At 71.3% G+C, this 113,556-nt stretch carries 102 protein-coding genes and 1 pseudogene (1 of these 103 only partly in view); 51 read left to right on the plus strand and 52 right to left on the minus strand.

Going from position 1 to position 113,556, the window contains the following annotated elements; translation table 11 throughout:
• A pseudogene (locus IF55_RS40770) lies at window positions 1-695 on the minus strand (hypothetical protein); the annotation flags it as partial.
• Window positions 696-754: 59 nt separating this feature from the next.
• Here IF55_RS40770 and IF55_RS25560 point away from each other — a divergent pair.
• Entirely contained in the window at window positions 755-1,933 is a 1,179-nt protein-coding gene (locus IF55_RS25560) for an MFS transporter (protein ID WP_030885144.1), read from the plus strand.
• Between the two features lie 458 nt (window positions 1,934-2,391).
• Window positions 2,392-2,796, plus strand: coding sequence for a hypothetical protein (locus IF55_RS25565; protein WP_030885146.1), 405 nt, complete (start codon window positions 2,392-2,394; stop codon window positions 2,794-2,796).
• Window positions 2,797-5,558: 2,762 nt separating this feature from the next.
• Here IF55_RS25565 and IF55_RS25570 read toward each other — a convergent pair.
• The 3 genes from IF55_RS25570 to IF55_RS25580 all read right to left on the minus strand — a co-directional run bounded on the left by IF55_RS25570 (window position 5,559) and on the right by IF55_RS25580 (window position 7,622).
• A complete protein-coding gene (locus IF55_RS25570) occupies window positions 5,559-6,701 on the minus strand; it encodes a hypothetical protein (protein ID WP_030885149.1) in 1,143 nt (380 codons plus the stop codon).
• Between the two features lie 262 nt (window positions 6,702-6,963).
• Window positions 6,964-7,170: a hypothetical protein gene (locus tag IF55_RS25575; RefSeq protein ID WP_030885153.1), complete on the minus strand. Its 207-nt coding sequence runs from the start codon at window positions 7,168-7,170 to the stop codon at window positions 6,964-6,966.
• Window positions 7,167-7,622, minus strand: coding sequence for a DUF6228 family protein (locus IF55_RS25580; RefSeq protein ID WP_030885156.1), 456 nt, complete (start codon window positions 7,620-7,622; stop codon window positions 7,167-7,169). The genes IF55_RS25575 and IF55_RS25580 overlap by 4 nt, the downstream gene beginning before the upstream one ends.
• A 401-nt stretch (window positions 7,623-8,023) precedes the next feature.
• Here IF55_RS25580 and IF55_RS25585 point away from each other — a divergent pair, with 401 nt between their 5' ends.
• The gene (locus IF55_RS25585) at window positions 8,024-8,362 is read left to right on the plus strand and encodes a hypothetical protein (protein WP_030885157.1); all 339 of its coding nucleotides are present in this window, start codon (window positions 8,024-8,026) and stop codon (window positions 8,360-8,362) included.
• A 624-nt stretch (window positions 8,363-8,986) separates the two neighbouring features.
• Here IF55_RS25585 and IF55_RS25590 read toward each other — a convergent pair.
• Window positions 8,987-9,205, minus strand: a complete 219-nt coding sequence (locus IF55_RS25590; protein ID WP_030885161.1) for an ADP-ribosylglycohydrolase family protein — start codon at window positions 9,203-9,205, stop codon at window positions 8,987-8,989.
• Window positions 9,206-9,473: 268 nt separating this feature from the next.
• Window positions 9,474-10,085 carry a TetR/AcrR family transcriptional regulator gene (locus IF55_RS25595; protein WP_030885164.1) on the minus strand — a complete coding sequence of 204 codons (612 nt, stop codon included), beginning with the start codon at window positions 10,083-10,085 and terminating at the stop codon, window positions 9,474-9,476.
• A 270-nt stretch (window positions 10,086-10,355) separates the two neighbouring features.
• Between IF55_RS25595 and IF55_RS25600 the strand changes: the two genes are divergently transcribed.
• Window positions 10,356-11,552: a glycoside hydrolase family 113 protein gene (locus IF55_RS25600; protein ID WP_048832432.1), complete on the plus strand. Its 1,197-nt coding sequence runs from the start codon at window positions 10,356-10,358 to the stop codon at window positions 11,550-11,552.
• Window positions 11,553-11,657: 105 nt separating this feature from the next.
• Here the strand turns inward: IF55_RS25600 and IF55_RS25605 are convergent, their stop codons facing one another.
• Complete coding sequence (locus tag IF55_RS25605) at window positions 11,658-12,512, minus strand: DUF3592 domain-containing protein (protein ID WP_157854412.1); 855 nt, start codon at window positions 12,510-12,512, stop codon at window positions 11,658-11,660.
• Window positions 12,513-12,629: 117 nt separating this feature from the next.
• Between IF55_RS25605 and IF55_RS25610 the strand changes: the two genes are divergently transcribed.
• On the plus strand, window positions 12,630-13,502 hold the full coding sequence (locus IF55_RS25610) for a DUF3592 domain-containing protein (RefSeq protein ID WP_157854414.1): 873 nt from the start codon (window positions 12,630-12,632) through the stop codon (window positions 13,500-13,502).
• 122 nt (window positions 13,503-13,624) lie between these two features.
• Entirely contained in the window at window positions 13,625-14,140 is a 516-nt protein-coding gene (locus tag IF55_RS25615) for a hypothetical protein (RefSeq protein WP_157854416.1), read from the plus strand.
• Window positions 14,141-14,514: 374 nt separating this feature from the next.
• Here the strand turns inward: IF55_RS25615 and IF55_RS25620 are convergent, their stop codons facing one another.
• The gene (locus IF55_RS25620) at window positions 14,515-14,730 is read right to left on the minus strand and encodes a hypothetical protein (protein WP_030885179.1); all 216 of its coding nucleotides are present in this window, start codon (window positions 14,728-14,730) and stop codon (window positions 14,515-14,517) included.
• Window positions 14,731-15,355: 625 nt separating this feature from the next.
• Between IF55_RS25620 and IF55_RS39835 the strand changes: the two genes are divergently transcribed.
• A complete protein-coding gene (locus tag IF55_RS39835; protein WP_157854418.1) occupies window positions 15,356-15,592 on the plus strand; it encodes a hypothetical protein in 237 nt (78 codons plus the stop codon).
• 392 nt (window positions 15,593-15,984) lie between these two features.
• On the opposite strand, the gene IF55_RS25630 is transcribed toward IF55_RS39835, so the two are convergent.
• Window positions 15,985-16,764 (minus strand): helix-turn-helix domain-containing protein, encoded by a 780-nt coding sequence (locus tag IF55_RS25630; protein ID WP_030885183.1) that lies wholly within the window; start codon window positions 16,762-16,764, stop codon window positions 15,985-15,987.
• A gap of 123 nt (window positions 16,765-16,887) precedes the next feature.
• On the opposite strand from IF55_RS25630, the gene IF55_RS25635 reads away from it, so the two are divergent.
• Window positions 16,888-17,262, plus strand: a complete 375-nt coding sequence (locus IF55_RS25635; protein WP_030885185.1) for a nuclear transport factor 2 family protein — start codon at window positions 16,888-16,890, stop codon at window positions 17,260-17,262.
• 232 nt (window positions 17,263-17,494) lie between these two features.
• Here IF55_RS25635 and IF55_RS25640 read toward each other — a convergent pair whose 3' ends face one another.
• Window positions 17,495-18,352, minus strand: a complete 858-nt coding sequence (locus tag IF55_RS25640; RefSeq protein ID WP_030885188.1) for a phosphotransferase family protein — start codon at window positions 18,350-18,352, stop codon at window positions 17,495-17,497.
• A 303-nt stretch (window positions 18,353-18,655) separates the two neighbouring features.
• On the opposite strand from IF55_RS25640, the gene IF55_RS25645 reads away from it, so the two are divergent.
• The gene (locus tag IF55_RS25645) at window positions 18,656-20,071 is read left to right on the plus strand and encodes a hypothetical protein (protein WP_048832434.1); all 1,416 of its coding nucleotides are present in this window, start codon (window positions 18,656-18,658) and stop codon (window positions 20,069-20,071) included.
• A gap of 107 nt (window positions 20,072-20,178) precedes the next feature.
• Here the strand turns inward: IF55_RS25645 and IF55_RS25650 are convergent, their stop codons facing one another.
• On the minus strand, window positions 20,179-21,090 hold the full coding sequence (locus tag IF55_RS25650) for a phosphotransferase family protein (RefSeq protein WP_245661414.1): 912 nt from the start codon (window positions 21,088-21,090) through the stop codon (window positions 20,179-20,181).
• Window positions 21,091-21,626: 536 nt separating this feature from the next.
• Here IF55_RS25650 and IF55_RS25655 point away from each other — a divergent pair.
• The 4 genes from IF55_RS25655 (at window position 21,627) to IF55_RS25670 (ending at window position 27,997) form a co-directional block, all read left to right on the plus strand.
• Window positions 21,627-22,355: an SDR family NAD(P)-dependent oxidoreductase gene (locus tag IF55_RS25655; RefSeq protein ID WP_030885199.1), complete on the plus strand. Its 729-nt coding sequence runs from the start codon at window positions 21,627-21,629 to the stop codon at window positions 22,353-22,355.
• 985 nt (window positions 22,356-23,340) lie between these two features.
• A complete protein-coding gene (locus IF55_RS25660) occupies window positions 23,341-24,534 on the plus strand; it encodes an MFS transporter (protein ID WP_030885203.1) in 1,194 nt (397 codons plus the stop codon).
• 324 nt (window positions 24,535-24,858) lie between these two features.
• Window positions 24,859-26,628, plus strand: a complete 1,770-nt coding sequence (locus tag IF55_RS25665) for an alpha/beta hydrolase (RefSeq protein WP_078645194.1) — start codon at window positions 24,859-24,861, stop codon at window positions 26,626-26,628.
• A 217-nt stretch (window positions 26,629-26,845) separates the two neighbouring features.
• The gene (locus tag IF55_RS25670) at window positions 26,846-27,997 is read left to right on the plus strand and encodes a DUF5954 family protein (RefSeq protein ID WP_030885210.1); all 1,152 of its coding nucleotides are present in this window, start codon (window positions 26,846-26,848) and stop codon (window positions 27,995-27,997) included.
• 184 nt (window positions 27,998-28,181) lie between these two features.
• On the opposite strand, the gene IF55_RS25675 is transcribed toward IF55_RS25670, so the two are convergent.
• On the minus strand, window positions 28,182-29,486 hold the full coding sequence (locus IF55_RS25675; RefSeq protein WP_037965740.1) for an amidohydrolase family protein: 1,305 nt from the start codon (window positions 29,484-29,486) through the stop codon (window positions 28,182-28,184).
• 306 nt (window positions 29,487-29,792) lie between these two features.
• On the opposite strand from IF55_RS25675, the gene IF55_RS25680 reads away from it, so the two are divergent.
• The gene (locus IF55_RS25680; RefSeq protein ID WP_342668337.1) at window positions 29,793-30,614 is read left to right on the plus strand and encodes an AsnC family transcriptional regulator; all 822 of its coding nucleotides are present in this window, start codon (window positions 29,793-29,795) and stop codon (window positions 30,612-30,614) included.
• Window positions 30,553-30,759 carry a hypothetical protein gene (locus IF55_RS41355; RefSeq protein ID WP_342668338.1) on the plus strand — a complete coding sequence of 69 codons (207 nt, stop codon included), beginning with the start codon at window positions 30,553-30,555 and terminating at the stop codon, window positions 30,757-30,759. The genes IF55_RS25680 and IF55_RS41355 overlap by 62 nt, the downstream gene beginning before the upstream one ends.
• A gap of 64 nt (window positions 30,760-30,823) precedes the next feature.
• Here the strand turns inward: IF55_RS41355 and IF55_RS25685 are convergent, their stop codons facing one another.
• Window positions 30,824-31,390: a TetR/AcrR family transcriptional regulator gene (locus tag IF55_RS25685; RefSeq protein WP_030885214.1), complete on the minus strand. Its 567-nt coding sequence runs from the start codon at window positions 31,388-31,390 to the stop codon at window positions 30,824-30,826.
• Window positions 31,391-31,534: 144 nt separating this feature from the next.
• Between IF55_RS25685 and IF55_RS25690 the strand changes: the two genes are divergently transcribed.
• Together IF55_RS25690 and IF55_RS25695 are read left to right on the plus strand one after the other, a co-directional pair.
• A complete protein-coding gene (locus IF55_RS25690; protein WP_030885217.1) occupies window positions 31,535-32,482 on the plus strand; it encodes a TIGR03564 family F420-dependent LLM class oxidoreductase in 948 nt (315 codons plus the stop codon).
• A gap of 786 nt (window positions 32,483-33,268) precedes the next feature.
• Window positions 33,269-33,781 carry a helix-turn-helix domain-containing protein gene (locus IF55_RS25695; RefSeq protein WP_245661403.1) on the plus strand — a complete coding sequence of 171 codons (513 nt, stop codon included), beginning with the start codon at window positions 33,269-33,271 and terminating at the stop codon, window positions 33,779-33,781.
• 47 nt (window positions 33,782-33,828) lie between these two features.
• Here the strand turns inward: IF55_RS25695 and sbnB are convergent, their stop codons facing one another.
• The 12 genes from sbnB to IF55_RS25755 all read right to left on the minus strand — a co-directional run bounded on the left by sbnB (window position 33,829) and on the right by IF55_RS25755 (window position 45,608).
• Window positions 33,829-34,977 carry a 2,3-diaminopropionate biosynthesis protein SbnB gene (sbnB, locus tag IF55_RS25700; RefSeq protein WP_078645195.1) on the minus strand — a complete coding sequence of 383 codons (1,149 nt, stop codon included), beginning with the start codon at window positions 34,975-34,977 and terminating at the stop codon, window positions 33,829-33,831.
• Between the two features lie 18 nt (window positions 34,978-34,995).
• Window positions 34,996-36,540, minus strand: a complete 1,545-nt coding sequence (locus tag IF55_RS25705) for a ricin-type beta-trefoil lectin domain protein (protein ID WP_030885225.1) — start codon at window positions 36,538-36,540, stop codon at window positions 34,996-34,998.
• Window positions 36,541-36,616: 76 nt separating this feature from the next.
• Window positions 36,617-37,444 (minus strand): ABC transporter permease, encoded by an 828-nt coding sequence (locus IF55_RS25710; RefSeq protein ID WP_051776180.1) that lies wholly within the window; start codon window positions 37,442-37,444, stop codon window positions 36,617-36,619.
• Between the two features lie 134 nt (window positions 37,445-37,578).
• Window positions 37,579-38,397 carry an ABC transporter permease gene (locus tag IF55_RS25715; protein WP_157854420.1) on the minus strand — a complete coding sequence of 273 codons (819 nt, stop codon included), beginning with the start codon at window positions 38,395-38,397 and terminating at the stop codon, window positions 37,579-37,581.
• Window positions 38,387-39,328, minus strand: a complete 942-nt coding sequence (locus tag IF55_RS25720) for an ABC transporter ATP-binding protein (RefSeq protein ID WP_030885236.1) — start codon at window positions 39,326-39,328, stop codon at window positions 38,387-38,389. The genes IF55_RS25715 and IF55_RS25720 overlap by 11 nt, the downstream gene beginning before the upstream one ends.
• Before the next feature lie 86 nt (window positions 39,329-39,414).
• On the minus strand, window positions 39,415-40,491 hold the full coding sequence (locus IF55_RS25725; protein ID WP_030885239.1) for a glycosyltransferase family protein: 1,077 nt from the start codon (window positions 40,489-40,491) through the stop codon (window positions 39,415-39,417).
• Window positions 40,488-41,492 (minus strand): pyridoxal-phosphate dependent enzyme, encoded by a 1,005-nt coding sequence (locus IF55_RS25730; protein ID WP_048832437.1) that lies wholly within the window; start codon window positions 41,490-41,492, stop codon window positions 40,488-40,490. Before IF55_RS25730 ends, IF55_RS25725 begins: the two co-directional genes overlap by 4 nt.
• On the minus strand, window positions 41,489-42,187 hold the full coding sequence (gene folE / locus IF55_RS25735) for a GTP cyclohydrolase I (protein ID WP_063764036.1): 699 nt from the start codon (window positions 42,185-42,187) through the stop codon (window positions 41,489-41,491). The genes IF55_RS25730 and folE overlap by 4 nt, the downstream gene beginning before the upstream one ends.
• 21 nt (window positions 42,188-42,208) lie before the next feature.
• Complete coding sequence (gene queD, locus IF55_RS25740) at window positions 42,209-42,568, minus strand: 6-carboxytetrahydropterin synthase QueD (RefSeq protein ID WP_030885248.1); 360 nt, start codon at window positions 42,566-42,568, stop codon at window positions 42,209-42,211.
• A 93-nt stretch (window positions 42,569-42,661) separates the two neighbouring features.
• Window positions 42,662-43,381, minus strand: a complete 720-nt coding sequence (locus IF55_RS25745; protein WP_030885251.1) for a 7-carboxy-7-deazaguanine synthase QueE — start codon at window positions 43,379-43,381, stop codon at window positions 42,662-42,664.
• Window positions 43,378-44,019, minus strand: a complete 642-nt coding sequence (locus IF55_RS25750) for a 7-cyano-7-deazaguanine synthase (protein ID WP_030885254.1) — start codon at window positions 44,017-44,019, stop codon at window positions 43,378-43,380. Before IF55_RS25750 ends, IF55_RS25745 begins: the two co-directional genes overlap by 4 nt.
• Before the next feature lie 92 nt (window positions 44,020-44,111).
• Entirely contained in the window at window positions 44,112-45,608 is a 1,497-nt protein-coding gene (locus IF55_RS25755; RefSeq protein ID WP_078645197.1) for a hypothetical protein, read from the minus strand.
• Window positions 45,609-46,243: 635 nt separating this feature from the next.
• On the opposite strand from IF55_RS25755, the gene IF55_RS25760 reads away from it, so the two are divergent.
• The 5 genes from IF55_RS25760 (at window position 46,244) to IF55_RS25780 (ending at window position 50,911) form a co-directional block, all read left to right on the plus strand.
• Window positions 46,244-46,951, plus strand: a complete 708-nt coding sequence (locus IF55_RS25760) for a methyltransferase domain-containing protein (RefSeq protein ID WP_030885259.1) — start codon at window positions 46,244-46,246, stop codon at window positions 46,949-46,951.
• Window positions 46,952-47,048: 97 nt separating this feature from the next.
• Entirely contained in the window at window positions 47,049-47,795 is a 747-nt protein-coding gene (locus IF55_RS40775; protein WP_037965774.1) for a HEAT repeat domain-containing protein, read from the plus strand.
• 14 nt (window positions 47,796-47,809) lie between these two features.
• On the plus strand, window positions 47,810-49,063 hold the full coding sequence (locus IF55_RS25770) for a HEAT repeat domain-containing protein (RefSeq protein ID WP_078645198.1): 1,254 nt from the start codon (window positions 47,810-47,812) through the stop codon (window positions 49,061-49,063).
• 211 nt (window positions 49,064-49,274) lie between these two features.
• Entirely contained in the window at window positions 49,275-50,141 is an 867-nt protein-coding gene (locus tag IF55_RS25775) for an LLM class flavin-dependent oxidoreductase (protein ID WP_030885268.1), read from the plus strand.
• 116 nt (window positions 50,142-50,257) lie between these two features.
• On the plus strand, window positions 50,258-50,911 hold the full coding sequence (locus IF55_RS25780; RefSeq protein WP_030885272.1) for a class I SAM-dependent methyltransferase: 654 nt from the start codon (window positions 50,258-50,260) through the stop codon (window positions 50,909-50,911).
• A 17-nt stretch (window positions 50,912-50,928) separates the two neighbouring features.
• On the opposite strand, the gene IF55_RS25785 is transcribed toward IF55_RS25780, so the two are convergent.
• Together IF55_RS25785 and IF55_RS25790 are read right to left on the minus strand one after the other, a co-directional pair.
• On the minus strand, window positions 50,929-51,579 hold the full coding sequence (locus IF55_RS25785; protein ID WP_048832439.1) for an ATP-binding protein: 651 nt from the start codon (window positions 51,577-51,579) through the stop codon (window positions 50,929-50,931).
• 83 nt (window positions 51,580-51,662) lie between these two features.
• Entirely contained in the window at window positions 51,663-52,625 is a 963-nt protein-coding gene (locus IF55_RS25790) for a LysR family transcriptional regulator (protein ID WP_048832440.1), read from the minus strand.
• 188 nt (window positions 52,626-52,813) lie between these two features.
• Between IF55_RS25790 and IF55_RS25795 the strand changes: the two genes are divergently transcribed.
• A complete protein-coding gene (locus IF55_RS25795) occupies window positions 52,814-53,575 on the plus strand; it encodes a sulfite exporter TauE/SafE family protein (RefSeq protein WP_030885280.1) in 762 nt (253 codons plus the stop codon).
• A 76-nt stretch (window positions 53,576-53,651) separates the two neighbouring features.
• On the opposite strand, the gene IF55_RS25800 is transcribed toward IF55_RS25795, so the two are convergent.
• Together IF55_RS25800 and IF55_RS25805 are read right to left on the minus strand one after the other, a co-directional pair.
• Window positions 53,652-54,338: a VC0807 family protein gene (locus tag IF55_RS25800; RefSeq protein ID WP_030885282.1), complete on the minus strand. Its 687-nt coding sequence runs from the start codon at window positions 54,336-54,338 to the stop codon at window positions 53,652-53,654.
• A 236-nt stretch (window positions 54,339-54,574) separates the two neighbouring features.
• Complete coding sequence (locus IF55_RS25805; protein WP_037965748.1) at window positions 54,575-55,276, minus strand: TetR/AcrR family transcriptional regulator; 702 nt, start codon at window positions 55,274-55,276, stop codon at window positions 54,575-54,577.
• A 118-nt stretch (window positions 55,277-55,394) separates the two neighbouring features.
• Here IF55_RS25805 and IF55_RS25810 point away from each other — a divergent pair, with 118 nt between their 5' ends.
• Together IF55_RS25810 and IF55_RS25815 are read left to right on the plus strand one after the other, a co-directional pair.
• A complete protein-coding gene (locus tag IF55_RS25810) occupies window positions 55,395-55,835 on the plus strand; it encodes a protein-tyrosine phosphatase family protein (RefSeq protein WP_030885292.1) in 441 nt (146 codons plus the stop codon).
• Window positions 55,836-55,880: 45 nt separating this feature from the next.
• A complete protein-coding gene (locus IF55_RS25815; protein WP_030885295.1) occupies window positions 55,881-56,165 on the plus strand; it encodes a winged helix-turn-helix transcriptional regulator in 285 nt (94 codons plus the stop codon).
• 356 nt (window positions 56,166-56,521) lie between these two features.
• On the opposite strand, the gene IF55_RS25820 is transcribed toward IF55_RS25815, so the two are convergent.
• On the minus strand, window positions 56,522-57,163 hold the full coding sequence (locus IF55_RS25820) for an MBL fold metallo-hydrolase (protein ID WP_030885299.1): 642 nt from the start codon (window positions 57,161-57,163) through the stop codon (window positions 56,522-56,524).
• Between the two features lie 80 nt (window positions 57,164-57,243).
• On the opposite strand from IF55_RS25820, the gene IF55_RS25825 reads away from it, so the two are divergent.
• The 3 genes from IF55_RS25825 (at window position 57,244) to IF55_RS25835 (ending at window position 59,990) form a co-directional block, all read left to right on the plus strand.
• Window positions 57,244-57,669, plus strand: a complete 426-nt coding sequence (locus tag IF55_RS25825) for a MarR family winged helix-turn-helix transcriptional regulator (RefSeq protein WP_030885302.1) — start codon at window positions 57,244-57,246, stop codon at window positions 57,667-57,669.
• A gap of 134 nt (window positions 57,670-57,803) precedes the next feature.
• Complete coding sequence (locus tag IF55_RS40780; RefSeq protein ID WP_030885306.1) at window positions 57,804-58,631, plus strand: phosphotransferase family protein; 828 nt, start codon at window positions 57,804-57,806, stop codon at window positions 58,629-58,631.
• Between the two features lie 270 nt (window positions 58,632-58,901).
• Window positions 58,902-59,990 carry an MBL fold metallo-hydrolase gene (locus IF55_RS25835; protein ID WP_245661408.1) on the plus strand — a complete coding sequence of 363 codons (1,089 nt, stop codon included), beginning with the start codon at window positions 58,902-58,904 and terminating at the stop codon, window positions 59,988-59,990.
• A gap of 79 nt (window positions 59,991-60,069) precedes the next feature.
• On the opposite strand, the gene IF55_RS25840 is transcribed toward IF55_RS25835, so the two are convergent.
• On the minus strand, window positions 60,070-60,639 hold the full coding sequence (locus IF55_RS25840; protein WP_048832441.1) for a CGNR zinc finger domain-containing protein: 570 nt from the start codon (window positions 60,637-60,639) through the stop codon (window positions 60,070-60,072).
• Window positions 60,640-60,665: 26 nt separating this feature from the next.
• Here IF55_RS25840 and IF55_RS25845 point away from each other — a divergent pair, with 26 nt between their 5' ends.
• Window positions 60,666-61,145: a GNAT family N-acetyltransferase gene (locus IF55_RS25845; protein ID WP_030885316.1), complete on the plus strand. Its 480-nt coding sequence runs from the start codon at window positions 60,666-60,668 to the stop codon at window positions 61,143-61,145.
• Between the two features lie 69 nt (window positions 61,146-61,214).
• On the opposite strand, the gene IF55_RS25850 is transcribed toward IF55_RS25845, so the two are convergent.
• Both IF55_RS25850 and IF55_RS25855 read right to left on the minus strand, forming a co-directional pair.
• Entirely contained in the window at window positions 61,215-62,198 is a 984-nt protein-coding gene (locus tag IF55_RS25850) for an inositol monophosphatase family protein (RefSeq protein WP_281181054.1), read from the minus strand.
• Between the two features lie 82 nt (window positions 62,199-62,280).
• Window positions 62,281-63,174, minus strand: a complete 894-nt coding sequence (locus tag IF55_RS25855; RefSeq protein ID WP_030885320.1) for a LysR family transcriptional regulator — start codon at window positions 63,172-63,174, stop codon at window positions 62,281-62,283.
• A 161-nt stretch (window positions 63,175-63,335) separates the two neighbouring features.
• On the opposite strand from IF55_RS25855, the gene IF55_RS25860 reads away from it, so the two are divergent.
• Complete coding sequence (locus tag IF55_RS25860; protein WP_030885323.1) at window positions 63,336-64,418, plus strand: alcohol dehydrogenase catalytic domain-containing protein; 1,083 nt, start codon at window positions 63,336-63,338, stop codon at window positions 64,416-64,418.
• A gap of 130 nt (window positions 64,419-64,548) precedes the next feature.
• On the opposite strand, the gene IF55_RS25865 is transcribed toward IF55_RS25860, so the two are convergent.
• Entirely contained in the window at window positions 64,549-65,292 is a 744-nt protein-coding gene (locus IF55_RS25865; RefSeq protein ID WP_030885326.1) for a dienelactone hydrolase family protein, read from the minus strand.
• 415 nt (window positions 65,293-65,707) lie between these two features.
• Here IF55_RS25865 and IF55_RS25870 point away from each other — a divergent pair, with 415 nt between their 5' ends.
• From IF55_RS25870 to IF55_RS25880, 3 genes are all read left to right on the plus strand, one after another.
• A complete protein-coding gene (locus IF55_RS25870; protein ID WP_030885329.1) occupies window positions 65,708-66,457 on the plus strand; it encodes an SDR family oxidoreductase in 750 nt (249 codons plus the stop codon).
• Window positions 66,458-66,679: 222 nt separating this feature from the next.
• The gene (locus IF55_RS25875; RefSeq protein WP_030885331.1) at window positions 66,680-67,555 is read left to right on the plus strand and encodes a LysR family transcriptional regulator; all 876 of its coding nucleotides are present in this window, start codon (window positions 66,680-66,682) and stop codon (window positions 67,553-67,555) included.
• Between the two features lie 140 nt (window positions 67,556-67,695).
• A complete protein-coding gene (locus IF55_RS25880) occupies window positions 67,696-68,142 on the plus strand; it encodes a GNAT family N-acetyltransferase (RefSeq protein ID WP_030885334.1) in 447 nt (148 codons plus the stop codon).
• Between the two features lie 7 nt (window positions 68,143-68,149).
• Here the strand turns inward: IF55_RS25880 and narI are convergent, their stop codons facing one another.
• From narI to IF55_RS25910, 6 genes are all read right to left on the minus strand, one after another.
• Window positions 68,150-68,974, minus strand: coding sequence for a respiratory nitrate reductase subunit gamma (gene narI, locus IF55_RS25885; RefSeq protein ID WP_078645199.1), 825 nt, complete (start codon window positions 68,972-68,974; stop codon window positions 68,150-68,152).
• Window positions 68,971-69,696 (minus strand): nitrate reductase molybdenum cofactor assembly chaperone, encoded by a 726-nt coding sequence (gene narJ, locus IF55_RS25890; RefSeq protein ID WP_078645200.1) that lies wholly within the window; start codon window positions 69,694-69,696, stop codon window positions 68,971-68,973. The genes narI and narJ overlap by 4 nt, the downstream gene beginning before the upstream one ends.
• Window positions 69,693-71,432, minus strand: a complete 1,740-nt coding sequence (gene narH, locus IF55_RS25895) for a nitrate reductase subunit beta (protein ID WP_030885342.1) — start codon at window positions 71,430-71,432, stop codon at window positions 69,693-69,695. The genes narJ and narH overlap by 4 nt, the downstream gene beginning before the upstream one ends.
• Before the next feature lie 70 nt (window positions 71,433-71,502).
• The gene (locus IF55_RS25900; RefSeq protein WP_245661410.1) at window positions 71,503-75,249 is read right to left on the minus strand and encodes a nitrate reductase subunit alpha; all 3,747 of its coding nucleotides are present in this window, start codon (window positions 75,247-75,249) and stop codon (window positions 71,503-71,505) included.
• A 474-nt stretch (window positions 75,250-75,723) separates the two neighbouring features.
• Window positions 75,724-77,322 (minus strand): VWA domain-containing protein, encoded by a 1,599-nt coding sequence (locus IF55_RS25905; RefSeq protein WP_048832453.1) that lies wholly within the window; start codon window positions 77,320-77,322, stop codon window positions 75,724-75,726.
• A 164-nt stretch (window positions 77,323-77,486) separates the two neighbouring features.
• Entirely contained in the window at window positions 77,487-78,695 is a 1,209-nt protein-coding gene (locus IF55_RS25910; RefSeq protein ID WP_030885349.1) for an AAA family ATPase, read from the minus strand.
• A gap of 496 nt (window positions 78,696-79,191) precedes the next feature.
• Here IF55_RS25910 and IF55_RS25915 point away from each other — a divergent pair, with 496 nt between their 5' ends.
• Both IF55_RS25915 and IF55_RS25920 read left to right on the plus strand, forming a co-directional pair.
• Window positions 79,192-79,620, plus strand: coding sequence for a hypothetical protein (locus IF55_RS25915; protein ID WP_157854422.1), 429 nt, complete (start codon window positions 79,192-79,194; stop codon window positions 79,618-79,620).
• 184 nt (window positions 79,621-79,804) lie between these two features.
• On the plus strand, window positions 79,805-80,629 hold the full coding sequence (locus IF55_RS25920; RefSeq protein WP_030885355.1) for an SAM-dependent methyltransferase: 825 nt from the start codon (window positions 79,805-79,807) through the stop codon (window positions 80,627-80,629).
• Window positions 80,630-80,766: 137 nt separating this feature from the next.
• Here IF55_RS25920 and IF55_RS25925 read toward each other — a convergent pair whose 3' ends face one another.
• The 5 genes from IF55_RS25925 to IF55_RS25945 form a co-directional block, all read right to left on the minus strand.
• Entirely contained in the window at window positions 80,767-81,705 is a 939-nt protein-coding gene (locus tag IF55_RS25925) for a helix-turn-helix domain-containing protein (RefSeq protein WP_030885368.1), read from the minus strand.
• 143 nt (window positions 81,706-81,848) lie between these two features.
• The gene (locus IF55_RS25930; protein ID WP_030885373.1) at window positions 81,849-82,082 is read right to left on the minus strand and encodes a DUF397 domain-containing protein; all 234 of its coding nucleotides are present in this window, start codon (window positions 82,080-82,082) and stop codon (window positions 81,849-81,851) included.
• Window positions 82,083-82,441: 359 nt separating this feature from the next.
• A complete protein-coding gene (locus IF55_RS25935; RefSeq protein ID WP_030885377.1) occupies window positions 82,442-83,260 on the minus strand; it encodes an isocitrate lyase/PEP mutase family protein in 819 nt (272 codons plus the stop codon).
• A gap of 54 nt (window positions 83,261-83,314) precedes the next feature.
• Window positions 83,315-83,800: a GNAT family N-acetyltransferase gene (locus IF55_RS25940; protein WP_030885389.1), complete on the minus strand. Its 486-nt coding sequence runs from the start codon at window positions 83,798-83,800 to the stop codon at window positions 83,315-83,317.
• A 441-nt stretch (window positions 83,801-84,241) separates the two neighbouring features.
• On the minus strand, window positions 84,242-84,760 hold the full coding sequence (locus IF55_RS25945) for a lytic polysaccharide monooxygenase auxiliary activity family 9 protein (RefSeq protein ID WP_030885392.1): 519 nt from the start codon (window positions 84,758-84,760) through the stop codon (window positions 84,242-84,244).
• A gap of 255 nt (window positions 84,761-85,015) precedes the next feature.
• On the opposite strand from IF55_RS25945, the gene IF55_RS25950 reads away from it, so the two are divergent.
• The 3 genes from IF55_RS25950 to IF55_RS40150 all read left to right on the plus strand — a co-directional run bounded on the left by IF55_RS25950 (window position 85,016) and on the right by IF55_RS40150 (window position 89,673).
• The gene (locus IF55_RS25950; RefSeq protein ID WP_030885395.1) at window positions 85,016-86,623 is read left to right on the plus strand and encodes an amidase; all 1,608 of its coding nucleotides are present in this window, start codon (window positions 85,016-85,018) and stop codon (window positions 86,621-86,623) included.
• A 367-nt stretch (window positions 86,624-86,990) separates the two neighbouring features.
• A complete protein-coding gene (locus IF55_RS25955) occupies window positions 86,991-88,136 on the plus strand; it encodes a trypsin-like serine peptidase (RefSeq protein WP_157854424.1) in 1,146 nt (381 codons plus the stop codon).
• A gap of 49 nt (window positions 88,137-88,185) precedes the next feature.
• Entirely contained in the window at window positions 88,186-89,673 is a 1,488-nt protein-coding gene (locus IF55_RS40150; RefSeq protein WP_157854426.1) for an alpha/beta hydrolase, read from the plus strand.
• A 28-nt stretch (window positions 89,674-89,701) separates the two neighbouring features.
• Here IF55_RS40150 and IF55_RS25965 read toward each other — a convergent pair whose 3' ends face one another.
• From IF55_RS25965 to IF55_RS25990, 6 genes are all read right to left on the minus strand, one after another.
• On the minus strand, window positions 89,702-90,466 hold the full coding sequence (locus IF55_RS25965) for a class I SAM-dependent methyltransferase (protein ID WP_030885402.1): 765 nt from the start codon (window positions 90,464-90,466) through the stop codon (window positions 89,702-89,704).
• Between the two features lie 217 nt (window positions 90,467-90,683).
• Window positions 90,684-91,148, minus strand: a complete 465-nt coding sequence (locus IF55_RS25970; protein WP_030885404.1) for a VOC family protein — start codon at window positions 91,146-91,148, stop codon at window positions 90,684-90,686.
• An 86-nt stretch (window positions 91,149-91,234) separates the two neighbouring features.
• The gene (locus IF55_RS25975) at window positions 91,235-92,071 is read right to left on the minus strand and encodes a hypothetical protein (RefSeq protein ID WP_030885407.1); all 837 of its coding nucleotides are present in this window, start codon (window positions 92,069-92,071) and stop codon (window positions 91,235-91,237) included.
• Window positions 92,072-92,344: 273 nt separating this feature from the next.
• On the minus strand, window positions 92,345-92,800 hold the full coding sequence (locus tag IF55_RS25980) for a VOC family protein (protein ID WP_030885410.1): 456 nt from the start codon (window positions 92,798-92,800) through the stop codon (window positions 92,345-92,347).
• 4 nt (window positions 92,801-92,804) lie between these two features.
• Window positions 92,805-93,677, minus strand: a complete 873-nt coding sequence (locus IF55_RS25985) for a helix-turn-helix domain-containing protein (protein ID WP_030885413.1) — start codon at window positions 93,675-93,677, stop codon at window positions 92,805-92,807.
• Window positions 93,678-93,897: 220 nt separating this feature from the next.
• On the minus strand, window positions 93,898-94,647 hold the full coding sequence (locus IF55_RS25990) for an SDR family oxidoreductase (RefSeq protein ID WP_030885417.1): 750 nt from the start codon (window positions 94,645-94,647) through the stop codon (window positions 93,898-93,900).
• Between the two features lie 225 nt (window positions 94,648-94,872).
• Here IF55_RS25990 and IF55_RS25995 point away from each other — a divergent pair, with 225 nt between their 5' ends.
• Entirely contained in the window at window positions 94,873-95,886 is a 1,014-nt protein-coding gene (locus tag IF55_RS25995; protein WP_030885420.1) for a DUF4232 domain-containing protein, read from the plus strand.
• 275 nt (window positions 95,887-96,161) lie between these two features.
• The gene (locus IF55_RS26000) at window positions 96,162-98,147 is read left to right on the plus strand and encodes an SMI1/KNR4 family protein (protein WP_030885423.1); all 1,986 of its coding nucleotides are present in this window, start codon (window positions 96,162-96,164) and stop codon (window positions 98,145-98,147) included.
• 34 nt (window positions 98,148-98,181) lie between these two features.
• Here the strand turns inward: IF55_RS26000 and IF55_RS26005 are convergent, their stop codons facing one another.
• Entirely contained in the window at window positions 98,182-99,615 is a 1,434-nt protein-coding gene (locus tag IF55_RS26005; RefSeq protein ID WP_030885427.1) for an amidase, read from the minus strand.
• Between the two features lie 192 nt (window positions 99,616-99,807).
• Here IF55_RS26005 and IF55_RS26010 point away from each other — a divergent pair, with 192 nt between their 5' ends.
• The 11 genes from IF55_RS26010 to IF55_RS26060 all read left to right on the plus strand — a co-directional run.
• A complete protein-coding gene (locus IF55_RS26010; RefSeq protein WP_030885430.1) occupies window positions 99,808-100,419 on the plus strand; it encodes a TetR/AcrR family transcriptional regulator in 612 nt (203 codons plus the stop codon).
• Between the two features lie 199 nt (window positions 100,420-100,618).
• Window positions 100,619-101,065, plus strand: coding sequence for a hypothetical protein (locus IF55_RS26015; protein ID WP_030885433.1), 447 nt, complete (start codon window positions 100,619-100,621; stop codon window positions 101,063-101,065).
• Between the two features lie 137 nt (window positions 101,066-101,202).
• On the plus strand, window positions 101,203-102,615 hold the full coding sequence (locus IF55_RS26020; protein ID WP_078645205.1) for a histidine kinase: 1,413 nt from the start codon (window positions 101,203-101,205) through the stop codon (window positions 102,613-102,615).
• Entirely contained in the window at window positions 102,612-103,220 is a 609-nt protein-coding gene (locus IF55_RS26025) for a response regulator transcription factor (RefSeq protein WP_030885439.1), read from the plus strand. Before IF55_RS26020 ends, IF55_RS26025 begins: the two co-directional genes overlap by 4 nt.
• 208 nt (window positions 103,221-103,428) lie before the next feature.
• Entirely contained in the window at window positions 103,429-106,314 is a 2,886-nt protein-coding gene (locus IF55_RS40785; RefSeq protein WP_245661412.1) for an aldehyde dehydrogenase family protein, read from the plus strand.
• Between the two features lie 5 nt (window positions 106,315-106,319).
• Window positions 106,320-108,161, plus strand: coding sequence for a thiamine pyrophosphate-binding protein (locus tag IF55_RS40790; protein ID WP_037965752.1), 1,842 nt, complete (start codon window positions 106,320-106,322; stop codon window positions 108,159-108,161).
• Entirely contained in the window at window positions 108,158-109,438 is a 1,281-nt protein-coding gene (gene fabF / locus IF55_RS26040) for a beta-ketoacyl-ACP synthase II (RefSeq protein ID WP_211270037.1), read from the plus strand. Before IF55_RS40790 ends, fabF begins: the two co-directional genes overlap by 4 nt.
• 12 nt (window positions 109,439-109,450) lie before the next feature.
• Window positions 109,451-111,577 carry a condensation domain-containing protein gene (locus IF55_RS26045; protein ID WP_078645207.1) on the plus strand — a complete coding sequence of 709 codons (2,127 nt, stop codon included), beginning with the start codon at window positions 109,451-109,453 and terminating at the stop codon, window positions 111,575-111,577.
• Complete coding sequence (locus IF55_RS26050; RefSeq protein ID WP_030885449.1) at window positions 111,574-112,833, plus strand: aminotransferase class I/II-fold pyridoxal phosphate-dependent enzyme; 1,260 nt, start codon at window positions 111,574-111,576, stop codon at window positions 112,831-112,833. Before IF55_RS26045 ends, IF55_RS26050 begins: the two co-directional genes overlap by 4 nt.
• Window positions 112,834-112,919: 86 nt before the next feature.
• A complete protein-coding gene (locus IF55_RS26055; RefSeq protein WP_030885454.1) occupies window positions 112,920-113,162 on the plus strand; it encodes an acyl carrier protein in 243 nt (80 codons plus the stop codon).
• 55 nt (window positions 113,163-113,217) lie between these two features.
• Window positions 113,218-113,556, plus strand: partial view of an SDR family NAD(P)-dependent oxidoreductase gene (locus IF55_RS26060; protein WP_030885461.1) — the start only. The gene runs 423 nt beyond the window's last position; 339 of the gene's 762 nt are visible here — the first part of the coding sequence; the start codon lies at window positions 113,218-113,220; its stop codon lies beyond the right edge, outside the window.

Here is a 113,556-nt window from a genome sequence, read left to right on the forward strand (position 1 = left end):
ACCCGCAGGGCCAGGGTGCGGTACGTCCATCCGGCGAGGCTGGAATCGACGCCGAGCGCGCGCTGCCCCACCCCCAGCGGGCAGAGCTGCCGCTGCTGGGTACGGGCGACGATGTCGGCCTCCAAGACGCGACGGCGACGCTCCCAGTCCGGAAGCACCGTCCGGGCCCACACCCACTCCAGCAGGGCGGCCGAGCGTTCGGGGATGTCGTCACGGCGCAGCGGGTTAGAGAGGTCGTCACGACGCAGCGGGGCGGGGAAGTCGTGGCGACGCAGCGGGGCGGAGACGTGGTGGCGACGCAGCGGGTCGGAGACGTCGTGGCGACGCAGCACATCCGGGACGGAACCGCCGCCCAATGCGGTCGTCAGGTCGGCGCGAGCGGTCGCGGGAGGGGTGGTCCGGACGCGGTGCAGTTCCTCCTCGATGTGTGGGATGCCCTCACCCACCGGGGCCGGGATGAGGAAGTCGGCGGTCCAACTGTGCCGGAATCCGGCCCGCACCACAGCCGCCACGATCGGGTCCCGGGCCAACCGTTCGCGGTAGGCCGGTAGGTGCGCCGTCAGCCACTTCTGCTGCGCCGGGTGGGAGGCCGCGGCCTCCTCCAGGTCGACCAGGGCGGCGACCGTCTCGGCCAAGGGGGAGATCACGAAACGGCTGCGCGCCAGGGTGTCCGTATCAAGCAGCCACAGCCCCATCGTTTCGCCTCCGTGCGAAACGTTAACGCCGCCGCGGCGGCCCCCGGACACTCCCCGTCATGCGCACCTATCGAGAACTGTTCCGCACCCCGGAGTTCACACCGCTGTTCGCCACCAGCGCGCTGTCGGTGGCCGCTTCCACGGTGAGCGGGCTGGCCCTGGGCACCCTTGTCCACTCCGCCACCGGGTCCCCGCTGCTCTCCGCCCTCGCCATGTTCGGGCCCGCCCTCGTCCAGGTTGTCGGCGCGGTCACGCTGCTGTCGGCCGCCGACCGGCTCCCTCCGCGCGCCGCCATGGCCGGCCTCGCCCTGGCCTTCACGGTGGCCACCGGTGTCCAGGCCGTCCCGGGGCTGCCGATGTGGGCCGTCTTCGTGGTCCTGGCGGCCCAAGGCCTGATCGCCTCCGTGGGCGGCGGGGTCCGCTTCGGCCTGCTCAACGAAATCCTCACCAAGGACGGCTATCTACTCGGCCGCTCAGTCCTCAACATGGCCGTCGGCACCCTGCAGATCTGCGGCTACGCCCTCGGCGGCGTCCTCGTCGTCCTGCTGTCGCCGCGTGGTGCGCTGCTCACCGGCGCGCTGTTGTACGCGGCCGCCGCGACCGTCGCCCGCCTCGGCCTCACCGACCGACCGCCCCGTACCACCGGCCGCCCGTCGGCCGCCGCCACCTGGCGCGTCAACGCCCGCCTGTGGTCGTCCGCGCCCCGCCGCTGCGTCTACCTCGCGCTATGGGTACCGAACGGGCTCGTCGCAGGATGCGAGTCCCTGTACGTCTCCTACGCCCCCGAGCACGCGGGGCTGCTCTTCGCCTGCGCCGCCCTCGGCATGCTCGTCGGCGACACGCTCGCCGGGCGTTTCCTCCCGCTGCGGTGGCGCGAACGCCTCGGCGCCCCGCTGCGGCTGCTACTCGCCGTCCCCTACCTGCCGTTCTTCCTCGAACCGGGGCTCTTCGTCGCGGTGGCCGCCGTCACCCTGGCCTCCGTCGGCTTCGCAGCGAGCCTCCTGCTCCAGGAACGCCTCATGCGCCTGACCCCCGACGAACTGAGCGGCCAGGCCCTCGGCCTGCACTCCTCCGGCACGCTCACCCTCCAGGGCGTCGGCGCCCTCCTCGCAGGCACCATCGCCGAACTCACCACACCCGCGGCGGCGATGACGGTCATGGCAGCCGCCTCCGTCACCGTAACCCTGGCACTCGCTCCAGGCCTGCGGGGGCGTGCGCCGGTCATTGCGACCGCGTGAGCGGCGGAGACGCGTCGGCCGGATCGAGGCGCGTTCAGGAGGGCGGGGCCACTGGATGCCGTATGCCGTCTGTCATCTGCCGCCGCGTCCACGCCTGCGGCCGGCCGGGCTTGATGTCGCGGGCAGCAAGGGCTCAAGCCGGAGCCGGGCCCACTGTCCGTTCGTCAGGTCACTACGGCCCGGCCCACAGGACATGAACCACCGACGAACAAGATCTACATTCGCAGCAGGCCCCAGGTGCGTCAGCCGCTCCGGCCGATCCGGCGGCGCCGCTCACGAGTGCCGAGGGCGAGATCGCAGATCGCAGATCGCCTCGACGTCATGCACGGTCTCGCGTTGGGCCACCGAAGAACTCACCTGGCGTAGGAGAACCAGAAGTGTCGAATTGCCGCGTGGCCGTCCCGATGCCACTCTCGGTCCGGATATCAGAAGACAGAGGCAACAGGAGGTATCAGGACATGCCACCGTCCATACTCATCGTCGGACTTGATCTCACGCTGCTGGACGACGCGCCCTCGTCGCGGGCCGCGTTCCCCGAGATCGACTCCGAAGTGGTCCGGACCGGCGTGACCGCGGAGCGGGCCCGGCTGGAGGAACTCGGCTTCACCATCGATGTCTGCCTGCTCGACTACGGCCGCACGGCCGAGGCGGTCTACCGCACCGCGCTGTCCCAGAAGGACTACGACATCGTGGTGATCGGCGCCGGCATCCGGCTGGACCCGGTACTGACCCCACTCTTCGAGGTCCTGGTCGATGCCACCCGCGAACTGGCACCCGGCGCGAAGCTCTGTTTCAACGTGAGCCCGTCGACAACCGTGGAGGCCGTCCAGCGATGGTGGCCCGAACGCAAGCCACTGGCCTAAAGAGCTCGCAATCCGGCCGGGCTCATCCAGCAGCGCTGATCAACGGCCAGTGCTGATCAACGGCTTGGGCGTGGAGAGTACGGCAGGGGCGGGGCGGCCAGGCCGGAGCGGTCCCTACTGGACGGTCCTTTCTGGACGGCGTTTGCCGGAGGGCCTTTTGCCGGAGGGGCCTTTGTGGGAGGGCTCTACGAACGTGAACGGGTGGCCGTGCTGCTCGTAGGGGCAACGCGACGGACGCCCCTCCCTCAGGGGACGGCGTCCGGCGCCTCCTCCACTGCACCGGGAAAGGTGCGAACGCGAATGTATCTGCTCGCCGTCCTGCCGAGGTCGGCTCGTCTCCGCTGCCGGCGAACCAGCCGCTGGCTCTGACCACCGCGGAAGCCAACATCCCGGTGCCCGCCAGAAAATGAGGCCCACGACGCCCGACGCCTCACCTGACGGACGCGTCCGTGCCCGGCCGGGCCTACGGGACGTGGACCCCGGACGCTGTCGATCAGGCCGAGGAACCGGCGACGACGATGCCTTCACGCCGGGCAGTGGGGGCCTGGCGCAGCCGGCGTAGACGCACCACCACTTCACTGGAACGCCAAAATCTTCTCGCCATCAGCAAGACCGCAGGCCCCGCATCTGAACACCTCCATCGGCCACACAGGATCGGGCCGCTCCCCTACCCAAGCCCGAATCAACAAGCAGAACACCCGCGACTGTCCCCCTTTGAGTGAATACCGGATATCTCAGGCAGTCACCGGGCACATCAGTCCGTACAGACGTGTGGCGCTCCACAGAGCCATCCCGCCGAATGGCCATGTGCCGTTCCCACCTGCGAGAAGGGCTCGGCATATATATATCAATCGCCGCCGCCGAACAGTGCCTGAGGGCGAGTCCGGTGAAGGTAAGACGAAGGGGAGGTCTGCGCATATGGCATGGCGGAAACGAATGAGCATCACGGCAGCCAGCGTGGTCGTGATGGCTTTCGGCGCGTTGGTACTGCCGGCGGGACAAGGTGCCGCCGTACTGGCCGCGGCATCGTCGAAGGCGCCCGGCGGAAGCCTGCTGTTCACCTCGCCCGGGCAATTCACCGTGCCTACGGGCGTGAGACAGGTGGACGTCTTTCTCTGGGGCGCCGGCGCGCCCGGAGGCGACGGCGGAGGTGGGGGCGGCGGCGGGGGCGGCGGCGGTGAGAGCGCCCGCGTCGGGGGGCGCGGGGGCGCCGGAGGCGGTGGCGGAGGCGGCGGGGCCGGTGGCAGTGGGGGCGGGGCCGGAGACTTCGTACGCTGCCGCGTCAACGTCACGCCCGGCGAGAGCTTCGACATCACGCCAGGGGCGAGCACGCCGGGTGGGCGCGGCGGGCGGCCCGGCGCGGGCGGGGTCGCCGGCGCAACCGACGAGGCCGGCCTTCGCGGCGCTGAGGGGGCCTCAGGCACCATCGGCTCCGGCACCGATGGACGGATGGCGTCCTTCTTCACCTCGATGCGGGAAGAGCCGACAGGGAGCAACATCGTTGTTCTGGGCGGCACTTCGGGTGTCGCGGGGGCGGGCGGAAGGGTTGGGGACGGAGGGGTCTCCAGCAGCTTTCCGCGGGACGGCGGAGAGGGCGGAGAGGGCGGCTTCGCGCGGCCCCCGTCGTTCCGCCCAGGGCTGTACGGACCGTGCGGCAAGGACCGGCAAGTGGCGTTCGCCTTCGGCAACCTTGGCCGCCCCGGCGCCTCGGGCGGCGCGGGAGGGAGCGGAGACAGGACTCAGAGCAGCGGCGGGCTCGGGGGCCTGTCCGGCAGCCCAGGTACCGGCGGGACAGGTGGTCACCCGCATATGAGCCAGGGCTGCACGTTCGGTGCCGGCGGCCACGGTGGAGACGGCGGGTGGGGCGGGCACGGCGGCCGCGGCACCGCGAGCGGCGGCGGCACCCGTTTCAACGGCGACTTCGGCGAGCCCCGCCGACCCAGCCCCCTCGGCCGGCAAGGAGCCGTTCTCGTCCGCTGGGGCACCTCACACTCCCCCGCCTGCCCGAACGCTGTCGACCCCACTCCCTGATCACGGGCTCCCGCATCGCCGTATCGCCATGTCCCTCAGTTCGGTCCCACCCTCAGCATTCACCGTGGCCGTGGAGCCAGCCGACGCCCAGGTGCCATCCGCCGCCCGCCCCGCAAGCCACTGTCCCCACATGGTGCACGGCCGGGGCGACACCCCGTCCGCCACTGCCACGGCGCCTCCGCGAACCGCCGTACCCACGGCCTCGGCGCCAACCAGCAGCCCCGGCTTCTGATGCTCTTCTCTCGCAGGGACAGGCCGGTTACGCCCTGTCGGCGTCTGGGTTCGCGGCGAGCCCGACGCCGAAGCCTGGGCCGCCATCAACGGTGTGCGATGGGTAGCCCTCGTCGAGCGCGGCGACCACGCGGGTGCAATGCCCACGAGGAGATCCTGCTATGCGACGCGGCACCCCTGCGGTGACGGACCGCTGCAAGACAACGAGGGGAGCCGTTTACCTACTCAGCCTGGCCTGACGGCAGGGGTTCGGGTTCCTTCGTTCTGCCTTCGGATTTGTTGGGCCCTGTTAGCTCTGGGGCGTGCAGGGCCTTCTTTCTGATCGCGGTGACCCACTTGATTATTTCCTGCCGGACAGAAGGTTTGCCCCCCCCGAATAGCGCAGACCGGGTTCCGAACTCATCAAGCGCGCCCGCCTAATTTCGGCCCCTGCCGGCCTTGGGGTGTACCTGTCCTTGGGGAAAGGGTACTCATCGGCTGCCAATGACCGGGCAGGCTCCTCAATCCGTAGCCATGGGCGCATTTCGCCAGTTGTCCTTCAGCAGCCGCCCGATAGGGCTGAAGATGAGTCCTGCGAGAAGCACCCAGTCGGCAACTTGCCAGAAGGACTGCAGTCCGTTGGGCGGTTGGCCGGTGAGGGCGGGCGTGGAGCCGTAGGCCGCGCCGAGGAAGACGAGGGCGTGGATGGTCTGGGTGAGGGGGGACCAGGCCATTTCGGACAGTACGTCGCCGTCGATGCCGAATGCGAACATGAAGACCCAAGGCAGCATGACCAGCCCAGAGATCCAGGCGGCTGTCACCAATATGTCGTCGCTGACGTCGCTACCTGTCAGATTGATTTCCCACTTGTTCTCCGTTAGTCGTTTCAGCTCGGCTGGGGAGCCGGTGTAACCACCCAGGGCGGGATTGCTCGGGGACCACAGCACCGGAATGTGAGAGCCCACCTTGAAAGGCTTGCCACTGCTGACCGGGCCGACAACGAGCCGTTCAGCCCCTCCGGGCACTGAAACCCGCAGTTTGCTGTAGTAGCTCACAACCACGTCATGGTTGTCTTCGTCGTACTCCTTTCTTACGATCTCCGGCCGTTCGGCAATGGTCGCTGTCGTGACTTCGGCACCTGCGCGCTGTAGCGCGGCGGGCAGGCCGGCCTGGCTCGGCAGGGAGGGCAGCATGGCGGCCGTCAGCGAGGCGGCGAGGAGGGCGACGTTGACGAGCAGCCGCCGCGCCTTGGCCCATCCCTCCGACTCATCGGGCGCCTCGATGAGTTCATTCCAGACAGCCACGCGCTTCTTGCGCGTCTTGTGCGTCTTTCGCAGACTGACGCCGGAACCAGAAGGTCGCGTCCGATGTCTGCCGACGAACCGCCGGATCCACATCAGCAGCGCGCGTACGACAGCGGAGCCGGTCGCGATCCACATCAAGACGAGGACGCCGGTGTGCGGTACCGGCTGGGTGTCGATTCCCAGCGCCCATATGAGAGCCGCGATGCCCGCCGTGTACGTCAGGCCGGCGGTCGCGCGGATGGCCAGTGCCAGGTCAAGCTCTACGCGTAAGGCCCTGGCCAGGTGAGAAGCCTCTTTTCGTACCTTCGCCCTCAGGGCTACGACCATGCGTAGGGCCGGCGTCGGAATGTATTTGTGCATGGGTGCCCCTCAACGTAAAGCACTCGGAAACGGCGCGACGCCGCGTAAGCAGATCATGAAACTACCGGAATTATCGCTTCAGTCGTCGTGCGGGCCGAGTGTTCGCCCGTCCGGTGATCCACGACTTCGATCCGGTCGCCGGCCCTAGCTGGTCGATGCCGAACTGGCGGGCCCAGGTCCTGGATTCCTTGCTGCCGTGACCGCTGCCGTGTCGCAGTCCCGGCTCGCGGATCCCGGTGACCGCGCCATTGCGGTAGCGGATTCACCAGTAGGTGGTCGGCTCGGCCTCGAACTGAGCACGGTTCTCTGTCTCGTCCGCGGCGAGATGGGCCGCCGTGGTCCGGAGTTTCTGGCGCTCACTGGTGATGTAGGACGCGGTGGGCTCGGCCCTCGACTGGTGGCCTTCAAAGGTGCGGTCGGCCCACCCAGATCCCGCGATCGCCGAGGCGAGGGGCATGCGCGATGTCACTGGTGCCCCTCGGCGAGGAAGGCCCGGAGGTCGGCCGTCAAGGAAGTCATCTGCTCGCCGGCCTCCAGCCAGGTGGTCACCGAGGCGCCCCAGCCGCCGGCGGCCTGGGGCCACGGCCGCAAGGCCCAGGTCAGCCCGACGTAACCGCCGGTTCGGAAGACCGCCGACACCGTCAGGTCTCGGTTGCTGGTCTGCCAGCTCCGTTCGCCGGGCCATCCCCGGTAATCGGCGGCCAGGCCCTGCAGGAACACGCTGAGATCGCTGTCCCAGATCCAGGCGACGATCTCGTTGACCCGAGCGGTCAGGCCCGGGGCCCGTAGCTCGACGGCATAGCGCACGGAGACCGCGTCGAAGCTGGACCGGTCGCAGAACGTCACGCCGACGGATCCGTTGTCCTGACAGCGGATGGTCACGCTGGCCTCATCGGCAGTACCGACGTCTGGAGTGGTCACGGGCGGAACGCTAGGCCAGCAGCCCGCTCGGCGTCACTCCGCTCGACCCCTGCCTTGGTTTCGTTGTCGATGGACGGGGATGGACGGGGACCGGCTCGCGCGATCGAACCGACGTCAGACGTCATCTGAGCGACCAACCAGATGCCTGAACATCACCTGGGCGGACGACCGGATAGGACGCTCACCGCTGCACGCTTCACCACTCCCGGGCCCGGGGTGCGGTGGCACATCCCGCACGGGCGTCATCCGCCCTCGCGTCCCCGCAGGTCAGCCTGTGTGTCGTCCCACGAATCACTCAAGTTGACGCATCCCCTGGCACCTGGCGTCGGCCGACCTGCAACCTCGATGTGCAGTCAGGAGGCGGATCGCACCGCTTCCCACCACAACGAAGGGCAACGACCATGCTGACGACGAAACACATGGCCATAACGGGCTCAGCCGCTCTGGTACTCACCGGCGTCCTGGGCGCGACGGCCCCGGCGCACGCCGCTCCGGAACCGTCGACTTCGGCTCACGTGGCCGCCGGCGGCACCGCGCCCGCTTGCATCGACCGCAGCGGGGTCCGCAACAACGCCGGTGGCGGCATTGCGGGGTGGGTGTACAACGGCTGCGGCAAGAAGATGCGCGTGAAGGTCGTCGTCCATAACTGGCGGGACACCTCCTGCCAGACCATCCCTAACAAGCAGAGCAAGTATTTCCACACCAATGGTGGACGGTACGACCGGACCGCGGTCTGCTAACACCCCGCCCGGCAATGCGCGGGCGTCTCGCGGACAAACGCGAGATGCTCGAAGGCGCGACTCAGCCTGCATCAGCGTCTGAAAGCCGCGCGCCGCCTCGCCCACGGAGAACGCGGGCCAAGGGCCGATTCTCCTGCCCCTTCAGGAGGGGCAGGAGAATCGCACGTTTTTGTCCAGAAGCGGGCGCGGAACCCGAGCTATCGCGGAGTCCGAGCTGTTGCAGGGGCAGTGGGCCTTCTCAGCCGCCAGCGTGGGCGGGTGGACCAAGAGCGTGTGTGACTTTCGTGGTCACGGTTCTCTTCTCCACGGGTCGACTTCTGCTCTGCCCGGTTGCTCTCGCCCTCAGGGCCTTGCCCGCATGCTGAAGCTCTCCGCGTACGAGAGGGATAGCTCACCGTCTTGAGTGCTGACGGTTCGTAGGCCCTGGTCGAGAAAAGCGTGATGGCCTACGTCAGAAAGCTGATGCCGTTCGCACAGTTTCTGGAAATGCAGGGACATGGCGAGTCGTACGGGCGCGACGGAGCCGTTCCCTCATCGTCGGGTCGCCCGTACTTGGGCGCGGGTGCCGGCGTCAGTCGACGTGGGCGTAAGAGATGTCGCCGCTCCCCCGGAGCAAGTGCCAGTTCAGGCTGTGAGGAGGTGGGCAAGGTGGAGCAGATCGGCCAGGCGTAGCACCCGTCCGTCGAAGCCGGGGAGGGGAACATGGAGCGGCTCGGTCCAGCGGGTGGGGATCGCGTCCAGCCCGTAGTACGCCCCCGCGAGGCCTCCGGTCACCGCGGCGACGGTGTCCGTGGCACCGCCGAGGTCGAGTGCGCCGGCTGAGAGGTCCTGGGGCTGATGCACCCGGACACGTCACGTGTCGGCGTTCAGGACGGTTCGGTGGGCTGTCTCAGGAAGGTTCTCGGGAAGCGTTCGTGACCGGCCCCGGGCCTGTGAACTGCATTGGGATCAGGGACAGTTATGGAGCCGGTCTCACGTGCTGGGTGAGGACGTTGCCGCCGCAGACACCATGCGGGAAGCCTGTCGGTCCGGTGCGCGCGCTGGCCCCGGCTGCTGCCTGCCGCAGGTGCCCGCTCGTCGGGCTCTCCCACCGGTGGTGTCGGTCCGCCCGTTACGCGGGCGGCTCCGTGCCGCGGGCGCTCCCGGTCAGCCAGGCGAGGATTCGGTGCAGCTCCTGGGCGTGGCAAGCCGGGGCGAAGTCGTCCTCCACGGCCGCCAGGAAGACGGCGTCGATCATCGTCACGATCCACCGGGCCACGCGGGGCGGCCCGAAGGCGAGGGCGGCACCCTCGCGGGCCATCCGCTGCAGCAGCACAGTGAGCGTCGTCAGTGTCCGCTGTTCGTCGGCGGCGAGCAGCGCGGCGAACTTCGCGTCCCGTTGGGCCTGCAGCAATGCCGCCGCCGTCAAGCCGGGAACCAGTGGGTCCGCCAGGTCGCCGACGAGATGATCCACCAACTCGACGAGTCCGTCCTCCGCCCGTTCGGCTGCCAGCGCCGCCTCGCAGGCGGCGGCGTTGCCGGCCAGGTCGTCGGCGAACAGCGCATGGAAGATCGCCCGTTTGGTCGGAAAGTAGTGAAACAAGGTCCCCGACCCGATCCGGGCCTTGCGGCAGATGCTCGCCGTCGAGGTGCCATCAACCCCGTTCACGGCGAACTCCTGTGCCGCCGCTGCCAGGATCTCCGCCCGCTTACGGGCGTGCTGCTCGGGATTAACGGTGCGCATACGTGAACGCTACCTTATTAGCAGAGTGTCTCCTCTAGCAACGACCTATCCGCCCGCAGAAGGTGAAGACGCGGCTCCGCTTTCGGTTCTCGCCGGAGGAGGTGGGGCGGGTTTCCGTAGCGAGCCGTGCATTGGTTGACTCGCCAGCGTCAACTACTCAGTGAGCCGAGGCCCTTCAGTTCCCTTCTATGGGGGTGCATCCAGATAACCAGAGTGCTTACTCTGTTAATGTCGTAGGGCAGCGATACACCGGATCGCACGGGAGGCGCGATGCATGGCAGCCGGACCCCCGACGCGGGGATCAGCCGCAAGCAGTTCCTGGCCGCAGCGGCGGCTCTTGGGGTCGCGGAGGCGACCATGAGAGCCAACCCAGCCGCAGCGGCTGAGCCCGCATCCGTCGCAGCGGCGGGAGCTGACGGTCACTCCTTGTGCTACCGGGGCGTGTGCTACACGGTCGGTGCCGGGGAGACCCCGGCGACCGCGTACAACGCCGATCGCATGCGCGAGGACGTCCGTGCGATCAAAGAGCGGCTGCACGCCAACTCGATCAAGGTCACCGGTGACGGCGTCGACCGGCTGACCACCACGGCCGAAGCGGCGGCGCGACACGGACTGCATCTGCGCATCGAGCCCACCTTGGGAGACCGTCCGCCACAGGAAATCCTCGACCACCTCGCGGAGACCGGCCGGTACGCCGAGCAACTGCGCCGAGACGGCGCGCGGGTGGAACTCAGCGTCGGCTGCGAGTTCTTTCTCTTCGTACCGGGCATTGTGCCGGGTGACGACGCTGTGGAGCGGGTCAACAACCTCTCCAGCGGAAACTACGACGCGCAACACATGCAAAAGGAACTGGCGCGCTTCACCGCACGGGCCGCGAAGACCGGCCGGTCGGTTTTCCGCGGGCCGCTGAGCTATGCCGCCGCCCAGGATGAAGACGTCGACTGGAGCCTCTTCGACATCCTCGGCATCGACTACTACTCCTACCACCCCCGCCGCCAGGACTACGTCCGGGAACTGCGCCGCTATCTGCGTCACGGCAAGCCAGTAACGATCGCGGAATTCGGCACCTGTACCTACAAGGGCGCGCCGGCCAAGGGCGGCATGGGCTGGCACATGGTCGATTACTCCAAAAAGCCTCCGAGGATCAACGAGCCTCTGGTTCGCAGTGAGCAGACTCAGGCCGACTATCTCTCCACCGTCTACAACGCCTTCGAGGCGACGGGCCTGTACTCGGCGTACGCGTTCGAATTCATCACCCCGGACGCGCCGCACTGGCCGAACGACCCCCACCACGACCTCGACATGGTCAGCTACAGCATCGTCAAGACGATCCAGGACACCCCTGGCGCCCCGGATTCCCCCTGGCACTGGGAACCCAAGCAGGCATTCCACACCCTCGCCCGCCATTTCGCACGTGCCGGCTCCCACCGAACAATCGAGGCACCGCGACCCGGATCACTCTCATGACGCACCTGCCCGGGCCCGGGGACCGGAACGGGGGCATATGTTGGCGCTGACGCAGTAATGGACAACGGAGTCCCCAACCGCCCCGCGAGTCGGGCTACCTGTAATTCACCGGAACGGAAGCGCCAGCGCTCGGAGCGACCAGAGAACCGCCGGTATTCCGCAAAGGGCGCCCCAAAGTCCCATTATCATGAACGCGGCCAGAGCGTATCCCAGCCAAGCTATGCGGGTCGGGGCCAGCACGTGTGAGGGGTTCTGCGGGTCGTATCGGATCTCGTCCCGGTGGCCTCGCACTGGCGACTTCGCCGTGATCTCGCGGTCGTCGAGGGTACGGAAGTGGACTATGTAGCCGGCGGTTTCGCTGGTGCTGTGCGGGTTGGTCTCGAACCTCGCGCGCACGGTTATGCCCCGCCGCCACATCACCCACCGTGTGTCCAGCTCGGCCATGCTGACCCAGAGGCGCAGCAGGGCTACGCTCAGCGGCAGCAGTGCCCAGGCGAAGATCCCCAGGCCCCAGGGCTCCACCGGCAGCCACACAGCCAGGGGAAATCCGAGGACTACGTACCAGAAGGCCCGCCGCCACCAAGGGCTGCCGTGCAGCACCCGGGCGTACAGGCCAGCCGTCGCCCGCAGGGGCCAGACTCGCGCCGAGTGCGTACGTACCGGGCTACGGTTTCCCGACGGTCCCCCGTCGCGCAGGATCGCTTCGATCTCCGCGCCGAGGGCGGCAACCGCCTCCGGACGGCGATTCCGGATGGTCATGACCGTGCCCGTCCGCGCGCCTTCGAAGAGGCGCACGGTCAGCGACTGTCCTGCGGCTTCGACGGAGCGGATCTGTTGACCAGGCACGATGACCGTCGTCCGCCCCCGCTTCCAGTGCAGCGCGTCCCGCTCCACCCACGCCCGCGTACGGCCCTTGGCCAGGATTACCCCTGCCGCAGACTCAGTGCTTGATTCGTTCACGACAGCGGAGCCTAGACGTAGGGGGAGGTAACGGCGGCGTCAGCCCGCGCAGTGCTGCCGCGCACCTCCTGGCCAGAGCCTGCAATGGCTCGTTCACCGGCATTTATGATCTTGAGCATGGGGCGGGTACCTGAAGTGGTGTTGCGGGGGCGGGGTGTCGTCTTCCGGCTGGAGGCGTATGCGGTGCGGGTGATGCGCGGTCGCATCACCTGGACGGTGCCGCTGGGAGCGATCGACCGCGTCGGCTACGCGGGAGGCCGGGTCCTCCTGGAGTTGTCGGCCGATGCCGATGCCAATGCCAATGCCGACGGCAGCGACAGCGGGGCGTTCACGCTTGTCACGCGCAACGCCACTGCCGCCGACGCCTTCGTCCGGCAGTTGCGTACGGCCCTGACGCGTCTGCCGGCCTCGGGGCGGGGGCCGGCTCGGGTGGTGAGGGAGGTCGCCCGGCGTCGCGTCCCGCGTCTGCCGCGCATCTCGGCGGGCGGGAAGATCGCTCTGGGGATCGTTCCGTATCTCGCCTTCTTCAAAGTGGCCGGGGACAAAGGCGCCGAGGAGGGCATCGGCGTCCTGGTGGCCGTCATCATGCTCTACGGCCCGGTGGGCTGGCTGATGCTGTACATAGGCTGGACCGAGGTGGTGCGCGACACACTGGTTCTGCGGCGCCGGGGCATCACCGTCCCCGGCCACATCCGGGACTACGAGGGGCATCGCATCTCGGAGGACAGGGGGGAATGGCGTCCTGTGTACGAGTTCCGGACGTTGGAGGGCCAGCACCTCGTCGTCACCCAGCCCGCCGGCCACGAGCACCAGGGCGAGAAGGGGCCAGTGGACGTGACCTACGACCCGCTGTCCCCCACTCGCGTCAGGAGCTTTCGCGACAAGCGGCTCACTGTCCGCGGCATCGCGCTCACGTTCTTCGGCGTGCTCTCGGTCGTCTTGATGGTCATCCCGTTGTGGCTGTTCTTCGCCGCACTGCTGACGGGGTAAGGGGTGGGCCCCGGGGCCCCTGCGCCATGCGCATCCGTCCGCGCGGGGCGCCCGTGCTGGCCCGTGGCCCGTGGCCCGTTCCGCACTCACTACGGCTCGGCCGGCGCGGCTAGCGTCGCGGGGTGACGACCGAACGCCGCCTTACGAGGGTGCTCGCCGACGAGGCCGAGGCGTTGGGACCGAAGGCGGCCGGGCATTCGGACCCGCCGGTCGTGCTGCTCGCGCGGGCCCGTCGTGCCTTCGCTGTCGCCGGGCTCGTCAGCATGGTTCTCGCTGAGCACGGGGTGCCCGCACGGGACGCGTACGACCTCGGCGGCATTCTCGCCGATGCGGCCTGCACCGTGCTCGACCCCGTCGTCGGTCCGGAACTGGTTGCCGCACACCGCGCTGACCTGCGCCGCGGTGAGGCTCAGCAACTCGCTCAGCTCGCCGAATTCGACATAACCTTCAACGCCCGTATCGGCGAGCCGGCGATCGACGACACGATGGTGACGCTCCTCACGGGCCTGTCCGACCTCTTGGCGGGTGTCGCCGCCGACGAGCGGGCCATCCCGGAACAGCGCCGCGCCGCTCGCATCGCCGACGCCCAGGCCCGCGAACTCTGGACGCACTACGGCGGCGACTCCGGCGGCTGGTAACGGGCAGGCCAGGCCGTGGGGGCTACAGGCGCGGGCCCCTCCCGCCACGCGGCGTACAGCGCTCGGTCGGTCGCTGAGGCCGGGGCCGAGTGGCAGTGGGTATGCCGGCCTGCCTTCCGTTCTGGTTCACTCGCGCGAACTGGGTTTCGGGGAAGGCACGCCTGCGGCTTTCGGCTGCTCCCCCGAGGGTCGGGCAGAAGCGTCACCGTTCCCGCCTGTGGGAGCAAGTACGGTCGGAGGCCGCGCTTTTCCGGAGGTGCTGCGAGATCGGCGGCTGTTCGGAACCTCCGCTCGGGGCCGTGGTCCTCCGTCCCGTCGAGAGGGTGACCCGCCGCGTCACCGATGAACGAAGCCGACCCAAACTGGGTTGGTGCCTATTCGTTCGCCCGGTGATGCCGGTCGTCCACCACGAGTCGTAGCCGGACGCACCGTTGTTCCAGCAGGTCAACGCATTCATGGATTCCGGGCATCGGATCGCCGCCGCGCTCCCGCATCAGCACGATCGCGTGAATATTGCGACCGCCCTCGATCAGGCGGTCCACTTCGTCCCGCACGTCACGCGGAAGCCGATCCCACAGGTCGTCGTTCATCCCAGCATTCAACCCGAGACCATCGGGCCGACGCTCGGTGCCCCGCTCCCAGCGCAACTCCTCGGCTTCACGCCGGTAGAGCCGGTAGAAGCGAGGACGGCGGAGGAAGTCCCTGATGGCCCCCGCCCGGTGGCCCGCCAGAGAGATACGGCGGCCCGGGGCGCTGCTTAGGGGTGGCTACAAGAACGGGCCGGCAGGGCTGACAGGTCAGTGGCCGTATCTCGTCATCTCGTCGATGGCAGCGCTGGGCTCCACTGACGGGCCTTCGCTTACTGCCTACGTGGGTACGTCCCCGGTGGGCGGCTGGTTGGTCCAGGTGCGGTTCGTTTCGCGGGACGAATACGCCCGACTCGTTGTCGGACGGACGTGCGAGCATACGTACCAGTACCAGTGCTGGACACACGGGAGAGCAAGGAGACGGGGGATGCGACGGTTTTCGGGGCGCTGGGGCGAACTCCGGGTGTTCGCGGATGAGCCTCTTCCGCAGGCTGCCGCCCGTATCGCCGAAGTCCCTTCCCGATTCGGCGCGCGGTTCAGACCGGCGTTGCTACGACTCCCCCTGAAGGGGGATCGGCCGGACGCTCCCTATGTAGCGGTGTGGCCCGACGACGTCGTCCTGCCTGACATGGCTGGAGGGGCCGCGGAGGCGCCGGACGACTTGGCGGGTGTGGTGCTCGCGGAGCTCATGCGGCACAAGTGCTTCGCCTGCGACGCCAGATTCGACGTCATTTACCCCGAGGCGGGTATGCCTGTCCTGGGGCGCAACCTCGACCGGCACCGCAACGTGAGCGGATGCCCGGCCTGCGGCAGCGACTTCGGCCGTTCTCGGATCGGCGGCCTCGCTCTCACACCGGTGTCCTGACCCGTCCTGATCCGGTCGTTCGTTTCGGAGAAGCTTCTCGGGCCGCACCTCAACCGGGCGCTTCGCCCCGGGAACAGGGTGGAGGACGCTCACGCGACCGTACGGAGCAGAGTGGCGGCGTTGATGGCCCACGGCGTCGCCGACTGCCAACGGGCGCGCCGAGGGGGCGGGATGCTGCCGGTTCGGCGAGCAGGCGGGTACGACCGTCCGTACAGCGCTCGGCTTACAGGGCGGTGGGCGGTGGCGCCCAGCATTCGCACCGGGTCCTTCGCCGCAACCCCGGCGGCACGCGGCTTCGAGTACACGGCTCCGAGTGCACGGCAGAGCGCCATTGCGTTCCGCTGCGGCAGGCCCTCCGAAACGTAGCCGTCGGTGCCGCGTACGTACGCGGCCTACCCCTGGTTGAAGCGGCGCCGGGTCTCCTCGTCGGCCGGGAGGAACGTCTCCAGGTGTAGTCCTTCCAAGGCCGCGTCGGTGGCGGTGCTGAGGGTGGCGGAGGTGCTGAAGAAGCGGAGCGGGGTGCCGTCGAGGTCGATTTCGAGAGTGATCACCGGCCCCGCGGGAGGGGCGGTGGCTTCGGTTTTGTCGAGGTAGCCGGTGATTTCGGCGGCGAGCTCGTAGTGGCGCCGGTCGTGGGTGCGGTCGGCGCGATGGCTCACCTGCCGCAGCAGGTGGTCGCCCCACTGCGCGCGATTGGTGATCCGGCCGGCCAGCCCGTCCGGACGCAGACAGACCCTGACCACGTTGACCGGCGGCTCCAGCAACTTCGGCGCGCAGCCGGCCAGCAACTGATCAACGGCGGCGTTCGCGTCGACGATGTCCCAGTAGTCGTCCAACAGGAGGGCGGGGTAGGGCAGATGGGCGTCCAGGAGGCACCGCAGCCCGTCCATCACCACCGCGAGCGACGCGTCGTCCAACTGGTGATCTTGGTAGCGCGGTGCGTAGCCGGCGGCCAGCAGGAGTTGGTTACGTTCCCGCAGCGGTACCTCCAGGCTGTCGCACAGGCGCAGGAGCATCTCCGGTGTCGGGTGCGCCCGGCCGGTCTCCACCCGGCTGAGGTGGCGGGTGGAGACCCGCGACCGGTTGGACAGCTCCTGCTGGCTGAGCCGGCGCCTCTCACGCCAGGCCCGCAACAGGCCGCCCGCCGGCGGGGTTTCGATGGCAACGCTCATGTCCGCGAGTCTACGAGGCCGTGTCCGGGAGGCCATGACCTGTGAGGTCATGGACCGGACGACCCACCCGAGCCAGGATTTCGGGCACCAGCCGATCGAAACGAACGGAAACGGAAGAAGACCATGACTGACCTGGCCGACCTGGTCGACCGCTACATCGCCATCTGGAACGAGCCCGACAGCGGCAAGCGCGCCGCGGCGATCTCCGAACTGTTCACCGCGGACGGCACATACACCGACCCTGTCGCCGAGGTGAGAGGGCACGAGGGCATCGGCGCTGTCATCGCCGGGGTCCGGGACCAGTTCAAGGGCATGGACTTGAAGGTCCTCGGCGACACCGACGCCCACCACAACATCGCACGCTTCCAGTGGGAACTCGTATTCGCCGACGGCGGCGAGAACAGCGTCATCGGTTTCGACGTCCTGGCCACCGACGGCACAACCGGGAAGATCAAGAGCATCTACGGATTCCTCGACAAGGTGCCCGCGGGCGCCTGAACACACCAGGAGATCGCGAGCCGGGCGGAAGGCGGCCATTGCGGCATCCGCCCGGCCGGGGCACTCGCGTGGAAGGGGCGCCCACCGTCCCGTACCGCACGCTTCCCCTCCCCCACCGGCCGGTGCCGGGACCGGTACCAGTACGGCTCCACGACAGCGGCCGGCCGGCCCCGCATCGCTGGAAAACGGTGGAAATCGGTAAAAGGGGCGGCTGTCGGTGGGGCCGTCAGGTTCAGGCGTTCTTCGTGAGCCATTCCTTCGCCTGCTCGGCGTACTCCGGGGCCCACTGGGGGGACCAGCGGCGGAAGTAGGCGTGCATGTTCAGCGCGTGCAGCAGGTGCGCGAGATCGACGCGCCGCTCCCAGTCGTCCGGCAGCGGGCAGGCGGCGGCGTAGGACGCCAGGAAGACCTCGCGGCCGGCCGGGAAGCCGCGGAAGACGTGCTCGTCGAGCTTGCCGAAGTCACGGAACCTCTCCGCGTACGTGGCGTGCTCGAAGTCGAGGACGCAGGCGATCCGGCCCTCGCGCAGCAGGATGTTCGGCAGCCACAGGTCGCCGTGGGTGAGGGTCGGGACGTTCGCCGCGTCCTCCAGCCCCGCCACGGCGTCCGCGATCGCGGAGCGGATGGTGGCAGCGGGGCCGATCAGGTCGAGGTCTGCCTGCGGGAGCAGGGCTTCCACCTCGGCCTCGACCGACTCCCCCAGCGACACCGCCTTCCCGCCGCCCAGAACGTCCCCGAAAAAGGGCCCCGAGATCGTGTGCAGCCGGCCGATGACCTCGCCGAGGTCCTGGACCAGTTCCTTCCGCCGGTCGTCATCGAGGGACCCCCACACCTCGTCCGCCGCGGTGCCCTCCTGGTACTCCTGGATGAGTACGGGTCCGCCCAAGGCCGGCTCGTCCGGCACCAGGTGCCGGTACTCCACCACCGGTACGCCGTGGTCGGCCGCCACTCGCGCGCTGGCGACGAGCCGCCGCAGATGCTCAGGATTCCGGTCCCGCTGCGGCACCTTGACCAGCAGCCGGCCCCCATCGGTCTCGGCCACCCACTGCTTGCTCGTGTAGCCCTTGTCCAGCGGACGCACCGACGTCACGCGGCTCCCGGAAAACTCCCGCTCCAATACGTTTCGAACCGCAGTCGCAAAATCCATTGTCATGAAGATCACCGTACCGGCTACCACGGATCACCAGAGATCAGCACAGTGGCCCCCGACGCCGTCACCGCAGGGGGCTTCCGCCCGGTGGTGGCGGGGTGGTGGATGGTGGGTGGTGGGTAGCGAGGCCGGGATACGGGCGTACTGGCCGCTGTGGTGTGCATGGGGAGCGAGGCGGTGGCGGGCAGTCGAGGTCCAGGGCGGACAATAGGGGCTCACGTTCACGTAACCGACGGAGTTCTCATGACCACGCCCCCGGACACCGCGTTCGCCCCCGAGGAACTTGCCGCCCCGGCTGCCGAGCCCGCTCCCGCGGAGGAGGCGAACGTATGGACAGAACCGCTCGCGGCCGCGTCGGGCGGCACCGCCCCCGCCCTTCCCTCACCCGCCTCGGGGGAGGGTTCCGTCTCGGAGCAGAGCCCGGGCGCCGAGCAGGGCCCCGTCTCGGGGCGGGGATCGGGCGCCGAGCAGGGCTCCGTCTCGGGGCAGGGCTCCGCCGCCGAGCAGGTCCCTGCGGATGGATACGGCGACGAGGACGCTGACCACGCCGGGGACGCTCAGGATGCCGAGGCCGACGACCGAGCGGCCGGTCAGGGCGGTGAGAGCGCGGTACGGCGGGACGCGCGGGAGTTCGGGGCGTTCGCGCGGACCGGTGGGTGGACGTTCGCGCTGAAGGTGGCTCGGAGCGTACGGCCCGGTGGAGCGGTGGCCGGGCAGGCGGACGAGCCGGAGCCGAAGGTGTCGGCGAAGGAGTTCGCCCGGCTCGCGGGCTGCTCCGCCGAGCGCGTGATGCGGTTCTGGCGGGCCTGGGACCGGGCGGCGGACGACGGCGTGGTCCCGGTGTTCGAGGCGCTGACGCCCGGCGTGGACATCGACCTCCCGGACGCGGACGTGTGGCTCGGCTACTACACCTCGCGTTCGAGCGCGGACTCGCCGCGCGGCCAGGCGATCTCCGCCGTGGCCGAGGCGGAGGGCATCCGGCCGACCAAGGCGCTGGAGGTGGCGGAGAACCCCACCGCGCTGCGCGCCGCGATCCTCGCCGACCCGGGCACCGCCCAGGCCGCCCGGCACGCGCTGCTCGACCGGCTGGAGGACGACCCGGAACTGGCCCAGGAACTCGCCAAGGACATCGCCCGCACCGGCGAACTTTCCAAGACGGTGGCGTCGGCGGCGCGCGCCACGTCCGCAGTGGATTTCGTCCGCGACGTCATCGACAGCGGTGAGATGACCACGCCCAGCGGCGAGCGGGTACCCGCCCCCGAGCACGTCGTGGCCGAGGCCAAGCAGCACCTCACGCTCATCGAGGGGCTGGACGAGGAGGACGAGGCTCCGTACGCCGCCGACGCGCAGAAGACGATGCGCTCCCTGGTCGCCGAGGCCGTCGAGAGCGATCCCCAGCTACGTGCGCACGAGCGCCGGTCGCGGTTCCAGAGCAAGGTCCGCAAGGCGGCCAAGGCGTTCGAGGAGCTGACGCTCGACGACGCCGCCGACATCTACGAAGAGGAACTCCTCGAACAGTTGGAGACCCTGCAAAAGGCGGTCGCCGACTGCATCGCCGAACTGCGCGCGGCGGCCTCGGCCGGCCCGGGCCCGGACAACTCGATCGCGGCCGACCCTGCCCCGACCGACCCGGGCCCGGCCGACTCCCACCACGCATAGCCCTTTCGCCATACCGCATCCCGGCACCCCGCTGTGCGGCGTGCCGGGATGCCGGCGGGCAGACCCCGTATACGCGGGTGGCGGGGCGCCCGGCCGTTCGGGCCGGCTCAGCCCTGCGCGTTCATCAGGGCGGTGACGTAGGCGTCCAGCCGCTTCTCCAGGGCTCGGGTCGTCAGTTCGGTCCGCCCCGCCTGCCGCCATGGCCCCGCGACCAGGTGCACTTCTTCGGAGCAGGCCAGCCCGTCCCGTACGAACCAGTACAGCCGCTCGGTCGCCGCCGCGGCCAGTACGCCGCCCGCCTCCTCGTACGCCTCGGCGAACCGCAGGCCCCACTCCGGGCCGTGCAACAGCGCGAGGGTGGTCGAGCAGTGCGCCACGTCGAGGTCGGTCGGACCCCAGGAGGTACCGGCCCAGTCGACGACGCCGGTGATCCGGGCGTCCGCCGGTTTCGCGGGAGGCACGTCGAAGAGCACATTGCCGGGCTGGAAGTCCCGGTGCAGGAATCGCCCCTCGTAGGGCGGCGCGGGCTTGCGGATCATGTCGATCGCCGCGTCCCATACGGCCGTGTCGGCGCCGTTCGGTACGGCTACGGTGTCGGCCGTCGTCAGCGCCACGTAGTCCCGCGGGCGCTCGGGGGGCCGCAACGCGTGGATCGCCACGAGTTGCCGGGCCAGCAGCGGAACGCGCGCCTCCACGCCCTCGTCGGCGATGACCGTCCGGCCCGGCAGATGGGTCATGAGGAGCGACGGGTACTCGCAGTGCGCGGCGGTCGGGTCAGCCGCGACCAGCCCGGGAGCCGACACGCTGGTCCCCGCGAGCAGGGTCAGAGCGCCGGCCTCCCTGTCCAGCCAGTCCTCGGCGTACTCGACGTCGACGAACGTACGCAGCACCAGGTCACGCGTGCCTCCGTCGCGCGCCTCGATCGTCAGCCGCCGCATTTCGGCAGTGATGCCGCCGTGCAACACCACGGTCTTGACGACTCGTTCGCCCTCGTCCAGGTACCGCTGCACCCAAGCCATCGTCGCCGGGCGGACAACCGCGGCCTCATCCTGCTCATCCTGCTCGTCCCGCTCGTCGTGGACATCCTGGTTGGTCATCGCGCCACCCCATCATCCCCGCGGGAGCACCCGCAAAGGCTTTCTTGCGGTCAGCGCCCGCCAGTTCGGCGCACAGGGCACCGTCTGACTCCGGCAGAGATCGAGCGGCTGATCACCGAGGTGGCGGGGCGTCGCATCGCCTTCGAGGACGTGGTGGCGCGGGCCATTCAGGTTATGGGCCGCGGGTGAGGAGCCGGAACCGGGGCGGTGACGACTGCGATGACTGTGCCGTGGAGGTCGATGACGATGTCCGTTTCGACGAGCAGTCGCATAGTGGAGTCGTCGAGGGCGCCTCGGGGGGGTGATCGGGGTGACCGGGGCGATCTGTATCGTTCGCCGGGTCAGTGTCCAGTTGGCCGGTCGATCGACTGCACGGACAGGGACCAGTTGCTGTGCCTGTTACCGGACTCCGCACGCGTTGCACGACCAGGGCCGACATTTGTGACCTTGGGAGAGCAATGAGCACGATCGCGATCGTCGGCGCCGGACCGCAGCTTGGTCTGGCGATCGGCCGGAGGTTCGCGGCGGAGGGCTTCAGTGTGGCGTTCATCGCGCGCCGGGAGGCGGCGCTGCGCGAACTGGTCGACGTCATCACCGCGGGCGGGGGCGAGGCGGCCGCGTTTCCCGCGGACGTCACCGATCGGCCCGCTCTGGCAGCCGCGCTGAGAGATGCCGAGCGCCACTTCGGAACGATCGACGTACTGGAGTATTCGCCCGCCCCCAGCGCCGTCGACATGACCAGCCGACCCGTTGTCGAAGCGTCTGAGGTCACCGTGGAGTCGGTGATCCCCGAGCTGGAAATGTACGTATACGGAGGTATCACCGCCGTACAGCAGGTCCTGCCCGGCATGCTCGAACGGGGCTCCGGCACGATCATCGCCACCACCGGCGCGGGCTCCGGCCCCATGATCATTCCCCAGGTCGCCAATGCCCAGATCGCGACCGCCGGGCTGCGCAACTGGCTGCTGAACCTCAACGCCTCGGTCGCGCAGCGCGGCGTTTACGTCGCCCATGTCGCCCTCGCCGCTGCGATCGGCCAAGGCCGGCCCAACTCGGAACCCGACGTCATCGCTGACGCGTACTGGCAACTGCACCAGCAGCGGACCGAACCCGAACTCTTCTACCAAGACATGCCCGAGGAGCAGGACTTCCGCCTCTCCGACAAGTTCCTCACCGACGCCGAGTAGCACCGCGCCCGGCCAGCGCCTACGGCGTCGGCCCCGCCGACGCCGACATCCGCCCCGCCCCCGCCCCTGGGCAGGGGCGTTCGCGGCGGGAACATCGCCCGCGGTCCCACTGCCCCGGCTCCCCGGCTCCCCGGCTCCCCGGCTCCCCGGCTCCCGCCAGTCTGAGCCCCCGACACACCTGCACATGGGCACGAGCGGCGATCGGATACGAGATGTCTCGGCGCTGCGATCGTCCACGAGCCGGTCGAAGACCCGCGTCAACAGGTCCGCGTCAACGTCGCGCTATGACGCCGACGGGCATGCCCGCCCCCTCGTGCATCGGGCAGCGGCGAGCCGGCCGCCGCCGTCGGCGCTCGTACGGCGGACCGGCCGGCGAACAGGCTCAGTGGCCGACAGCCGCCCTGTTCCCGAATAACGCGTCCGTGGGTTCGGGGAGTTCTCCTGAGGCGATGGCGCGGGTGACGCCCGTTGGATGCGGGCGCGGTCCGGCGCGCGGCGGGTGGCTGCGGCCTGGCGAGGGCCGGGGGCAGAGGCGGGGCGGCGGTGTCCGGGGCGTGGGGCGTACCGGTGAGGGCGATGCGGCAGCCGCGGGCATGGGCCGGGTCGGGCTGCATGGTGGTCGAGCCGTGCAGGAGGCGGGCGATGGCCTCGCGGGGGCTCGTCGTTCCGCGGCGAGGATGCGGTGACGCTGCCCGGCCCCCGGCGATGTAGTGCTCGACGGCCCTCTTGACCAGTCCCTCCTGCGAGCCGAACGGCGCGGTGGCCCGGCGGCGCAGGGCGGGCGAGGTCGCCTCGTAGCCCTGTTCCCAGAAGACGAGCATCACGACTTCCGGGACGGACTTGAGGTCGAAGGTGCGCGGCGGCCGAAAACGGTGGACATGACGCACCTCCCCCCCATTACGGAATGCACGATCCAGTTTGACGACGACCGACCCCTGCGTCAATATCGGATCGTTCAATCCGTAATTACACGAGGAGCCACCGCATGACCACCACCCGCCCCGCGCCGGCCCATGACCGCGCGCACAAGCCACTCCCCGTACCGGCGCTGGTGGCGATGGCATGCACCGGATTCATCGTGATCATGACCGAGACGCTGCCGGCCGGGCTGCTCCCGCAGCTCGCCGCGGGGCTCGACGTCTCCGAAGGCAGCGCCGGGCAGCTCGTCAGCGCGTACGCGATCGGTACGGTGATCGCGGCGATCCCCGCGATCACGCTCACCCGCGGGATACGGCGCAAGCCGCTCCTCCTCACCGGTCTGTCCGGGTTCCTCGTCGCGAACGCCGTCACCGCCATATCGCCGTCGCTCGTCATCGCCCTCATCGCCCGGTTCGCCGCCGGGGCCTTCTCCGGTCTGCTGTGGGGCATGCTCGCCGGGTACGCACGGCGCATCGCCGCGCCCGAGCACGCCGGACGCGCCCTCGCCATCGCCATGACCGGCACGCCCATCGCGCTCTCCGTCGGGACGCCCCTCGGCGCCTGGCTGGGCTCGACGGTCGGCTGGCGCTGGTCGTTCGCCGCGATGTCGCTGCTCAGCATCGTCGTGATGGCCGGCGCGAAGTTCCTCGTGCCCGACGCCCCCGGACAGACCGCCGGGACGCGCGCGCCGCTCGGCCGCGTCCTCGGCATCTCCGGCGTCGCCACGATCCTCGCCGTCGTCTTCGTCTGGATGCTCGCGCACAACCTGCTCTACACCTACATCACCTCCTACCTCCAGCAGATGCGCCTCTCGCTCCGCCCCGACCTCACCCTCCTCGTCTTCGGCGTCGCCGCGCTCGTAGGGATCTGGATCACCGGCGTGTTCATCGACCGGGCGCTGCGCAGGCTCACCATCGCCAGCGTGATCCTGTTCATCGCGGCCGGAGCGCTGCTCATCGCCGCCCAGCACGCCACCGTGCCCGTACTGCTCGCGGTCGTCCTGTGGGGCCTCGCGTTCGGCGGCTCGGCCACGCAACTGCAGACGGCCATGGGCGAGGCCGCGGGCGCGAACGGCGACGCGGCCAATGCCATGCTGACGACCTCCTTCAACCTGGCGATCTTCGCCGGCGGCGCGGCAGGGGCCGTCATCGTGGAGGGCGTAGGCGCCTCGGCCCTGCCGATGTGGATGATCGCTCTCGCGCTCCTGGCGCTGATCACGGTCGGCCTCGGCCGGCGGGCCGCGTTCCCCGCCGGACGATGACCCGAGCCGTGAACGTACGCGTATCCACCTGGTAGTTCTTCCGCGGTCACCCCTGCTGTACGGACTTGCTGTACGGGCCGGTCCGCGCGGGGGGCGGGGTGACCGCGCCCCCTCCCCCTCCCCCGCTCACGGCCGGGCTCGTCCCCTGACGTACCAACAGGTCCGGCCGTCACTCAGCGTTCGTTCTCTACAACTCGGGGACCACACGCGGCCCTTGCGTCATCCCCAGGGTGGACGGGAGCGCGCCCCGGCGACGGATCCGCACGAGTGTCGGTTCCTGAAAGATCTTTTCCGTCCGAATATCCGATCGGAAGGATCGATAACGTGCGCAGACGACGTCTCGCGTCTCTGCTGGCCGCGAGCATGACGGCGACCCTGGCGCCCATGTTCGCCGCCTCGGCGGCCACAGCCGCACCGGCCGCCGCCCCCTCCTCGACGGAAACCATCTCCCAGACGGCCGCCTCCACGGCCGGCGCCGCCTCACCGGCCGCCCAACCCTCCTCGTATAAGGGCGCGTTGAGCTGGTACGCGCAGCAGAAGCCGCGGTGGAAGCGGTGCTCGGCCGACGCTCCGGCAGGGCTCCAATGCGCCACGATCAAGGTCCCGCTGGACTACCGGGCCCCCGGTGGCAAGCGGATCGACATGGCGATATCGCGGATCAAGAGCACCGCGCCCGACAAGCGGCACGGCGTCCTGTTCTCCAACCCCGGCGGCCCCGGGGGCGAGGGCCTCTACATGCCGCTGGGAATACAGGAGCGGCTGCCCAAGTCCGCACAGGAGAAGTACGACCTCATCGGCTTCGACCCGCGCGGTGTGGCGAGGAGCAGTCCGATTTCGTGCGGCCTGACGTCGGACGAGGAGGACTGGCTGCGGCCGTACAAGAAGGAGAAGTTCGGCGAGGACGTGGCCTGGGCGCGCCGCGTCGCCGCCAAGTGCAAGGAGAAGGCGGGCGACAGACTCCCGTACATCACGACGCGCAACACCGCCCGCGACATGGATGTACTGCGGGCGGTCCTCGGCGAGAAGAAGATCTCGTACGTGGGCTACTCGTACGGCACCTACCTGGGCTCCGTCTACACCCAGCTCTTCCCGGGGCGGGCCGACCGGATCGTGCTGGATAGCGCGGTCGATCCGGCGCGGACCTGGCGCGGAATGATCCAGTGGTGGGCGGAGGGCGCGGAGCCCGCGTTCGACCGGTGGACCGAGTGGGCTGCCGAGCATGACCGGACGTACGGCCTCGGGGACACCCCGAAGAAGGTCGACCGGACATTCTGGGATCTGGTGGCGCAGGCCGACGAGAAGCCCATCGAGGTGGACGGCAAGCCGACCACCGGCGACGACATCCGCAGCGGAATGCGCGAGGTGGTCTACACCCCGCGGTCCGCCACGGAGGGGGTCGTGGAGCTGAAGAAGGCCGCGGCCGGCAAGCCCGCCTCGGGGAAGAGGCTCGCGCCGTTCGTACGGTCCGAGTTCGTACGGTCCAAGGGGGCCGGGGCCGTGGCGGGTGCCTCAAGGGGCGCCGCCACGAACACCACCGGGAACGCCGCCAAGGTGCCGTCCGACAACACGATGTCGAGTTTCTGGGCCGTGGTGTGCGGCGACAACTCGGCCGCGTGGTCGCGCGATCCCGAGAGCTACCGGCGCGACGCCATCGCGGACAAGGGCCGCTACCCCCTCTACGGCGACTTCGCGTCGAACATCAAGCCCTGTGCGTTCTGGGACGACTCCGCGGAACCGGTGACCACGGTGAACAACGACGTCGGTGTCCTGGTCGTCCAGAACGAATGGGACCCGCAGACCCCGCTGCCCAGCGGCCAGGCCCTGCACGCCGACCTGAAGGGGTCGAAGATGCTCACCGTCCGCGGCGGCGAGGGCCACCTCGCCTTCCCGAACGGCACCGCGTGCACGGACGGTACGGTCGTCGACTACCTGCTCACCGGCCGGCTCCCGGCCGAGGACGTGACCTGCAAGGCGCCGGCCGACTCGGAGAGGAAGGCACGAGGTAGTCAGAAGGGCCAGAAGGGCCAGAACGGCCAGAAGCCCGGCGTGATTCCCGGGGCTCCGTCCCCCCAGCGCGCTCCGGACCGTTTCTGAAGCCAAGACCACGCTGAGTCTGAGACCGCGCTGAGTCCGAGGGCGCGCTGAGTCCGAGGCCGCGCTGCCTCCGGCCCGACTTGAGGTGGGGTTTTGTCGAAGGTGGGGTGGGGCTCCGCAGGGAGGCCCACCCCGACCGGAGCCCTGGTGTCGCTCAAGCTGGTGGGAAATCGGGAAACCCACCGTGTGCGCCTGCCCGGGTCGGCAGGATGCGGGCATGGATCATCGGGATGTGAAGCCGGGGCGAATGCGCCGGATCGTGGTGAGGTACCCGGAGGACCCGGTGGAGTCGGTCGCGGAGGCCGACGCGCTGGACGCCGCGGTGGGTATCGAGACGCTGCTGGTGCGAGGCCCCCTGTTCGGGGTGGCCGCGCAGGACGCCGGGGAGACATCGCGGTGGCGGGTGGTGGTCGCGCTGGAGGCCGGCTGCCCGCAGCAGGCTCGGGACAGCCTCCAGTCGACCCTGTGGTTCCGGGCGAAGGACGAGGCCCAGGACCGTACGGAACGGCGTGCCCTGCTGGCGGCCGTCGCCCGGCTGGAGACCGAACGGGTCGACGAGCTGACGGTGCTCGGGACCCGCTACCGGGTCGTACGGGCCGACGAGTACGCCGGCATGGGGCGCGACGGCATCGAGCGGCCCCGGCCCACCGACCCCGAGCCCGCCGTCCCGAACTGGGCTCGCGGCGCCAAGGAGCCGCGGGTCGACGAAGGGCTGGTGATGGACCCGGACGCGCCGATGACGCCCACCCAGGCCGCTGAACGGCTGGCCCTGACCGGCATGGCCTACGCCGGGTCTCGTTATCCCGAGCCCGTACGCGCCGACTCCCGGCAGGCGCTGCGGACCCACCCCGATGTGATGCTGCTGCCCGCGGTGTTCAGGGTCGTGGAGATCGCGGAGGACGAACTCGCGAAGGGGAACGGCGCCGGGTGGGAGATCGGCAGCGGCCTGCACGCCACCGCGCACGACGTCCGTAAGACGATGGACTTCTCCCTCACCTGGTTCGAGCCGCGCCAGCGGGGGCTCATCCCTTGGGGCGCCGACGGGAACACCGACGCCCGTACGGTGATCGCCGAGGGCACGGACCCCGCCGTCGAGGAGCTGGCCGCGTACGTACGGGCCGCCGCGCCGCTCCGCACCGAACGCGCCGACGAGGTCGCGTTCCGAGGTCTCGTCCGCCGGATCTGCCGGGCTCGGCGGCTGCTGCGCTGGGGCCCCGACGGCCCCGAAGGGCCGCGCCCGTCCGACATCGACACCCATCCTCCCGAGAAGCTCCATCCCTTCCTGGACGAGGACGGCGTCATCCACTTCGAGGAAGAGGAAGAGGACGAGGACGACGACAAGGACGCAGCCGAGGGCGACGGCTCCTGAGTCTCCGACGTGCGTGCCGGCGGCAGTCGGCGGTACGCCCCGTACGCCCGTACGCCCATGCGCCCATATGGGGCCATGCCCGTAGCGGCGGCTCACGCCCGTACCGACTTCCCGCGTTCGGCGCCATTGTCGGCGCCACTGTCGGCACGGCTTTCGATGCCCCGTCGGCCTGCCGCGCTTCGGGTCAGCCGTCCGCGCGGAGGCGGCGGGCGAAGGCGTCGGCTTCGGCCAGAAGGCTGGAGCTGTCGTCGACGGGGTTCCCCGCGCGGACGTGGTCGCGGCCGGCGACGGTGACGGTTTCGATGTGGGCGCGGTCCATCTGGAGTACGACGGTGCTGTAGGGGTCGTGGACGGGGGCGACGTCGGGCCGGTCCGCGCGCAGTACGACCAGGTCGGCCTGTTTGCCGGGGGTCAGCGAGCCGGTGCGGTCGTCGAGGCCGAGGGAGCGGGCGCCGTCGAGGGTGGCCATCCGCAGCACGTCGCGCACGGTGATGCCGGTGGGGTTGTCACTGATGGGGTCGTCGAGGGCGAGCATGGCGGGGTGCTGTGCGTGGCGGCCGGCCTGGTAGGCGGCGCGCAGTTGGGTGAACATGTCGCCGGCGACGGTGACTTCGACGTCCACGCTGAGGCTGACCAGCAGGTCGCGCTGGGCCAGCGCGGGAGCGATCATCGGATACCCGTGCCCCATGATCATTTCGATGGCGGGCGAGATGGAGACGCTGCTTCCGCTGTCGGCGATGACGGCCAGTTCCTCGGCGCTGAGGCCGTTGGCGTGGATGAAGGTGGTTCCCGGCCGGATGGCGCCGAGTTCGCGCAGGTGGGCGGCGCTCTGGTAGGAGGAGAAGTGCCGGGAGACCGGCACGTCGAGCTCGCGGGCGAGGGCGACGTTGGCCAGTTCCTGCTCGTCGCTTCCGCCCTCCGCCACCAGGGCCATGGTCACCAGCGCGTGCGGGTCGCCGAGCAGTTCGCCGCGCACGCGGCGTACGTCCTCGGGCAGCACGGTCCCCTCGGAGCTGATCTTGGGGAAGCTCTTGCCGTAGGCGAAGACGGCGCGTATTCCGGCCTCCGTGAGGGCGGTGACCAGGGCATCGCTGTGGCCGGGCGTGTCCTGGATATTGGAGATGTCCTGGATCGTCGTGACACCGGACGCCAGCGCGGCGCGGGCGCTGAGGAGGTTCCCGACGTACAGCTGATGCGGCGTCATGGCGGGCCCGTAGTCGCCGAGGATGTTGTCCATGTACTGCGGGAAGGTGTGGGCGGGGGCGATGCCGCGCAGGATGCCCTGCCACATGTGGCGGTGGGTGTCCACGAAGCCGGGGATGATGATGCGGCCGCGCGCGTCGATGGTCTCGGCGCCCTCCGGAGCCCGCAGCGCGGTGCCGACGTCGGCGATGCGGTCCCCGTCGATCAGCAGGTCGCCGTCCTCGAAGTCGCCCAGCGCCGGGTCCATGGTGAGGATGCGGGCATTGCGGTACAGGCGGGCAGTCACGTTCGCTCCTTGGGAGTGGTTCGCGCGGTCGGGGTCTGTGCGTGCGGCCGGGGTGAGTGGGCACGGTCGGGGTCTGTGCGTACGGCCGGGGTCTGTGCGTACGGCCGGGGTCTGTGCGATCGGCCGGGTCTGTGCGATCGGGGTTTATGCGTACAGCCGAGGCGTGTGCGGGCGGCACGCGTCAGCCTCACCACCGGCCGGGCGCCGGCGGCATCCACTGTGCGGCCGCATACGGGTGTCCATCCAGCCACGGCGTCGTTGCTGAGAGGATGAGACATCAGCAGCGCTTGAGAGACGATAAGAACCGTGACTGACGAGCTGGACAGGAAAATCATCCATGCCGTGCAGATCGACGGCCGGGCGTCGTTCCGAGCGATCGGCCAGGTCATCGGGGCGTCACCGCAGACGGTCGCGCGGCGTTATGCGCGGCTGCGCACCACGGCGTCGCTGCGGGTGCTCGGCCGCACCCAGCCGTACGCGCTGGGCGACGAGGAATGGTTCCTGCGCGTGCGCTGCACGCCCGACGCCACGGAGCGGGTCGCGCGCGCCCTGGCCCGCCACGAGGAGACGGTCTGGGTGCACTCCACCTCCGGCAGCACCGAGATCGTCTGCACGACCCGCAACCCGGAGGGGAGCGAACCCCTCCTGCTGCGGAATCTGCCGAAGACCCCGCGCGTCATCTCCATGACCGCCCACTGCCTGCTCCACCAGTACTACGGCGGCCCTCAGAACCCCGTCGACAAGCTACGGCCCCTCTCCCCCGAGCAGATCGCCGCGCTGACCGTGCCCAGCCTGCCGCCCCGGCCGACCGCCCTCGCCGACACCGACCGCGCCATCCTGCGCGTCCTGTACGGCGACGGGCGCGCGAGCAATCAGGAACTCGCCGCCGCGGCGGGCTGTTCGCAGTCCACCGCGCAGCGCCGCGTCGCCGAGCTCCGGCGTCCTCTACTTGGACGTCGACTACGACCCGCGGGTGCTCGAACTCTCGCGCCTGGCCATGCTGTGGGCCACGGTCGCGCCGGCCCACCTCGACGCGGCCGGGCGGGCGCTCGCCCAGCACGACGAGGTGTCCTTCGCGGCCTCCACCACCGGCCCCACCAACCTCTACGCGGCCATCACCTGCCATGACAACCGCGCCCTGCACACCTACCTCACCGGTCCCGTCGCCGCCCTCCCCGGCCTCACCCACGTCGAAAGCGCCCCCGTAACCCGCACCCTCAAACGCGCCGGCCTCCTCTCCGCACCCCCCGGCCGGCAACACCCCGCGGAATGAAGCGTTCGGCGCTGGCTGTCCGGCGGTTGAGGCCCCGGCGGTCACAGCCGGTATCGATGTGGCGTTACCAACTGCGTGCGGTGCGGTGCAGATCCTCGAAGCTCGTGTGCAGGTGATGCCCGAGCGTGCCGTGCCGCGGATCGGCCAGCCACCGGGCCGCGGCGAGCTGGTAGGCGGCGACGGAGACAGCGGCGGTCAGCGTGGCCGCCGGGTCGGGGATGCCCCGTGTGCGCAGCGCGGCGGTGATCGCCTCACCAAGGGCTGCCAGTTTCGTCCATTCGCGTTCTCGCAGATCGGGATGTGCGTCGAGAATGCGCCTGCGGCGTTGTGCTGCCTCCTGGCGCTGGTCGAACCAGTCACTGCCGGCGATGAAGGCCGCGCTGACCGCGTCGAGCGGGGGCTGCTCGGCGGGTGCCGCGCCCACCGCTTCGCGGACCTTGGCGATGAACGAGTCCTGCTCGGGGAAGAGCACCTCGCGTTTGTCGGCGAAGTGGTTGTAGAAGGTGCGCTCGGTCATGCCGGCTCGCGTCGCGATCTCGGCGACGGTCGTGCGTTCGTAGCCGCGCTCGGTGAACAACTCGATCGCGGCTTCCTGCAGTCGTTCCTGCGTGCCGCCCGGCCATCGTCCCATGACACGCAGAGTAGTGACTACAGAAACTGCAATCAAGCTGTACGGTGATTACAGAACCTGTAATCACCGTGGTGCTGCGGGACGACGGAGGCCGCGGCGGTGAAGACGACGTGAGTCATGTGAAGCGGATCGAAGGAGCTCGTGATGGACACTGCCGGAATGAGGGTCGGAGTGTTTCTGGGAGGCACGTTCGCGCAGCAACCCGGCATGACCAACCTGGTGGACCGGGCTGTGGAGTTCGCGCACGAGGTGGCCGACGCCGGGGTGCGCACCGTGTGGTTCGGGCAGGCGGCGGATTACGACGCGCCCCAGCTCGCCGGGCTGGTGGGCCGGGCGGAACCCAGGGTCAGCGTCGGTACCTCGGTCGTGCCGATGTACCCTCGCCATCCGCTGCTGCTCGCGGCTGCGGCGAAGACGGCGCAGGCGGCTGCCGCGGGGCGCTTCCGGCTCGGCGTCGGCCTCGGCGCGCGAACTGTCCTCGAGCCGCAGTTCGGCCTGGCGTATCCGCCGCAGATCCAGCACCTGCGCGAGTACCTCACCGCGCTGCGCCCGCTGCTGGACGGCGACGACGCCGCCTTCGTGGGAGAGACGCTGACGTCGCGTCCGGTCGGCTCGACGGCCGTGGCCGGGGCTTCCCCGGCGGTCCCGGTGCTGGTGGCGGCGATGGGGCCGCGGGCCCTCGCGGCCGCGGGCGAGCTGGCCGAGGGAACGATTCCGTTCCTCGCCGGGCCTCGTACCCTCGCCGAACAGATCGTGCCGGTCATCACCGAAGCCGCCGCCGCGGCCGGGCGGCCGGCTCCGCAGATCGTGGCCGGGGTGCCCGCGGTGGTCACCGACGACGCCGCAGCCGCCCGCGACCGCGTCTCGGCCGCCCTCGGCTTCTACGACAGCATCCCGTCCTACCAGAAGGTCATCGCGGCCGAGGGGCTGTCGAGCGCGGCGGACCTGCTGATCGCCGGCAACGAGGACACCGTCACCGCCGGGCTGCGGCGCTACTTCGACGCCGGGGCCACCGAAGTCATGATCACCCACACCGACCTCTTCGACGCGCGAGACCGCGCTCGGACCTGGGCCATCGCCCGGCGTCTGTGACGCGGGACCACACCGGCCGCATCACCCCCTCCGGCGCGGAGCACCTTCGACGGCCTCTTCGAGGTACGGGAGGGCACCCGGAGCACCGACGGCATCACGATCGCCCTGGCCGATGTGTAGTACGGCGGCAGTTCACCTCACCCGTGAACAGCACGGGGTCATGGCGGCCATGAACGAGGGCCGCACCCGCGGGGAATACTGGCGGGCCAGGGACGACGACGGGCGACTCGGCTATCGGCGCCGGATCGAACCGGGCTGCCGCCTGCACAAGGCCGCGCCTGCGCGCCCCCTCCGGCCCCTTCACCGGAGGGGGTGCCGTCGCTCGACAGACGTGGAGGCTCTGTCGAGTTGTTTGCCCACTCGTGCTCACTGAGCGGCTACCGCGACCTGTGGTGCGTATGGTGTATAGGTTCCAGCCCTAGCATCGATACGAAGGCCGACGAGGCCGATGACGTGGTTCGCCTGCGTGATGGGGAACTGCCGCTCCCCCTGGGGGACAAGACATCTAGTGGTATTGCTGAATTGTTTCTAATATGGGGCCGTGGCTGTCGTTGACGCCCGGCCGACCCATCGCTTCTCAGATAATTTCACCGCCTTGATCAAAATTTCAGCCACTCCTCGGCGCTGAGTGCGGTTACGCGCTCGCACACCTGCCGACAGGTGAATTCGGGGACTTGGGGACGGGAATTGTCGATGGCGTTACGAGCGCGGCCCGGCCGTGATGCGAACGAAGAAGCCAGGGTGCGTCGGCTCGCACGGGCGCGGAAAGCTCCGCGGGATACGGTGATGCGCGCCCGTATCGTCGAGTTGAGCTGGCAGGGCCTGCGGGTGCCGGCGATCGCCGGTGAGATGGGGTGCGGTGAGAAGACGGTGCGGCGGTGGCTGCACCGATTCAATCGCTCGGGTCTGGAGGGCCTGGAGGACCGGGGCGGGCAGGGGCGCAAGCGGCGGATCACCGAGAGCGAACGGTCGAGGATCGTCGGTCTGGTCGACTACGCGCCGCCGGGCCGCCCGCTCGGCGAGCGGAACGACCACTCCGGCCGAGCCGCGGCGGACGGGGCCACCCCGCCGCAGTGGACGCTCGACGCCCTCGTGGCCGAGGCCAGGCGCCTCGGGATCGATGTCGGGCGCTCCCAAGTGCGCCGGATTCTGCTGGCCGAGGGCGTCGACTGGCACCGCCGCTCCCGGTCGCGTGCCAGGGTGGTCCCGCCCTCCCCCGCCGGCCCCGCACCCGCCGCTGCGGCACCCGTCCCCCCGGCGGCCTCACGACCGTACGCGCCGACGAGTGCGGGGCGGTGAGGCCGAAGGGGCGCGGTCGAGGGAGCGCCCCGAACCCAAGGCGGCGTTCAAAGCGTCCCGTCCCGGACCGCGTCACCGTAGAAGTCGGGGAGGATGCGGCCCGCTCCGGCGGCAGTGGCGCCTTCCCACACCCACTTGCCGACCGCCAGGTCGAGCACGCCGAGGCCGAACGGCGAGAACACGGCGGCCCGGCCGGGGGTACGGGCGACGGTGCCGCACAGCAGGTCGGCGAGGGTGCCGTCGATGAACTCGCGGTGCCCTACGCGCTGTTCGGTGAGGTGCAGGGAGGTTCGTTCCCGTACGGCGTGGGCGGTGTCGTCGGTGAAGTTCTGGGCGGCGAGGATCATGGTCGGGTCCAGGTCGCGCAGCGACAGGTGCAGCACGGTGGGGCCGTGCGCGAGCAGTCCGGGGTCGGCGATGTGCGGCTCGCCGGCCACCGTGGTGATGACGGCCAGGTCGGATGTGCTCAGGACCTCGGCGGCCGTCTCCGCCACGGCGGGCCGCCCGGTGCCGTCCGCCGCGAGCGAGTCGGCGAACCGCTCGGCGTGGTCGCGGCGCAGGTCGAAGACGGTGAAGCCATCGGTCTCCCACCTCAGATCGCGCAGGAAGCGCCAGACATGGCCGGCGATGAGGCCGGTTCCGATGATGCCGATACGGGCCGCGCGGCGCCCTCCGGTCAGGAGTTCGGCCGCGAGGACGGCGGAGGCCGCGGTCCGGCTGGCCGAGATGAGCGATGCCTCCAGGGCGGCGAAGGGATAACCGGTCTCCGTGTCGTTGAGCAGCAGAATCGCCGACGCTCGGGGAATGCCGCGGCTGGGGTTTCCGGGGAAACTGGCGACCCATTTGATGCCGGCGACCTCGAACTCGCCGCCGAGGTAGGCCGGGAGGGAGATGATGCGCGCTTCGGGGCGTTCGGGGAATCGGAGAAAGGCGCTTTCGGGATTGACGCTGTGGCCGGCGGCATGGCACAGATACGCGCGGCGCACGACGTCCACGCATTCTTCCCGTCGCCCTTCCAGTCGGTTCAGTACGTCCGCTCCGGTCAGAATTCCCAGGGCGGGGAGCGGTTGTCGCGGCGCGGGTTCGGGAGTGCGGGTGTTGCGGTCCTGAATTGTCGGAGAGGGGCGGGCGGGGGTGGTGGCCGGGCCCGACGGAGGCGGTGTCGAGGGAGAGGGGCTGTGGGTGCGGGTGTCCATGGGGCGGCTCCTCGGGGCTCAGGTGTGGTGGCTGCTGTACCAGCGTTGGCCCGGGTCGTCCTCGTCGCAGGGGCGCAGGCGCAGGGCGGGGGCCGTGGTGAGCAGGTCGTCCTGGGTGAGGCAGCGGCCGGCGGCGGAGAGCCGGCCGAGGGCGTCACGGTGCCAGCGCTGCTCGGGCCGGCCGTCGCAGCGGGCGCTCGTCACGGTCGTACCGCCGGTCAGGCAGCGGCCGGTGGCCTTGTCGCGCAGTGTGCCGTCCCCGGCCGTGCTCCAGCGCTGTGCCGCGCTGCCTTCGCAGGCGGCGGTACGGACCTGCCGGGCGTCCGCTCGGCCATTCGCCGTAGCGCCACGGGTCGGAGGCACGCCACGGCTCGCGGATGTGCCACGACTTGGGGGCGCGCCACGGCTCGGGGGCGCGCCACGGCTCGGGGGTGCTTCACGGCCCGTGGACACGCCACTCCTCGCGGCTGCGCCACTCCTCGCGACCGCGTCACGGCCGCCGGACGCTTCGAGGCAGCGGCCGGTGTTGTCGTCTGTGTTGGGCGCGGTGTTGGAGCCGATCCAGGAGACGAGGGCGCCGGGCGCCACCGCGGGCGGCGTGCGGTGGTATTCGCGCGCCCACCATGCGGGATAGGACGGAAGTACGGGCGGAGGCTGGGTGGGGCAGTCGGCGGGGCGGCAGCCCTCGTGACGGAAATAGGCCAGATAGAGCTGGGCCTTTCGCCGGTCCTGGGCGGTGGTCAAATTGGCGGGCGATTGGTCGATCGCGTATCCGCGATAGGCGACGAGCGGTACGGGGCCGCGGTCGTGGCCGCCGTTCGTCAGGTTGGGGAGGTCGGCGATGCGTACGAGGCGGGCCGCTACGGAATGGTCGCTGTGATCGGCACCGGGCTCGACGCTCCGCCCCAGCCGGGTGTTGTCGTAATCCAGTGTGCGCACCACATCGGGGCGGGGCGTGCGGAGGATCGCGCGGAGTGTCCTGACGAGGTCGCGTTCGGTGTACGCGGCACTGCCGTCCATGGCCGTGATCTCGTGAATCCGTCCGTCGAATACCTTCTGGAGGCTCTGGTGATGGCCGGCGGCCGAGCCCTGGCCCCTTTCGAAACCGTCGGGCAGTCGCATGAACATCACCTCTATACGGGGCCTGCCCGCCGGGACCGTCAGTCGCGAGGCGCGTATTCGGTGGCCGTACAGGCGTATTCGCTCGTTCTGCCACGCGTCGGGGACACCGGCGAGGAGTGAGTAGGCCGCCCGTACTCCGTCCTCACGGGATTCGTAGAAGAGCGGGCCCTGTCCCCCGTCGCCTGCCGTGAGGTACACGATCTTCAGGCAGTTCCCCCGCTCGTAGTCCTGCTCCAGGTCCGGGCTCATGAAGAGGAGATCGTCGTCCTGATGCGCCACCGCGGCCACGGCGGTGTGGCGGCAATCGGAATTGGCCTGGGCCTGCGCCGAGGCGGTGGTGGGCTTCGGCGTCAGGCAGATCGCGGTCAGGGTCAGTACAGCGATGAGGGTGAGGAGAGGGTGTCCGTATCGCCCCGCCCGGGGCGGCGGATCAGTACGCATACACAACGCACCGATCTTTTTCTCGGCCCCCGTGGTTCCGTGTCACGGTGTCTTCCGACGGCTGGGCAAGCGCGTGTCAATGAATGAGCAGTCGGTTCAGGCGTCGCGTGGCCACGAGCAGCCCGAGCGCCAGTACGGCCGCGAAATAGCCGAGGTGGCCGAGGAGCGACGGGCCGGCATGGCCGTCCACCAATCCGCGCATCAGCTCGATGGCCTGATAGAGGGGGGTGGCCCGGACGATGGCTTGCACGGGTCCGGGATATACGGAGAGCGGGTAGAACGTGGTGGAGAACATCAGCAGCGGCACGGTGACCAGCCGGACGAATTGGGTGTCCTGCCAGGTGCGCATGCAGGTCGTCGCGGCCAGCCCGAGCGCGGCGAATCCGAGGGCGACCACAAACGCTGCCGCGGGTACGGCGATGGCCCAGGGCGAGGAGACGAGGCCGAGTGCGGCCATGACGCCGATGAAGACGGTGCCGTACGCGGCGCCTCGCAGGGCGGCCCAGAGGATTTCGCCGAGCGCGATGTCGAGCAGGCCCAGGGGCGTCGCCATGAGCGCTTCGTACAGCCGGGCGTGGCGCAGCTTGAAGAAGATGCCCATCGTCGTGTCGTAGACCGCGCCGTTCATGGCGGAGGCGGCCAGCAGGCCGGGGGCGATGAACGCGGCGTATCCGGCGCCGAGGGGGCCGGAGTCCTCCTTGAGCAGGGCTCCCATTCCGTTGCCGAGGATCACCAGATAGAACAGCGGCTCGAAGAGCCCGGACAGGATTTCCCACCACGCGCGGCGGTATACGAGTACGGAGCGCAGCAGCATGACATCGGGGCGGCCGGCGAAGGACTCGTGCCGATGGTGCTGATCGTGCCGATCGCGTCGCGTACGGGGGGCGGCCGCCGAAGTCGGCATGGTGAGCGTCAGCTCCTTTCGGGAGCGGGAGCGGGAACGGCAGCGGGAGAGGCGGCGGGACAGGCAGCGGGCGAGGCGTTCCTGGCCAGGTCCTCAATGACGAATGAGCCGTCGTGGCATTCGCACGCTGGGGGTCAGAACGTGAGGCGTCTCCTGAAGAGCCGGAAGGTGGCGGCGAGTCCGATCGCCGCCCACAGCGCCAGAACGGCCAGGTGCACGGCGATGGCCCCCGAGGTCGGACCGCCTGTGCCACCGTCCCGGCACAACTCCACCGTGTGCCACAAAGGGGTCGCCATCGCCAGGCCGCGGGCGGCCGTCGGAAGCTGTGAGATCGGGAAATACGTCCCGGCCACCAAGGTCATCGGGAGAATGATCATCCTGTTGAGCGCGGTGAAGGCCGAACCGTCGCGGACCATCGCGGAGAACGCCATCACGGGCGCGGCGAAGGCCAGTGCGCCCACCGTGGAGAAAACCAGAGCGAGCAGGGCCGGCAGCGGCTCCATGGCATCGCAGGCCACCATGACCAAGGCGACGAGGGCGCCCGAAGCGGCGATTTGGGCGGCGGTCCAGAGCAATTGGCCGATCACCATCTGGCGGGGCGTCACGGGTGTGACGGCCACACCCTCATAGGTGCGCTGCCATTTGAAGCCGGCCATCACAGGTTCGGTGGATTCGGCCACGGCGTACTGGAAAGCGGCGGTGGCGAGCACGGCGGGGGCGACGAACCGCAGATACGAGCTGTCGCCCACCGCCCCGTGCGGAACCACGGCGCCGAGTCCGAAGCCGATGGCGGCGAGGGTGACGAGGGGAATGACGAGGCCCCCGACGAGCGCTCCGCGCCAGTTGCGGATTCCGTGGACCGCCTGCCATTCCAGGATCATCAGGCATCCTCGAAGCCCCGCGACGCCGACCGCGGGCCGGGGGTTCGCGACGCGCTCGTGTTCAGTCGTCAAGGCTGCGGCCCGTCAGGTGGAGGAATACGTCTTCGAGGGTGCTGCGGCGCACCAGGCTGGATTCCGGCGGCAGTCCGCTCCGGTAGATCTCGGAAAGGGCCTGTTCGGAATGGTGGACGAAGAGCAGGAGCCGCTCGGGCAGCACCTCGACGCGTTCGCAGAGACCTGCGAGCTTTTCGGCCGCGATGGCCTGGCGGTCGGGTGGGTAGCGCAGTTCCACGACTTCGGGCGGCGCGTGCCTGCCGATGAGTTCGGGCGGCGTTCCCTGTTCGATGATCCGCCCTTGGTCGATGATGATTACTCGGTCGCACAATCGCTCGACCTCGTCCATGTAGTGCGTGGTGAGGACGAGGGTGACGCCCGCCCGCTTGAGTCCGAGGAGGCGGTCCCAGAGCAAATGCCGGGCCTGGGGGTCGAGTCCCGTGGTGGGTTCGTCGAGGAGGACCAGTTCGGGGTCGTTGACGAGGGCCCGTGCGATGGTCAGCCGGCGGCGCATTCCTCCCGACAGGGTTTCCACCTCCGCACCGGCCCGGTCCGTCAGCGCGGCGAATTCCAGCAACTCCGCGATTTTTCGGCGGACTTCCCGGCGGCGGATGCCGAAGCAGCGGGCGTATACCCGCAGGTTCTCGCTCACGCTCAGTTCGGTGTCGAGGTTGTCCTGCTGCGGGACGACGCCGATTCGCGCGCGGATCGCGGGGCCGTGCCGGTCGGGGTCCATGCCGAAGACCGACAGGCGGCCTTCGGTGCGGGGTGAGACGCAGGCGACCATGCGCAGGGTGGAGGATTTGCCCGCGCCGTTCGGTCCCAGGAATCCGAGGAATTCGCCGCGCCGGACCTGTATGTCGATGCCGCGTACGGCCGTCCGGTCGCCGTACCGCTTGGTCAGCCCGTCCGCGACGACAACGGTGTCTGCGGCGTCGGCGCTGTCCATACCCGCCCGGCCCCCTTCCCCTGCCCTCACTGGCCTCTCCTCGTCGTCACTGGATTTCCGCTGCCCCGCCTGGACCTGACGTGCCATCAGTACGTGAGAACCTCGGCGACGCGCTCATAGTCCACACGATCTCGTACGAGGAGACGGGACCGCCGCGCGAACTCCGGGGGCAATTCGCTGTCGGTCAAGGTGAGCAGGCGCCGGACCACGGCTTCGGTGCGGTAGTTCCGCTCGAAGAAATCGCGCAGGGCGGGCGCTGCCGCCTGTGCGTCCTTGACGGCCTGGACGAAGGTCTCCGAGACGAAGTCGCGCAGGCTCTCGGTGATCGCGAGGCCCGGGGCCAGCACATTGGTTCCGCATTGGGCCCGGCGCACGACGACCGGTACTCCCGCGCCCGCGGCCTCCGCGACCATCCGTCCCCACGAATCGCTGACGGAATTGGCCAGCAGCACGTCAACAGCCTGGTAGAAGCCGCTCATCCAAGCCCATTCGTGATACTCGCCGATCCGTACATGGACGCGGGGATGCGTGGCCGCGGCGGCGGACCACTCGGCGACGGCCGTCGCGGACTCGCGCGGGACCAGGGTGCACAGCAGATGGGTACTCGGGTCCGTACAGGTCTCCACGAATGCCTCGACCACCTCGCCGACGCGCTTTCCGGGATGCAGTTCGTTGCCGCCGGCGCCGTAGACGAAGTCGCCCGCCGGGATTCCGTACATGTCCCGGATCGCCTGCCGGCCGATCCGCCCCAGGGGCGTCTTCTGGGCGATCGGGATCACGTGCAAGGGGCGTTGTCGCAGGGCCGGGTAGAGGCGGAGAAGTTCGGCGCGGTTCCATTCCAGGAAGGTGTACGGCACGATGTGGTGCGGGAGCGACAGTACCTCCTCGGCGTATTCCCGCGGGTCGATTCTCCGGGAGGCCGGTACCACGGGGCAGCCTTCCGCGTATCCGGAGAATTCCAGCTTCCAGAGCACCCGCGCCCCGGGAGGCAGGCGTTGCAGCAATTCCAGCGGCCGGCGGTGGAAGTTCGCGATGCGCAGCCATACGGGATCGGCGGCGACGGCGTCGGCCGCGATATCCGCCACGGACCGGCGGTCCCACTGCGCGTGGTCGAGCGGGAGGATCAGCGAGTCGCCGCGGCGCACCGTGATACGGGCGTTCATGAGGCCGCTCCCGGCGCCTGGGTGTCGTGCAGGAAGACCGAATCCAGATACCGCTCGCCGCGGTCCGGCAGCAGCAGCACATGCGTGGAGCCCGCCGGGGTGGATTCCCCGTGCGCCAGCGCGGCGGTGACGACGGCCCCCGAAGAGGCGCCTGCCATCAGCCCTTCCGAGGTGAGCAGTCGGGTGCAGCCGGCCCGGCAGTCCTCTTCGCTGACATGGATGACGTGGGCCTTGTCCAGAAAGGCGGCGAAGGCGGGCGGGTACGGGGCGCCCATGCCCGGCAGGGTGCGGCTCCCCCGCGCTTTCGCGCCGAAGATACCGCTGCCCAGAATGTCGACCGCCACTATCCGCGTCGGCCAGCCGCGCTGCTCCGCGTACCGCCGGCAGCCCGCGAGCGTTCCGCAGGTGCTGACCGCGCCGTACACATAGTCGGGAGGGCGGCGCAGCGCCTGGTGGATCTCGGGCATGGTGGTGGAGACGTGCGCCGAGATGACCGCCTGATTCGCGTACTGGTTGGTCCAGAAACTGTTCGGGCGCTCGGCGAGCAATTCGCGGACCCTGGCCAGCCGGGCCGGCAGGAATTCTCCCGAGACCGGGTCCGGTGCGTTGATCACCTCGATCGACACACCGTAGGCGCGCAGCAGGTCGCGATGGGTGGCGGTGGTACGGGCGTCGATGACGCAGATCATCCGCAGACCCGTGGTGGCACATAATTGGGCCAGGCCGATGGCGGTGTTGCCGGAGCTGGATTCGACTATCACGGTGTTGCGTGTCACGCGCCCGGAGGCGATGGCGTCCACGAGAATCCGCCGGGCGATGCGGTCCTTGATGCTGCCACCCGGATTCGCCCCTTCCCACTTCCCGTACAGGCGGCGCGAGCCGGCGCCGGCCGTGGCGGCGAGATTCTCCGATCCGACCAGTGGGGTCTCTCCGATGGCCTGAAAGACGGCGGACCGTTCCAGGGTGTCGAGGAGGGTGTCGTCGGTTTCGACGGTGGTCAATGGTCTGCGCCCCCGGCCCACTCGTCATCGCAGTCGGGGCCTTCCCACGCGGGGTGCGGGGCGACGGTGCCGGGCGACGCGCCGTGCAGGGCGAGCGCCATGAATTCCGCGCGCAGCTTTCCCGAGGAACGGACCAGTCCGCGGAGCGCGGAGGTCCGGGTCCTCGCCCCTCGGGAGCGCACTCCGCGCAAGGTCATGCAGGTGTGTTCGGCTTCGAGGACGACGCCGATTCCACGGGGCTGGAGATGGCCCTCCAGCCAGTCCGCGATCTGTACGACGAGGCGTTCCTGGACCTGTGGCCGGCTCGCGCAGTACTCCACCGCGCGGGCGAGTTTGGAGAGCCCGATGATATGTGATCCGGGGATATAGCCGACGCTCGCGGTCCCGATGAACGGCAGGAAATGGTGCTCGCAGATGGACCGGAACGGTATGGCGTAGGCGACCACCAGCTCGTCGTATCCATCGTGGTTGTCGAAAACGGTCGGCTGAAAGGGCTGGGGGGTGAAGAACTCCTCGTATGCCTGCACCATCCTTCGAGGGGTGTTCCGCATCACCTCCTCGTCGTCGCCGGCGCCGAGGGCCACCAGCATCTCGCGCGCCGCCTTCTCGGCCGCCTGCACATCCCGCACGCGATGGGCCGGCAGGGGGTGTTCGCCGTCGATCACCGCGGGGTGACCGGGCAGTGTCCGCTCCATACGTCTTGGTCCTCTCGCTGATCAGGCCGGCTTGCGCAGTACGCAGGCGGACGTGCACGTCTCGTGGACGGTGATCGCGGAGAGCAGCGGCAGGCTGGGCTGCAGACGATCCCATACCCAATAGGCGAGCACCTCGCTGGTGGGGTTCTCCAGGCCCGGGACTTCATTGAGGAAGTTGTGGTCCAACTGCTCGATCAGCGGCTTCATCGCCGCTTTGATGTCACCGAAATCGGCCACCCAGCCGGCCGACGAGTCGATGTCGCCGTCGATGTGAACGGTGAGGCGGTAGGAGTGACCGTGCAGCCGACCGCATTTGTGCCCCTCGGGCACGTACGGCAGTTGATGCGCCGACTCGAAGCGAAATTCCTTGCTCAGTTCCATGGGCCCCTCAGACCTCTACGGATCAGCTCTACGGATCAGCTCTACGCATCAGACCTCTGCCGATCGTCCGATGCCCTTACGGTCGGGCGTCCGTCAGACTCCTCGTCGATCACCCCAGATGAGGACGTGGAGCCTCGGGGTGATGTTCCAGCCGTATTCCAGAATGGTCGGGCTCAGCTCGCGCAGACCGTGCAGGATCGCCTCGGGAGTCGTTCCCTCGGGCATGATGTAGACCGGTTTCAGGGAGTGCTCCTCGACCAGGCCGCGTACTTCCGCCAGGTCGTCCGCGGAGCTGACGACGAACTTGAACGCGGCCTTTCCGGTGGCGTTCAGGGCGGCAAGGGCGCGCGGTTTGAGGCGCTTGGCGTCGCGGACGCCGGCGTTGGCGAGTTTCGGCGACACGTTGAATCGTGCGACGCGGGCGCGGATCTCCTCGCCCGGAATGATGGTCCCGTTGGTCTCGATCTCGACGTCGACGCCGCGGGGCAGTCGCGCGAGGAGGACGCCGAGGGCCTGCTGCTGCATCAGCGGCTCGCCGCCCGTGATGACGAGGAGCGGGGCGCCGACGCGGACGACTTCCCGGACGGCGTAATCCACCGTCACGACGGAGAGTTCGGCGGCGGCGTCGTGCCGGGTCCAGTCCCAGGTGTAGGGCGTATCGCACCATTCGCAGGTGAGATTGCAGTGGCCGAGGCGCAGGAATACGGCGAGCCGCCCCAGCGACGGTCCTTCGCCCTGCCAGGTCGGGCCGAAGATCTCGGAGACCACGAGGCTCGTCTCCGGCGCCCGTGCCGCGTTCGCGATGCTCGTCATCCCAGCGGGTCCTGGACGCCGAGTTCCTTGAAGGCGCGCGAGCGGTCGAGGCAGTTGTTGCATTCGCCGCACGGCACGTCCGAGTCGTTCTGGCACGACCAGGTCTCGCCGAGCGGCACCCCGAGGTCGATTCCGCGGCGCAGGCTCTCCGCTTTGCTGCACTCCCCCAAGGGCGCCCAGGCCGTGATATCGGACCTGGTGCCCACGGCGATGAGATCGTTGAGCGCCCGGAAGTAGTCGGGGCTGTTGTCGGGGGTGATCCAGGGGCCGCCGATCGACCCCGTCACCACCCTTTCGGCGCCCAGTGTCTCGGCCCAGGCGATCGCCAGGCTGTTGAGGACGGTGTTGCGGAACGGTACGTATTCCAGGTGGCGCGTCTCATCGGTGACCCTGCTGTCGGTGTCCGTCAAGGCGGACCCTTTGATCTCGCCGAGGAACGGCACCGCGGCTGTGCGCAGCGATTCCACTCCCAGCCAGGCGGCGTTACGGGCGGCGAATTCGGCCTCCCGGCTCGCGGTGCGCTGTCCGTAGTCGACGTACAGTCCGCTCACCAGATATCCGGCGTCGCGGGCGATCGCGGCGGCGACGACGCTGTCCGGCCCGCCGCTCAACAGGCAGACGGCTCGACGTTGGCTCATGGTGTACTCCTTTCGATCGGTCGGGGAGGGGGAGTTGGTAGTCACCGGTCGATCGGTCGGGGAGGGGGAGTTGGTAGTCACCGGCCCGTACGTCAGCTCGGGTGCCGGTCCTCGATGTCGGCGAGACGCGTACGAGCGAAGCGGCGGCAGCGTTCGGCGAGCGTGCCGGATTTCGCGCCCGAATTCCTGAAGTCGCCGAAGGCGTCGGCGAGCAGTGCGGCCAGGTCGGGAATGCCGGCGGATTCGAGACCTCGCTGCGTGGCCCCGACCGTGCCCAGACGGATACCGGTGGCCGCCGTGGGGCCTCGGTCGCCCGGGAGCAGGTTCGAGTTGGTGAACACGCCGATTCTTTCGAGGTACTGCGCGAGCCGCACGGAACGCGGTTGGTCCTTGAGAACGAGCATGTGGGTGTCCGTGCCGCCGAACGCGCAGTGGACGCCGTACTCGCCGAGCGCCGTTCGCAGGAGAACCGCGTTGGCGACGCTGCGATGGATGAGCTGTCGGAATTCGTCGCCCTGGGCCACATGGGCGGCGGTCGCCAGCGCGCAGATCTCGGCCATGCGCGGCGCGCCTTGAAGGCCGGGGAAAAGGGCCCGGTCGATGCGGCGTGCGAGCGCCGGGTCGCGTACGGCGATGGCGGCGCTCTTCGGCCCGCCCAGAGTCTTGTATCCGACCATGGTCACCACGTCGGTCCACGGCAGCGGATTGTCGTACGCGCCCGTGGCGACCAGGCCGGCGAAGTGCGCGATATCCGCTACCACCACGGGCCGCGGCGACAATCCCCCGACCGCCTCGGCTACCTGCTCCCAAGAGATCTTCCGGGGAAAGGAGCTGGCACCGATGATCACGACTCGGGGCTTGTGCGCGGCGGCGGTCTTATACAGGGATTCGAGATCGAGGCTCTGGTCATCGACTCCGTGGTCGATCGAGACGACGTTGTAATCCTGACCGGACTGGTGGAATGGCGCGCCGTGGCTGAGATGCCCGCCGGAGGACAGACCAAGGGAGAGGACGGTCTCGCCGGGCGACAGCGCACCCCTGAGGACCGCGAGATTGGCGAAGGAGCCGGAGACCGGCTGGACGTTGACATGGAGTTTCCCGGCTTCGAGCCCGGTGCCGGCGCACAGCAGGCGCGCGAGCCGGCGGGCGGCGAGGAATTCGATGTACTCGGCCACCGGCCCGGAGGGGTTGTATTTGCTGCCACCGTCGTCGCGGTAGCGGCGCTCGAAGTCCGCGTAATCGTCGGTATCGGGAAGGTTGTCGCGCAGATATCCTTCGCCGTCCAGGTTCAGCAGATCCGAGGCGAGGCATTCACGAATGGCCCGCGTGGTGAGCATGGAGGGCGCCAGTAGGTGGATTCCGGTGTTCTGTCGCGTGCGCTCCGTCGCCAAGAGGCCGGCTACCTCTGGATCGATACGGGCGAGGGCGCTCTGGTCTCTTTCGGAATCTGCTTCAGGCGTGGTTCCGGTTTGGGTTCCGGTCTTGATTCCGGTCTTGATTCCGGTCTTGGTGCCGGTCTTCGTGCCGGTCTTCGTGCCGGTCTTTCTTGTTGCGGATTTTTTTGGCGGTTCAGGTCCTGCTGGGCACATGACGCACTCCTCATCGCAGGGTGACCGGCGTTACCGGCCCGAACGCGCCGGCAGCGGATTATCTCGCTCCGCCCACTGGGCACAGTGCAGGACTGTACACAGAGCACGCGTTCGTAAATAGATGCAGGACATAGCTCCGAGAGAAATCCGGCCACCTTGACCGAGCCGCGAGGGTGCGCGCCGGTTCCGTTTTCAGTGGCATAAACCTGGTGGCCCGGAAAGGTCGGTCGGGCGAGAGCGCGCGATCATCGATCGCGATGTGAACGTGCTGCCGCCGCACTCCGAACGCGCGGCTGACGCGCCTCGGCCGGCGCGCAAATGGGAGTTACCGCATGTGGCCACGGTGTGCTCGGGCAGCCGGGGGAAGAGGTAGGGTTTCCGTACCGAGGAGTCACCATCACGGTTCTCCGTACCGAGAAAAACGTTCTCTCCGCGCGCGATGGGGCGTTGATTTGTGACCCTTGTTTGAGGAACACGTTGGCCGGCTCCGTTGTCCGAGTCTTGGCGCGGCGGCTGGGATAGCGCCATGTCGCGGTGCCGAAACGGGCATTGCCAGGGGCATGGGGCTAGATGGCCGAGATCAATGTGCCGGGATGTATTCCTGTGGCCGCCGCCTGGCTCTGAGCGGATGATCAATGCGACGATCACCGTGGGATGTCTTCGACCCCATCTTCTTCTTCCGACCTATCCTGCCGACTTCTTCTTCCGACCTCTTCCTCCTGGAGCGGACATCGATGAGAAGCGTTCGAGATGCGATCGATTCGGCCCCAGACGGGGGCAGTGTGCTGCTCGTCGGCAGCGGCAACGGCGAACTTCTCTTGCGATTGGCCGAGCGGGTGGGGGCAGAAGGCCGCGTGATGGGCGTTGACGTCGATCCCGTGAAGGTCGAAAGCGCGCGGGAGCTCGTGGCCCGCTCGAGGCTGGGCCATGTGCACAGCGCCGCTGCCGACGGCTGGTACGGGTGGCGCGAGAACGCGCCTCACGACCTCGTGCTCAGTACCGTCGCCGTGCCCTCGCTGCCGCCGTCCTGGGTGACGCAGAGCCGCCCCGGTGCGTTGATCTGTGCTCCTGTCCAGTGGGGCGGAGAGGCCGGGCCCGCTTTCTTCGCCACGTTCAGGGTGGAGAGCCGGCACGAGGTCTCTCTCGTGGCGGCCGTACCCGAGCGGTACAACGGGCTGTGCAGGAATTGGGCGCGTATGGCGGCCCGTACGGCGAATGACCTCGACGGTGCTGAGGCGGCCTGTAGCGATCCGGATTCGGCGGATCACCCGGCCGATATCGAACTGCGCGAAGCGCTCATGGCTCTGGGGCGGCGGCGGAACCGAGGGGGCAGGCAGCCGTAGCCGAGAAGATCGGCATAGTCGAGGGCCTTGCGCGAGAAAGTGGGCTTGACCTTGACACAGTGATAAGGACTTCACTGTGGCCGAGGAGGTGGTCCCGATGACCATGCCGAAAGAGGACATGAACACCGTGCGAGTTCTCCGAGGACTGGAGAACAGCGAATCGTCGGTACGGCTGAAGGCCGCGCTCGCCATGGGTACGACGCCCGACCAGCGGTTCGTGGGAACGCTGATCGAGCGGTGCGCGATCGAGCCCGAGTTCTACGTGCGCGAGGCGCTGACGTGGGCGCTGACCCGCCACTCGGCCGACGTGGTGGTCCCGGAGCTGATCGCCGAGCTGCGCTCCGAGCGGACGGGGACACGGATGCAGACGCAGCCTGAGAGGGAGGCGCGGGCGCAGGCCAAGGCTCGGACGCAGGCGCGCAGCCAGGCGCTGCACACGTTGTCCAAGATCGGGGATCGACGGGCGTGGCCGGCGATCACGCGGGAGCTGTTGACCGACGCCGACGACGAGGTGGCGCGGAGCGCCTGGCGGGCGGCGATCGTCCTGGTGCCCGAGGGGGAAGAGGGCGAATTGGCGGAGGTATTGGCGGCGCAGTTCGGGCGGGGCGAGCGGGAGACGCAGTTGAGCCTGAGCCGGGCGCTGATCGCGCTCGGTAAAGTGATCGAGCCGATCCTGCGCGCCGCGATGACACACCCCGACCCTGTTGTGCGTCAGCACGCGATCGCCACGGATCGGCTGTCGCGCGACCCGGACGCCGGATTCGAGTTCGCGATCGAGGAGGCGAAGCGCATCGTGGCCCTGGGCCCGGAAAATCGAGGAAACCAGGAAAACCAGGAAAGCTAGGAAGGCAGTAAGAAGTGCTGATCGGTGATGTGGCACGGCGGTCGGGGGTCAGTGCCCGCATGCTCCGGCACTACGAATCGCTCGGCCTGGTGCGGCCTACGGGCCGCACCGAGGCCGGCTATCGCGAATACTCCGGGGACGACATCCGGCGAATCTTTCATATCGAGAGCCTGCGGTCCTTGGGGCTTTCGCTGCGTGACGTCGGCCGTGCGCTGGACGATCCCGGCTTCAAGCCCGCGGAACTCGTCGACGACCTCATTCGCCAGACCCGGGACCGTATCGCGCGCGAAACGGAACTCCTCACGCGGCTCGGCCGGATCGGGGCCGCGGAACCCTCCGACTGGGAGGGCGCCCTCCACATCGTGGCCCTCCTCCAAGGGCTGGGATCGGAAAGCGCCGGAAGGCGGCAGCGCGCGGCCTTGTCCTCGTCCTCGCTCGAGGGGGCTCCGGTACCGGTGGAGGCGCTGGTCGAGGCGGCATTGGCGGAGAGGGACCCGAATGTCGCCGGCGCTCTTCGGTGGGCTTTGACCCAAGCGGGCGAAGACGGATTGGCGCTGCTGGCCCAGGGCCTCGACGCACCGGCGGTCGAGGTGCGGAAGCGTGCCGTCCAGTGCATTGCCGAGTTTCCGGACGGCGAGGCGACCGCACTGCTCCGGAAGGCTCTTGCCGACTCCGGCGGCGGGGTCCGGCGGGGCGCGGCCCTGGCGCTCGGGGCGCGGGGAGCGACGGAGGCGATTCCGACGCTCGTCGAGATGGTCGTCGAGGGAATCCACGACGCCGACGCTGCCGATGTGCTGGGCATGCTGGCGCTTGATTCGGCGGTGGCGGATCGGATCACGGAAGGGCTCGTGGACGGGTTCGCGCGCGGCGGCGTCGAATCGGCTGGTGCGGAATCTGTGGCTACCGAATCGGCGACTTTTGGATCGGCGACTTCTGGGTCAGCGACTACTGGATCGGCGGTCACAGGATCGGCGACTACAGGGTCGACTGCTGGCGATTCAGCCGACGCTGAGCCGAGTGCCGCTGAGTCCGGCACCGCCGCCGGGTCGGGCGCCGCCGAGTCGGCCGCCACTGAGCAGACCGCCGCTGAGCAGACCGCCGCTGAGCAGACCGCCGCTGACTCGGCTGCCGCTCGGCGACGGCTGGCGCAGGCGCTCGCGGATATTCCGGGTGCCGCGGCGGCAAATGCCTTGGCGGAGCTGGCACACGACGATGACCGTGTCGTCGCGCTCACGGCGACGTACATCCTGAGGCGGCGTTCCGCGTAGGCGAGTTCCTGGTCCCTGTGAGTGCGACCGGACCGGGTGCGGGCCACCGGACGGAATGCGGCGGAGCGCGGGGGAAGCCCTCGTAGGCCCGCCGCCCGACCGACAGATGCCGATGCCATGAGCAGTACCCTCGCGCGAACCGGATTTCCCGTCACCGGGCTTGGCCCGTATATCAGTTGCCGCTCCCGGTGACGTACTACAGGATGCGGGGATGCGATTCTCGGTGAACATTCCGAATTTTGGCGACTTCGCCGATCCCCGGGCCGTGGCGAAGGTGGCCACCGCCGCGGAACGGGCAGGGTGGGACGGGCTGTTCGTCTGGGATCACGTGCTGCATCGCTATCACGGGGGCAGGCCCTTCGGTGATCCCTGGATGCTGTTGACCGCTGCCGCGCTGGCGACCTCCCGCGTCAGGCTGGGCACGCTGGTCACTCCGGTCCCCCGGCGGCGGCCGCAGCAGCTCGCGCGCCAGGTGGCGACCTTGGACGCGGTGAGCGGGGGCCGGGTCACCTTCGCCGCGGGGCTGGGCGGGCCGGTCGAGGACGAGTACGAGAGCTTCGGCGACACGACGGATCTGAAGGTGCTGGCCGGGCGGTTGGACGAGGGCCTGGACCTGCTGGGCCGCTTCTGGTCGGGCGAGCCGGTGAACCACGACGGGCAGCACTATCAGGTGCGCGACGTGACCTTGCTCCCCGCCACCGTGCAACGCCCCCGGCCGCCGGTCTGGGTCGCCGGCTTCTGGCCGAGCCGCCCGCCGATGCGCCGGGCCGCCCGTTGGGACGGCGCGGTGCCGCTGTTCGAGGACGCCAAGCACGGTCACGTACCGCCTGTCGATCAGGTACGTGACCTGGTCGCTTACCTGCGCGAGCAGCGCGCGGACCGGTCGGACGCGCCCTTCGAGATCGTCCTCGGCGGCGCCACGCCGGGCGGCGACCCCACCAAGACCCGTGACCTGATCGCCCCCTTGGCCGAGGCGGGCGCGACCTGGTGGGATGAACGACAGCTCCAGACCGGCCCAGACCTCGACCGCCTGGAACCGGTGCTGCGCCGCATCGAGCAAGGCCCTCCGGCGTTGTAGCGCGGTACCCCCGCCTGGGCGACTGCTGCGGCGCGGAGGAACGTAGGGGTGGACGTCGTAGGTACGTGGCGGGGGCCGCACCCGCTTACCGGACCGGACCGGATGAGGGGAACGGTATGGACGACCACGCCCTCCTGGCGGAGCAGATGGCGTACTACCGGGCCGGAGCGGCCGAATACGACCGGCCCTATGCGGAACGCGAAGACCTGCGAGCCTTGCCGGCCACCCTCGATGATCTCCCGATCGCCGGGGACGTACTGGAACTGGCCTGCGGAACGGGCCGCTGGACCCCGCTGCTCGCCGCGCGCGCCCGTTCGGTGACGGCTGTCGACGCCGCCCCCGAGGTGTTGTCCCTGGCCCGCGCGCGTACGCCGCACACCCACGTCCAGTTCGTCCAGGCCGACCTCTTCACGTGGCGGCCGTCCCGGCGCTACGACACCGTGTTCTTCGCCTTCTGGCTGTCCCACGTCCCACCGGCGCGGCTGCCCGACTTCTGGCAGACCGTCGCCGGCGCGATCGCGCCGGGCGGCAGAGCCGTCTTCATCGACGACGGTCCCGCCGAGGCCGCGGTGGAGGAGGTCCTGACGGACCACCCCGTCCCAGCGGCGATGCGTCGGCTCGACGACGGCCGCCAGTACCGCGTCGTGAAGGTGTTCCACGTCCCTCACACCCTTACGGCCGACCTCACGGCGCTCGGCTGGTCGGCGCGTATCCGGGCCGTCGCCAGCACCTACGTCGGCGTCGCGGAGCCGCCTGCTCCTGGGGGTTGAGACGCCGCGAGCGCTGATCAGCCGACGGTGACGTCTGCGGTTGTGTACTCGCCTCCGTCGTCGACTTCGACGGTCAGGCTTGGCCATGGGGCGACCAGGTCCGCCAGTTCTCCTGCGGTGCGGGCCGTTCGTAGGCGGTTGTCGGGGCGGAAGCGTACGGTCGTGCCGGTCGTGCCGTCGTCGGCGAGGGGTTCGAGGTCGGCTACGGGGAGGCCGTGTTCGTAGCGCTGGCTCCAGGCTCCGTCGCGGCGGCGGTTGGTGTGGACGAGCCATTCGCTCAGCGCCGCGACGACGGACATGCCACGGCGCGGGTGGCCATCGGGAAGGGTTTGGGCCTCCGGGAAGTCGAAGAACCGGAGGTCTTTGGAGGCCATGACCGGCTTCTTCACGGGGCGGCCGTCGCCGTCGAAGCGGGTGTCGGTGCCCCGGCCGTCGTCCGCGACGGAGATCGAGCCGTCCGGGTGGAGGGTGACGCGGCAGTGGCCGCCGTGGCCGCACTCCGCCTCGTCTGCCGCGTAGGCGAGGACTTCGAGGATCAGGTGCCGGGTGCCGCCGGGGGCGAACGTGGCGGGGTTCCGGCGGATGTCCGCGAGGTGGTCGCGGTCCACGGTGGCGGCCCAATCGTGTGTCGTATTGCGCCAGTTGTCATTGCCCCTTGTCGTGTCCACCCGAGAAGTATCCCAACGTGGTGCGTGGAGTGCGCAGCCTCGGCCCAGTGGCCCACTGGCCCACTGGCCCGTCTACGGGGGCTTCATGGCAGTTCGTTCGGGTCGTTCAGGGTGTCGTCGCGTCCGTACGGCGGAATGCCGCGGGCTGGCGTCGGCAGTGACAGGACCGCTTGTCGCAGGTGTTCGGCGAGGGCGAGTACGGGCGGTGACGGGGGGCCGTCCTTGACGGCCCAGGCGAGGAGGTGATGGCGGCGGGCCCAGGGGTCTTGGAGTTCGCGTACGTCGAGCGGCCGGCTGGGGTCGATGGCGCGGCGGGGTACGACGGCGAGGCCGACTCCGGCGGATACCAGGCGGACGAGGACGTTGAGGTCGGCGACGCTGGTGCGGTAGCGCACGGCTGGGGCGTGCGGGCCCAGGTGTTTCTCTATCCAGCGGCGGAGGGAGGAGTCGGCGTCGAGGCCGACCAGGGGGTGCTCGGCCACCTCGCGGTAGGTCAGCGCGGCGCGGTCCGCGAGGATTCCGCCGGCCTGGCCGATGACCACCAAGGAGTCGTCGCCGAGGGGCTCCATGGTCAGGCCGCAGTCGCGGGCCTCGTCGTCGAGGACGACGCCGAGGTCCGCCTCGCCGTCGGCCAGCGTCCGTACGGTCTGCGGGGTGCGGCTCTCGGTGACCGTGACGTCGATGTCGGGCTGGGCCCGCAGGAAGGAGACGAGGGCGCGCGGTACGAGCCGGTGCATCGCGGAGCCCCCGCCGAGCAGGATCAGCGGGGCGCTCGGGGAACGGGTGTAGCCGGCGACGGCGCTTTCCAGGCGCGCCGTCTGGGCCAGGACCTCGCGGGCGTGCCGGGCCAGGGTCGTACCGGCCGGGGTCGGCCGTACCCCTCTGCGGCCGCGGATCAGCAGGGCCACCCCCGCGTGATGTTCGAGCGAGCGCACTCTGGCGCTGGCGGAGGGCAGGCTCAGATGCATGCGACGGGCGCCCGCCGTGATCGACCCCTCCGTCACGATGTCGAGGAACAGCCGCAGGTCGTCCAGGTCGTAACGCACCTCGTGAGCCTATGCGCATCCCCGCGGGCACCCATGTGCGCTCCCGCGAGCACCCGTGTGCGCTCCCTCCCCCGGCGTCCCACTTCCCTCCGGCCTCCCCCGTGCCCACGCGAGCCTATGGCCGTGCCTAATGCAGGGTGCGCCGTTCGCGCATTGTGAGCCCCTGGTCACGGGGTGATCATCGGCGGGTGTCCGAGATATTCATCGTCCTGCTGGCCGGCGTCGGAGCCGGGGTGCTGAACGCCATCGGGGGCGGCGGCAAGTTCGTGGCGCTGCCCGCCCTGGTGGCGGCCGGCCTGCCGCCCGTCACGGCGAACGCGTCGTCCACCATCGCACTCGTACCGGGCGCCGTGGTCAGCGCGTCGGTCAGCCGAGGCGACCTCGTGCCGGTCGGCGAGGCGTCCACGAAGGCGCTGACCCTGGTCAGCGCGGCCGGGAGCGCGGTCGGGGCCGGTCTCATGCTGGCGCTGCCCGCCGCCTCGTTCGAGGCCGCCGTGCCGTGGCTGCTCGCCTTCGCCACGCTCCTCGTCGCCTTCGGGCGCCGTCTGTCCCGGGCGCTCACCGACCTCCTCGGCCGCCCCGTCGGCATGAGCGCGCGGTCCGTACTGATCGCACAGTTCTTCCTCGCCGTCTACGGCGGATACTTCGGCGGAGCCGTAGGCATCATGATGATGGCCGTGTGGAGCGTCGGCGCGGGCCTCGACGCCGCGGTCAGCAATCCGATGCGGGTCACCCAACTCGCGGCCATCTACGCCAGCGCGACCGCGCTCCTCCTCGTCACCTCCGACGCCCTGCGTGCGCCGCTGGTGCTCGGCGCCATGCTCGTGGGCGCGGCGGTCGGCGGCTTCGGCGGCGCCCACCTCGCCCGCCGCCTCCCCGCCTGGCTGCTGCGCGGGCTCCTCGTGGCCTCCGCCGGCACCACGACCGTGCTGTACTTCCTTCGCGGCTGATCCCGAGCCCGAATCCGAGCCCGAGCCCGAGTCCGAATCCGAGTTCCCGAGGACTCCTCGCGATGCGGCCGCCGCGCTACAGCTTCAGGCCGTGCCGCGTGAGATACCAGTTCTGGAACCCGATCAGTCCGCCGAGCAGCACCAGCCAGAGCAGGGTGCTGACGAGCGGGAAGCTGTCCACCGGAATCGTGTAGGCCAGCACCACCCGCAGGACCGCGTCGAGCAGGAAGCCCCCGCCCCACACGGCCGTGATCAGCCGCAGGTGGTGGCGGAAGAGCGGTTCCCTGTCCCAGCGCGCCTCCCAGGCGACCAGACCGGCCTCGCCGACCTTGGCGATGACGATGCCGCGCGAGGCCGTCATCATGAACGGCCGCCGGGTGAACAGCGTGCCAAGCACCCACAGCCCGATCGTGATGGTCAGCCAGCTATCGCGGATCATCAGCACCCGCGGGCTGCCGGTGACCAGCGACAGCAGGGCGCCGGCCACCACCAGGACCAGGGTGAACACCGCCATCGCCTCGACGCGGCGCTGCCGCACGATGCCGTAGCCGATCCACGGGAGGAGCAGCAGGCCGCCGATCGCCATCGACAGCCACTGGCCGGCGCCGGCCGCGCGCAGCCCGTAGTACGAGCCGAGCGGGAGGGCGAGTTCGAAGAAGAGCTGCGTGGCGAGGCGTCGGCGCAGCGCGGTCGTGCGGCGACGGGCGGAGGCCGGGTCGAGCGCCGCGCCGTTTCCTGTGCTCGTGCCTGCGCCGGTTCCCACACCTGTACGTGCGTCCGTACTCGCGCCGGTTCCTGTACGTGCGTCCGTACTCGCGCCGGTTGCTGCACCCGCGCCCGTATCCGTACCCGCGCCGGTCCCCGTAGCCGTCCCCGCGCCCGTACCGGTGTCCGCACCCGGGCCCGGGTTCGTGCCTGGGCCCGGGTTCGTGCCTGGGCCCGGGTGCGGCGCGGTGCTCGCGTCCTCTCGCATGGTGTGTGCCCCCGTCTTCTCAAAAGTCATGTCGTGTTCCGGTTCCGGGTGGCGCGGTCGAACAGGTCCGCCAGTTCCCGGCCCGCGCGCCGCGCGTCGAAGTCCGGCTCAAGGGTGGCCCGGCGCACCACGTCGTCGACGGCGGCGCGGATCGCCCGCACCATCACCCATGGGTCGAAATCGCAGAACTCCCCCGCGCGCTGCGCCTCGCGGATGCGCTCCACCTGGAGGGCGAGGTCCGCCTCCGTCTTGTCGAGGAAGGAGTCCATGCCGGGGTCGCCGCCGCGGAGGTTGGTGAGGACCTCGACGATCGCCGGGAGGTGGTTCGGGTACTCGGCGAGCAGGTCGAGGTTGGACTCGATGGAGGCGCGCAGGCGGGCGGGGGCGCTCTCGTGCGCCTCGATGCGGGGACGTACGTACGCCTCCGCGACCCGCATCACCTCGGCGACGACCTCGCGCATGAGGTCGTCCCGGCCGTCGAAGTGGTAGGAGATCATCCCCGTGCTGCTCAGCCCGGCGCGTTCCGCGATCTTCGCGAACGACGCCTGGTGATAGCCGGTCTCGGCGATGACGTCGATCGCCGCGGCGACGATCTGAGCGCGCCGCCCGGTCTCCGTGAAGGTCGCCTTCGACGTCTTGGACCCCCTGTTGGACGACTTGGACCCCTTGGTTGCCTTGGTGGTCTTGCGTGACGTCCCTTGCTTGTCCGTGCTGTTTCTTGCTTGCATGAGCAAGACGGTAGCGCCGTTTGCTCACTCAAGCAAACCGTGGAGGGTGCAGGGCGCCCGTTCGCTCCCAAGGGCAAATCGATCGCCAGGGCCGCCGCGGGGCCCGTAGGGTGCTCGCATGACTGAGCACTGGGGCGTGACAGACGCCGGGACGTTACGTTTCCCCTCCGGCGTTCTGGTACGCGGCCGGGGCCTGCGTCACCCCCTGCCGCCCGGTCCCACGCCGTCCTTCGCCGTCTACCTGCTCGGCAAGCAGCCCGCGCCCACCGAGTGGGAGGCCCGGTGGCTGCCGTGGCCGGAGTTCCGGCTCCCCAAGGACCGCCGGCAGGCGCGCGGCATGCTGAAGGAAGTGCTGGCCCGGGCGCGGAACGAGCGCGTCGAGATCGCTTGCGGCGGTGGACTCGGGCGGACCGGGACCGCGCTGGCGTGCATGGCCGTCCTCGACGGGGTCCCGGCGGACCAGGCCGTGGCGTACGTCCGCGAGCACTACCACCCGCGCGCCGTGGAGACTCCCTGGCAGCGGCGTTTCGTACGGCGCTTCGAGCCCGGCGGCGCGTAGTCCGCGGCGAGCCGGGCGGCGGTGGGGGGTGCTTGCAGCTTCACGATGGTCACCTGGGGCCGGCGGCGGATCAGCTCACCGGGTCTGGAGGGCATCACGCAACGCGTCCTCACCCAGACACTGCGCCGCCTTGGGCGCATCGGCATGATTCAGCGCACGGTGCTGCCGACCTCACCGGTCGGCGTCGAGTACTCGCTCACGCCCCTTGGCGCATGCCTGCGCGAGCCGTTCGGCCGGCTCTACGACTGGACCGTCGAGCACAGCGAAGCGATCCAGTCCTGCCAGCGGTCGTACGACACCAGAGCCGGCGCTCAGCCGCCTGGTCAATGATGTCGATGGGTGAGGCCACTTCACCACCGGCGAGAACGCCGACACCGTCATTCGCACCGCGGTCCGTGACCGGATCACCGGACTCGCGCCGTGCACGGCTGACCAGCGGCCCCCCGTACAAACCAGGCGGCGGTGGCCCGTACGAGCCGAGGGACCCGTACGAGCCGGCTGGCCCGTACGAGCCGGGTGGTTCGTACGGGCCGGGGGGATCGTACGGGCCGGGGGGATCGTACGGGCCGGGGGGATCGTACGAGCCGGATGGTTCGTACGAGCCGGGGGGATCGTACGGGCCGGGGGGATCGTACGGGCCGGGTGGATCGTACGAGCCGGATGGATCGTACGGGCCAGAGGCGGCCTCAGCCGATCTGGGCCGTCGTGTCCGGGGCCAGCCGGTGGTACTGCGCGCCGAGGCCGGGGCCGTCGGGGCCGAGGAAGCCGCCGAGCATGGCGGTGCCGATGTCGTTGAGGGCGCCGTCATGGATGGCGTAGGCGTCCCGCGGGGCGACCTCGCGGACGTAGTCGATCAGTTGGCCGACCGTGGACCAGGGGCCGTGCACCGGCAGGAGCAGCGTCTGAACGTCCGCGTCGGGGACGGTCAGGGCGTCGCCGGGGTGGAAGAGGGCGCCGTCGACGAGGAATCCGACGTTGGTGACGCGCGGGACGTCGGGGTGCAGGTCCGCGTGCCAGGTGCCGTGGACCGTCACGTCGAAGCCCGCCGCCGTGAAGGCGTCGCCTTCGCCCACGGCGGTGACGCGCGTGCCGAGCCCGTCGAGCTGCGCGGCCACGGAGGAGGTGGTCCAGATGTGCAGGCGCGGGTTCTGCTCGGCCGCGCGGCGCAGCATCTCTTCCGAGAAGTGGTCGAAGTGCTCGTGGGTGACGAGGACCGCGTCGGCGCCGTCGAGCGCCTGCGGCTCGGTCAGGCCGCCCGGGTCCATCACGAGGCGGCTGCCCTCCTTGTCTATGCGGACGCAGGCGTGGCCGAACTTGGTGAGCTGCATCGTCGAGTTCCCTTCACTCGGAAAATAACTACAACCAAACTGTACACCTATGTTTCATAACCCCCGGGTAGGATGCACCCATGGACGAAGACGCGCTGGCCGAGGAGTTGCGGCAGTCGATCGGTGAGCTGGTCAGGGCGGTGCGCGGCGTGGACACCATGCCTCCCGGCGAGTCGGCGATCCTGGGGTTTCTCGCCCGCGGCGGCCCGCTGACGACCGCCGAGCTGGCGCAGCGGCGCGGGGTGACGCATCAGTCGGCCGCCAAGTCCGTGAAGGAACTCACCGGCGGCGGCCTGGTGCGCGCCGAGCCTCACCCGAGCGATGGGCGCAAGCACCTGCTGCACATCACCGACGCCGGCCTCGCCCGCCTCCAGGGCGAACGGGCGCAGCGCGCCCACGTCGTCAACGCCGCCATCCGCGACATGTTCGACGCCGAGGAGCGGGAGCGGCTGCGCGACTGCATTGGCCTGCTGTCCCGGCTCGCGAGCCACCTCACGGAAAAGTGACCCGGCGCGATGACGCGGCCCCGGACGCCGGGGCTTCAGCACCCCGAGCAGCACCCGGCCTCCGGCGCTCAGCCGTTCCATCACCCCCTATCGCCCCGCCCATCGCCCCATCTGTCGTCCCCTCCATTGCCCCTATGACCTCCAAGAACGCCGTCGACCTGCGGTACGACAGCGTGATCAAGACGTTCCGGCCCGGCGACCGCGACGCGTGCGAGCGGGAGTGGCGGGCGCTGACGCTGCTCGCCACGTACGCGCCGGGCCTGGCCCCCGCCCCGTACCGCGTGGAGCTCGGGGCGGCGGAGCCACTGGTGGTGATGGAGCGGCTGCCGGGCGAGCCGCTACGGGGAGCGCGGCCGATCGACGGTCAGCGGCTCCGGGCCTTGGCCGCGGCACTCAACGAGTTGTACGCGGCCGTGCCGGCGGACGTCCTGGCCGAAGTGCCCGCCCGGCCCGGCCGGGAGCGGCATCTCATCGACCGGGTCCGCGCCTGGGCGCCGCGGTTGCGGCCGCGGGTCGGCGGCGCGGTGGGCGAGGCCATGGACCGCGGCCTTGACTGGCTGTCCCGTTCCGGCTTGGAGCTGGGCGGGGCGCCGGAGGTCCCCGCCGTGTTCGGCCCCGGTGACGGCAACCTCGCCAATTACCTCTGGGACGGTACGCGCGTACGGATCGTGGACTTCGAGGACTCCGGCCGCAGCGACCGGCCCTTCGAACTGGCGGAGATCACGGAACACGTGGCCGCCTGGTCCGGGGCGCCGCTCGATGCTGACGCCTTCCTCAAGCTGTTCGCCCTGAACGCCGCCGAGCGGGCGCGGCTGGCGGACTGCCGCGGTCTGCTGGCGCTCGTGTGGCTGTTCCTGCTGGCCTTCGACTCCCTGGAGGGCCTTGAGCGCCGCCGCAATCCACCGGGAACGGCCGAGCGGCAGGCCACGCGGCTCTCCCGGCTCCTCGACCGCACTTCGTAGCCCGCGATGCGCGGCCCGCGATACGTAGCCCGGGGTCCGTAGCCCGCGATGCGTAGCCCGGATTCCGTAGCGCGGTTCCGTAGCGGGCGTCCCGTAGCGCGTCTGATCATTCATCTGCGGTGGTCCCCGTGGTGGCCCGTGCCGCCGGTGCCATGATGATCGTCATGGGTGGGCGCCCGCCGGTGGCACGACCGGTCGGCGGGCGAACTCGCCTCGCCCTGCTTACGGGCCGCGCAGACCGTGACGTCCGTCGAAGTCGAAGGAGAGCACGTGAAAGACCAGACGCAGCAGGTGCGGGCGGCACAGGAGCGGGAACAGGCTGGCTCGGGGGCGCGGGGACACAGCCGGAGCGGCTACCGGCCGGCAGCGTCCGCGCCGTCCTCGCCCTCATTGCCGTCCTGGGTGACCTGGCGGCAGCGGCCGTTCCCCGATGCCAACCTCCTTCTGCTGCACGGGCGTCGGCCGGCGCTGGTCGACAGCGGGTTCGTCGGTCATGCCGAGGAGACCGCCGACTGGGCGGAGGCGCACACGCACGCCGGAAGGATCGATCTGGTCGTGAACACCCACTGGCACTCGGACCACGTCGGCGGCAACGCCCTCCTCCAGGCGCGGGGCGCCGCCGTCGCGGCCGGGGCCCCGGAGGCCGAGGCGGTCTCCCGCCGGGACCCGGGCTGCTGTTCCGCCGAGTACCTCGACCAGCCCGTGGCGCCGTACACGGTCGACATGGCGCTCGACGACGGGCAGGTCCTGCGGCTCGGGGACGCCGACTGGGAGGTCGTACGCACCCCTGGCCACACCCCCGGGCATCTCGCGCTGTGGCAGCCGGACGAGCGGCTGCTCGTGGTCGGGGACGCGCTGTCGGACTACGACGTCGGCTGGGTGAACCTCGCCCTCGACGGGCCCGGCATGGCGGTGACGGCGCTCGACTCGCTCCGGCGGATGGCCGATCTCGCCCCGCGCGTCGTCCTCCCCTCCCACGGACCCATACCCGCCGATCCGGCCTCGGCGTTCGCGGCCGCCCTGCGCCGGGGGCAGCGGCTCGTGGACGATCCGGACGGGGCGGTCTGGTACGGGGCGCGGCGGGTCTTCGCCTTCGCCTTGATGATCCGCGAGGGGATACCGGCCGACGAGGTCGAACCGTATCTGCACGCCCGTGCCTGGCTGACGGACGCGGCCCGGCTCCTGGGCCGTACGCCGGAGGAACTCGCCGCCGAACTCGTCGAGACGATGCTCCGCGGGGGTTCCATCGTCCTGCGCGACGGCCGGGTGCACGCCGCCGCCGAGCACACGCCGGTCGCGGCGCGTTCGTTGCGCGTGCCGTTCCCGCGCGAGTGGCCCGCGGCGGTGTCCACCGACTAGCGCTGCGGCACCGCGGCGCGCGCGGTCGACGCTCCGGCGGTCGGGCGGCACCCCGGCGGGCGACCGCGGCGCTTCGCCCTCAATCGCCGCCCGCCCCACGGCCTCGGGGGCTGGGCCCGCGCCGCTCCGACGTGTCGTTTCGCGCGCGGTGCCGGCGTACCGCGTCACGGTTGGCGCACGGCTGGGAGCAGTAGCGCTGCCGCCCGGTACGGGAGGTGTCGGCGAAGATCGTGGTGCACTCGGCCACGGCGCACCGCTTGAGCCGGTGCATGCCGCGGCCCACCAGATGGAGCGCGGTCCCCACGGCGATCAGCGAGGACAGGATCGCGCCGAAGGGCTGCCCGTCGTCGCGGTAGTGCAGATGCCAGCCGTCGCCGGCGTGGTCGGTCAGCCGGGGGTGGGCGGCAGCCTCGGCGAGCATCCGGTTGACCAGCTCGGCCCGTTCCCGCTCGTCGTCGGCGTCCACGACCGCCTCCCACGCCCGGAGCGTGGCGCGGACGCCGCGCAGATCCCGCGGCGTGGGCCGGCATTCCAGTTCCAGCCCGGCGGCGCGGCAGCGGTCGGCCAGTTCCCCGGCGTCGGCCGGGGGCCGGTTGGCCAGGTCCGCGGCCAGGTTCACGGCATCCGCTCCGTAAGGGTTGAGGTGCATAAGCCCATTACATCAATCTGATCGGCATGAGACACCACACCGGCGTACGGCAGGCAGTGCACGACGACATCGCGGAGCTCGTACGGCTGCGGGCGCTGCTGTTCGAGACCCTGGGCGGCGACTTCTTCAACCCTCCGGCAGCGGACGGCGGTTGGCGTGCGACCCTTGCCGCCGTACTGAAGGAGAAGCTGGCGTCGGACGACGCGCGGATTCTCGTCGTGGACGGCGACGACGGTCTCGCCGCCAGCGGCATGGGCACCGTCGACCAGTGGTTCCCCGGCCCGCACTCGTACAATGGCCGGGTCGGTCACGTGATCGGCATGGTCACCGACCCGGCGTACCGGAGGCGGGGCCACGGCCGTGCGACCGTGGCGGGCCTGCTCGACTGGTTCCGCGAGCGCGAGGTCGCCCGGGTCGACCTTCACGCCTCGCACGACGGCGAACCGCTCTACCGCGCGTTCGGCTTCGTCGACCATCCCGATCCCGCGCTGTACTGGCGTCCTTGACGCGGCATCAGTATCCGTGGCGCCCCGACCCCGGGCGCGACCAGGCCGCCCGTCCCCTACGCGCCGTCTTCAGCCGCGGATCATCGACATCAGCAGCTCGTGGGTCTCCCCGTCGGCCGCCGCTACGAGTCCGTGGCCGCCCTGTCCGACCGGGCGGCCATCGACCCCGGTGACCACGCATCCGGCGGCTCGGCACAGGGCGATGCCGGCGGCGAAATGCACGCTGCCGGACAGGTCCCCGCCGTCCGTGACGTAGGCGGCGCGCTTGCCGGCGGCGACCCAGGCGAGCGCGAGGCTCGTGGAGACGACGCGCGGACGGAATCGCTCCACGAACCGGGGCCTGGCCAGCAGGTCCACGGCGCGGAAGGCGGGCGCGCCGGGAAACGGCGGGTCCAGGTTGACGTCCACGAGCCGGGTGGCGGGAGTGGGCGCCAAGGGGAGGTCGGGGCCGGGGCTGGGGCCGTCGTGCCGCGACCAGGCGGACCGGCCGTCGGTGCAGAAGATCTCCCCGCTGAACGGGTCGGCGACCGCGGCCGCGCCACCGCTAAGGGCCACGTTGACGGCTACGAGCATGGTGCCGACGGCGTAGTTGAGCGTGCCGCACAGGGGGTCGACGAGCCACTGGCGTACGGCTTCGGCTTCCCCGGCGGGGCCTCGACGGCCGCCTTCCTCGCCCAGGACGGCGTCATCGGGCCGGGCGGCGCGGATGACGTCGAGGATCGCCTCCTCCGCCTCGATGTCGGCGGCGGTGGCGAAGTCCCCCGCCCCTTTGTCCGTACGGGCGAGCCGCCGGCCGTACAGCGCGCGCACCACGTACGCGCCGGCGCGTACCGCGGCTATCGCGACCTCGGCGTCGCCTCCGACACCTTTTCCAGCACTCTGCCCGGCACCCTGTTCGGCATCGCCTTCGGAGCCGGAGCCGGAGCCGGGGCCGGAGTCAGGGCCGGAGTCAGGGCCGGAGTCAGGGCCGGAGCCCGAGCCAGGGCTGTCGGCGTCGGTGTCGGTGTCGGCAGCACCAGCCGCACCGGCAAGCCCCGCAGTTGAATTGATCATGCCGCGCAGAATATCCACGGCCGGCCGGAACCCGGCCTTCCAGTCCCCCGGCCCGCCCGCGAACGTACGCCGCTCCAACGGCTCACTCCACCGCGGTGAGCGCGCGGGTGACGGCCGAGAGGCCCGGCGTCGGCCGACCCGGTAGGCGGGCGACGAGGACGCGCCGGAGTTCCTTCGGGGCGCCGTCCACGTGCAGCAAAGTCACTCCGCGCGGCAATACCGCCGACAGCCCCGACGGCACCGTCGTAACACCGAAACCGGCGGCGACCAGGTGGAGTTTGGTCAGCCAGTCGCGTGCGGAGTGGGCCACGCGGGGGCGGCCGGGGAGGCCCGGCCAGACGCCGAGGAGCGGTTCGGAGGCGGCAGAGGGGGTGGCGATCCAGGCGGCGTCGACCAGCTCGTCGACGTGGACCGAGGCGCGGCCGGCGAAGGCGCCGGTCGCCGACGCGGCCACGACGAGTTCCTCGTCCCTCACGGTCTCGGTGTGCAGGCGCGGCGACTCGCCGTCCGGTGGCCGGTGGGGCGGCCGGGACGTGAGGAGGGCGAGGTCGATGGTGCCCGCGCGCAGGGCCCGCGTGAGGCTGGGCGTGGTGCCCTCCCGCGTCGCGACCGTGAGCCGCGGTTCCGTCGTGGCGAGCCGGGAGAGCGCGGCGGGCAGGAGGGCCGCGCCCGCGCTCAGGATCACGCCCAGACGCACGAGTTCGGCCTGCGGATGGGCGTCGGTGAGGTCGCGTTCGGCCGCCGCGAAGGAGTCCAGGATGGTGCGGGCGTGGCGCAACAGGGTCAGTCCGGCCGGGGTGAGCCGCACTCCGTCCGCGCGGCGTTCGAACAGCGCGGAGCCCACGTTCCGTTCCAGGGCGGCGGCCTGCCGCGATACCGCCGACTGCGTATAGCCGAGGCGACCGGCCGCCGCGGTGAAGCTGCCCGACTCCGCGATCTGCCTCAGGACCCGCAGGTCCGTACTGGATAGGTCCATGCGGCTTATGCATACCAGGGATGCCGGATCTTCGCTTCCCGCATGGGCCTCCGCTTCCTAGCCTCGGTACCGACGAGCGCCACGCGACGCCCCCCACCACACGAAGCACCACACCCCCCAACGCGCGAAGCACAGCGCACCACGCATACGGAGGCCACCACATGCGAGCAGCAGTTCTGACGGGATTCGGCGAACCGCTCCGGGTCCAGGAGACGGCGGACCCCGCGCCGGGCACGAGCGGCGAGGCGGTCGTCGAAGTCCTCGCCGCCTGCGTCCCCCCGTACGCGGCCGAGGTCTTCGACGGCGTACGGAACTACGCCCTGGTCCCGCCCGTCGTGCCCGGCGTCGGCGCCGTGGGGCGGATCGTCCACGTCGGCCCGGACGCCACGCGGCTGCGCGCCGGGGATCTGGTGTGGTGCGATCCCACGGTGCGTTCGCGGGACGACGCCCTGACGCCCGACATCGCGCTTCAGGGCTGGAGCGCCCGCGGCGAGGGTGGCGCGCGGCTCGCCCGCTACCTGCACGACGGGGCGTTCGCCGAGTTCATGCGGGTCCCGACGGAGAACGTCTTCCCGCTGCCGGCCGCCGCGGCCGACGACCCGGCCCGCTGGGCGGCGCTCACCGTGCACACCATCTCGTACGGCGGTCTGCTGGCGGGCGGGCTCGAAGCCGGCGAGACGCTGCTGGTCAGCGGGGCGACCGGGAACCTCGGCAGCAGTGCGGTCGCGGTCGCCCTCGCGATGGGCGCGGGCCGCGTGGTCGCCCCGGGCCGCAACCGGGCCGTTCTCGATCTGCTCGCGGAGCGGTTCGGCCCACGGCTGCGGCCGGTGCGGCTGACCGGTGACGAGGCCGCCGACCGCGCGGCGATGTCGGAGGCGGCCGACGGTCCGATCGACATGGTCATCGACCTGTTGCCGCCGAGTGCGCCCAGTTCGGCCGCGCGGGTGGCCGCCATGGCCGTACGCGAGTACGGGCGCGTGGTCCTCATGGGCGGCGTCGGCATGCTCGGCGGCGACCATCTCGCGCTCCCCTACCCGTGGCTCATGCGCAACTCGGTCACCGTACGCGGCCAGTGGATGTACCCCCGCGCCGCGAATGTCGGCATCATCCGGCTCCTCGCCTCGGGCGCCCTGGGCCTCACCGCCGAGCGCGTACGGGCCTTCCCCCTCGACGAGGTCAACGAGGCGATCGCGTACGCCGCCGAGCACAGCGGCGCGTACGACCGCACTGTCCTCACGCCGTAGCCGCAGCCGTACGACCGCGCAGCCGTACGACCGCGTAGCCGGACGACCGCGCCCGGCGGCCTGGTACAGGAACCGCCGCCCCCGGCGGGCCGCCCGAGCGGTGCGGGCGGCGGCGGGGCCGGGGGGTCGGTCAGCCGGCGAGGCTCTTGGCGTACAGGTCGGCCAGGGCCGTCCAGTGGCGTTCGAAGGCGGCGGTGTCGTAGGTCGGGTTGTCCGGCACGGCGAATCCGTGACCGGCCGGATAGACCTCGATGCTGTGTGCCACCCCGGCGGCGGTGAGGGCCTGCTCCAGCCGTTCCTGCTGGTCGAGGGGGAAGCTGTCGTCGTTCTCGGCGGCTGCCACGAGGACGTTCGCGCTGATCCGGTCGGCCAGCAGGTGCGGGCTGTCCGGCTGGTCGGCGGCGGCGAGGAAACCGCCGTGGAACGACGCGGCGGCCGCGATGCGGTCCGGGCGGTTCCCGGCCACGATCAGCGAGATCCGGCCTCCCATGCAGTACCCGGTGGTGCCCACCCGGTCGCCGGAGACCTCCGGGCGGTCCGCCAGGAAGGCGAGGAACGCGTTCGCGTCGCTGACGACGCGCTCCGCCGTCAGGCTCTGCATCAGGGTGAACAGGCGCTCCCGCTCGGCCGGATCGTCGAAGGCCGTGGCGACGTCGAAGGGGGCGTACCCGCCGGCCCGGTAGTAGACGTCCGGCAGGAGGACCGCGTAGCCGAGCCCCGCCAGTCGGTCCGCCATGGCGACGAAGACCTCCCGGACGCCGCCGGCGTCGGGGTAGAAGATCACCGCCGGCCAGCTTCCCTGCTCGGCCGGGGTGTGCAGCGTCACGGCGCAGACGCCGTCCTCGGTCTGCACGGTCGCGTGTGATGTGGGCATTCAGGCTCCTGACATCGCCATGTGGAGTTTGGAATCCGGAGCTTCTGTTCTACTACCGATCACCCGCGCAGGACGAGCCATCCCGTGTCCGCTCTGGGCTCAACTCGCCCTGCTCACGCGGGTATCACGCACGTACGCACCGAAATCGGACCTCCGCGCCCCCCGCCCCCATGGCCGCTCCCTCAGACCGCTCCTCGACGCCGCACGCTCAGGGGTATCGACGGTTTTTGTGAGGCGACGCGAAACTTTTGTTACCCGATGCCCGAAATGTCCACCTACTCTCGTCCGTAGAGCGTGATCGAGACGACCACTGTCTCGATCAGGTCACTCGATCAGATCACCCGACCAGATCGCTCGATCAGATCACCAGCACAGACGTAAGGCACGTGAGACAGACGAGAGGGAGCGCGGAATCATGGCCGAGAACACGCTGCGGGACAAGGTCGCCGTCATCGGTGGCGGTGCGAAGAACCTCGGTGGGCTGCTCAGCAGGACGTTCGCGGAGTCCGGGGCGAAGGTGGTCGTACACCACCACAGCTCCGAGAACGACGCCCAGGAGACGGTGAAGGCGATCCAGGACGCCGGGGGCCAGGCCGTGGCCGTCCAGGGGGACCTGACGAAGGTCGCGGACGTGCGGCGGCTCTTCGACACGGCGGTGGACACCTACGGCGGCGTCGACATCGCGGTGAACACCACCGGCATGGTGCTGCGCAAGCCCATCCTGGAGACCACCGAGGAAGAGTACGACCTGATGTTCGGCATCAACGCCAAGGCGGGGTATTTCTTCATCCAGGAGGCCGGGCGGCGGCTCAACGACCACGGGAAGATCATCAGCATCGGCACCTCGCTGCTGGCGGCCTTCACGGACGGCTACTCGACGTACGCCGGCGGCAAGGCGCCGCTGGAGCACTTCACCCGGGCGGCGGCCAAGGAGTTCGCGGACCGGTACATCTCGGTGAACACCGTGGCGCCCGGCCCGATGGACACGCCCTTCTTCTACCCGCAGGAGACCCCGGAGCGGGCCGAGTTCCACGCCTCGCAGGCGATGGGCAACCAGCTCACCCACATCGAGGACATCGTCCCGGTCATCACGTTCCTGGCCACCGAGGGCTGGTGGTTCACCGGGCAGACGCTCTTCCCGAACGGCGGCTACACCACCCGCTGACCCCCGAGCGCGCCTCGCCCGACTCACGCCCGCGCGCGAAGCGCGCCCTCGGCTGCGAGCCGGCCGGGGCGCCGCGCTGCCACGCCGCCGGGCCGGCCGTACGTACCGCTGACGGGTACGCCGGGTACGGTCGGCCCGGGCCCGGCGATGACGGCGGCACCGTTCGCCGCCTGCCGCCCGCGGCCCGTACACACCGCCGAGACCCAGCCGAGGACCACCGACGTGCGACTGGACCTGAACAAACTCGAACATCTGGTCGCCATAGCCGAGGAAGGCAGCCTCACCCGCGCCGCCGCCCGGCTGCACCTGTCCCAGCAGGCCCTCTCCGCCTCCATCCGGGTCCTCGAACGCGAGGTCGGCGTGGACCTCCTCGTACGCGGCAGCTCCGGCGTCACCGTCCTGCCCGCCGGGGCTGCGCTGATCAAGGACGCCCGCGTGCTCGGCGGCATGGCCCGCGCCGCCCTGCGCCGTGCCCGGCGCATCGGGCGCGGCGAGAGCGAGACGCTGCGCATCGGCCACACGCCGGCCGTGACCGGCGACGAACTCGTGGCGCTGCTCGCCCCGGTGACGGAGGCCAACCCGGGCCTCGTGCCCGAGGTCCATCAGCGCTACCCCGCCGAACTGACCGCCGCCCTCCTCGCCGGGGACCTCGATCTCGGGCTGTGCCGGGGCATCGCGGCGGCCCACGGCCTGACCCGCACCACGCTCGGCCGGCAGCGGCTGCATATCGCCGTCGCCCACGACCACCCCCTCGCCGGCCGCTCCGCCATCTCGCTGCCGGAACTCGCCGACGAGACGTTCATGGTCTGGGGGACGCCCGGCCGCTCCGAGTACACCGACCTGCTCATCGCCCACTGCCGCGAGGCGGGCCTGGAGCCCCGCGTCGAGCGCACCGACCGCCAGGGCACTCCCCCGGCCACCGCCGTCATCGGCACCGACCGCGTCGCCTTCGTCACCGCCGCGCCGGGGCCCGCCGCGGGCGGCAGGGCGCGGGTCCTCGCCCTCGAACCCCCGGTCAGCGCGCCGCTCCACGCCCTCTACCTCCCCCGGACCACCTCCCCCGGGCGCGACGCGTTCCTCACGCACGTACGGCTGTGAAAGACGATCTCGGACGTACGCCTGCGAACGACGATCTCGGACGTACGGCTGTGAACGACGAGCCGCGCGCTCCACCGGCCGACCCGTTACGACCGGCCGCGGGCTGACGCCTCAGCCCCCATGGCTGACACCATGGCCCCATGAATGCCATAGATCTTGGGGAGCTCGCCGTGCGCCGCGCGAGCGAGTCGGACGCGGAGGCGCTGGTCCGGATCGACTCGGTCGCGGCGTCGGGCGACGCGGAGCGGGGCGCGAGCGTCCGGCGGTGGTGCCGGCAGGGGCTGGTGACCATGGCCGAGGACGCGTCCGGGCCCCTGGGCTACTGCGTGGTGGAGTACACCTTCTTCGAGCAGGGGTTCGTCACGATGCTGATGGTGGCGCGCACCTCGCGCGGCCGGGGCGTGGGGGCGCGGCTGCTGGCCGACGCCGCGGCGTCCCGGGCCACCCCGAAGCTGTTCACCTCGACGAACGTGTCCAACCAGCCGATGCAGCGGCTGCTGCGGCGCGCCGGATGGAGCCCGGCCGGATTGCTCCACGGCTTGGACGAGGGCGACCCGGAGCTGTTCTACCTCTGCCCGCAGGGCTGACGGGCCGTCAACTGACGTGATGGTGCGCCCGGTGCGCCTGTGCGGCTCCCCGGTTCGTACGACGCCACCGCCGCCCGCCGGGCCCGCCCGTACCGACCGGCCCGCCGGAGGCATTGGTTCCGCCGGAGCCGGACGCCGCGGCGGGCCGGTACAGGCCGTGGCCGCGCGACCGGTAGACGATGTACGGGCGGACCGCGTAGCCGAGGGGCGCGGTGAAGGCGTGGACCAGGCGGCTGAAGGGCCATAGGGCGAACAGGGCCATGCCCAGCAGCGCGTGGAGCTGGTAGGCGAAGGGGGCGTGGCCCATCGCGTCGACGTCGGGGTCCAGCGCGAACAGACTGCGGAACCATACGGACACGCCGAGCCGGTAGTCGTACGGATTGGTGACGGTGGTGGCCGTGGCGGTGAGGCCGGCCAGCAGGACGGCGATCAGCAGCGGGTAGACCAGGCGGTCGCTGCGGCTGGTCCCGGCCCGTACGGCGGACACCCGCAGCCGGCGGTACAGCAGGACCGCGAGTCCGGCCACGGCGGCGAGGCCGGCGAGGCCGCCGACAGACAGGGCCATGGCGTGGTAAACGCTCTCGCCGACGCGCAGCCGTTCGGTGAGGGATTCGGGGATGAGCAGGCCCATCACGTGTCCGCCGACGACCATCAGCAGGGCGTAGTGGAAGAGGGGCCCGCCGACGCGCAGCAGGCGGGATTCGTGGAGCTGGCTGGAGCGGGTGGTGAAGCCGAAGCGGTCGTAGCGGTAGCGCCAGGCGGTGCCGGCGATCAGGACCGCCAGGACGAGGTAGGGCAGCACGCCCCACAGGGCGATGCGGAGATGGGTCACCTGCGGGCTCCTTCGGCGTGCGGCGGTCCGGGGGCGGGGCTTCCGGGAGATCCGAGGTCTGGGCCGCCGGCACTCCCGGGAGACCCGGCAGGCCCGGGAGACCCGGGAGTCCCAGGGAACCCTGGAAAGACGTCGAGGCCCACGTTCTCGCCGGGCGGCCCGGTGCGGGCCAGGGCGCGGGCCGTGGCGCGGTCGGCGGGCACGGCGGGCGGGAGGGTGTCGCGTACCGCGCGCAGGACGTCGGCGTACGGGCTGCGGTAGGCCTCCAGGGCCTGGCGGAGGAGGTCGAGGGCGGGCCGGTGTTCGCCGAGCAGGGCGAGCCCGGAGCGCGGGCAGCGGGCGGCGAACTCCAGGACGGCGGGCAGGAAGTCGGGGAGTTCGCCGCCGTCCGGCTGCCAGCCGTGGGCGCGGTAGCGGGCCTTGAGGCGGGCGAGGGAGGCGCCTCGGCGGCGGGTGTCGCCGTCGGTGTAGTAGGTCAGGTGGAGGGTGCGGCGGCGGCTGCGGTCGAAGGTGAGCACGTAGCGGGCCGCGAGGTCCATGGCCGGGGTGTCGCGGGCGTACGCGCAGAAGCGGAGCAGCGCGGCCGGCGGCGCGCCGGGCAGTCCGTCCATCGTCTCGGCGACGGCGGCGAGCCGGGCGGGCCAGTCGGCGTCGGGGTAGGTCAGCAGCAGGGAGGCCGCTTGGTGGATGGCGGGGCGGGCGGCGGGCCGTACAGCGGTCATCGTTCGGTCTCCGGGCGGCGGGGGAACAGGCCGCGGGGCGTGCCCCGGCCGTCCCAGTTCAGCAGGTTGAGGCGGCCGCGCAGCCCGTCCGCCGACGCGTCCGGGGTGTCCGGGAAGCCGGGGGCGCCCGGCCCGGCGACCGGCGGGGCGTGGAACGCCTCTATGCCCACCGGCCCGGCGCCGGACCCGTTCCGGCCGCCGCCGTACGCCCCTTGGTCGCCGCTGTACGTCCCGTCGCCGCCGCCGTACGCGCCCTGGCCGGTCCCGTAAGCACCGGCCCCGGCTCCGTACATGCCCGGCCCGCCGTCCCCGTCCAGGCTGCATCCGTCGTCGATCGTGTCCGGGGGCAGGGTCCCGGTGTAGCTGGTGGGGATGACATAGCGCTCCTCGTACTTGGCGAGGGCGAGCAGCCGGTACATGGCCTCGATCTCGTCCTCGCCGAGGCCGACGCCTCGGGCGATGGCGGGGTCCGTGGGGTCGCCGAGGTTGACGCGGCGCATGTGGGCGCGCATGGCGGCCAGCCGGCACAGGGCGGCTTCGACGGGGCCGGGGTCGCCCGCGGTGAAGAGCTGGGCGAGGTAGTCGAGGGGGATGCGCAGGGCGTCGATGGCGCCGAAGAGGCTGGCCGGGTCCTCGCCGTCGTGGCCGCCGCGGGTGAGGGAGTCGACGATCGGCGAGAGCGGCGGCACGTACCAGACCATGGGCAGGGTGCGGTATTCGGGGTGGAGCGGCAGGGCGACGCGGTAGTCGGTGATCAGCGCGCGGACCGGGGAGCGGCGGGCGGCGGTGATCCAGTCGTGCGGGACGCCGGACTCCTCGGCGGCGCGCGCGACGTCCGGGTCGAAGGGGTCGAGGAAGCAGCCGAGCTGGGCTTCGTAGAGGTCCTTCTCGTCGGGGACGCGGGCGGCTTCGCCCACCTGGTCGGGGTCGTAGAGGATGACGCCGAGGTAGCGCAGCCGGCCCACGCAGGTCTCGGAGCAGACGGTGGGCTCTCCGGCCTCGATGCGCGGGTAGCACATCGTGCACTTCTCGGCCTTGCCGGTCCGGTGGTTGAAGTAGACCTTCTTGTACGGGCAGCCCGTCACGCACATGCGCCAGCCGCGGCAGCGGTCCTGGTCGACGAGGACGATGCCGTCCTCGATGCGCTTGTAGAGGGCGCCGGAGGGGCAGACGGCCACGCAGGACGGGTTGAGGCAGTGCTCGCAGATGCGGGGCAGGTAGAACATGAACGCCTGCTCGTACTCCAGGCGGACCTTCTCGTTCATGTTCTTCAGCACCGGGTCGGCGGCGAGGTGTTCGGGTCCGCCGCCGAGGTCGTCGTCCCAGTTGGGTCCCCAGGTGATGGCGGTGGGGCGACCGTCGACGAGGGAGCGGGGCGGGGCGGTGGGCAGGTCGTCGCCGAGCGGGGCCGCGGTGAGGTTCGCGTAGTCGTACGTCCAGGGTTCGTAGTAGTCGCCGAGGGCGGGCAGTTCGGGGTTGGCGAAGATGCGGGCCAGCCGGCGGGCGCGGCCGCCGGAGCGGGGTACGAGCCGGCCGCCCTTGAGCCGCCAGCCGCCCTTCCAGCGTTCCTGGTCCTCGTAGCCGCGGGGGTAGCCCTGGCCGGGCCGGGTCTCGACGTTGTTGAACCAGGCGTACTCGGTGCCGCCGCGGTTGGTCCAGGTCTGTTTGCAGGTGACGGAGCAGGTGTGGCAGCCGATGCACTTGTCGAGGTTCATCACCATGGCGATCTGGGCCATGACGCGGCGGGCGGGCGGCCTGCCGTGGGAGGGGGATGTGCCGTTGCCGGAGGATGTCCCGCGGGGCATGTCAGTACTCCACGTTCTGCGAGCGGCGGCGGATGACGGTGACGGCGTCGCGCTGGTTGCCGGTGGGCCCGTAGTAGTTCGGGGCGAAGGAGAGCTGGCCGTAGCCGCCGATGAGGTGGGTGGGTTTGATGAGGAGTTTGGTGAGCGCGTTGTGGACGCCGCCGCGCCGGCCGGTGGCCTCGGACTTGGGCACGTTCACCAGGCGTTCCTGCACGTGGTACATGAAGACCGTGCCGGGCGGCATCCGGTGCGAGACGACGGCGCGGGCGACGACCACTCCGTTGGGGTTGACGGCCTCGATCCAGTCGTTGTCGGCCGCGGCGATCCGCTCCGCGTCCTGGACGCTGAGCCAGATGACGGGGCCGCCGCGGGCCAGGGTCTGCATGAGCAGGTTCTCCTGGTATTCGGAGTGGATCGACCATTTCGAGTGCGGGGTGACGTAGCGGACCGTCACCGCGTGCCCGTCGCGGCTCGCATCGGCGGCCGGGTGGTGCTCCAGCGCGGCGAGGTCGAGGGGCGGCCGGTAGACGGGGAGTTGTTCGCCGAGCTCGGCCATCCAGTCGTGGTCGAGGTAGAAGTGCTGGCGGCCGGTCAGGGTGTGCCAGGGCTTGCGGTGCTCGGTGTTGATCGTGAAGGGGGCGTAGCGGCGCTCGGGCCCCTCCTTGCCCGACCATTCGAAGCTGGCTCCCACCTGCACGGGGCGCGCCTGGGTGTCGGAGAAGACCACGCGCCGTTCGGCGACGGACTCGCCGAGCGCCGCCAGGCCGCCGCCGGGTCCGCAGCGTTCGGCGAGGCGGGTGAGCCCTTCGGCGGCGAGCCGCCCGTTGGTGGTGCCGGACAGGGCGAGGATCGCCTCGCACAGTTTCACGTCCGTGTCGAGCAGCGGCCTGCCGCGTACGGGCTCGGGCCGGGCCGTTCCGCAGCGTTCGGCCAGCCAGCGGGCCTCCGCCCGCGGGTACACGGTCACGCCCTTGACGGCCATGCCCGCCTCCTCGGCCAGCGGCCCCAGGCTCGCCAGTTTCGCGGCCACGGCGGTGTAGTCGCGTTCGACGAGCGTGAACACCGGCAGGTTGTGGCCGGGGACGGGCGGGCCGGCCGTACGCCAGTCGGGGACCGTGCCGCCGGGCTGGGCGGTCTCGCCGGGGGTGTCGTGCTGGAGGGCGGTGGCGACCAGGTCGTGGCGGGTGTCCAGGCGCCCCCGGGCGAGTTCGCTGAACCTCTCGGCCAGGCCGTGGAAGATCTCGAAGTCGGTACGGGCCTGCCAGGGCGGCACGATGGCCGGGGAGAAGGCGTGTACGTAGGGGTGCATGTCGGTGCTGGACAGGTCGTGCTTCTCGTACCAGGTGGCGGCCGGCAGCACGAGGTCGGCCATCAGGGTCGTGGAGGTCATCCGGAAGTCCAGCGCGAGCAGCAGGTCGAGCTTGCCGCGCGGCGCCTCCTCCCGCCAGGCCACATCGCGCGGGCGCGCGTCGGGCGGCGCCTCCTCGGCGCTCGCGTTGTCGTCGGCGCCCAGCAGGTGGCGCAGGAAGTACTCGTTGCCCTTGGCGGAGGAGCCGATCAGGTTGGACCGCCATACGGTCAGCACGCGCGGCCAGTTGGCCGGATCGTCGGGGTCCTCGAACGCGAAGTGGAGTCGCCCCCGGTGGAGTTGGCCGGCGATCCACTCCCCCGGGTCGCTCCCGGCGGCGCGGACGCGTTCGCCGAGGGTGAGGGGGTTGGCGGCGAAGGCGGGGGCGGAGGGCATCCAGCCCAGCCGCGCGGACTGCGCGACCAGGTCGGCGGTGTGCCGGCCCGCGAACAGTCCCCGGCCGGTCGCCGCGGCCAGCGCGTCGGCGCGGTAGGACTCGTAGCGCCACTGGTCGGTGTGCAGGTACCAGTACGGCGTCCCGGCCATCTGCCGCGACGGCCGGACCCAGTCCGCCGCGGTCTGGAGCTGCTGCCAGCCGGCGTACGGGCGTACCTTCTCCTGCCCGACGTAGTGCGCCCAGCCGCCTCCGTTGACGCCCTGGCAGCCGGTGAGCAGCAGCAGCGTCAGGAACGAGCGGTAGATGGTGTCGGAGTGGAACCAGTGGTTGGTGCCCGCCCCCATCACGATCATGCAGCGGCCGCGGGTCTTCTCCGCGGTGTGCGCGAACTCGCGGGCCGCCCGCAGCACGGCGGCGGCCGGCACGGAGGTGATCGTCTCCTGCCACGCCGGGGTGCACGGCTGCGCGGCGTCGTCGTAGCCGCTGGGCCACTGCCCGGACAGGCCGGGGCGGTGCACGCCGTACTGGGTGAGCAGCAGGTCGTGGACCGTGGTCACCCAGCGGCCGTCGATCTCCCGCATCGGCACCGCGCGACGCAGGGTGCGGCCTTCTTCGCCGCGCGGCCCCGTGCCGTCCCGGTCGAAGCGCGGCAGGTCGATCTCGACGCTGGCGCCGCCGCGCTCCTCGTAGAAGGTGAGTCGCGGCTCCACGTCCCCGAAGTCGAGGTTCCAGCGGCCCTCGCCCTGCTCCGACCAGCGGTCGCCGAGGGTGCCGGGCGGGGCCACGGGGGCTCCGGTCGCCTGGTCGAAGACGACGGGCCGCCACCGCGCGTGCCCGGCGGGGGCCTCCTCCCCCGCCTCGCGGTGGAGGCCCAGATCGGCGGCGGTGACGAACTTGCCCGGTACGACGGCGCCGTCGCGGCGCTCCAGTTCCACGAGGAACGGCAGGTCGGTGAAGGACGTCACGTACTCGGTGAAGTACGGCACCTGGCGCTCGACGAAGAACTCGCGCAGCAGCACATGGCCCATGGCCATGGCCAGCGCGCCGTCCGTCCCCGGGTGCGGGTGCAGCCATTCGTCGGCGAACTTCGTGGCGTCGGCGTAGTCCGGGGAGACCACGACCACCTTCTGGCCGCGGTAGCGGGCCTCGGCCATCCAGTGCGCGTCCGGCGTCCGCGTCACCGGCACGTTGGAGCCCCACAGCATCAGGTAGGCCGCGTCCCACCAGTCGCCGGACTCCGGTACGTCCGTCTGGTCGCCGAAGACCTGCGGCGAGGCGATCGGCAGGTCCGCGTACCAGTCGTAGAAGGACAGCATCGGCGCGCCGATCAGCGACATGAAGCGGGCGCCCACGGCGTGCGAGGCCATCGACATCGCGGGGATCGGGGAGAACCCGGCCACCCGGTCGGGTCCGTACGCGCCGATGGTGTGCACATGGGCGGCGGCCGCGATCTCCAGCGCCTCCTCCCACGTCACGCGCACCAGCCCGCCCTTGCCGCGGGCCGACTGGTAGCGGCGGCGTTTGACCGGGTCCTGGGTGATCTCGGCCCACGCGGCGACGGGGTCGCCGAGCCGGGCCCTGGCCTCGCGGTACATCTCCACGAGGACGCCGCGCGCGTGCGGGTAGCGCACCCGCGTCGGCGAGTAGGTGTACCAGGAGAAGGACGCGCCCCTCGGGCAGCCGCGCGGCTCGTACTCGGGCCGGTCCGGGCCGACGGTGGGGTAGTCGGTCTGCTGGGTCTCCCACGTGATCAGGCCGTCCTTGACGTACACCTTCCACGAGCACGAGCCGGTGCAGTTGACGCCGTGCGTCGAGCGCACCACTTTGTCGTGCGCCCAACGCTCCCGGTACGGGGCGTCGTTGACCGGCTGGTCCGGCCGGTACACGGCCCGTAGGTCGGGTGTCGTCGCGGTCCCCCGCAACTGCCGGCCGAGCCGCAGCAGCCGCTCCGCCGCCTCCCCCGCCGCGCGCTCCGCCGCCTTGCGTGCCCCGATTCGCCCCACGGCCACGTCCCTTCACTCCCCACGACGGCGTCCTGTGTCCTGTGCGGGCAGGGCGCGATTCCGGGCCCAAGCCTGTCCCTGAATTCGGCGTCCTGACTGTTTCGCTGAACACAATTGGGCAGAGTTATACGCAACCTTCCTTCCGCTTTGCCCAACCTGCCGCATGCATATGCGAACAGCGATTGCACATTCGGGTAAAGATGCGAATAGCGCCTGCTAGCAGATTCCTTTCCGGGCGAGTGCATGTGCGTTCGCGTGATGAGCGCATGTCACTTTGATCGACCTTGTATTGCCCGATCTCTATTGCCCGGTCCCCTCGGGCCTTCACCAGGAAAGGAGGATCGGCGCACGACATTGCGGGCGGGCGTCCGGAGAGGCATAGGAAACCGTCCGACGCCGGGAGAACGGGCGAAGGGGCGGAGGGGCAGCGGGGCATAGCAACCGCCCGACGCCGGGCGAGCGGGCGGACGCGGATCAGATCAGGCGGAAGAGGTCGGCGGCGGCGTGCACGTCGGTGAAGTCCTCTACGGAGCGCAGGTTGTCGCACAGCGCGTCCAGGACCGAGTCGGCCTCGGCGGCGGCCGGCGCGCCGATGGCCACGCCGAAGACGCGGAACCCCAGCAGCCGCTTGGCGTCCTTCCAGTCGCGCATCCACTCCTCGGTGACACCGCACTCGTCGTCGGTGAGCATGACGATGTCGCCGCGCCTGCGGGCGGCGTCGTCGAACTCCTCCGCCAGCAGTTCGCGGGCCGCCGTCAGCGGCGCCTGGTAGCTGGTCCCGCCGCCGAGGAAGGACTCGGCGAAGTCGAGGACCTGGGCGATGCCGGTGGGCCGGCCGCCGGGGAAGCGGAAGATCTGGATCTTGTCGGCGGCCGAGAACAGGATGCCGACGAAGTCGCGCCCGGCGTGGCGGGCCTGGTCCAGCAGCGCCAGGGCGCACGCCTTCGCCCACGCCTCCCTGGTGACTCCGCCGGGCCCCGCCTCGTACATGGAGTGCGAGGTGTCCACGCACGCGATGACCGCGCCCCGGCCCGTGGCCTGCTCGCCCTGGCTGTCGTAGAGCATCAGCTCCCCGGCGGCGTAGCGCGCGGCGAACACCGCGCGGGTCTCGGGCAGGCCCAGGTTGGCCAGCTCGGAGGGGATGACGCGGGAGAGGTCGTCGCCCAGCGTGACGCCGACCAGTTCTCCGGTGGCGTTCTCGATCTTGTGGGCGCGCTCGCCCTCGGCCATCTGCCGGAAGCGGCCGATCAGTTCGGCCCACCGCGCGAGGCGGCTGGTGCGCAGCCGCTCGGCCAGCCGCGCCCGCTGATCGAACGGCATCCGCTCCAGTTCGCCCGGGTCCACTCCCCACGCCCGCATCAGCGCCGCCTCCTCCCGCGCGGCCTGGGCCGCTTGCGCCACGGCGCCGCGCGCGGCGGCCCGGATGCCGGGGCCCGCCGCCGCGCGGGCCGAGGCGACGGTTACTGAGGGAGCGGCTTGGGCACCGGCCGGAGTGGCTTGGGGAGCTTGTCGCGCGGCCCCAGCGGCCTCGGTCGGCTCGGTGTTCTGAGCCGGCTGTGTCCGCGGCTGTGTCTGCCCCTCCGTCTCGGTCTCGGTCTCCGTCCGCGCGTCTTCGGCGGCTCGCTGGGCGCGCTGCGCGCGCTCGGCCCGCTCGTCGGCTTCGCGCGTCCGCTCCAGCATCCGGCGCAGTGCGGCGGCCTGCGCGAGTACGGTCATGGCGGCGGCGTACGGGTCCCCCGCCGTCCACCGGCGCAGCTCGGCGAAGTCCGGCGCCCCCGCCAAGGCGTCGACGATCTGATGGTTGACCAGCCGGGACGGCTCCATCTCGGCGCGCTCGCGCACCCTCGGCCTGAGCTTGTAGGCGGCCAGGAACACATCGGTCAGGAGGTCGTCGGCGTGGTCGTGGCGCGCGGTCAACTCGGCGGCCAGCTCCCGCAGTCCGGCCGACTGCTCGTACGTGTCGCGCCACGTGATCCGGTCGAAGCGGTCCGCGACCACCGCGGCGCTGTGCCGCTCCGGAGTCGCGGGATGGGCCGCGGGGTGGGTCGCGGTCTGGGCTGCGGGCTGGGGCACGGAGTGCTGCCCCTCAGGCGTCGCGTGCCGCCCGGGGTCCTTCCCGGACGGGCTCGGCCGCGCCACGGCCCGTAGCACCGCCGGCTCGTCGACCCCGCTCAGGTCCCCGCCGCCCATGGGCCCTGCCCTCCCCCGTCTCGTCTGTTCCTGGGCTTCTCGTACGTTCAGAACTGGGACCGCACCATGCTGGCGTCCACGCCCAGGGCCTCGGTGAGCACGCGGGCGCGTACCGCGCGCTGGCGGCCGGTGACGCGGTCGATGGCGACGGTGGAGCGGCCGGCGCCCGCCGCCTCCTCGCGCAGCCGCTCCAGCCGCTGGCCCGCCATGGCGAGCTGGTTGTGGGCCTTCCTGATGACCCATTCGCTCAGCGCCTCCCGCGACTGCCCGGCCATGGCGTCGAGCTGCGCCTCCAGGTCGTCGATGGTGTCGGCCAGGTCGAGCGCTTCCTTGGCGTCGGGGTTGACCAGTTGCAGCACCTCGCGCTCCACGGTGGGCCGCTCGGCCGGGGAGTTCCACAGGACGTGCGTCAGCACCGACAGGTCGCTCTCGCCGACCGCCGGGCGGCCGTCGAGGTAGGCGGACGCCTGGAGCAGCCGGACCGCCTGCCGCCAGCGGCGGTCGGAGGCGATGAGTTCCTTGCGGCGGAGGGCGGCCCGTAGCGCGCATACCGCGTCCACGATCGCGTCGGGGACCTCCACGGCGGGCACGCCATCGGCCACGGCCTGCCGCAACGCGGTGAGTTCGACGGTGGTCCGTACCGGGGCCGCCGGGCGGCTGACGGCGGAGCGGACCAGCGCCGCGAAGTTGGAGGGGTCCGCCAGGTAACCGACCTCGACGCGCACCAGCAGCCGGTCGTAGATCGCGGCGGAGTCCTCGCCGCTGGGCAGTTCGTTGCTGGCCGTGATGGCGCCGATCAGGGGGCAGCGGATCGGCTCGCCGCCGTTCTCGGGGTGGTAGATCCGCTCGTTGAGGTAGCCCAGCGTCTCGTTCAGCGCGGCCGTCGAGCACTTGAATATCTCGTCGATGAACGCGACGTGGGCGGTCGTGGCGCGGCCGTCGTAGACCTGGCGGTACTCGCCCCGGGCGAGGGCGGCGACGTCGATGGGGCCGAACATCCGGGTGGGCGCGGTGAACTTCGACAGCAGGATCTCCCAGTAGGACGCTCCCTCGATCCTGCTCGTCAGCTCGCGCGCCAGCTCGGACTTCGCGGTCCCGGGCGGGCCGAGCACCAGTGAGTGCTGCCCTGCCAGCAGCGTCACCACCAGCGTGCGCACCACGTCGGCCCGCTCGTAGAAGCGCTCCGACAGCTCGTCGCCGATCGCCCGCAGCCGCCTGGCCGTGTCCCCGTCCGCCGGGTTCGACGGGCCTTGCACGCGTGGCGCGCTCCGTACATCCGATATGGCCCGTAGGTCCGATGTGGTCTGTACGTTCGGCGTGGCCCGCGAGTGCTGCATGCCGAGCAAGATAACTCGGCTGCCGCGCCGACCGGGAACGCCCTCCGCCTCGGGCCCGGTCTCCCCGGGCGGAATCCGGGCCGGCCCTCCATCTCCCGGGAAATCAGCGTCCACAATTCGCTATTTGTTGCATCTGCACGTGCACGCGGCTGGAGAAGCGAAATCGGCTTGCCGTCTCTTCGCCTCGCACGAGTGAAATCCAGTGCGAGCGGACCGCCACGCCCCATTCCGGGGGTTCGACCGTATGTACCGCCAGGAGCGACGACGACCGCCTCCGCTCTTCCGGGTCCGAGGTGGCGAATGGGCGGGTTTTGACGCTACCTTCTGCATTGCCTGCGAGGGACTTTCCCGTGCCGTGGGCAGCGGGCTCGCGCAGATGGCCCCGGGAGGCGTCCGCCGCCGAAAGGACCCGATCATGGCCCGGCCGCCCTCCTCCTCGTCGCTGGAGTACGCCGCCTTCCACGAACTCCACCACGCTTCCTACCTCCGCTACGCCCGGCTGCGTACGGGCGACCAGGCCACCGCGGCCCGCGCCGTCGACGCCGCCTTCGCCCACCTGGCGTCGGCCTGGCCCGACGTGCTGCGCAGCGCCTGCCCGGCCGCGCTCGCCTGGCAGGTCCTGGGCCGTACGGTCGTCACGCACACCGACTGCCGCCGGCCGTCCGCGCTGTGCGAGATCTACCACCGGCTGGAGGACCGACAGGCGGACGTGGTGCTGCTCCGCCGTCACCTCGGGCTGTCCGGCGAAGCGGCGGCGGCGCTGATGGGCATCGACCCGTCCCTGCTGTACGCCCTGCTGCGCGTCGCCGAGCGGGCAGCGCCGCCTCCCGGGCCGTACGCCTGACCGTGCCCCTGGCCGTACCTCCGGCCGTACCTTCGGCCGTACCTTCGGCCGCACGCCCGGCCGCCCGGCGACGGCTTCTCCGCTCCCCCGTTCGGGGGCTGGCCGCTTCCCAACGCGCTGTCTAGCATGGCCAGTTCCAGCAATACTCGCATCTGCCGGCGACGCGTCGGGGGGCGGATGAACGATGAATCAGCGGGAGAAGAACATTTCTCACACCATCGATGTGCACACCCCCAGCGTGGCCCGGATGTACGACTGGCTGCTGGGCGGGATCGAAAACTACGCCTCCGACCGGGAAGCGTGCCAGGAGCTGCTGGAGATCGCGCCGAGCACCCAGGTCCTGGCCCGCAACAACCGCGCGTTCCTCCAGCGGGTGGTGCGCGTCCTGGTGGAGGACTACGGCATCCGCCAGTTCCTCGATCACGGCTCCGGGCTGCCGACGCAGGACAACGTCCACCAGATCGCCCAGCGCAGCGATCCCGGGTGCCGCGTGGTCTACGTCGACAACGACCCCATCGTGCTGGCCCATGGACGTACGACGCTTGAGGAGAACGACCGGACGGCCATCCTCAACGAGGACATGCGCAACACCGCGGCCATCTTCGACAGCGAGCCCGTCCGGCGGCTCATCGACCCGAACGAGCCGATGGCCGCGCTGTTCGTCTCCGTCCTGCACTGCCTGCGCGACACCGACGACGAGATGGACCCCGCCGCCGTGATCCGCCGGGTGGCCGAGCGCCTGCCGGCGGGCAGCTATATGGTCATCTGCCAGCTCGTCAGCGACGATCCGGCCGTACGGGACGGGGTCACCCATCTGATGGAGGTCGCCACCGGCGGCACGTGGGGGCGGGTGCGCGAGCAGCGCGAGGTACGGGCGTACTTCGGGGACATGCGGGTGCTGGAGCCGGGGCTGGTCGACGTCCTCGACTGGCGGCCCGACACGCCGGTCCTGCCCCCCGAGCAGCGGGCGGTCGACTGGGTGGAGTGGGGCGGCGTGGCCCAGTTGTGACCCGGGGGACCGGGCCCGGCGAATCGGCCCGGCGAATCGGCCCGGCGGATTGGCCCGGGGAGTTGGCCCAGCGGGGCGGTCCAGCGAGGGGCCCAGCGGGGCGGCCCCTCGCTGGACCGCCCCGCCGGGCGGGTCCGCTACCCGTCGGCGATCGCCGCGCGGTACCGCTCGATCGCCGCGTCCAGCAGTCGCAGGCTCTGCTTCCGGTCGGCGGCGGCGTTGGACAGTTCGAGCAGCACATGGCGGTACCGCTCCACCTCCGCCGGCTTGGTCACGTAGTTCGCGCTGTCGACCTGCTCGATGTAGACCAGTTCGGCCGGGCCGCCGTCCCCGAAGACCAGGTGGGTGACGGGGGTCGGGGGCGAGACGCTGGCGCCCCTGGCGAACTCGACGATGCGGATGTTGACGTTCTGCTCGCCCTCGGCGTACTCCGCCGCCAGTTCCCTGAGGTGGGTGAGCTGCTCCCACATCACCCTGGGGCCGCCGACCGGGCGCATCAGGATGCCCTCGTCCAGCAGGGCGATCACCTGCGGCCGGTTCTCGTGGTGCAGCAGGGCCTTGCGGCCCATCTTCAGCTCCAGGCGGCGGTCGACGACATCGGCCTCCGCCGCGGGCATGGCCGCCTCGACGAGAACTCGGGCGTAGGCGCGGGTCTGCAAGAGGCCCGGCACCACGTAGTTCTCGTAGGTGGAGATCTTCCGGGCGGCGCCCTCCAGGCCGATGAGCCGCTTGAGGAAGGAGGGCGTCACATCGGCGTACTGCTGCCACCACGCGTCGTCGTGCATCAGCCGTAACAGGGAGTCCAGTTCGCGCATCTTCTCGGGGTCGGCCCCGTAGTGCCGTGCCAGATCCTTGACGTCCCGCTCCCGGGGCGGGCTCTCCCCGCGCTCCAGCCGGCTTATCTTGGACACCGAGGCCCGGATGACCGGGGCGACTTCCCTGAGCGTCAGCCGCCGTTCGAGGCGCATCTGCCGCAGTTCCTCGCCCAGCAGCCGGGGCGCCGCCTCGCGCTTCGAACCGGGCAGGGCGTGCACGGACGCCATGGGAGCGTCCTGGTACTTACGGACAGCGGACATACGCCCCTCCTGTCGGCACGCGATGCTCGGCACTCGATGCTCGGCACTGGATGCGCGATGCCCGATGCTCGACCAGATGCCATTTTCCAGGCTGAGGGACGTATGTCCGCCGAATCAAGCCATGGCCGGGTACCAGTGTCCGGTCACTCGCCCAGGTGGTCGAACTCCGCGGCCTTGACCCCGGCGATGAACGCCGCGATCTCCTCGCGCGTGTATACCAGCGCGGGCCCGTGCGGGTCACGGGAGTTGCGCAGCGCCACCGCTCCACCAGGGAGGCCGGTGACTTCGACGCAATTCCCACCGCCGGTGCTCGCGGAACTCTTGATCCACACAGCGCCGGGAATCATGTCGGCGGGCATACCATTCTCGAATTCCATGCTGTGGCCTCTTCCTTCCGCGTTCGCCTCAACGGCCCGTTCGGCAGCGGGGCTTCACCCATGCCCCCGGCATGCCGCGCCCCGCGCGTGCGCCACTCCGAGAGCCGGACCGTAAGGGGCGGGAATCCCATATGCAATTGCATGATGGGCGGTACGTGAGAATGCTAGCCACTCCGCGCTCCCGCCGCTCCCCCTGAACGGGCGTGATTCCGGGCGTACTTGGCGAACACCGACATCCGCAGTACCGGCCGGGGACGCCCGCCGTACCGGCAGTGGCCGCCCCGGCCCGTGGGCAGCCTTCTGCCAGTTCGTCAGCCGATCAGCCGGTCATTCGGTCAATCGATCAATCGGTCAGCCGGTCACTCGGGCTTCGCGAGCAGCTCGTTGAGTTCCGCGTAGGTCAGGGCCCCGGTGAGTGAGTCGTAGCTCCCGCCGGTGAAGAGTTCTCGCGCGGCCCGCTGGGCGGTGGCGTAGGCGGCCAGGGTGACGCCCGAGCCGAGGCTGACGCGGGCCGCGCCGAGGGCGCCGAGTTCGGCGATGGCCGGGGCGCCGGGGCCGGCCAGGACGTTCAGCGGTACGGAGATGCCGTCGGCGAGGGCGGCGATGGTGTCGGCGTCGGTGACGCCGGGGACGAAGACGCCGTCCGCGCCCGCGTCGATGTACGTGCGTGCCCGCGCCAGGGTCTCCTCCAGCCGGGTCTCGGGGTCGCCGAGCCCGCGCAGGTAGGTGTCGACGCGAGCGTTGAGGAACAGGTCCGCCCCTGCCTGGTCGGCGGCCCGCCGGGCGGCGGCCAGCCGCGCCGCGAGTTCGCGCGGGGGCCGGGCGCCGTCCTCGATGTTGACGCCGACCGCGCCGGCCGCGAGCACCCCGGTGACGGTCTCGGCGACGTCGGCGGCGTCCTGCCCGAGACCCCCCTCGATGTCGGCGGTGACCGGTACCGCGACGGCGGCGGCGATCCGGGCGACCGCGTCCAGCGCCTGGTCACGGGTGAGGACGTCGCCGTCCGGGGACCCCAGCGACCAGGCGACGCCCGCGCTGGTGGTGGCGATGGCGGGCGCGCCCGCGGCCTCGATGACGCGGGCGCTCGCTACGTCCCAGGCGTTGGCGAGGGCGAGCGGCGCGGAGGGGGTGTGCAGGGAGCGGAAGAGTTCGGCGTTGTTCGGCCGCGAGGTGGTCATGGACGCAGTGAACACCGGCGGCCGCCCGCTTTCCAGCGGAAATCCGACCTGACCTCAGAGGGCGAGGTACATCACGTGCAGGCCGACCAGGCCGTGTTCGGGGTGGTCGAAGGCTTCGGGGACGGTGCCGATGATCTCGAAGCCGAGGGACTTCCACAGGCGCACGGCGGAGTCATTGGTCTCGACGACCGCGTTGAACTGGATGCCGCGGAAACCTTCCTCGCGGCTCCAGTCGACGACGTGCTCGCCGAGGGCGCGGCCGACGCCCTTGCTCCGGCGCGCGGGGTCGACGAGGAAGGAGGCGGTGGCGACGTGGGAGCCGCGGCCGGGGCGATTGGGGCCCATTTTGGCCGAGCCGAGGATCTCGCCCTCCTCGACGGCGACGACCGTGCGCCCCGGGGGCTGCTCCATCCACCAGGGGCGCGCTTCCTCAAGGGTCTGGGTCTCGGGGTACGCGTATGACGTGCCCTGGGACATGATCTGCGAGTAGAAGCGGTAGATGTGGGGCCAGTCGTCGTCGGTGGCTGTACGGATCTCCATTCGCCGCAGCATACGTGTACGAGCCGCCCGTATCATCACCTTTTCGCAGCGCGGGCCGGCGCGGGCCGACGTGCGGGTCCCGGACGTGAGTGAGTGCCGTTCCTCGGGCTGGCCTCGGGGAACGGCACTCGGGAGACGGCGGTCGTACGGGCGGGGCCGGGCGGGACGGCACCGTGCGATCCGCGGGCTTCGCCGATGGAGACGGCGGGGGAAGCGAGGCCCGGTGGTGCGGTGGGTGCGGACCGGCCGGCACCGGACGCGCCGCCGCTCGTGACGGTGGCCACCGGCTGCCATGGTGGAACCGTCACGTTCCGGTACGACACCGTCGCGCTGTGACGCCGTCGGGGCCGCCACTCCGCTGGCCGCCGGCTGGAGCGCCCTGACCGGCAGGCTTGCCTGGGGCGCCAGTGTCGTGGCCGTCGAAGCTCGCCGGGAGGGGAACTAGTTGCCGACGTTGACGTCGATGCAGGCGTAGAAGGCGTTGGACGTGTCCGCGATGTTCCAGACCGCGAGCACCTTCTGCTTGCCCTTCAGGCCGCCGAAGTTGACCTGGTGGGTGACCGTCTCGTTGGGCCGGTGCCCGCCGTCGTTGAACTCCGCTATCTTGCGGCCGCTCGCGAAGTACTGCCAGGTGCTGGTCGCGTGGCTGACCGTCAGCTTCCACTTGAAGGCCGTCGTGCTGCCCACGGGCGTGACCTTCCAGCCCTTGCTGTCATTGTCGAGTTCGGAGAAGCGCGCGTTGCCGCCGCTGCAGCTCTTCAGGCCCTTCGGCCCCTCGACGCTCTGGGGTTCCCACTTGATGGGGCCGCACTGCACGGTGCCCGCCGCGCACTGGGCCTGACGGCTCGGGGGCGAGGACACATAGCCGTGCGCGCTCGCCGGGCCGACCGGGAGGGCCACCACGAGGATCGGGGCGACGCCCGCGCCGATCCAGGCAGCCAGCTTTCGTTTCGAGTTCATGCCAACTCCTTCACGCGGCGGCGGTGTCGCTCCTCACGCACAGGACGGCCGGAAAGGCCGAAAGCGACGCCTCGGAACCGCGCTAGCCGATTGGTCTGTACCATACTCGTTGTCTGACCTCGGTCAATAGGTGGCGCAAACATAACCGCCGGTCGGCGCACCGCGCGTCGATCCCGCCCCCGCACCGCCATCCGGCCCTCCGCCCTCCCCCGCCACTCTTGCGCCGGACGTCCGGCCTGTAGTCCGCTGACTCCCATGAAGAAGAGGAGTGTTGCCACGCTGATCGCCGCCTTGGCCGTGGGCTCCGTTCTCGCGGGGATATCGGACGTGAGCGCGGGGGCCGCCGAGCCCGGCGACCACCGCCCCTCGCCCGTCGGCGCCGCCCCCGAGCTGGGGGTCGACCTCGACACGGTGACGATCCCGGAGCTGCAAGACCGTATGGCGGAGGGCGAACTGACCTCGTCGGCGCTGACCGACGCCTATCTGCGCCGGATCAAGGCCATCGATCCCACCATCCACGCCGTGCTGCGCACCGACCCGACGGCTCGACGCCAAGCGGCCGCCAGCGATGCCAGACACCGGCACGGGCACACCCGCGGCCCGCTCGACGGGATTCCCGTGCTGCTCAAGGACAACGTGGACACCCGTGATCTCCCGACCACGGCCGGATCGCTGGCCCTGGCCGAGAGGCCGCCGGACGCCGACGCCGCCCTGGTGACCCGGCTGCGCGACGCGGGGGCCGTCATCCTCGGCAAGACCAATCTCTCCGAGTGGGCGAACTTCCGCGCGGCGAAACCGACGTCAGGGTGGTCGGCGGTCGGCGGCCAGACCCACAACCCCTACGTACTGGACCGGAACCCCTGCGGTTCCTCCGCCGGCTCCGCCGCCGCACTCGCCGCCTCGCTGTCACAGGTCGCGATCGGCACCGAGACGGACGGCTCCATCGTGTGCCCGGCCGGGATGAACGGCGTCGTCGGACACAAGCCCAGCCTCGGGCCGGTCAGCGGAAAGGGCGTGGTGCCGATCTCCGCGGAGCAGGACACCGCCGGCCCCATGGCCCGTAACGTCACCGACGCCGCGCTCACGTTCGCGGTGCTCAGCGGAGACCGCGATGCCGCCCGCTCCGGGGCGCTCTCGGGCGACTTCACCCACCCGGGCGGGCTGCGCGGGAAGCGCATCGGGCTGTGGCGGCTGCCCTCGCTCGGAGCGGAGGTGGACGCCGTGATGACGCGCACGGCGCGGACCCTGCGCAACGCCGGAGCCGAGGTCGTCGAGGTGACGCCGCCGTACCAGAAGCGCATCGGCGAACTCGAATTCCCGGCGCTGCTCAGCGAATTCCACCGCGACATCGACGCCTACCTCGCCACCCGCGAGGGCGAGCGGACCCCGCGGAACCTCGCCGAGCTGATCGAGTTCAACCGGACCCATCCCGCGGAACAGACCTGCTTCGCCGGCCAGGAGCTGTTCGAGCAGTCCCTCGCCGCGCCGCCCACCACCGACCCCGAGTACCGCGCCATGCGCGCCGAACTGACGGACCTCGCCAAGCGCTCCATCGACGAGACCATGGCCGCTCACCGCCTCGACGCCATCGCCTCGCCCACGAACCCGCCCGCCTGGACGACCGACTGCGCACGGGGCGACAACGACATCATCCCCTCCTCGACCCCCGCGGCCGTCGCCGGCTACCCGTCGCTGTCGGTGCCCGCCGGGTCCGTGGGCGAGCTGCCGATCGGCCTGCTCCTGATGGCCGGCGACCACCAGGACCACCGGCTCCTGGCGCTGGGCGCCGCCGTGGAACACCGGCTGGACGCCTGGCGCGCGCCCCGCTATCTGCCGACCACGGGGACCACCGCCTCCCGGTGACCCGACGCGCCGTGAACGAGCGCTCCTGAGCACTTCCGCCTGAAGGCCGCCCGCAGCACGTCGGGCGGCCTTCCTCTGCTTTCCGAGCGGTGCGCTCGCTGTACGGGGCAAGTCCGCGCGTACGGGGCAAGTCCGCGCGTACGGGGTGGGTGTGCCGTACGAGGCCGGTGTGCCATACGGGATGGCGAATCTTTTGTGAGGCACCCGCAACCTCGCCTCGGCCCGCGCGTCGTTCCCTGACGAGGGACGACGCGCGAGGGCTCCACGAGCCCCGCCGGCCAGTCGTCCCAGCAGCACCCTCGGCACCATCAGCACTCATGGGAGAGTCATGCGCGGTACGAACGCCAGCCCAGGCAAGGGCACAGGCATGGAAACGGGCACAGGCGTGGACACGGGTATAGGCGCGGCGGGGGCCGCGAGTCCTGCGCCTGCCCCACTCCCCCGCACCCGCCGCGCCGCGGCCGGGCTGGCCGCCGCCGTCGCGCTCGCGGGGTTCCTCGCCCCCGCGGCCCAGGCCGCCCCGGCGGCGGATGCCGCGCGCCTCGCCCCGGTCTCCGGCCCCGGCTCCCCGGCCAAGGGGAAGGCGGCCGTGCACCAGGCGGCCACCACCGCCCAGGACGAGCAGCGCGTACGTGCGTACTGGACGCCGGAGCGGATCGCCGCCCTGTCCGCCCCGCTCTCGAAGAACCCTCCCCTCGACCGGGCCGACGGGGCCCGCTGGAAGGGCGACGGCGCCGTGACCACCACGGTGGGGCGGCTCTTCTTCACCGACCACGGCGAGGACGCGAGCTGTACGGCGACGCTGGTCAAGAGCGCGAACCACAGCACGCTCGCGACGGCCGCCCACTGCCTCAACAACACCGACCTGCTGGGCGACCACGACGAGTGGCAGAGCAACCTCCTGTTCGTCCCCGGTTTCCGGGACGGGCGCGCCCCGCTGGGCCGCTTCGTGGTCCGGCAGGCCGTGCTCAACTCCATCTGGCTGGAGAACGACCAGATGGACTCGCGTACGTACGACGCGCACGACCAGGGGTTCGCCGTGGTCGGCCGGAACGAGCGCGGGAAGACCGTCGAAGAGGCGGCGGGCGCGGCCCAGGACATCGCCTTCGACGCTCCCGGGAACCGTGCGGCCTACGAGTTCGGCTACCCCCGCGCGGCCTCGGACGACGCCCGCGAGGGCCTGCCGGAGTACACCGGCAGGGAGCTGGCCTACTGCCAGGGGACCCCGCGGGAATACCCGGGCACCGAGGAGGCCCCCGAGCCGGCGGGCCAGTGGGGCGTGCCGTGCGTCATGGGCGGGGGCGCGAGCGGCGGCCCGCGCCTCAGCGGCTTCTCGTCCGGTACGGGCCTCGGCACCGTCGTCGGCGTCGATACGCAGTCGGGCCGGATGGACTCCACCGGCGCGGTGTGCGGCGACGAGTACGACGCGAAGTGTCTGCGGCATCTGGTCGGAACGCAATTCACCGCCGCTCTCACCAAGCCGCTCTTCGACAATGCCCAGCACCTGAGCTGACGCGCCGCCCGAACCCCGCCCCCTCCTCTTCGCTGAACGGACACTTTCGATGAACGGTCACTTGACGGACTCGCAGCGGAACGCGCACCCCCTGCCCCCGCGGAACCCCCGCGGTTCCTCCCGCCGCGCCAAACGCCCAACGGCCCGGGTGGCCCTGGCGTGCGCCCTCGCTCCGTCCGTACTGGCCCCCGCCCTGCTCGCCCCGTTCGTATGCGCCTCACCCGCCCACGCCGCCGCTCCGAAATCGTCCGGGTCCGCCGGCGGCGCGGTGCTCGAAGCCCGCTACAACCTCGGTGACCAGGCGTTCCACCCCCCGGCCTCGCTCGGCTACCAGGGCGACGGCGAACTGGCGGCCACCGTCTACTACCCGGCGGCTCTCGGCGATGGCCGGCACCCCGTCGTCCTCATGCAGCACGGCTCGTGGGAGACCTGCGCCGACGCCTCGGCCGCCGCCGACCGCGCCCGTGCGGAGAAGGCGCGCGACCAGGCGCGCGAGCGCGGCGACAAGGCCGAGGAAGCACGCCAGGACGCGCTGGTGGAAAAGGCGTCGGACAAGCTGTGGGCCTGGCCCTGCGCCCCGGGGATCAAGGAGATCCCCAGCCGCGAGGGGTACGACTACCTCGGGCGCGCGCTCGCCGCCAAGGGCTTCGTGGTCGTCTCAGTCGGCGCCAACGGCATCAACGCCACGGCCGGCGGGCAGGCCGACACGGTCTACCAGGCCCGCGCCGCCCTGATCGACGAGCACCTGCGGCTCTGGCAGCGCCTCGTCCGCTCGGGCGACGGGCCGCTGCGCGGGGCTTTGAAGGCAGCGAAGACCGGGGCCCCGGTCACGACGAGCTTCCGCGACCGGCTCGACATGGGCCGGGTCGGGCTGCTCGGCCACTCCATGGGCGGCGGCGGAGTGATGCAGGAGATCGCCGACGACCACCGCTCCGCCTGGCCCGAGGGCGTGGACATCAAGGCCGCGTTCGCCCTCGCCCCCACGGCCACCTGGGACAACGAGCCGGTGACCCGGACCCCCTTCGCCGTCATGTGGGGCACCTGCGACGAGGTCAACACCGGTTCCTTCTTCGAACAGAACCGGGCCGCCGCGCGCGTACCCGTCTACAAGTACACGCTGACCGGCGGCAACCACGCCTTCTACAACCGCCAGTGGTCGCCGAGCAGCGGCCAGGTGGCCTCGCGTGACGACGCCATGCCGGGCGCGCGGCCCGGCACCTGCCTCTCCCAGTTCCCGGACCGGGACCAGCCGCAGCGCGAGCAGCCGCGGCTGGCGGAGGGCGAGCAGCGGCTGCTGACCACCAACCGTGTGACGGCGTTCTTCGAACGGTTCCTGGAGAACAGGACCGACCGCGACGCCTATCTGAGCGGCGCGCGGCCGTTCCCGGGCGAGCCGAAGAAAACCGTCACGACGGCGTTCACGACGGGAACGACGGGAACGACGGGAACGACGGGGAAGGCAAGTACGGCTGCGGGTACGGCAGGTACCGCAGCCGGTACGGCAGGTACGGCTGCGAGCGAGGCCGAGCAGCGGTAGTGCGGGGCGGGCGGGCCGAACCGGGCCGCTACTGCCGGGTCAGGTAGTGGAACAGCCCGTCGGAGGTGACGCCCTCGGAGCGGAAGCCGCACTGCTTGAGCAGCCGTTCGGCCTGCTCCATGGTGTAGAGGCGGTACTCGCAGCGCTGGTGCGCCACGGTCTCCTCGCCCGCTCCGCCCTGCCTGTTCCCGGCCGCTCGTCTGACGTAGTAGTCCTTGGTGAAGGTGTTGTCGGGCGCCAGGCGGATCTTCTGGGAGTAGACCAGCCCGCCTGGCAGGGGGCGTTCGTGGTCGCGGTGCGGCCCTTGGGTCGCCAGGGCCAGGAGGCCGTCTGGCTTCAGGGCCGCGTGCACCCTGCTGAGCGCGGTGATGTTGTCGTCTTCCTCCAAAAGGTGGCTGGCGAGGACGGGCTCGTCGCTGTCGATGCCGTCGCCCCCGTCGCCGTCGTCGTGGATGAAGTACCAGACGCCGCCGACCGAGTACGCCGCGTCGAAGCGCGACGGGAGGGTCAGGTGGCGGAGGTCCGCCTGTACGAACTCCGCGCGCCCGCCCAGCCGTCTGCGTGCCTGGTCGAGCATGCTCTCCGTATGGTCGACGCCGGTGATCTCCAGACCGGTCGGCGCCAGGTCCAGAAGCTTCTCGCAGACGAGCCCCGTGCCCGCGCCGATCTCCAGGAGCCGCCGGCGGTCGCCGATGAGACCGAGCAGCGTACGGGCGTAGGCGTCGTAGTCGTAGTAGCCGGACGTCATGATCAGGTCGTAGTGGGTTGAGAGCCCCTCGTAGGAATCGCTCACGGGCGGACTCTAATGACGCGGGTATGAAGCCGACAGGGCCCTTTTGAGCCGTGCGGCCTCCTGGGGCGCGTGGTGCGGGCGACGGCGCGATTCGGCCGTGGCCGGGGCCCAGATCGGCCGACCCGGCACACTCCCCGCCGCCCCAATACCGCCTCGGCTGCCGCTCGCTCCCCGGTCGGCCGCCGCCGTACGCAGTGGCGGCCGACCGGGGGCCCGGCTAATGCACGCAGTATTCGTTGCCCTCCGGGTCCGTCATGATCACCCATTCGCCGGACGGCTCCCTGACGTGCCGCTGGACCTCGGCTCCGAGCGCCTGGTGGCGCCGTACCTCTGTCTGCAGCTCGCCCGCGGGGCTGTGCAGGTCTATGTGCAGGCGGTTCTTGCCCGTCTTCGCCTCCTCCGGCGGCACGCGGTTGAAGAGGATTCGGCGTCCGGCGCCCACGCCGCTCTTCGCGTCGTACGGGTCGTCGGGGTGGCGCACCGCCGCCGCGTCCCGCCAGGCGCGCCGTCCGTGATGGTCGGTGACGATGCCGGGCGGGACGGCCCCGAGGTCGAGGAGTTCCGTGATGAGAACACTGTGGTCCTCGACCTCGTAGCCGAGCGCGGCCGCCCAGAAGTCGGCCTGGGCGTGCGGGCCGTGGGCGTCGATGACGAGTTTCCAGTGCAGAGGCGTCGCGGTCATGGTCACCACTTATAGCCCCGGGCACTGACAACGACGCTCCGGCTTGGCGCGGTCAGCGGGCGCCGTTCAAGTTCAACGGGTGTCGTTCAGTCCAAGAGGCCGCTGATTTCTTCGTGGAGTCCTCGGGCTCCTCGGGGCAGGTGGAGGGGCCAGCGGTCGGCCGCCTCGGCGGCCAGGTCACGGCTCCAGCGCCAGCTTTCGCGCGCCGCCGTCCGTACGTCCTCGTGGCGGGCCGCCGCTGTGGTGGAGGTGTAGCGGTCGCGGTCGGCGGCGGGCAGGTCGCGTTCGAGGGCGCGGCTGGGGGTGAGCCAGTGAGCCGTGCTGTCGCGCAGGAGGCGGCAGAGCTGGAGCTGCTGGGGTGCGACGACGGCGTGCAGGAGGTTGTGGGCGCGGGCGGTCTCGCCGCGGGCCAGGACATGGGCGAGCATGAGCGTCCAGTTGGTCAGCTCGTCGATGAGCTGCCGGGCGGTCGCCGCGGGCTCGGGCGGGCGGAACTCCGCCAGTCGCCGGGCCGCGCGGGTCAGCCGTCCGGTGCGGTCGAGCAGGACGGCGTCGTCCGGGCGGGGCAGGTGCACCATCCCCTGCCAGGTGGGCACCTCGTCGATGCCGGTGCCCGCCGCCGTGAGGTGGAACTCGCCGCGCATCAGATCGTCGAAGACCACGGCGAGGATGCCGTACATGTTGGTGTACGCGAGCTTGAGCGGCGCGAGCTGTTCGAGGAAGGCGGGGCCGTCGAAGTCGGCGAGGCGGTCGTCCTGGATGTAGAGATACGCCTCGATGTCGGAGTGGGCATCGGCCTCCCCGAGGGTCCACGAGCCGTAGAGGAGGACGCCCTCCAGGCGGGGCTCGGCTTGGGCGAGGCGCCGCAGGCGGTCGATGCGGTCGTCCAGGGCGGGGCTGGGGCTGAGGGAACGCGTGTGCATGATGGGGTGACTTCTCCTGAAGTGGGCGTGCGAGCGCACGCTGACGAGGCCCGTCGGCTGGCGGGCGGAGGTCCGGGGACTGGCGCGGCGGCCGGTCCGTTCAGGAGAAGTTGCACATGATCGAGAGCATAGACGGCGCCGTCGGCCGACGGACAGCCGGGCCGCCGGGCCCGTCGGCCCCGATGGGAGGCCGCCGGGGCCCGGCGGCAGGCGGGCCTGCTCGACCGCGGGCGGATTCGCCCGGCGGAGCAAAGCCGGACGGCAGGCCGGACGTCAGCTCGGGCGCGGTTCGCCGCGGTAGGTGCCGAAGGCCCACTTGTTGCCCTCGGGGTCGGCGATGGCGAATTCCCGGCTGCCGTACGGCTGGTCCTCCAGTTCCCGGATGATCTGTACGCCCGCCTCGCTGAGCCGGGCGTACAGCTCGTCCACATGGTCGGTGACGACGTACGCGCCGAAGGTGCCCGGGCGCACGCACCATTCGCCGTCGGGGTCGAAGGAGCCGAGCATCACGGCTCCGCCCTCGGGCCAGTCCAGTTGGGCGTGGGCGACGCGGCCGCCGTCCTCGTACACGGCCGTCCGCAGGAAGCCGACCGTCTCGACGAGGAAGTCGATGAGGGCGGGAGCGTCATCGGCCTTGAGGGTCGGGAAGATCTCGGGGGTACGGGCCGGGGCCGGGGTGTGCTGGGTGGTCCGGGCGTGCTGCGTGGTCTGTGTTTCCGTGGTGTTCATGGGTTCAGCCTCCGCCGTTGAGGTGGCCCCCGGCTTGGATATTCCGGCACTCTTCGGCCAGCCACGCGCTGGGGCTGACGCCCGTGTACTGGTGGAAGTCGCGGACGAGGTGCGAATGGTCGTAGTACCCGCAGGCCGCCGCCGTACGGGCCAGGTCGGGGGCGGCGCCCGCGGCGGTCGCGCGGGCGAGCACCGCCTTGACGTGGTCGAAGCGCATCAGGCGGGCCGCCTGTTTGGGCGTCGCGCCGGTCTCGGCGCGGAAGAGGGTGCTCAGCCGGCGTTCGCTCAGGGCGACGTGCGCGGCGAGACCGCGCAGCGTGCCCGCGCCGCGGTGCCGGGCCAGCCACGCCCATGCCTCGGCGACCTCGGGGCGCGGCCGCGGCCGGTCGCCATGGGCGGCGAGCCGCTTCTCCAGATAGCCGCCGAGGGCGGCGAAGCGGGCCTCCCAGCTCGGCGCCTCGATCAGCGCGGAGCGCAGGTCGGCGGCGCGCCGGCCGAGTACGTCGGTGCCGGCCGTGACGAGTTGTCCGGTCAGTTCGGCGGCGGGGAGCCCGAGGAGGGCGCGGGCCGCGAGCGGGTGCACGGCCAGTTGGATGCCGGTTTCCAGCTCGGGCTGTACGACGTAGGCGGGGCTGTGGTGCAGGCCGCCCACGACGATGTCCGTGCTGATGGCATCGGCGCCCCTGGCCTGGTCCGGGGTGAGGCCGCTGGTGACGGGCCCGCCCAGGGAGAAGATCAGGGTGAGGTAGGGGGACGGCAGCCCGCGGTGGAGCGGGCGGGCCCCCGCCTGACCTGGCCTTACGGCGTGGTAGCCGACCGCGGAGACGACGCCTCCCGGAAGCCGGCCGGCTCTCACGAACTCTTGCTCCGGTTCCACGGTCCCAGTATGCGCTCCGGCTTTTATCGATACGAATAAGCACTTATCGCCCCTGCCCGCACCGCGTCACCCCGTTCGCCCGCATCGGCGCTGGTGCCCGCGTCGGCGCTGCTGCCGGGATCGGCGCGGGCGGGGCTGGGCGCGGGCGGCTGGGCGCGGTATGGGCTCGGCGCCGTACGGGCTCCTGCGAGCGGGGCTCAGGCTCAAGTAGTGCGGCGGCTCAAGTAGTACGGCGCAGCCAGTCCGCGAAGCGGGTTTCGGCCAGCCGGGCGCGGCCCTCCTCGGGAACGAGGCTGCGTTCCGCCAGTTCGGAGCCGTAGTAGCGGGCGTGCGGGTCGGCGACGACCGGACGCGGGTCGTGCCACGCGCGCAGGGCCTCGGCGACGAGTTCGTCGAAGCGGAACCGCTCGGGCCCGGCCACCTCGGCGGTGCCCTTCAGCGGGGGCTCCACGGCGGCCCGGGCCACCGCTTCGGCGACGTCCTCGGCGGCCATGGGCTGGAAGAGGACGGGCGGCACGCGCACGGTGTCGCCGCTCGTGGCGGCGTCGGCGATGCCCTTGACGAACTCGAAGAACTGCGTCGCCCGGATGATCGTGTAGGGGGTCTGTTCCTGTTTGATCAATTGTTCCTGGGCCAATTTCGCGCGGAAGTAGCCGTTGTCCGGCAGTCCCTCGATGCCGACGATCGACAGCGCCAGGTGGTGCGCCACGCCCTCCGCGGCCTCGAAGGCCAGCAGGTTGCGGGTGGAGGTGGCGAAGAAGTCCAGCACCGCCGATGCTTCGAAGGACGGCGAATTGGACACGTCCACGACCACCTGGGCTCCGGGCAGCACATCGGCGAGGCCCGCGCCGGTGAGGGTGTCGACGCCCGTACTGGGTGCGGCGGGCACCGCCTCGTGCCCGAGGTCGCCGAGTTTGCCGCACACCTTGCCGCCGATGAGGCCGGTGCCTCCGATGACCACGATCTTCACGTCGCGTGCTCCTTTGCTCGCGAGGCGCCGCCCGGGAGGGTCCCATTGTTCAGAGCCGCGGTGCGCTCGGTGAGCGCCGTTTCCGGACACTTCCGCGGCGGCGCGCCCGGAGAGGCGGCGTAGTCCCCGCCTCGACAGGCCGCCGTCGCGTCTGCGACAGGACCGTTACACAGAATAGGGTTTTCACATGATGTGAAACCTTTCGCTCCTGATTAACTCAACACCATGCGCACCTTGCCCTTCGCCCTCCCCGCCGCTGCCGCCGTCACCGGGGCCCTCCTGCTCACGGCCTGCGGGTCGCAGCAGGCCGGCTCCGACGCCCTGAGCGAGGGCGGCTCGGCGCGCGCGGAGGGGAAAGCAGGGGGGAAAGGCACCGCCACCGGCCCCGGCACGTTCTCCTGCGTCCCCCGGACGCGGCCCGGGGCCTCCGCCGCGCCCACCCCGCCGGTGCTGAGCGGGGACCCCGCCAAGCTGGAGAAGGACGGCGTCAAGATCACCAACTTGGGCGGCGACGCCCGCGCCTGCGCCGACTTCACGGTCGCCAATCACGATGCCCAAGCCCTCACTTACACGATCGCGTTCACGTTCATGTCGGATGAGGGCAGGGCGCTGACGAACACGGTGTCGGTCGTACCGGCCGTGAAGCCAGGGCAGACCGTGCGGCGCGTGGTCACCGCGGACGGGCTGCCCCCGGACGCGCGTACGGACGCGCGCGTGGCGATCACCAAGGTACGGAGCGTCCCCGCCGCCGAAGCGCCCGCCAAGGACGGCGCCTGCCCGCCCTCGGGAACGCGGGTGTACGCGGACGACGGCGACGCCGCCATGGGGCTGCGTGCCGTGAGCATCCACCTGGAGAACTGCGGCAGCGAAGTCACCCAGCTCAACGGCTACCCGCAACTCCAACTGCTCGACGCTGCTCACAAGCCGGTCGAGGGCGTACGGGTCCTGCACGGCGGCTCCGCCATCTCCACCGGCACCGGAGCCGACGGCGCGCCCCGGCCGATCGCCCTGAAGCCCGGCGAGCGCGCGTACGCCGTCATGGTCTGGCGCAACACCGTCGAGAACGGCGAGCCCGTGAACGCGCCCTACGTGCGGGTGCGCGCGAAAGAGGGGGCGGCCCCGGTGGTCGTGACCCCGGAACTCGACCTGGGCACGACGGGCAAGCTCGGCATCGGCCCGTGGAAGAAGGACGAGACGCCGCGATCGCCGGGCGGCGCCCCCGACAGGCCGCGCCCATAGGGATCTCAGGGACGCGAGGGACCCGAGGGGGCCGAGGGGTCTGAGGAGGCCGAGGGACCCGCAGAGCCGAGAGCCCTGAGGGGCCCGAGGCTCCTGACGGACTCGACCGGCGCACGTGCACGCCCAAGACCCGCTGGTCAGAGCGATTGTCAGTGCCTGGTGTCAGGATCACCGGCATGGACGCGAAGAGGACGAGCGCGACGCCGGACAATACGTCGCCGAGTGCGGAGCCGATCGGCGCTGAGTCAACTGCCGCTGAGGCAACCGGCGTCGAGATGACGGGCCCTGAAACGTCTGGCGCTGAGACGTCGGGCGCGGAGCCTTTCGACTGGCGGCGCTTCCTCACCAGGTGGAGCGAGGAGTGGGCCGACGCGCAGGGCGACGTGGCGGAGCTGAGCCCGGACGACGCCGCGGCGTGGGAAAGCCGTTGGCTCGGCTTCGCCCCGGCCGACGAGGCGGACATCGCGGCCATGGAGGCACGGCTCGGGCGCGAAATGCCGCCGTCCTACCGGGAGTTCCTGCGGGTGAGCGACGGCTGGCGGCACGCGGGCGGTTTCGTGTGGAAGCTGGCCGGTACGCGCGAGGCGCACTGGCACGAGGACGCGATGGGCCTCGGGGAGGAATTCGGCGACCTCTGGGGCAGGCCGGTCAACGTGGAGGTCGAGGAGGAGGCCGACGAGGGCGCGGCGCGGGGCGGCCTGTGGGCGCGCGGGCTCCAGTTGGATGTCGCGTCGGATGCCACGTCCGTACTGCTCGATCCGGCGGATGTGGGGCCGGATGGCGAATGGGCGGCGCGGGTGTGGGCGTCCTGGGCGCCCGCCGACCCCCAGGGGTATCCGTCGTTCGCCGCGTTCATGGTCGCCAAGTACCAGGAGTTCCACTGCCTCCAGGCCGGCCGGGCTGAGGGAGAGGGGGCGCCGGCGTTCGTCAATGAGACGACCCGCGCGCAGGACGCGGCGGTGGCCAGGGCTCGGGCCGCGGCGTTGCGTGGAGAGCATGGGGAGGCCGCCCGGCTGTTGCTGACCGCTCGGGAGTACGGTCGCCCGCACGTGACCGAGATGCTGTACCAGGTCGGCAGGCTCGGCGGCGGCCCGGTCGGGCGGGAGGCGCGGCAACCGGAGCCCGCCGGCTTCCCCGCCCCGTCCCCCTTCCTGGCGGAACTGCTCACGGTGTACGCCGTCGACTTCCTCAACGTGGGCGGCTACAAGGACGATTGGCGTTACGCCGACCCCTATCACCACGGTGCCGCCGGGCGGAGGGCGGCGGACCTCCTGCGGAGGATGCGTGAGGGGACGTACGGCTATCGGCCGAGCGGTCCGTTCGGCGAGGCGGTCGACGCGGCCCGCGAGTCGGCCCGTTGGGGCGATACGGACGCCGCCTGGCGCATCCTGCGGGCCGCGCTCCCGGCGTGGAAGCCGCTCGACCCTGACCACATCGCCCCGATGGGCCTGCTCGGCGACCCCGTGCTCGCTCCTGTCCTCACCGCCGGGCGGCGTCTGGAACTGCTGGCGACCCCGCGCGGCGGCGAGAGCGGCCCGGCCCCGTCCCCCGCTCGCGACCAGGATCCGGGCGGTCTGTCCTGGGTCGCCCGGCTCGGAGGGCTGCGGCCGGGCCAGGCGTCGTGCGGCGACTACCGGTTGGTCCTGGTCGAAGGCGTCGCCCCGGACGAACTGCCCGCTCTCCTCGGCTCGTCGCCCGACGCGGCGCTCTCCCCGCCGCTGCGGTCCGTGGACCTGCGGCACTACCACCGGCCCGATCAGCGGGGCTTCTCCGGCTACGACGACAAGGCGCTGCTCAGAGTCGGGCGGGCGGGGGCGGGGTGGAGTTTCGGGTTCGAGGCGGACCTGTCGCCCGCGTTCCCCGCCGAACGGTTCGTCTCCCTCGCCCAGGACGCGTCGGCCCGCGGCGGACTGGCGGTCGTGGCGTGGGGACAGGGCCGCCGGGACGACCCTGTCTTTCACCTGTCGGTCGCTCGGGATGGCGACCTGTTGTACGCGTTCACGGCGCGGGGCGGGGTCGTCGAGGACGTTCGAGGCGATCTCCCGGCCGAACTGGCCCCAGCCGCCCTCGGTTTCGGCGTCCGGGGCGCGGCCGCCAAGCGGGCCGCGGCGGGCCGCGCGCTGGATGTCATCGCCGACCGGTACGGTGTCGGCCTCCCGCGCCTCGCCGTCACCGAGGGCCGGCTGCACTCCTTCGAGTCGCGGTCGTGGATACGCCCGCCCGGCCCCGGGGAGGCCTACGCGACGCTCGGCTTCGCCTGACGCGCGCTGCCCCCCGGGCCTCTGGAGGCCGGACTCACCTGGGCAGCGGGAGCGGGTCGATCGGGGTGAGGACTCCGAGGCGGTCCTCGATCGACTGGGCGGCCGCCAGGCACATGTCCTCGCGGAACGCGCGGCCGACGATCTGCACGCCGGTCGGAAGCCCGTCGACCACTCCTGTCGGCACGGCCAGCCCGGGGAGGCCGACGAAGCTGGTCACGGTGCACAGGCGCATCCCCGAGCCGACCCGTTCCCGGCCCGCGCGGTCGCGCGACTCCAGTCCCGGCTCGACCGGCGGCTCGGTGAAGGAGGGGCCCAGCAGCAGCGGGTACTCGTCGAGGAATTCGGCCCATGAGCGGCGGATGTTCATCCAGGTGCCCATCAGCTTCATCAGCTCTTCCGCGGTCGCGGGCGGGGTCCGGTCCATCGCCATCGCGATGTAGCGGTCCCCGCCGTCACCCAGCAGTTGGCGGACCGCGGGCCAGGACGGGGCGAACTCCGTCACGGTGAGCCGGCCGTACGCCTCCAGCGCCTCGTCCAGGCGGGGTACGTCCGGCACCTCGCGCACGTCGTATCCGGCGTCCGCGAGCGCGTCGGCCGCGGTGGCGACGGCGTCGCGGACGGAGGGGTGCACGCCGTGCCCGCCGGGGTCGGCCACGACGGCGACCTTCACCGGGCCGGGCAGCGGTTCGCCGTAGGCGGGCGCCGGTACGGCCCGCGGGTCGCGCGGATCGGTGCCGGCCAGCACCTCGTACGCCAGCCGTAGGTCGCCGACGCTCCGGGCCAGCGGGCCGTCGGTGACCAGCGTCTGGGAGGCCGGGCCGGGGTCGTCGGGGCCGACGATGCGATGGTCGGCGGGGAACCGGCCCGTGGACGGCTTGAGTCCGGCCACACCGCAGAACTGCGCGGGGACGCGCACCGAGCCGCCGGAGTCGTTGCCGAGCCCGAGGGCCGCCATGCCCGTGGCGACGGCCACGGCGTCTCCGCCGCTGGTCCCGCCCGGAGTGCGGGCGGCGTCCCATGGGTTGGCGGTGTCGCCGAAGAGTTCGCTGCGGGTGTGCATGCCCGCCAGGATCAGCGTCGGCATGTTGCTGTGCCCGATGGGGATGGCCCCGGCCGCGCGCAGCCGCGCCACCGGGGGCGCGTCGGCCGGCGCCACCAGGTCGCGGAAGCGCTCCGTGCCGAAGGTGGTGGGCACGCCCTCGATGGCGGTGCTCTCCTTCACCGTGAAGGGCACGCCCGCGAGCGGTCCCATCGGCTCACCGGCCGCCCGTCGGCGGTCCGTGCGCTCCGCCGCTTCCCGCGCGCGCTCCGCCAGGAGCTGCGTGACCGCGTTCACCTGGGGGTTGACCTCGGCGATGCGGTCCACGTGGCTGTCGATCAGTTCGACGGCCGTGATGTCCCCGCGGCGCACCGCCGCCGCCTGCTCGGCGGCCGTCATCCGCCACAAGAGGTCGCCCTCGTTCCGCATGGCCCCTGGCCCTTCCTTCCGTCTTTCCGGCCGTCTGTCATTTCCGTCTCCGCGGCTTCGCGTCGGCATGACGACGGACCGGCATCTCGTATCGATGCGCTTGCATCGGAACCGTACCCTGGAAGTGATGCAAACGCATCGAATAAAGTGCGACCCGAACCGGAACGGCAGAGAACAGGGAGGTCACCGGCGGTGCCCAAGCAGGTCGATCATGTGAACCGTCGCCGCCTCATCGCCGAGGCCGTCTGCCGCCTCACCGACGAGCGGGGGCTGGAGGGCGTGACCCTGCGCGATGTCGCCACGCGCGCGCAGGTGTCGATGGGCGCGGTGCAGCGGTGCTTCCGCACGAAGGAAGAGATGCTCGTCTTTGCCCTCGGGCACATCAGCGAGCGGATCAACGAGCGCGTCAAGGCCCGTACCGTCAGGAGCCCGGCGCAGTCGGCCGGGACCGCCCTGGGGCACGCGGCCACGGAGATCGCGCTGCTGCGGGAGGACCACCGGGCCGAGGCCAGGGTGTGGCTCGCCTTCGTCGCGCAGGCGGCGGTGAGCGAGCCGCTCGCCAAGCCGCTCAAGGCCAACTACGCGGCCTTGGAGGAGACGTTCGCCCGCCTCATCTCGGAAGCGGCGGACGGCCCGGCCGTACTCGTCGACGCGCGGCGCGAGGCCCGTGCCCTCCTCGCCCTCGCGGACGGCCTCACCACGCATGTCCTCATCGGCCACCTCACCCCGGGCGAGGCCCAGGACGTCCTCCACGCGCACCTGGAGAACCTCTGGGAACGGCCGGGCCGGCGGCCGGAATCGTAAGACCCAGACCTGATACGGGTGGGCGCCCGGGGCGGCCGAGGCAGCCATGGCCGGCGCGGCACGGATGGCCGGGGCCGGGTGGCCGGGTGGCACCCGTGCCGCGCACTATGGCCGGCGCGGCACCCATGACAAATGTCATGGGCGGGTGATGCGCGATCTCACTGCCCGGTCCCCCGCGCCCCCGATGAACATGGCCCGTATGACAGAGAACACCAAGACCGCCGCCCCGGCGTTTCGCCGTGGAGACCTGACCCAGCCGGGCAGCGTCAAGGCCCTCCGCACTACGAAGCGGCTCGCCGGCGGCTACCTCGCCCTCAGCGTGCTCACCCTGGCCGCCATCATCGTGATGCGCGACGACACCTCGGTGGTGAACGACGCCGTCTGGGTCCGGGGGACGATCGTGGTCGCCAGCGCCCTGCTGACGTTCGCCTTCGCCGCCCGTACCGCGCGCGGTTCCCGAGGCGCGTACCGCAGGCTGCGGATCGCCTCGGGCGTCATGGTGGTGGCCATCGCGTGCATCATCGCGCTGCCCGGCCCGTTCCCGCTGTGGATGAAGATCGAGCAGGGCGTCTGCGGGCTGGCCCTGCTCGGCGTCGTCCTCCTCGTGAACGGCCCGCGGCTGCGGGCCCTGTTCGCCGCCGAGTGAGCCGAGCGTGCGACGGGTTCGGCCGCCGCACCGCACGACGCGCGGAACCTCGACGGACGGCTCCGGCGGGCGGCTCCGGCGGGGGCGGCGGCGCGGGCGCGAATCCGCGGCAAAGCGGCGGTGTTAGCGTTCCCACCATGGACAACACCGGGAAAGGGCCGGTGAGCGGCGGTCCGGAGGGCGATTCGCTGCGGTGGGCTCGGGGGTGGCGGCGCATGGTCCTGGCCGCCGGAATGCTCGTCTATCCGTGCGTGACGGCCGTCGGCGCGGCGCAGTACGCGACCGGTGCGCGCGCCGCCGCCGGGTACGGTGTCGTGGCCGCCTTCGCCTGCTGCTACGTACTGGCCGCCCGGTCGGCGGCCCGGCGCGCCTGGCGGCCCCTCAGGGTGCTGCTCGGGGTCATGACGGCGCTGTTCGTCGCCGAACTGCCCATCGCCAGGGAGTACGCCTTCTTCCTCTGCGCCGTCGTCGTCTCCTTCGCCGCCGCCTTCCTCAAGCGGCACGCGGTGCTGATCGTGGCGGCCGGCGCGGTCGCCGCGCTCGTCGTGCCGTGGGCGGTGCGCCCGTGGCACGGCTCGCCGGGCTGGTTCGAGGCGATCGCCGTCGTCTTCACCGCCCTGACGGTGTACGGGTTCTCCGAGATCGCCGCCGCCAACCGCGCGCTGCTGGAGGCGCGCGCCGAGGTCGCCCGGCTGGCGTCGGAGGCCGAACGGGCCCGTATCGCACGCGATCTGCACGACCTGCTCGGCCACTCGCTCACGGTCATCACGGTCAAGAGCGCTCTGGCGCGCCGCCTGACGGCGAGCGGCTCCCCTCGTTCGCTCGACGAGATCACGGAGGTGGAGAGCCTGTCCCGGCAGGCGCTCACCGATGTACGGGCCGCGGTGTCCGGCTACCGGGACGTGACCCTCGCGGGCGAGATCGCACGGGGAAGGGAACTGCTGCGCGCGGCCGGGGTACTGGCCGACCTCCCGGCGGCCACCGACATGGTGGACGGCGCCCATCAGGAACTGTTCGGCTGGGTGGTGCGCGAGGGCCTGACCAACGTCGTGCGCCACGCGCGCGCCACCCGGTGCGTGATCACCCTGTCGGCGTCGCACGTGGAGATCCGCGACGACGGGGTGGGCAGCGCGGCGGACTACGGGCACGGCCACGGCCTCGACGGCCTCCGGGAACGGGTCGCGGCGGCGGGCGGCACCGTGACGGCCGGTCCGGCGGCCCCGGGCGGCTGGCGGCTGCGCGTCACCCTCGACCGGGTGAGCGGGAACGCCGGGTCGGCGTACGACGCTCCCAGCTCGGCGGCCGGGGCCCCTGCCCCGACGCCCACGCCCTCCGACTCGGCGCCTGGCACCTCCAACTCGGCACCGGCAGCCCCCGACTCGACGCCGGGCATCTCCGACTCGGCACCCGCTCCCCCCGACCCGGCCCGTACGCCGCCCGACCCGGCCCGTACGCCCGACGACCCCACCCGCACGCCCAACCGCCCAACGCTCACGCCCAACCGCCCGACCCACACGCCCGACGACCCCACGGACGGTACCCCGGCATGACGATCCGACTGCTGCTCGCCGACGATCAGGAGCTGATCCGCAGCGCGCTGTCGGCGCTGCTGGATCTGGAGGAGGACTTCCAGGTCGTGTGCTCCGTCGGCCGGGGCGATGAGGTCGTGCGGGCGGTCCGTGAGCACCGGCCGGATGTGGCGCTGCTCGACATCGAGATGCCGGGGCTGGACGGGCTGGCGGCGGCGGCTGTGCTGGCCGCCCAGGCGCCGGACTGCCGCGTGGTGATCCTGACGACCTTCGGCCGCGCGGGCTATCTGCGCCGGGCGATGGAGGCCGGCGCCGTCGGGTTCGTGGTGAAGGACGCGCCGCCCGAGGCGCTCGCGGACGCCGTCCGCCGGGTGATGAAGGGGGAACGCGTCGTCGATCCGGCCCTCGCGGCAGCGACGTTGGCCGCGGGCGAGTCCCCGCTGACCGCCCGCGAGCGCGACGTGCTGAACGTGGCGCGCTCGGGCGCCACCGTGGCCGAGATCGCCGCCAAGCTCTACCTGTCCGAGGGGACGGTCCGCAACTACCTGTCGGCGGCGATCGCCAAGACCTCGGCGCACAACCGGATGGAGGCCCTGCGCATCGCGGACGAGCGGGGCTGGCTGTAGCCGGGCTGCGGCCGGGGACGGAGCCCGGACGGTTTCGGATCAATAGGCTCACCAGCGGCGAACTACCCCATCTCGACACCGGCGTACAGGTATGGGATAGTCCTTTCGGGTGGAACTTCTTGAATATCAGCAGTATTTGTCGCGTCAGGGCACGGCCCTTCTGAAGCGCGCTCGGGCGGGCCCGCGAATAATCCTCAAGGAGCCCGAGTTGCCCGTCTCAAGACGCTTGATATCCCCCGAGGGCCGCATCTGGGAGACCGCCGAAATCGCGGCTCGCATATCCGATGCCGGGGAAATTCTCGCAGGCCGTGGTGTCGAACCCGGTTCGCGGGTGATGATGGGCGGCGCCAATTCCCCGGAATGGGTCGTCGATTTGCTCGCGCTCATCCACCTCGACGCCTCGGTGGTCCTCGCCGATCATCGGGCCGCGCCGTCACGGCGATCGCGGATACGCGCCCAGGCGCGCGTCATGCTCGACATCAGCGACGGTACGGGGGCGTCCGCGGTGCTGCGGCCGCCACGGCCGGCGCCGCCACCGGCCCCGTCGAACACCACGATCGTCACCACGGTCGCGTCCCTCCCCACTCCGCCCCCCACTCCCCTGCCCGTCACCACGACCGCACCCGACCTCGCGGCCTGGGCCCGGCGCGACGACGCCGCGATCTCCTGGTCGTCGGGCACGACCGGCAGCCCCAAGGGCGTCGTCCGCTCCGGCCGGTCGATCCTCGACAACCTCGCGCTCAGCGCGGAGCGCATGGGCTACGGGCCCGACGACGTCTTCCTGCCCGTCCTCCCCTACTCCCATCAGTACGGGCTGTCGCTGGTCCTGTGCTGGTGGCTGGGCGGCGGCACGCTGGTGGTCTACGGGCCGGCCACCCGCCTGGACCACGCCCTCGCGCTCGGCGCGGCCCACGGCCTGACCATCGTGGACGCGGCCCCGTCGACCTATCACAGCCTGCTCAACGTGCTCGACCGGCGCCCCGCTCTGGCGGCCGCGCTGCGGACCGTACGGGCGTGGTGCGTGGGCGGCGCGCCGCTGGGGCGCGGCCTGGCGGCCCGGTTCCGCGAGCGTACGGGGCGGCCGCTGCTCGACGGCTACGGGGCGACGGAGGTGGGGAACGTCGCGCTGGCGCCGCCCACCGATCCGGTCGGGTGCGGCACACCGCTGCCCGGCGTGGCCGTCGAGGTCCACGACGAGCACGGCAGGCCGCTCCCGCGCGGCCGGCTCGGCCACCTCGTCGTGCGCAGCCCCGGCCTGATGACGGGTCACCTGGGCGAGGACGGTGAGATCGTCCCCGTTCCGGGGCCCGTGCACCGCACCGGCGACATCGGTCTGCTCGACGAGGCCGGCCGCGTCTTCCCGATCGGACGCAAGCACGCCGTGCACCGCGACGGCCACACGCTCTACCCCGACCACCTCGCCGAGCGGGCCGAGTCGGCCGGCGCCCGTACGGAGGTCGTCGCCGTTCCCGATGAGCGTCTGGGCTGCCGTCTGGTGTTCGTGATCGCGGATCCGGACGGTCACGAGCCCGCGTACTGGAAGGGGGAGCTGCGCCCCGTGCTCGCCCGCTACGAGCAGCCCGACCGCATCGTCGTGCTCCCCGCGTTCCCGCTCACGAGCACGGGCAAGCCCGACCTGGCCGTTCTGGAGAAGATCGCCATGACCTCGCTGTCCCCGCCGCACGCCACGCCCACCGACGCGACCGCCTGCGCCCCGGCCGCCCGTACGGCTGCCGGTGCGGCCACCGACCCGAACGCCGACCCCGCCGCCGGCGCGGAAGCCGGTACGGCCGCTGCCGCGGACGCCGGCCCACCCGCCCGTACGACGGCTGGTACTGCCGCTGGTACGACCGCCGGCGCGGCAGCCGGCGCGACCGGCTACTGCCTCCCCTTCGCCGACCGGCTCGACGCGCTGCGCGCGGTGCGCCGCTATGTGGCCGACGACGAGGACGCCGTGCTGAGCGTCCTCACCGAGGTCTCGCCGCACCGCACCGCCGCCGCCGAAATCCGTTCGTTCCTCGCCGCCCTCGACGGAGCGGAACGGGAGATCCTGCGCACCCGGCCCGGCCGCGTGCCCCGGGCCGCGGTCTTCACGCCCTCCAATATCCCGCTCTACTCGTACGCGCTCTATATGCTCGTGGCGTCCCTTTATACCGACAGAATCACCTTCCGGCCGTCTTCCGCGATAGACAGCCAGCTACGGCGCCTGCACGCGCTGCTGGAGCCGGTGCACCGATTACCCGTCGACCTTTTCGAACTCAGTCGCCGCAAGTTCGTGACGGGGCCGGTACGCGAGGCGGATGTCGTCGTCTTCACCGGGAATTACGCCAATGCCGAGACCGTCCGTGAAGGGCTGGCGGAAGACCAGCTCTTCCTCTTCTTCGGCCGCGGTATCAACCCCTTTGTGATCGCGCCCGACGCCGATCTCGCGCTCGCCGCGCGCGACGTGACGAGAATCCGGCTCCACAATTCCGGCCAGGACTGCTTCGGCCCCGATGTCGTGTTCGCGCCGCAGGGCCGCACGGAGGAATTCGTCGGCCTGTTGTGCGCGGAGCTGGCTTCGCTGCGGTTCGGGCCCAACAGCGACCCGGCCGCCGACTACGGACCGCTGTGCTACGACTCGGCGTTGGTGAACTGCTCGGACTATCTGGTGCGGCACGTACGGCACATCCGGCACGGCGGCCGCATCGATCTGCTGTCCCGCAGGGTCGAGCCGACCGTGCTGCTGTGGGGCTTCGACGACAAGATCCCCCTCGACGAGATGTTCGCCCCGGTGTTCAACGTCGTGGCCTATCCCAGCGCGCGACGGTTGCGGGAACGGCTGGCCGGCCCCTTCTTCGGCGAACGGGCGCTGGGGGCGATGGTCTACGGAACCGATCCGGAGACGGTGCGGGTCCTGGCCAAGCGCCACCACACCTGCGTGAACCGCACGCTGCTCGACGCCGAGGACGGCAACCGCCCGTTCGGCGGGTTCGGGCTGATGGCGAACTACGTCGCGTACGGCGGCGAGCGGCGCGCCGAGCCCCTGCTCATGTCGCAGGCCGTGGCGCGGAGCCTCCCGGCGGCCGCCCCCGTCGCGGTACGTGGGGAGTGACGCGGGTGAGCGGGCGATACGGAGACGCGTGGTCCGCGATCGTCGACGTGCTGGCGGCGTACGGGGTGGACGCCTTCTTCGGGCTGCCCGGCGACGATCTGGAGTTGCCGCGCGCCCTCGACGGCGCCGGACTGGGCCTCGTACCGTGCCGTGACCAGCGCAACGCGATGTATATGGCGACCGGTTACGCGCTGCAGTCCGGCCGGCCGGCCGTATGCGCCCTGGGCAAAGGACCGGCTGTCACGCACGCGGCCACCGGGCTGCTGGAGGCGCGGGAGTCCGGGGCGCCGGTCATCGTGCTCGCAGCCGGAGCGCCCGAACGGCGCCGGGACAGCGGCGGGTTCCAGGAACTCGACCAGGTCGCCGTGGCAGCGCCCCTCGTGCGGTGGGCGCGGCGCGTGGGCCACCCGGACCGGATCGTCCCGGCCACGGTGACGGCGCTGACCCGGGCCGTCGGGCCGCCGCCCGGGCCCGTCTATCTGGAGGTGCCCGACGACGTCCGTACGGCGGAGATCCCCGCCGCCGGGGCGCGGCCGGCGCTGCCCGAGCCGCTGGTCCTCGACTCCGCCCCCGTGGCGCACGGCCCGGCGCTGGCAGCGCTCCGGGCGAGCCGGCGCCCGGTGGTGCTGGTGGGCGGCGGGATGCGGCACCGCAACGGCGACGGTGTCGTCGAGCGGTTCGCCGAACTCCTCGGCGCCGCGCTCTTCACCACCGCGTCCGGGCGCGGTGCCGTCGACGAACGCCACCCGCTGTTCTGCGGCGTCGCGGGCCTCTACGCCGCGGCCCCCGCCCGCGCGCTGTGGTCCTCCTGCGACCTGGTGGTGTCGCTCGCCGGACGGCTGGAGGAGACGGCCGTCGAGGGCGGAGCGCCGTGGCCCTCGGTCCCGGTGGTGCAGGTCAACGTCGATCCGGGCGGGCTGTCGGCCGAGTTCCCGGGCCCGCGCGTGCTCGGTGAGGCCCGGCACGCGGTGCTCGGCTGGTCGCGGGCGCTGGACGGAGCCCTCAAGGAGGAGCGCGCGAGGGAACGCGAAGGGGGCGCGGGGGCGGGCGCGGAGGCCGAGCGTACGGACGCGGAGGCCGCGGGCCCGGGCGGGGGACGCGGGCGCACGGACGCAGAAGCCGCTGGCCCGGGCAGCGAGAACGAGCGTACGGACAGGGAAAGCGAGCGTAAGGACGTCGCCGAGTTGTGGGCGGACGAGATCGCCGAGGCCCGGCGGGCCATGGCGCGGGAGGTGGTGGCGGAGTTGGCGCGGGCGGCGGCGCTGCCGGAAATCCGCGTCGCCGAACTGCTGGCCGCGCTCGACGCCACCGCCGGCGAGCCCCGCGTACTCGTCCAGGAGAACGGGTTGCAGGACATGTGGTCCTACTGCTTCCCCTTCCATGTCGGGGGCGGTTCCGTCGTGCCGTCCGAGCAGACCCCTCTGGGCTTCGGGGCGGCCGCGGCTATCGGGGTCAAGCTGGCCGCCCCGGACCACGAGGTCACCGCGTTCGTCGGGGACGGCGCGTTCGTCGCGGCCCGCGCGGATATCGCCGTCGCCGCCCGGGCCCACGGCGGCGTGCTGTACGTCGTGCTGTGCAACGGCGGTTACGGCTGGCTGGACGCCCAGCGCGCCCGCCTCGGTCTCGACGCCGAGCGCTACCCCTTCGCCCGCCCGGGCGCGCCGCCGCCCGCCGTGGACGGGCCGGACGTCGACTGCCGGGTGCTGCGCGACAAGGCCGCGCTGACCGACGAGGTGCGTGCCGCGCGGCGGTTCTGCGCGCGGGGCGGCACGGCCGTGCTCTTCGTGCCGGTCTCCCCCGAGGACGTTCCCCCGCCGCTGCGCGACGGCGAGGCGGTCCCCCAGTGACGTACGCAGGGGAGCACGGAGGCGCGGGGCGCGGCCGCTCCCGCCGTCGGGTGGTGGTCACCGGGTACGGGGCGGTGACGCCGCTGGGCCACACCGTCCCGGAGACATGGGCGGCGATGCTGGCCGGGCGCAGCGGCGTCGACACGGTGGACGACACGATCGACGTGCCCGGCCTCGACGTGCGGATCGGCGGCCGGGTCCGCGGCTTCGATCCCGGTCGCCATATGCCGCGTACGGTCGTCCGGCGCGCCGACCCGTACGCGCGGTACGCCCTGGCGGCGGCGCTGGAGGCGTGCGACCACGCCGGGCTCGTGGTGGACGACCGGCTGGCGCCGCGGGTCGCGGTGATCATCGGCAGCGGCTACGGCCCGGTGGGGTCGATCTACCGCGCCGCGCACGTCCTGCGCGACAAGGGACCGCGGGCCATCAGCCCGTTCACCCAGGTCACGACCGCCATGGACAGCGCGGCCGGCGAGATCAGCATGCGGCTGGGCGCCCAGGGGCCCAGCCGTGCCCAGAGCACGGCGTGCGCCAGCGGCGCGGACGCGGTGGGCGCGGGGATGCGCATGATCGTCCATGGGGAGGCCGACATCGTCCTCGCCGGCGGGGCCGACGCCTGCGTCACCGGCGTCGACCTGGCGGGCAGCGGCAACGCCCGCGCGCTGTCCCGGCGCAACGACGCCCCGGCCGAGGCGTGCCGGCCGTTCGACGCGCGGCGCGACGGGTTCGTGATGAGCGAGGGCGCCGCCGTGCTGGTGCTGGAGGCCGCCGAGGTCGCCGACGGGCGAGGGGCGACGGCCCTGGCCGAACTCACGGGGTACGGGGCGAGTTCCGACGCCCATCACTGGACCGCGCCGCATCCGGAGGGGCGGGGCGCGTGCCTGGCCGTCGAGGCGGCGCTGCGCGACGCGGGGATCTCGGGGGCGGACGTGGACTACGTCAACGCGCACGGCACGGGAACGCTGCTGAACGACGCCACGGAGGCGGCCGTCCTGCGCAAGGTGCTGGGCGACCGTGTCACGCGTATTCCGGTCAGCTCCACCAAGTCGATGACCGGGCACATGATCGGCGCCGCCGGGGCGGTCGAGCTGGTGGCGTCGATCCTGGCCCTGCGCACGGGCGACGTTCCGCCCACGATCAACTGCGACGAGCCGATCGAGCCGGACATCAACTTCGTGCCGCACCAGGCGCAGCACCACGAGCGGATGCGGATCGCGCTGAGCAATTCGTTCGGCTTCGGCGGGCACAATGCCGTTCTCGTGGTCCGAGCGGTATGAGGGCCGCCCATCATGAATCACGGTCTTGAGCAGGAGCAGCAGGAGCAGCAGGGGCAGCAGGGGGCAAGGGCGGGGGCGGAACCGCGTCCCACCACGGTCGTCCGGCGCGGGCCGCTGAGCTGGGTGCAGGAGTGGCACTGGTTCGAGCGCACCATCCCCGCGCCGCGCCGCGTGAACCCGACGCCGAACGCCGACCACTGCCACGTACCGCCCCCGGCCACCATCGCCGACATCCGCGCGGCGCTCGCCTGGCTCACGGCCCGCCACGAGGCGCTGCGCACCACGGTCGATCCGCTCCGCCCGGTGCAGTACGTCCACCGCGCGGACTGGGCCCCGCTGCCGGTCGACTACGTCGAGGTCCCCGGCATCGGAGCCGACGCCGACGCCGATGCCGACTCGCTGGAGGCCGCCACTGCGGCACTGGCCGCCTGCCCGATCGATCCCGAGCGCCGCCCGCCCTGGCTGGCCAGGGTGCTGATCGAGGCGGGGAAGCCGCGCGCGGTCCTGGTGACCGCCCATCACCTCGTGATCGACGGGTGGGGGCTGGCGGTGCTGATCAATGAGCTGTACGGGCGGCTGTGCGGCGACGCGGCGCCGGCTCCCGCCCCCGCACATCCGCTCGACGCGGTCGCCGAGCAGCCCTTGGAGCGCGCCCGCGCGGCGGAGCGCGAGTGGCTCACGCGTCTGGCGGCCAACCCGGCCAATGTGCTGGCCCCGTTCGGCGGAACGCCGGGCGGTGGCGGCCGGCACCGGCTCCAGTACCGCTCGGCGGCCGCGTACGACGACCTCGACCGCGTCGCGCGGCGCTGCGGGGCCAGCCCGGAGGCGGTCGTGCTCGCGGCGCTGGCCCACGAGGTCGCCGCCCGTACCGGCGAACACCGCCTCCTCGCCTCCGTGGTGGTCTCCAACCGGGCGCGGGCCGCTCACCGGAGCAGCGTCGGCGTCCGGGCCCTGACGGTTCCGGTGCAGCTCGATCTCCGTCCGGGCGCGGAGTTCGGCGAGGTCGTCGACTCCGTCGTCGCCGCCTGCGCCGCGGCCTACCGGCACGGCCAGTACCGCCCCGCCGAACTGGTCGCAGCCCAGGCCCGTATGGACCGTCGCCGCGGCGTCGTGGCCGTGCCCGCCATCGAGTACAACTGCTACTCGTGGCCACGCGACTACCTGGCCCCCGTACGGAACGCCCCGCCGGACGGGTCCGTCGCCTGGATCAGCAGCGCGGCCGACGAGCCCTGCGAAACGCTCTACGTCGACCTGAGCCGCGACGCGGGCGTCGTCACCCTCGATGTCACCGTCGGGGACCATCTGCTCGACGCCGGGCAGGCCGCCGCGTTGCCCGCCCGGCTGTGCGGTCTGCTGCGCGCCCTCGCCGAGGGCGCCGCGTGCCCGGTGCCCGCACTCCCGCTCGTACCGGCCGCTCCTGGGTGGTGGCGCGCCCCGCAGGGGTGGGCGTGCTTGCCCACGGCGGAGGCCGTGTTGCGCGAGCACCCGGGCGTGCTCGACGTTTCGGTGGCACCCGGCGGGGGCGGCACCGGGGCGGGAGAAGGCGCCGCGCCGCACCTCGTCGCGTACGCGCGTGTCGCACCCGGCGTCTCCCCCGGCGACCTGCACCGCCACGTCCTGGACCGCCTCGGCGAGGAGCCCGGCCTCCTGGCCCCGGACCGATACGTGCTCTCGCTCTCGCTCTCGCCGAACGGCTCCGATCTGCCCCTCGGCCTCCCCCAAGTCGGCTGCCCCGCCGATCAGTTACGTACCGCCGTCGGTGGCGCTGAGGTACCGGCGATCCCGTCGCGCGGACCCGCTACCGACGCCGAAAGGGCGCTCGCCGCCGCCGTGGCTACGGTGGGCGGTGGCGGGCCGCCGGACGGTACCTCGGCCGATACAGAGAAGGACATACGGGACGGCGCGTGGGCCAATGCATCGGCCGGCCCCGCGGCCGTGGACATGAACCGCTGTCTCGCCGATCACGGAGTCACCCTGGCCGCCATTCCCCGGCTGCTGGCGCTGCTCCAGCGGTCCGGTCTCACCGGGATCGCGTCCGACGAGCTGGCCGGAACGGCCTCGCTCGGCCACCTCGCCGCCGCCCTGGAGCCCTTGCCGCCCCGCGCCCCTCATGGACATGGAGGAGACCTCTCACCATGACCGCGTCCCCCGCCCCCACTCCCGCCCCCGCGCCGTCCGCGGACCGGCTGGCCCCGTGGGCCTTCGCCGCCTTCGTCGAGGCGAATACGCACGACACGGCGTACCGCCCGCCGGTGGTCGACGGCCCCGTCGGCCCGACCATCGTCCGCAACGGCCGTGAACTGGTGAACTTCGCGAGCATCAGCTTCCTCGACCTGGAGCGCCACATCCCCCTCCAGCGGCATTTCGCGGAAGGGGCGCGCGCTCACGGCCTGAGCACCAGCGGTTCCCGGATGACGCAGGGGATCTGCCGCCCGCACCATGTGCTGGAGGAGACGATCGCCCGCCACACCGGCAAGGAACGGGCGATCAGCTTCGCCACGGGGCTGCTGGCCAACATCGGTTTCGTGCACGCCATGAGCAGTGCCGCGCACTTCGACACGGGCATCGAGGTACGCAATCGCGACACGGTCTTCGTCGTCGACCGGGATGTCCACTGGAGCATCTGGAAGGGCCTCGAAGGGCTCGGCTACGGCCGCCGCGTCCACGCGTTCCGCCACAATGACGTCGCCGACCTGGCGCGCGTCCTGGAGCGGCGCCGCGCCCCCAAGACCGTGGTGATCGCCGAGAGCCTGTACTCGGCCGACGGGACCATGGGGCCGATCGTGGAGATCCTCGACGAGTGCGACCGGTACGGCGCCGTCAGCATGATCGACGACGCGAACGGCTTCATGGTGTACGGGCCCGAGCACCGCCCGTACGCCCGGGAGGCGGCGGCGATCCGGGAGCGGGCCGACTTCGTCATGGTCTCCCTGTCGAAGGCCATCGGTCTGGAAGGCGGCGCGATCGCCGGGCCGGCGTCGGCCGTCGACGCCTTCGAACTGCTCTCCGGCACCTCGATGTTCACGGCCGCCATCCAGCCGCCCACCGCGTACACCGCCGAGCGCACCATCGACGTACTCGCCGGGAAGCCGGAGATCGTCGACGACTACTTGGCGCACGCCGCCCGCCTCCGCCGGCAGATGCACGAGGCCGGCACGCCGACGCTGCCGACCGAGTCGTACATGCTCTCCGTGCCGATCGGGAAGGACGCCGCCGCCCTTCAGATGCGGGAGTGGTTCGTCGAGGACGGCTATCTCGTACCCGTCTTCTCCTATCCGGCCGTCTCCCGCAATCAGGCGCTGCTGCGGTTGTTCCCGCACGCGGGCCACACGGAGGAGCAGATGGACGGGTTCCTGCGCACCCTGCTCGGCTACCGGCGGCGCCTCGGGGTCTGACGCTCGATCACCCCCCTGCCCAGCAACGCCCTGTCCAGCAGCACCCTGTCCAGAAGGGCTCGTCCCGAGAAGGAGGCACCGCGCCCGTGCTGAACGAGACGGAGATTCTGAGCGCCATCGCCGAGATCGTCGAGGAGGTCGCCGGCGTCGACGCCGCCGAGGTGACCGCCGGGAAGTCCTTCACCGACGACCTCGACATCGACTCCCTCCTGATGGTGGAGATCACCGTGCGGGTCGAGGACCGGTTCGAGGTGAAGATCCCCGATGACCGGTCCGCAGAGTTGAGGACCGTCGGCGACGCGGTGGCCTACATCGCCGACTACCGATGACCGCGAGAAGAAACGCAGTGCGCATCACGATGCGCCGGCGGGGCGGGCGGCGGCCATGAGCATCCTCGACCGCTTCCGGCTCGACGGCCGCGTCGCCGTGGTCACCGGCGCCTCCTCCGGGCTGGGTGTCGCCTTCGCCACCGCGCTGGCCGAGGCCGGCGCCGATGTCGCGCTCGGGGCGCGGCGCGCCGAGAGGCTGGCGGCCACGCGTACGGCCGTCGAGCGGCTGGGGCGCCGGGCCGTCGCCGTACGGACCGACGTCGCAAGCCCTGAGGAGTGCCGCGCGCTGGTCGACGCGGCGATAGGCGCGTTCGGGCGGGTGGACATTCTCGTCAACAACGCGGGGATCAGCAGTGAACGCCCCGCGGCGGAGGAGTCGCCGGAGGGGTTCCGC

Origin of the sequence: Streptomyces varsoviensis (genome assembly GCF_000718635.1) — a bacterium.
Classification (GTDB): domain Bacteria; phylum Actinomycetota; class Actinomycetes; order Streptomycetales; family Streptomycetaceae; genus Streptomyces; species Streptomyces varsoviensis.

Bases quoted from the DNA above. Each gene is read 5' to 3' on its own strand.
- IF55_RS25725 (WP_030885239.1), bottom strand. From the start codon at position 40,491: ATGAACGCCCGTATCACGGTGCGCCGCGGCGACTCGCTGATCCTCCCG.
- IF55_RS25775 (WP_030885268.1), top strand. From the start codon at position 49,275: ATGCGATTCTCGGTGAACATTCCGAATTTTGGCGACTTCGCCGATCCC.
- IF55_RS25865 (WP_030885326.1), bottom strand. From the start codon at position 65,292: ATGCCCACATCACACGCGACCGTGCAGACCGAGGACGGCGTCTGCGCC.
- IF55_RS25660 (WP_030885203.1), top strand. From the start codon at position 23,341: ATGACCACCACCCGCCCCGCGCCGGCCCATGACCGCGCGCACAAGCCA.
- IF55_RS25645 (WP_048832434.1), top strand. From the start codon at position 18,656: ATGACCACGCCCCCGGACACCGCGTTCGCCCCCGAGGAACTTGCCGCC.
- IF55_RS25720 (WP_030885236.1), bottom strand. From the start codon at position 39,328: ATGGACAGCGCCGACGCCGCAGACACCGTTGTCGTCGCGGACGGGCTG.
- IF55_RS26005 (WP_030885427.1), bottom strand. From the start codon at position 99,615: ATGCGGAACGAGGGCGACCTCTTGTGGCGGATGACGGCCGCCGAGCAG.
- IF55_RS25970 (WP_030885404.1), bottom strand. From the start codon at position 91,148: ATGACCGCGACGCCTCTGCACTGGAAACTCGTCATCGACGCCCACGGC.
- IF55_RS25690 (WP_030885217.1), top strand. From the start codon at position 31,535: ATGGACACTGCCGGAATGAGGGTCGGAGTGTTTCTGGGAGGCACGTTC.
- IF55_RS26020 (WP_078645205.1), top strand. From the start codon at position 101,203: ATGGACAACACCGGGAAAGGGCCGGTGAGCGGCGGTCCGGAGGGCGAT.
- narH (WP_030885342.1), bottom strand. From the start codon at position 71,432: ATGGCCCAGATCGCCATGGTGATGAACCTCGACAAGTGCATCGGCTGC.
- IF55_RS25995 (WP_030885420.1), top strand. From the start codon at position 94,873: ATGCGCACCTTGCCCTTCGCCCTCCCCGCCGCTGCCGCCGTCACCGGG.
- IF55_RS25870 (WP_030885329.1), top strand. From the start codon at position 65,708: ATGGCCGAGAACACGCTGCGGGACAAGGTCGCCGTCATCGGTGGCGGT.
- IF55_RS25975 (WP_030885407.1), bottom strand. From the start codon at position 92,071: ATGCACACGCGTTCCCTCAGCCCCAGCCCCGCCCTGGACGACCGCATC.
- IF55_RS25845 (WP_030885316.1), top strand. From the start codon at position 60,666: ATGAGACACCACACCGGCGTACGGCAGGCAGTGCACGACGACATCGCG.
- IF55_RS25695 (WP_245661403.1), top strand. From the start codon at position 33,269: ATGCGCGCCCGTATCGTCGAGTTGAGCTGGCAGGGCCTGCGGGTGCCG.
- IF55_RS25670 (WP_030885210.1), top strand. From the start codon at position 26,846: ATGGATCATCGGGATGTGAAGCCGGGGCGAATGCGCCGGATCGTGGTG.
- IF55_RS25880 (WP_030885334.1), top strand. From the start codon at position 67,696: ATGAATGCCATAGATCTTGGGGAGCTCGCCGTGCGCCGCGCGAGCGAG.
- IF55_RS26000 (WP_030885423.1), top strand. From the start codon at position 96,162: ATGACGGGCCCTGAAACGTCTGGCGCTGAGACGTCGGGCGCGGAGCCT.
- sbnB (WP_078645195.1), bottom strand. From the start codon at position 34,977: ATGGACACCCGCACCCACAGCCCCTCTCCCTCGACACCGCCTCCGTCG.
- IF55_RS25570 (WP_030885149.1), bottom strand. From the start codon at position 6,701: ATGCACAAATACATTCCGACGCCGGCCCTACGCATGGTCGTAGCCCTG.
- IF55_RS25585 (WP_030885157.1), top strand. From the start codon at position 8,024: ATGCTGACGACGAAACACATGGCCATAACGGGCTCAGCCGCTCTGGTA.
- folE (WP_063764036.1), bottom strand. From the start codon at position 42,187: ATGGAGCGGACACTGCCCGGTCACCCCGCGGTGATCGACGGCGAACAC.
- IF55_RS25750 (WP_030885254.1), bottom strand. From the start codon at position 44,019: ATGAGCCAACGTCGAGCCGTCTGCCTGTTGAGCGGCGGGCCGGACAGC.
- IF55_RS25780 (WP_030885272.1), top strand. From the start codon at position 50,258: ATGGACGACCACGCCCTCCTGGCGGAGCAGATGGCGTACTACCGGGCC.
- IF55_RS25710 (WP_051776180.1), bottom strand. From the start codon at position 37,444: ATGCCGACTTCGGCGGCCGCCCCCCGTACGCGACGCGATCGGCACGAT.
- IF55_RS40780 (WP_030885306.1), top strand. From the start codon at position 57,804: ATGACCTCCAAGAACGCCGTCGACCTGCGGTACGACAGCGTGATCAAG.
- IF55_RS25620 (WP_030885179.1), bottom strand. From the start codon at position 14,730: ATGAACGACGACCTGTGGGATCGGCTTCCGCGTGACGTGCGGGACGAA.
- IF55_RS25600 (WP_048832432.1), top strand. From the start codon at position 10,356: ATGCATGGCAGCCGGACCCCCGACGCGGGGATCAGCCGCAAGCAGTTC.
- IF55_RS25650 (WP_245661414.1), bottom strand. From the start codon at position 21,090: ATGGCTTGGGTGCAGCGGTACCTGGACGAGGGCGAACGAGTCGTCAAG.
- IF55_RS25635 (WP_030885185.1), top strand. From the start codon at position 16,888: ATGACTGACCTGGCCGACCTGGTCGACCGCTACATCGCCATCTGGAAC.
- IF55_RS25755 (WP_078645197.1), bottom strand. From the start codon at position 45,608: ATGTGCCCAGCAGGACCTGAACCGCCAAAAAAATCCGCAACAAGAAAG.
- IF55_RS25955 (WP_157854424.1), top strand. From the start codon at position 86,991: ATGGAAACGGGCACAGGCGTGGACACGGGTATAGGCGCGGCGGGGGCC.
- IF55_RS25655 (WP_030885199.1), top strand. From the start codon at position 21,627: ATGAGCACGATCGCGATCGTCGGCGCCGGACCGCAGCTTGGTCTGGCG.
- IF55_RS25815 (WP_030885295.1), top strand. From the start codon at position 55,881: ATGGTCACCTGGGGCCGGCGGCGGATCAGCTCACCGGGTCTGGAGGGC.
- IF55_RS25940 (WP_030885389.1), bottom strand. From the start codon at position 83,800: ATGGAGATCCGTACAGCCACCGACGACGACTGGCCCCACATCTACCGC.
- IF55_RS40775 (WP_037965774.1), top strand. From the start codon at position 47,049: ATGACCATGCCGAAAGAGGACATGAACACCGTGCGAGTTCTCCGAGGA.
- IF55_RS25810 (WP_030885292.1), top strand. From the start codon at position 55,395: ATGACTGAGCACTGGGGCGTGACAGACGCCGGGACGTTACGTTTCCCC.
- IF55_RS25945 (WP_030885392.1), bottom strand. From the start codon at position 84,760: ATGAACTCGAAACGAAAGCTGGCTGCCTGGATCGGCGCGGGCGTCGCC.
- IF55_RS25925 (WP_030885368.1), bottom strand. From the start codon at position 81,705: ATGTCCGCTGTCCGTAAGTACCAGGACGCTCCCATGGCGTCCGTGCAC.
- IF55_RS25630 (WP_030885183.1), bottom strand. From the start codon at position 16,764: ATGAGCGTTGCCATCGAAACCCCGCCGGCGGGCGGCCTGTTGCGGGCC.
- narJ (WP_078645200.1), bottom strand. From the start codon at position 69,696: ATGACCGCTGTACGGCCCGCCGCCCGCCCCGCCATCCACCAAGCGGCC.
- IF55_RS25840 (WP_048832441.1), bottom strand. From the start codon at position 60,639: ATGCACCTCAACCCTTACGGAGCGGATGCCGTGAACCTGGCCGCGGAC.
- IF55_RS25855 (WP_030885320.1), bottom strand. From the start codon at position 63,174: ATGGACCTATCCAGTACGGACCTGCGGGTCCTGAGGCAGATCGCGGAG.
- IF55_RS25595 (WP_030885164.1), bottom strand. From the start codon at position 10,085: ATGCGCACCGTTAATCCCGAGCAGCACGCCCGTAAGCGGGCGGAGATC.
- IF55_RS25825 (WP_030885302.1), top strand. From the start codon at position 57,244: ATGGACGAAGACGCGCTGGCCGAGGAGTTGCGGCAGTCGATCGGTGAG.
- IF55_RS25560 (WP_030885144.1), top strand. From the start codon at position 755: ATGCGCACCTATCGAGAACTGTTCCGCACCCCGGAGTTCACACCGCTG.
- IF55_RS25930 (WP_030885373.1), bottom strand. From the start codon at position 82,082: ATGGAATTCGAGAATGGTATGCCCGCCGACATGATTCCCGGCGCTGTG.
- IF55_RS25935 (WP_030885377.1), bottom strand. From the start codon at position 83,260: ATGACCACCTCGCGGCCGAACAACGCCGAACTCTTCCGCTCCCTGCAC.
- IF55_RS25705 (WP_030885225.1), bottom strand. From the start codon at position 36,540: ATGCGTACTGATCCGCCGCCCCGGGCGGGGCGATACGGACACCCTCTC.
- IF55_RS25685 (WP_030885214.1), bottom strand. From the start codon at position 31,390: ATGGGACGATGGCCGGGCGGCACGCAGGAACGACTGCAGGAAGCCGCG.
- IF55_RS26045 (WP_078645207.1), top strand. From the start codon at position 109,451: ATGAATCACGGTCTTGAGCAGGAGCAGCAGGAGCAGCAGGGGCAGCAG.
- IF55_RS25760 (WP_030885259.1), top strand. From the start codon at position 46,244: ATGCGACGATCACCGTGGGATGTCTTCGACCCCATCTTCTTCTTCCGA.
- queD (WP_030885248.1), bottom strand. From the start codon at position 42,568: ATGGAACTGAGCAAGGAATTTCGCTTCGAGTCGGCGCATCAACTGCCG.
- IF55_RS26050 (WP_030885449.1), top strand. From the start codon at position 111,574: ATGACCGCGTCCCCCGCCCCCACTCCCGCCCCCGCGCCGTCCGCGGAC.
- IF55_RS25950 (WP_030885395.1), top strand. From the start codon at position 85,016: ATGAAGAAGAGGAGTGTTGCCACGCTGATCGCCGCCTTGGCCGTGGGC.
- IF55_RS25745 (WP_030885251.1), bottom strand. From the start codon at position 43,381: ATGACGAGCATCGCGAACGCGGCACGGGCGCCGGAGACGAGCCTCGTG.
- IF55_RS25820 (WP_030885299.1), bottom strand. From the start codon at position 57,163: ATGCAGCTCACCAAGTTCGGCCACGCCTGCGTCCGCATAGACAAGGAG.
- IF55_RS25980 (WP_030885410.1), bottom strand. From the start codon at position 92,800: ATGAACACCACGGAAACACAGACCACGCAGCACGCCCGGACCACCCAG.
- IF55_RS25805 (WP_037965748.1), bottom strand. From the start codon at position 55,276: ATGCAAGCAAGAAACAGCACGGACAAGCAAGGGACGTCACGCAAGACC.
- IF55_RS25610 (WP_157854414.1), top strand. From the start codon at position 12,630: ATGGGGCGGGTACCTGAAGTGGTGTTGCGGGGGCGGGGTGTCGTCTTC.
- IF55_RS25850 (WP_281181054.1), bottom strand. From the start codon at position 62,198: ATGATCAATTCAACTGCGGGGCTTGCCGGTGCGGCTGGTGCTGCCGAC.
- IF55_RS25915 (WP_157854422.1), top strand. From the start codon at position 79,192: ATGGCCCGGCCGCCCTCCTCCTCGTCGCTGGAGTACGCCGCCTTCCAC.
- IF55_RS26015 (WP_030885433.1), top strand. From the start codon at position 100,619: ATGACAGAGAACACCAAGACCGCCGCCCCGGCGTTTCGCCGTGGAGAC.
- IF55_RS39835 (WP_157854418.1), top strand. From the start codon at position 15,356: ATGGCTGGAGGGGCCGCGGAGGCGCCGGACGACTTGGCGGGTGTGGTG.
- IF55_RS40150 (WP_157854426.1), top strand. From the start codon at position 88,186: ATGAACGGTCACTTGACGGACTCGCAGCGGAACGCGCACCCCCTGCCC.
- IF55_RS25920 (WP_030885355.1), top strand. From the start codon at position 79,805: ATGAATCAGCGGGAGAAGAACATTTCTCACACCATCGATGTGCACACC.
- IF55_RS26025 (WP_030885439.1), top strand. From the start codon at position 102,612: ATGACGATCCGACTGCTGCTCGCCGACGATCAGGAGCTGATCCGCAGC.
- IF55_RS25860 (WP_030885323.1), top strand. From the start codon at position 63,336: ATGCGAGCAGCAGTTCTGACGGGATTCGGCGAACCGCTCCGGGTCCAG.
- IF55_RS25565 (WP_030885146.1), top strand. From the start codon at position 2,392: ATGCCACCGTCCATACTCATCGTCGGACTTGATCTCACGCTGCTGGAC.